At 71.8% G+C, this 113632-nt stretch carries 94 protein-coding genes, 1 tRNA gene and 2 pseudogenes (1 of these 97 cut by a window edge); 54 read left to right on the forward strand and 43 right to left on the reverse strand.

Going from position 1 to position 113632, the window contains the following annotated elements:
• Window positions 1–90: 90 nt before the first annotated feature.
• Window positions 91–1338: a nucleotide sugar dehydrogenase gene (locus tag AC3EUV_RS22490; protein WP_432142993.1), complete on the reverse strand. Its 1248-nt coding sequence runs from the start codon at window positions 1336–1338 to the stop codon at window positions 91–93.
• A gap of 217 nt (window positions 1339–1555) precedes the next feature.
• On the opposite strand from AC3EUV_RS22490, the gene AC3EUV_RS22495 reads away from it, so the two are divergent.
• Window positions 1556–3262, forward strand: coding sequence for a glycerol-3-phosphate dehydrogenase/oxidase (locus tag AC3EUV_RS22495; protein WP_435603723.1), 1707 nt, complete (start codon window positions 1556–1558; stop codon window positions 3260–3262).
• A 39-nt stretch (window positions 3263–3301) separates the two neighbouring features.
• Here AC3EUV_RS22495 and AC3EUV_RS22500 read toward each other — a convergent pair whose 3' ends face one another.
• Entirely contained in the window at window positions 3302–4468 is a 1167-nt protein-coding gene (locus AC3EUV_RS22500) for a cytochrome P450 family protein (RefSeq protein WP_435603724.1), read from the reverse strand.
• 194 nt (window positions 4469–4662) lie between these two features.
• Here AC3EUV_RS22500 and AC3EUV_RS22505 point away from each other — a divergent pair, with 194 nt between their 5' ends.
• Window positions 4663–5136: a MarR family winged helix-turn-helix transcriptional regulator gene (locus tag AC3EUV_RS22505; protein WP_432142996.1), complete on the forward strand. Its 474-nt coding sequence runs from the start codon at window positions 4663–4665 to the stop codon at window positions 5134–5136.
• Here AC3EUV_RS22505 and AC3EUV_RS22510 read toward each other — a convergent pair.
• Complete coding sequence (locus AC3EUV_RS22510; RefSeq protein ID WP_435603725.1) at window positions 5133–6380, reverse strand: serine hydrolase domain-containing protein; 1248 nt, start codon at window positions 6378–6380, stop codon at window positions 5133–5135. The two genes, AC3EUV_RS22505 and AC3EUV_RS22510, sit on opposite strands and share 4 nt — an antisense overlap.
• 189 nt (window positions 6381–6569) lie before the next feature.
• Here AC3EUV_RS22510 and AC3EUV_RS22515 point away from each other — a divergent pair, with 189 nt between their 5' ends.
• Both AC3EUV_RS22515 and AC3EUV_RS22520 read left to right on the forward strand, forming a co-directional pair.
• Window positions 6570–8702, forward strand: a complete 2133-nt coding sequence (locus AC3EUV_RS22515; protein WP_432142998.1) for a serine/threonine-protein kinase — start codon at window positions 6570–6572, stop codon at window positions 8700–8702.
• 214 nt (window positions 8703–8916) lie between these two features.
• Window positions 8917–11139 (forward strand): protein kinase, encoded by a 2223-nt coding sequence (locus AC3EUV_RS22520; protein WP_432142999.1) that lies wholly within the window; start codon window positions 8917–8919, stop codon window positions 11137–11139.
• A gap of 22 nt (window positions 11140–11161) precedes the next feature.
• On the opposite strand, the gene AC3EUV_RS22525 is transcribed toward AC3EUV_RS22520, so the two are convergent.
• Window positions 11162–12673, reverse strand: a complete 1512-nt coding sequence (locus tag AC3EUV_RS22525) for a class I adenylate-forming enzyme family protein (protein WP_435603726.1) — start codon at window positions 12671–12673, stop codon at window positions 11162–11164.
• A gap of 236 nt (window positions 12674–12909) precedes the next feature.
• Between AC3EUV_RS22525 and AC3EUV_RS22530 the strand changes: the two genes are divergently transcribed.
• From AC3EUV_RS22530 to AC3EUV_RS22540, 3 genes are all read left to right on the forward strand, one after another.
• On the forward strand, window positions 12910–14091 hold the full coding sequence (locus tag AC3EUV_RS22530) for an acyl-CoA dehydrogenase family protein (protein WP_432143001.1): 1182 nt from the start codon (window positions 12910–12912) through the stop codon (window positions 14089–14091).
• Window positions 14092–14098: 7 nt separating this feature from the next.
• Window positions 14099–15097: an acyl-CoA dehydrogenase family protein gene (locus tag AC3EUV_RS22535; protein ID WP_435603727.1), complete on the forward strand. Its 999-nt coding sequence runs from the start codon at window positions 14099–14101 to the stop codon at window positions 15095–15097.
• A gap of 473 nt (window positions 15098–15570) precedes the next feature.
• A complete protein-coding gene (locus AC3EUV_RS22540; RefSeq protein ID WP_432143003.1) occupies window positions 15571–16056 on the forward strand; it encodes an ATP-binding protein in 486 nt (161 codons plus the stop codon).
• A 337-nt stretch (window positions 16057–16393) separates the two neighbouring features.
• On the opposite strand, the gene AC3EUV_RS22545 is transcribed toward AC3EUV_RS22540, so the two are convergent.
• Complete coding sequence (locus tag AC3EUV_RS22545; RefSeq protein ID WP_435603728.1) at window positions 16394–17320, reverse strand: cyclase family protein; 927 nt, start codon at window positions 17318–17320, stop codon at window positions 16394–16396.
• Window positions 17321–17429: 109 nt separating this feature from the next.
• Here AC3EUV_RS22545 and AC3EUV_RS22550 point away from each other — a divergent pair, with 109 nt between their 5' ends.
• The 5 genes from AC3EUV_RS22550 (at window position 17430) to AC3EUV_RS22570 (ending at window position 22968) form a co-directional block, all read left to right on the forward strand.
• The gene (locus AC3EUV_RS22550) at window positions 17430–18335 is read left to right on the forward strand and encodes an SDR family oxidoreductase (RefSeq protein ID WP_432143005.1); all 906 of its coding nucleotides are present in this window, start codon (window positions 17430–17432) and stop codon (window positions 18333–18335) included.
• 216 nt (window positions 18336–18551) lie between these two features.
• Window positions 18552–19742 carry an acyl-CoA dehydrogenase family protein gene (locus AC3EUV_RS22555; protein WP_435603729.1) on the forward strand — a complete coding sequence of 397 codons (1191 nt, stop codon included), beginning with the start codon at window positions 18552–18554 and terminating at the stop codon, window positions 19740–19742.
• Window positions 19742–20812, forward strand: a complete 1071-nt coding sequence (locus tag AC3EUV_RS22560; RefSeq protein ID WP_432143007.1) for a Zn-dependent alcohol dehydrogenase — start codon at window positions 19742–19744, stop codon at window positions 20810–20812. Before AC3EUV_RS22555 ends, AC3EUV_RS22560 begins: the two co-directional genes overlap by 1 nt.
• A gap of 82 nt (window positions 20813–20894) precedes the next feature.
• Window positions 20895–22226 (forward strand): MFS transporter, encoded by a 1332-nt coding sequence (locus AC3EUV_RS22565; protein ID WP_435603730.1) that lies wholly within the window; start codon window positions 20895–20897, stop codon window positions 22224–22226.
• Between the two features lie 88 nt (window positions 22227–22314).
• On the forward strand, window positions 22315–22968 hold the full coding sequence (locus AC3EUV_RS22570; protein WP_432143009.1) for a hypothetical protein: 654 nt from the start codon (window positions 22315–22317) through the stop codon (window positions 22966–22968).
• Between the two features lie 50 nt (window positions 22969–23018).
• Here the strand turns inward: AC3EUV_RS22570 and AC3EUV_RS22575 are convergent, their stop codons facing one another.
• Window positions 23019–23654: a flavin reductase family protein gene (locus AC3EUV_RS22575; RefSeq protein WP_432143010.1), complete on the reverse strand. Its 636-nt coding sequence runs from the start codon at window positions 23652–23654 to the stop codon at window positions 23019–23021.
• Between the two features lie 195 nt (window positions 23655–23849).
• Between AC3EUV_RS22575 and AC3EUV_RS22580 the strand changes: the two genes are divergently transcribed.
• Together AC3EUV_RS22580 and AC3EUV_RS22585 are read left to right on the forward strand one after the other, a co-directional pair.
• A complete protein-coding gene (locus AC3EUV_RS22580) occupies window positions 23850–24434 on the forward strand; it encodes an RNA polymerase sigma factor (protein ID WP_432143011.1) in 585 nt (194 codons plus the stop codon).
• 8 nt (window positions 24435–24442) lie between these two features.
• Window positions 24443–25090 (forward strand): hypothetical protein, encoded by a 648-nt coding sequence (locus AC3EUV_RS22585; protein WP_432143012.1) that lies wholly within the window; start codon window positions 24443–24445, stop codon window positions 25088–25090.
• Window positions 25091–25114: 24 nt separating this feature from the next.
• Here AC3EUV_RS22585 and AC3EUV_RS22590 read toward each other — a convergent pair whose 3' ends face one another.
• Both AC3EUV_RS22590 and AC3EUV_RS22595 read right to left on the reverse strand, forming a co-directional pair.
• Window positions 25115–26017 (reverse strand): enoyl-CoA hydratase/isomerase family protein, encoded by a 903-nt coding sequence (locus tag AC3EUV_RS22590; RefSeq protein WP_435603731.1) that lies wholly within the window; start codon window positions 26015–26017, stop codon window positions 25115–25117.
• A gap of 163 nt (window positions 26018–26180) precedes the next feature.
• Window positions 26181–28436: an acetate--CoA ligase family protein gene (locus AC3EUV_RS22595; RefSeq protein ID WP_435603732.1), complete on the reverse strand. Its 2256-nt coding sequence runs from the start codon at window positions 28434–28436 to the stop codon at window positions 26181–26183.
• Between the two features lie 383 nt (window positions 28437–28819).
• Between AC3EUV_RS22595 and AC3EUV_RS22600 the strand changes: the two genes are divergently transcribed.
• Both AC3EUV_RS22600 and AC3EUV_RS22605 read left to right on the forward strand, forming a co-directional pair.
• Window positions 28820–29293, forward strand: coding sequence for a Zn-ribbon domain-containing OB-fold protein (locus AC3EUV_RS22600; protein WP_432143015.1), 474 nt, complete (start codon window positions 28820–28822; stop codon window positions 29291–29293).
• A gap of 129 nt (window positions 29294–29422) precedes the next feature.
• Complete coding sequence (locus AC3EUV_RS22605) at window positions 29423–29911, forward strand: GNAT family N-acetyltransferase (protein WP_432143016.1); 489 nt, start codon at window positions 29423–29425, stop codon at window positions 29909–29911.
• Window positions 29912–29992: 81 nt separating this feature from the next.
• Here the strand turns inward: AC3EUV_RS22605 and AC3EUV_RS22610 are convergent, their stop codons facing one another.
• Together AC3EUV_RS22610 and AC3EUV_RS22615 are read right to left on the reverse strand one after the other, a co-directional pair.
• Complete coding sequence (locus tag AC3EUV_RS22610) at window positions 29993–30727, reverse strand: pyridoxine/pyridoxamine 5'-phosphate oxidase (RefSeq protein ID WP_432143017.1); 735 nt, start codon at window positions 30725–30727, stop codon at window positions 29993–29995.
• Between the two features lies 1 nt (window position 30728).
• Window positions 30729–32126: an FAD-dependent monooxygenase gene (locus AC3EUV_RS22615; RefSeq protein ID WP_435603733.1), complete on the reverse strand. Its 1398-nt coding sequence runs from the start codon at window positions 32124–32126 to the stop codon at window positions 30729–30731.
• Between the two features lie 266 nt (window positions 32127–32392).
• Here AC3EUV_RS22615 and AC3EUV_RS22620 point away from each other — a divergent pair, with 266 nt between their 5' ends.
• A complete protein-coding gene (locus tag AC3EUV_RS22620) occupies window positions 32393–33166 on the forward strand; it encodes a VOC family protein (RefSeq protein WP_432143020.1) in 774 nt (257 codons plus the stop codon).
• Window positions 33167–33301: 135 nt separating this feature from the next.
• Here AC3EUV_RS22620 and AC3EUV_RS22625 read toward each other — a convergent pair whose 3' ends face one another.
• Window positions 33302–34486 carry a thiolase C-terminal domain-containing protein gene (locus tag AC3EUV_RS22625; RefSeq protein ID WP_435603734.1) on the reverse strand — a complete coding sequence of 395 codons (1185 nt, stop codon included), beginning with the start codon at window positions 34484–34486 and terminating at the stop codon, window positions 33302–33304.
• Window positions 34487–34880: 394 nt separating this feature from the next.
• Between AC3EUV_RS22625 and AC3EUV_RS22630 the strand changes: the two genes are divergently transcribed.
• The 4 genes from AC3EUV_RS22630 (at window position 34881) to AC3EUV_RS22645 (ending at window position 39217) form a co-directional block, all read left to right on the forward strand.
• Window positions 34881–36470 carry an IPT/TIG domain-containing protein gene (locus tag AC3EUV_RS22630; protein ID WP_435603735.1) on the forward strand — a complete coding sequence of 530 codons (1590 nt, stop codon included), beginning with the start codon at window positions 34881–34883 and terminating at the stop codon, window positions 36468–36470.
• Window positions 36471–36679: 209 nt separating this feature from the next.
• On the forward strand, window positions 36680–37183 hold the full coding sequence (locus tag AC3EUV_RS22635; protein ID WP_432143023.1) for an allene oxide cyclase barrel-like domain-containing protein: 504 nt from the start codon (window positions 36680–36682) through the stop codon (window positions 37181–37183).
• 208 nt (window positions 37184–37391) lie between these two features.
• Window positions 37392–38747 (forward strand): acyl-CoA dehydrogenase family protein, encoded by a 1356-nt coding sequence (locus AC3EUV_RS22640; protein ID WP_435603736.1) that lies wholly within the window; start codon window positions 37392–37394, stop codon window positions 38745–38747.
• A complete protein-coding gene (locus AC3EUV_RS22645; RefSeq protein WP_432143025.1) occupies window positions 38747–39217 on the forward strand; it encodes a nitroreductase family deazaflavin-dependent oxidoreductase in 471 nt (156 codons plus the stop codon). The genes AC3EUV_RS22640 and AC3EUV_RS22645 overlap by 1 nt, the downstream gene beginning before the upstream one ends.
• A gap of 213 nt (window positions 39218–39430) precedes the next feature.
• Here the strand turns inward: AC3EUV_RS22645 and AC3EUV_RS22650 are convergent, their stop codons facing one another.
• A complete protein-coding gene (locus AC3EUV_RS22650) occupies window positions 39431–40078 on the reverse strand; it encodes a TetR family transcriptional regulator (protein ID WP_042156052.1) in 648 nt (215 codons plus the stop codon).
• 907 nt (window positions 40079–40985) lie between these two features.
• On the opposite strand from AC3EUV_RS22650, the gene afsK reads away from it, so the two are divergent.
• Entirely contained in the window at window positions 40986–43628 is a 2643-nt protein-coding gene (afsK, locus tag AC3EUV_RS22655; RefSeq protein WP_435603737.1) for a protein serine/threonine kinase AfsK, read from the forward strand.
• 136 nt (window positions 43629–43764) lie between these two features.
• Here afsK and AC3EUV_RS22660 read toward each other — a convergent pair whose 3' ends face one another.
• Window positions 43765–44730: a hypothetical protein gene (locus tag AC3EUV_RS22660; protein ID WP_435603738.1), complete on the reverse strand. Its 966-nt coding sequence runs from the start codon at window positions 44728–44730 to the stop codon at window positions 43765–43767.
• 206 nt (window positions 44731–44936) lie between these two features.
• Here AC3EUV_RS22660 and AC3EUV_RS22665 point away from each other — a divergent pair, with 206 nt between their 5' ends.
• Window positions 44937–45473, forward strand: coding sequence for a hypothetical protein (locus AC3EUV_RS22665; protein ID WP_432143028.1), 537 nt, complete (start codon window positions 44937–44939; stop codon window positions 45471–45473).
• A gap of 24 nt (window positions 45474–45497) precedes the next feature.
• On the opposite strand, the gene AC3EUV_RS22670 is transcribed toward AC3EUV_RS22665, so the two are convergent.
• The 3 genes from AC3EUV_RS22670 to AC3EUV_RS22680 form a co-directional block, all read right to left on the reverse strand.
• On the reverse strand, window positions 45498–46316 hold the full coding sequence (locus tag AC3EUV_RS22670; RefSeq protein ID WP_435603739.1) for an enoyl-CoA hydratase/isomerase family protein: 819 nt from the start codon (window positions 46314–46316) through the stop codon (window positions 45498–45500).
• Window positions 46313–46795 (reverse strand): Zn-ribbon domain-containing OB-fold protein, encoded by a 483-nt coding sequence (locus AC3EUV_RS22675; RefSeq protein WP_432143030.1) that lies wholly within the window; start codon window positions 46793–46795, stop codon window positions 46313–46315. The genes AC3EUV_RS22670 and AC3EUV_RS22675 overlap by 4 nt, the downstream gene beginning before the upstream one ends.
• A gap of 132 nt (window positions 46796–46927) precedes the next feature.
• Entirely contained in the window at window positions 46928–48079 is a 1152-nt protein-coding gene (locus AC3EUV_RS22680; protein ID WP_432143031.1) for a lipid-transfer protein, read from the reverse strand.
• Window positions 48080–48184: 105 nt separating this feature from the next.
• Here AC3EUV_RS22680 and AC3EUV_RS22685 point away from each other — a divergent pair, with 105 nt between their 5' ends.
• Complete coding sequence (locus AC3EUV_RS22685) at window positions 48185–49825, forward strand: FadD3 family acyl-CoA ligase (RefSeq protein ID WP_435603740.1); 1641 nt, start codon at window positions 48185–48187, stop codon at window positions 49823–49825.
• Window positions 49826–49858: 33 nt separating this feature from the next.
• Here AC3EUV_RS22685 and AC3EUV_RS22690 read toward each other — a convergent pair whose 3' ends face one another.
• Together AC3EUV_RS22690 and AC3EUV_RS22695 are read right to left on the reverse strand one after the other, a co-directional pair.
• Entirely contained in the window at window positions 49859–50446 is a 588-nt protein-coding gene (locus tag AC3EUV_RS22690; protein WP_435603741.1) for a TIGR03086 family metal-binding protein, read from the reverse strand.
• Window positions 50447–50701: 255 nt separating this feature from the next.
• A complete protein-coding gene (locus AC3EUV_RS22695) occupies window positions 50702–51436 on the reverse strand; it encodes a dienelactone hydrolase family protein (protein ID WP_435603742.1) in 735 nt (244 codons plus the stop codon).
• 109 nt (window positions 51437–51545) lie between these two features.
• On the opposite strand from AC3EUV_RS22695, the gene AC3EUV_RS22700 reads away from it, so the two are divergent.
• A complete protein-coding gene (locus tag AC3EUV_RS22700; protein ID WP_432143035.1) occupies window positions 51546–52028 on the forward strand; it encodes a MarR family winged helix-turn-helix transcriptional regulator in 483 nt (160 codons plus the stop codon).
• Between the two features lie 72 nt (window positions 52029–52100).
• On the opposite strand, the gene AC3EUV_RS22705 is transcribed toward AC3EUV_RS22700, so the two are convergent.
• The 4 genes from AC3EUV_RS22705 to afsR form a co-directional block, all read right to left on the reverse strand.
• On the reverse strand, window positions 52101–53651 hold the full coding sequence (locus AC3EUV_RS22705; protein ID WP_435603743.1) for a class I adenylate-forming enzyme family protein: 1551 nt from the start codon (window positions 53649–53651) through the stop codon (window positions 52101–52103).
• 253 nt (window positions 53652–53904) lie between these two features.
• Entirely contained in the window at window positions 53905–54099 is a 195-nt protein-coding gene (locus tag AC3EUV_RS22710) for a hypothetical protein (protein WP_432143037.1), read from the reverse strand.
• A 245-nt stretch (window positions 54100–54344) separates the two neighbouring features.
• Window positions 54345–54650 carry a hypothetical protein gene (locus tag AC3EUV_RS22715; protein WP_432143038.1) on the reverse strand — a complete coding sequence of 102 codons (306 nt, stop codon included), beginning with the start codon at window positions 54648–54650 and terminating at the stop codon, window positions 54345–54347.
• A gap of 215 nt (window positions 54651–54865) precedes the next feature.
• Window positions 54866–57799, reverse strand: a complete 2934-nt coding sequence (gene afsR, locus AC3EUV_RS22720; RefSeq protein WP_432143039.1) for an SARP-family global regulator AfsR — start codon at window positions 57797–57799, stop codon at window positions 54866–54868.
• Between the two features lie 258 nt (window positions 57800–58057).
• On the opposite strand from afsR, the gene AC3EUV_RS22725 reads away from it, so the two are divergent.
• Window positions 58058–59287 (forward strand): amidohydrolase family protein, encoded by a 1230-nt coding sequence (locus AC3EUV_RS22725; protein WP_435603744.1) that lies wholly within the window; start codon window positions 58058–58060, stop codon window positions 59285–59287.
• Window positions 59288–59309: 22 nt separating this feature from the next.
• Here AC3EUV_RS22725 and AC3EUV_RS22730 read toward each other — a convergent pair whose 3' ends face one another.
• Entirely contained in the window at window positions 59310–62120 is a 2811-nt protein-coding gene (locus AC3EUV_RS22730) for a toll/interleukin-1 receptor domain-containing protein (protein ID WP_435603745.1), read from the reverse strand.
• A 206-nt stretch (window positions 62121–62326) separates the two neighbouring features.
• Here AC3EUV_RS22730 and AC3EUV_RS22735 point away from each other — a divergent pair, with 206 nt between their 5' ends.
• From AC3EUV_RS22735 to AC3EUV_RS22765, 7 genes and pseudogenes are all read left to right on the forward strand, one after another.
• Window positions 62327–63229, forward strand: a complete 903-nt coding sequence (locus tag AC3EUV_RS22735; RefSeq protein WP_432143042.1) for a DUF4231 domain-containing protein — start codon at window positions 62327–62329, stop codon at window positions 63227–63229.
• Window positions 63230–63387: 158 nt separating this feature from the next.
• On the forward strand, window positions 63388–64299 hold the full coding sequence (locus tag AC3EUV_RS22740; RefSeq protein WP_432143111.1) for an LLM class F420-dependent oxidoreductase: 912 nt from the start codon (window positions 63388–63390) through the stop codon (window positions 64297–64299).
• A 46-nt stretch (window positions 64300–64345) separates the two neighbouring features.
• Window positions 64346–65131 (forward strand): SDR family NAD(P)-dependent oxidoreductase, encoded by a 786-nt coding sequence (locus tag AC3EUV_RS22745; RefSeq protein ID WP_432143043.1) that lies wholly within the window; start codon window positions 64346–64348, stop codon window positions 65129–65131.
• 115 nt (window positions 65132–65246) lie between these two features.
• Window positions 65247–66371 (forward strand): LLM class flavin-dependent oxidoreductase, encoded by a 1125-nt coding sequence (locus AC3EUV_RS22750; RefSeq protein WP_432143044.1) that lies wholly within the window; start codon window positions 65247–65249, stop codon window positions 66369–66371.
• A 27-nt stretch (window positions 66372–66398) separates the two neighbouring features.
• The gene (locus AC3EUV_RS22755; RefSeq protein WP_432143045.1) at window positions 66399–68138 is read left to right on the forward strand and encodes an N-acyl-D-amino-acid deacylase family protein; all 1740 of its coding nucleotides are present in this window, start codon (window positions 66399–66401) and stop codon (window positions 68136–68138) included.
• Window positions 68139–68277: 139 nt separating this feature from the next.
• Window positions 68278–69738: an aldehyde dehydrogenase family protein gene (locus AC3EUV_RS22760; RefSeq protein ID WP_435603746.1), complete on the forward strand. Its 1461-nt coding sequence runs from the start codon at window positions 68278–68280 to the stop codon at window positions 69736–69738.
• Between the two features lie 8 nt (window positions 69739–69746).
• Window positions 69747–69980, forward strand: a pseudogene (locus AC3EUV_RS22765) (amino acid transporter); the annotation flags it as partial.
• Between the two features lie 116 nt (window positions 69981–70096).
• Here the strand turns inward: AC3EUV_RS22765 and AC3EUV_RS22770 are convergent.
• On the reverse strand, window positions 70097–71617 hold the full coding sequence (locus AC3EUV_RS22770; RefSeq protein WP_435603747.1) for a CehA/McbA family metallohydrolase: 1521 nt from the start codon (window positions 71615–71617) through the stop codon (window positions 70097–70099).
• A gap of 173 nt (window positions 71618–71790) precedes the next feature.
• On the opposite strand from AC3EUV_RS22770, the gene AC3EUV_RS22775 reads away from it, so the two are divergent.
• The 3 genes from AC3EUV_RS22775 to AC3EUV_RS22785 all read left to right on the forward strand — a co-directional run bounded on the left by AC3EUV_RS22775 (window position 71791) and on the right by AC3EUV_RS22785 (window position 76106).
• Complete coding sequence (locus AC3EUV_RS22775) at window positions 71791–72615, forward strand: TIGR03619 family F420-dependent LLM class oxidoreductase (protein WP_435603748.1); 825 nt, start codon at window positions 71791–71793, stop codon at window positions 72613–72615.
• Window positions 72616–72925: 310 nt separating this feature from the next.
• A complete protein-coding gene (locus tag AC3EUV_RS22780; protein WP_042156103.1) occupies window positions 72926–73324 on the forward strand; it encodes a VOC family protein in 399 nt (132 codons plus the stop codon).
• Between the two features lie 133 nt (window positions 73325–73457).
• Entirely contained in the window at window positions 73458–76106 is a 2649-nt protein-coding gene (locus AC3EUV_RS22785; RefSeq protein WP_435603749.1) for a bifunctional FO biosynthesis protein CofGH, read from the forward strand.
• Between the two features lie 91 nt (window positions 76107–76197).
• Here the strand turns inward: AC3EUV_RS22785 and AC3EUV_RS22790 are convergent, their stop codons facing one another.
• Window positions 76198–76461, reverse strand: coding sequence for a hypothetical protein (locus AC3EUV_RS22790; RefSeq protein WP_018092249.1), 264 nt, complete (start codon window positions 76459–76461; stop codon window positions 76198–76200).
• 418 nt (window positions 76462–76879) lie between these two features.
• A pseudogene (locus AC3EUV_RS22795) lies at window positions 76880–77005 on the reverse strand (D-2-hydroxyacid dehydrogenase family protein); the annotation flags it as partial.
• Window positions 77006–77307: 302 nt separating this feature from the next.
• Between AC3EUV_RS22795 and AC3EUV_RS22800 the strand changes: the two are divergent.
• Window positions 77308–78426, forward strand: a complete 1119-nt coding sequence (locus tag AC3EUV_RS22800; RefSeq protein WP_432143050.1) for an ADP-ribosylglycohydrolase family protein — start codon at window positions 77308–77310, stop codon at window positions 78424–78426.
• 184 nt (window positions 78427–78610) lie between these two features.
• Here AC3EUV_RS22800 and AC3EUV_RS22805 read toward each other — a convergent pair whose 3' ends face one another.
• Window positions 78611–79396, reverse strand: coding sequence for an SDR family oxidoreductase (locus AC3EUV_RS22805; RefSeq protein ID WP_432143051.1), 786 nt, complete (start codon window positions 79394–79396; stop codon window positions 78611–78613).
• A gap of 254 nt (window positions 79397–79650) precedes the next feature.
• Complete coding sequence (locus AC3EUV_RS22810) at window positions 79651–80865, reverse strand: aminotransferase-like domain-containing protein (protein WP_435603790.1); 1215 nt, start codon at window positions 80863–80865, stop codon at window positions 79651–79653.
• A 237-nt stretch (window positions 80866–81102) separates the two neighbouring features.
• Between AC3EUV_RS22810 and AC3EUV_RS22815 the strand changes: the two genes are divergently transcribed.
• The 4 genes from AC3EUV_RS22815 to AC3EUV_RS22830 all read left to right on the forward strand — a co-directional run bounded on the left by AC3EUV_RS22815 (window position 81103) and on the right by AC3EUV_RS22830 (window position 84678).
• Entirely contained in the window at window positions 81103–81474 is a 372-nt protein-coding gene (locus tag AC3EUV_RS22815) for a hypothetical protein (RefSeq protein WP_432143052.1), read from the forward strand.
• 358 nt (window positions 81475–81832) lie between these two features.
• On the forward strand, window positions 81833–83035 hold the full coding sequence (locus AC3EUV_RS22820; RefSeq protein ID WP_435603750.1) for an NB-ARC domain-containing protein: 1203 nt from the start codon (window positions 81833–81835) through the stop codon (window positions 83033–83035).
• Window positions 82953–83762: a tetratricopeptide repeat protein gene (locus AC3EUV_RS22825; protein WP_432143054.1), complete on the forward strand. Its 810-nt coding sequence runs from the start codon at window positions 82953–82955 to the stop codon at window positions 83760–83762. The genes AC3EUV_RS22820 and AC3EUV_RS22825 overlap by 83 nt, the downstream gene beginning before the upstream one ends.
• A gap of 76 nt (window positions 83763–83838) precedes the next feature.
• Window positions 83839–84678, forward strand: a complete 840-nt coding sequence (locus tag AC3EUV_RS22830; RefSeq protein WP_435603751.1) for a hypothetical protein — start codon at window positions 83839–83841, stop codon at window positions 84676–84678.
• A 123-nt stretch (window positions 84679–84801) separates the two neighbouring features.
• On the opposite strand, the gene AC3EUV_RS22835 is transcribed toward AC3EUV_RS22830, so the two are convergent.
• From AC3EUV_RS22835 to AC3EUV_RS22845, 3 genes are all read right to left on the reverse strand, one after another.
• A complete protein-coding gene (locus AC3EUV_RS22835; protein WP_432143056.1) occupies window positions 84802–85011 on the reverse strand; it encodes a DUF397 domain-containing protein in 210 nt (69 codons plus the stop codon).
• A 168-nt stretch (window positions 85012–85179) separates the two neighbouring features.
• Complete coding sequence (locus AC3EUV_RS22840; protein WP_235470094.1) at window positions 85180–86043, reverse strand: helix-turn-helix domain-containing protein; 864 nt, start codon at window positions 86041–86043, stop codon at window positions 85180–85182.
• Between the two features lie 293 nt (window positions 86044–86336).
• The gene (locus tag AC3EUV_RS22845; protein ID WP_435603752.1) at window positions 86337–87098 is read right to left on the reverse strand and encodes a GOLPH3/VPS74 family protein; all 762 of its coding nucleotides are present in this window, start codon (window positions 87096–87098) and stop codon (window positions 86337–86339) included.
• 224 nt (window positions 87099–87322) lie between these two features.
• Here AC3EUV_RS22845 and AC3EUV_RS22850 point away from each other — a divergent pair, with 224 nt between their 5' ends.
• Window positions 87323–90352, forward strand: a complete 3030-nt coding sequence (locus tag AC3EUV_RS22850; protein ID WP_435603753.1) for a D-alanyl-D-alanine carboxypeptidase — start codon at window positions 87323–87325, stop codon at window positions 90350–90352.
• Between the two features lie 207 nt (window positions 90353–90559).
• Window positions 90560–92053 carry a glycosyltransferase family 39 protein gene (locus AC3EUV_RS22855; protein WP_432143058.1) on the forward strand — a complete coding sequence of 498 codons (1494 nt, stop codon included), beginning with the start codon at window positions 90560–90562 and terminating at the stop codon, window positions 92051–92053.
• Window positions 92054–92249: 196 nt separating this feature from the next.
• Here the strand turns inward: AC3EUV_RS22855 and AC3EUV_RS22860 are convergent, their stop codons facing one another.
• A complete protein-coding gene (locus AC3EUV_RS22860; RefSeq protein ID WP_432143059.1) occupies window positions 92250–92657 on the reverse strand; it encodes an ADP-ribosylation/crystallin J1 in 408 nt (135 codons plus the stop codon).
• Between the two features lie 272 nt (window positions 92658–92929).
• Here AC3EUV_RS22860 and AC3EUV_RS22865 point away from each other — a divergent pair, with 272 nt between their 5' ends.
• The gene (locus AC3EUV_RS22865) at window positions 92930–93766 is read left to right on the forward strand and encodes an isocitrate lyase/PEP mutase family protein (RefSeq protein ID WP_432143060.1); all 837 of its coding nucleotides are present in this window, start codon (window positions 92930–92932) and stop codon (window positions 93764–93766) included.
• Window positions 93767–93873: 107 nt separating this feature from the next.
• Here AC3EUV_RS22865 and AC3EUV_RS22870 read toward each other — a convergent pair whose 3' ends face one another.
• From AC3EUV_RS22870 to AC3EUV_RS22880, 3 genes are all read right to left on the reverse strand, one after another.
• Window positions 93874–94158 (reverse strand): hypothetical protein, encoded by a 285-nt coding sequence (locus AC3EUV_RS22870; protein ID WP_432143061.1) that lies wholly within the window; start codon window positions 94156–94158, stop codon window positions 93874–93876.
• A gap of 474 nt (window positions 94159–94632) precedes the next feature.
• A complete protein-coding gene (gene recQ, locus AC3EUV_RS22875; protein WP_435603754.1) occupies window positions 94633–96669 on the reverse strand; it encodes a DNA helicase RecQ in 2037 nt (678 codons plus the stop codon).
• Between the two features lie 194 nt (window positions 96670–96863).
• The gene (locus tag AC3EUV_RS22880) at window positions 96864–97478 is read right to left on the reverse strand and encodes a hypothetical protein (RefSeq protein ID WP_435603755.1); all 615 of its coding nucleotides are present in this window, start codon (window positions 97476–97478) and stop codon (window positions 96864–96866) included.
• 465 nt (window positions 97479–97943) lie between these two features.
• Between AC3EUV_RS22880 and AC3EUV_RS22885 the strand changes: the two genes are divergently transcribed.
• From AC3EUV_RS22885 to AC3EUV_RS22895, 3 genes are all read left to right on the forward strand, one after another.
• Window positions 97944–99257: a sensor histidine kinase gene (locus AC3EUV_RS22885; protein WP_435603756.1), complete on the forward strand. Its 1314-nt coding sequence runs from the start codon at window positions 97944–97946 to the stop codon at window positions 99255–99257.
• Window positions 99254–99928, forward strand: a complete 675-nt coding sequence (locus AC3EUV_RS22890; protein ID WP_432143065.1) for a response regulator — start codon at window positions 99254–99256, stop codon at window positions 99926–99928. Before AC3EUV_RS22885 ends, AC3EUV_RS22890 begins: the two co-directional genes overlap by 4 nt.
• A gap of 121 nt (window positions 99929–100049) precedes the next feature.
• Window positions 100050–101465 (forward strand): amidase, encoded by a 1416-nt coding sequence (locus AC3EUV_RS22895; RefSeq protein WP_435603757.1) that lies wholly within the window; start codon window positions 100050–100052, stop codon window positions 101463–101465.
• A gap of 210 nt (window positions 101466–101675) precedes the next feature.
• On the opposite strand, the gene AC3EUV_RS22900 is transcribed toward AC3EUV_RS22895, so the two are convergent.
• From AC3EUV_RS22900 to AC3EUV_RS22910, 3 genes are all read right to left on the reverse strand, one after another.
• A tRNA-Arg gene (locus AC3EUV_RS22900) sits at window positions 101676–101748 on the reverse strand.
• A gap of 143 nt (window positions 101749–101891) precedes the next feature.
• Entirely contained in the window at window positions 101892–102296 is a 405-nt protein-coding gene (locus AC3EUV_RS22905) for a hypothetical protein (RefSeq protein WP_432143067.1), read from the reverse strand.
• Window positions 102293–102493: a hypothetical protein gene (locus tag AC3EUV_RS22910; RefSeq protein ID WP_423612289.1), complete on the reverse strand. Its 201-nt coding sequence runs from the start codon at window positions 102491–102493 to the stop codon at window positions 102293–102295. Before AC3EUV_RS22910 ends, AC3EUV_RS22905 begins: the two co-directional genes overlap by 4 nt.
• A gap of 67 nt (window positions 102494–102560) precedes the next feature.
• On the opposite strand from AC3EUV_RS22910, the gene AC3EUV_RS22915 reads away from it, so the two are divergent.
• Window positions 102561–103229 carry a TetR family transcriptional regulator gene (locus AC3EUV_RS22915; RefSeq protein ID WP_432143068.1) on the forward strand — a complete coding sequence of 223 codons (669 nt, stop codon included), beginning with the start codon at window positions 102561–102563 and terminating at the stop codon, window positions 103227–103229.
• Between the two features lie 22 nt (window positions 103230–103251).
• Here AC3EUV_RS22915 and AC3EUV_RS22920 read toward each other — a convergent pair whose 3' ends face one another.
• Entirely contained in the window at window positions 103252–104499 is a 1248-nt protein-coding gene (locus tag AC3EUV_RS22920; protein WP_432143069.1) for a M6 family metalloprotease domain-containing protein, read from the reverse strand.
• Between the two features lie 402 nt (window positions 104500–104901).
• Here AC3EUV_RS22920 and AC3EUV_RS22925 point away from each other — a divergent pair, with 402 nt between their 5' ends.
• A complete protein-coding gene (locus AC3EUV_RS22925) occupies window positions 104902–105564 on the forward strand; it encodes a TetR/AcrR family transcriptional regulator (RefSeq protein ID WP_432143070.1) in 663 nt (220 codons plus the stop codon).
• Between the two features lie 111 nt (window positions 105565–105675).
• The gene (locus AC3EUV_RS22930) at window positions 105676–107214 is read left to right on the forward strand and encodes an MFS transporter (RefSeq protein ID WP_435603758.1); all 1539 of its coding nucleotides are present in this window, start codon (window positions 105676–105678) and stop codon (window positions 107212–107214) included.
• A gap of 92 nt (window positions 107215–107306) precedes the next feature.
• Here AC3EUV_RS22930 and AC3EUV_RS22935 read toward each other — a convergent pair whose 3' ends face one another.
• Window positions 107307–107804 carry a MarR family winged helix-turn-helix transcriptional regulator gene (locus AC3EUV_RS22935; protein WP_387245652.1) on the reverse strand — a complete coding sequence of 166 codons (498 nt, stop codon included), beginning with the start codon at window positions 107802–107804 and terminating at the stop codon, window positions 107307–107309.
• A 295-nt stretch (window positions 107805–108099) separates the two neighbouring features.
• On the opposite strand from AC3EUV_RS22935, the gene AC3EUV_RS22940 reads away from it, so the two are divergent.
• Window positions 108100–108654 carry a pyridoxamine 5'-phosphate oxidase family protein gene (locus AC3EUV_RS22940; protein WP_435603759.1) on the forward strand — a complete coding sequence of 185 codons (555 nt, stop codon included), beginning with the start codon at window positions 108100–108102 and terminating at the stop codon, window positions 108652–108654.
• Between the two features lie 18 nt (window positions 108655–108672).
• Here AC3EUV_RS22940 and AC3EUV_RS22945 read toward each other — a convergent pair whose 3' ends face one another.
• The 3 genes from AC3EUV_RS22945 to AC3EUV_RS22955 all read right to left on the reverse strand — a co-directional run bounded on the left by AC3EUV_RS22945 (window position 108673) and on the right by AC3EUV_RS22955 (window position 110567).
• Complete coding sequence (locus tag AC3EUV_RS22945) at window positions 108673–109188, reverse strand: PPOX class F420-dependent oxidoreductase (RefSeq protein ID WP_435603760.1); 516 nt, start codon at window positions 109186–109188, stop codon at window positions 108673–108675.
• A 52-nt stretch (window positions 109189–109240) separates the two neighbouring features.
• Entirely contained in the window at window positions 109241–109807 is a 567-nt protein-coding gene (locus AC3EUV_RS22950) for a hypothetical protein (protein WP_435603761.1), read from the reverse strand.
• A gap of 139 nt (window positions 109808–109946) precedes the next feature.
• Complete coding sequence (locus AC3EUV_RS22955; RefSeq protein WP_435603762.1) at window positions 109947–110567, reverse strand: GNAT family N-acetyltransferase; 621 nt, start codon at window positions 110565–110567, stop codon at window positions 109947–109949.
• A gap of 186 nt (window positions 110568–110753) precedes the next feature.
• Between AC3EUV_RS22955 and AC3EUV_RS22960 the strand changes: the two genes are divergently transcribed.
• The 3 genes from AC3EUV_RS22960 to pfkB form a co-directional block, all read left to right on the forward strand.
• A complete protein-coding gene (locus AC3EUV_RS22960) occupies window positions 110754–111755 on the forward strand; it encodes a sigma-70 family RNA polymerase sigma factor (protein ID WP_432143076.1) in 1002 nt (333 codons plus the stop codon).
• A gap of 238 nt (window positions 111756–111993) precedes the next feature.
• Entirely contained in the window at window positions 111994–112776 is a 783-nt protein-coding gene (locus AC3EUV_RS22965; protein WP_432143113.1) for a DeoR/GlpR family DNA-binding transcription regulator, read from the forward strand.
• On the forward strand, window positions 112773–113632 hold the 5' portion of the coding sequence (gene pfkB / locus AC3EUV_RS22970; RefSeq protein ID WP_432143077.1) for a 1-phosphofructokinase. It continues 88 nt past the right edge of the window; the window shows 860 of its 948 coding nt (coding positions 1–860); it begins with the start codon at window positions 112773–112775; the stop codon falls past the right edge of the window. Before AC3EUV_RS22965 ends, pfkB begins: the two co-directional genes overlap by 4 nt.

The raw sequence follows: 113632 nt of genomic DNA on the forward strand, positions 1-113632 counted from the left end.
CCGGCACCCACCACCCACAACCGCGGCCCCCGCCCAAACACCCCCACCCCCGCCGGGAGGCGACACGGCGCCGCAGACGACAACGTGCGGCTACAAACGATGCGCGGCACCCGTCGGAGTGGCACCCCTGGTGTCCAGCAGCAGCTGCGCTTTTACGGCGAGCCCCTGGAGGTCATACGTGCGGTGGGCCTGGAGCAGGACCGTCAGATCCGCGGCGGCCGCGGCCTCGTAGAGCGAGTCGGCCCGGGGCACCGGGCGGTCCAGCACGTTCCACTGGGGGACGTACGGGTCGTGGTACGTGAGGTGCGCCCCCAGTTCCATCAGGCGGGCGGCGATCTCGCGGGACGGTGAGCCCGCCTGGTCGCCGATGTCCGGCTTGTAGGTGACGCCGAGCAGCAGGATCCGCGCGCCGCGGGCGGATTTGCCGTGCTCGTTGAGGAGGGTGGCGCAGCGCTGGATGACATAGCGCGGCATCCGGCCGTTGACCTCCTGGGCCAGTTCCACCATGCGGAGCGGGTGGCCCGGGGCACGGCCCTTGTACGCGAGGTAGTTGGGGTCGATGGGCGCGGCGTGGCCGCCCACGCCGGGGCCGGGGCGGAACGCCTGGAAGCCGAACGGTTTGGTCTCGGCGCAGCGGATGACGTCCCACAGGTCGACGCCGACCTCATGGCAGAAGACCGCCATCTCGTTCATCAGGGCGATGTTGATGTGGCGGTAGTTGGTTTCCAGGAGCTTGGCGGTCTCGGCCTCGCGGGGGCCGCGGGCGCGGACGACCTTGTCGGTGAGGCGGCCGTAGAAGGCGGCGGCCGCTTCGGTGCAGGCGGGGGTGAGGCCGCCGATGACCTTCGGGGTGTTGGCGTAGCGGTGGGTGCGGTTGCCGGGGTCGTGGCGGCCGGGGGAGCAGGCGAGGTGGAAGTCCCGTCCGGCGGTGAGGCCCGAGCCCTCCTCCAGGAGGGGGCGCAGGAATTCCTCGGTGGTGCCCGGGTAGGCGGTGGATTCGAGGATCACCGTGGTGTGCGGGCGCAGCTGTGCCGCCAACGTGCGGGCGGCGTCGGCCAGGGCGGTGAGGTCCAGGGCGCGGTCCTCGCCGAGCGGCGTGGGCGGGCAGAGGACGGCGGTGCGGACCCGGCCGAGGGCGGTGGGGTCGGTGGTGGTGCGGAAGCCGGCGGAGAGCAGCCGGCGGAGTTCGGCGGCGGACAGCGGCCCGTCGGCGCCGGAGAGTGCGGCGGTGGGCGGATCGGGGTCGTAGCCGATGGTGCCGATGCCGGCGGCGGTGGCGGCCTGGGCGAGTGGGAGGCCGAGGTGACCGAGTCCGATGACGGCGAGGTCTGCGGGCATGCTGCGGCCGTCCTTCCCGAGCGACTGCGAATGGCGTGTGGGCATGACGTGTGCGGAGGGCGCATAAATACACTAAGCGGATATTTGACCCAGAATAGGGATTGGTGGATCAAGGCGGCGGGGTGTTGCCGCCCGGAGTGAAGGGTGGATACCGGCACGCGGCGTGGACAGAATCGACGGACGGGGGGTGTGGCCCCGATCACAGCGGGAGGCAGCGGTGAAGACAGCGATACTGGGACCGGCGCAGCGGGCCGAGGCGCTCGCCCGAATGGCGGAGCGGGAGCTGGACATTCTCGTGGTCGGCGGCGGAGTCGTCGGCGCGGGGACGGCGCTGGACGCGGCGACCCGCGGTCTGTCCACCGGACTGGTCGAGGCGCGGGACTGGGCCTCGGGCACGTCCAGCCGGTCGAGCAAGCTCATCCACGGCGGTCTGCGGTATCTGGAAATGCTGGACTTCGCGCTGGTCAGAGAGGCGTTGAAGGAGCGGGGGCTGCTGCTGGAGCGGCTGGCGCCGCATCTGGTCAAGCCGGTCCCGTTTCTGTATCCCCTTCAGCACAAGGGCTGGGAGCGCTGGTACGCGGGCTCCGGTGTGGCGCTGTACGACGCGATGTCGGTCTCGTCGGGGCACGGCCGCGGACTGCCCGTGCACCGGCATCTGTCGCAGAAGCGGGCGCTGCGGGTGGCGCCCTGTCTGAAGCGGGACGCGCTGGTCGGGGCGTTGCAGTACTACGACGCACAGATGGATGACGCGCGCTATGTCGCGACGATGGTGCGCACCGCGGCCGCCTACGGGGCGCAGGTCGCCAACCGGGCGCGGGTGGTGGGCTTTCTGCGCGAGGGCGAGCGGGTGGTCGGCGTACGGGTCGAGGACGTCGAGGGGGGCGGCGACTACGAGATCCGGGCGCAGCAGATCGTCAATGCCACCGGGGTGTGGACGGATGACACCCAGGCGCTGATCGGGGAGCGCGGACAGTTCCATGTCCGGGCGTCGAAGGGGATCCACCTGGTGGTGCCCAAGGACCGGATCCACTCCACGACGGGACTGATCCTGCGGACGGAGAAGAGCGTCCTGTTCGTCATCCCCTGGGGGCGGCACTGGATCGTGGGGACGACGGACACCGGCTGGGATCTGGACAAGGCGCATCCGGCGGCCTCCAGCGCGGATATCGACTATCTGCTGGAGCATGTGAACGAGGTCCTCGCGACACCGCTGACCCGGGACGACGTGGAGGGGGTGTACGCCGGGCTGCGGCCGCTGCTGGCCGGGGAGTCGGACGCCACCAGCAAGCTGTCGCGGGAGCACACCGTCGCGCATCCGGTGCCGGGGCTGGTCGTGGTGGCGGGCGGCAAGTACACGACGTACCGGGTGATGGCGAAGGACGCGGTGGACGAGGCGGTGCACGGCCTGGACCAGCGGGTGGCGGACTGTGTGACCGAGGACGTGCCGCTGGTCGGCGCCGAGGGGTACCGGGCGCTGTGGAACGCGCGGGCCCGGATCGCGGCGCGCACCGGACTGCATGTCGCCCGTATCGAGCATCTGCTGAACCGCTACGGCTCGCTGACCGAGGAGCTGCTGGAGCTGGTGGTGGCCGATCCGGCGCTGGGCGAACCGCTGGCGCACGCGGACGACTATCTGCGGGCCGAGGCGGTCTACGCCTGCACCCACGAGGGCGCCCGCCATCTCGACGACGTACTGACCCGGCGCACCCGTATCTCCATCGAGACCTTCGACCGGGGCACCCGCAGCGCCCGCGAGGTCGCCGGGCTGATCGCGCCCGCGCTGGGCTGGGACGACGACCAGGTCGAGAAGGAGATCGCGCACTACCAGAAGCGGGTCGAGGCGGAGCGCGAATCGCAGCGGCAGCCGGACGATCTGACGGCGGATGCGGCGCGGTTGGGGGCGCCGGACATCGTGCCGCTCTAGAGGCGCGGCCGTCGCACCGCGGACCGGAGAGGGAAGCCGTCAGCCGTGCAGGGCGACGGGGAGGGCGGTCAGCCGGCTTCCCTGGAGGCCGCCGATGCCGGCCAGCCGGAGCTCGGTGAAGGGGACGGTGAGGCGCGCGTCGGGGAAGTCGGTGCGCAGCACCGAGGCCACCGCGCGCAGTTCGAGGTGGGCGAGCTGGGCGCCGACGCAGAAGTGCGGGCCGGCGCCGAAGACCAGGTCCGGCCCGGGGGAGCGGGCGGGGTCGGTGCTGATGCCCTGGATGTCGACGAGCACCGGGGCACGGGCGGGCAGCCGCATCCCGGCGAGTTCGGTCTCGGTGGTGGTGAACCGCCAGAGGGTGAACGGGGCGGGCGGGTGCTGCCGCAGGGTGTCGCGGATCAGTGCGTCGAGGTCCGCCCGGTCCGCGGGGGCCCGGTGCAGGCCGGTGGCGAGTACGCGGGCGATCAGGACGCCGAGGGCCGCGTCGGTGGTGAGCTGTCCGGCGAATATCAAGCCGAACAGGTGGTACTGGAGTTGGCTGCGGGTGGTGTGCGCGGGGACCCGGTCCCGCAGCTCCGCGGCGAGCCCCCGGCCGTCCTGGTCGAGCCCGGCCGCGGCGAGTTCGGCGAGCGCGGCGATGGCCCTGCCCTGTGCGCCGGGCTCGGTGCCGAACATCTGCCGGCAGCCCTCGGCGGCCCGGTCGACGCGGTCGAGGGGGATGCCGAGCAGGTCGAGCAGGACGGTGAGCGGATAGCGGGTGGTGAAACCGGCCATCAGGTCGGCCGTGGTGCGGCCGGCGCCGAGTGCGGTGAGCAGCCGGCGGGCGATCGTGTGGATCCGGCCGGACTGTGCGCGGATCCGCCGGGCGTTGAGGAGCGGTGCGTGCGCCCGTCGCAGGGCGGTGTGTCCGGGGCCGTCGAGGGTGGTGAGGGAGGGCTGTTCGGCGGCGGTCTGCTCCAGGCCCGCGGTGTGGCGGTCCCAGCCGGGCGGCGCGAAGGCGGGGTCCTTGGCGATCCGGGGGTGGATGAGTACCTCGCGTGCCAGGGCGTCCTCGGTCACGATCCAGGCCCGTCCCCCGGCCGGGGCGTCCACCTGCACGAGGGGGCCGGCGGCCCGCAGGGCGGCGCGGACCGGATCGGGATCGGTGAGGCGGCGGACGGTCGCGGCGAACGGGTCGATGCCGTCGAGGTGGGGGGCGTGCCGCATCAGGTCTCCATCAGGTCATGGGGGGGCAGGGGTAGGGCACTTCAGCAGGGCACAGCTCCGCCCTGAAGTGACTTACTGGTAAAGAATCTTCATGGTGAAGTAATTCCAGCAGGAAGCTAAGGTGAGCCGCGGCGGGTTGTCAACAGGTGCCGCCGCGGCGCGGTGCCGGGGCGCGGGGAAGGCGGAGGAGCCTCGTGGAGGAACCGGTGTCCGGTGGAGTCGGGGCGCAGCGGGAGCGGCTGGCGGAAGGACTCAGGACCTACGGCGCGAGCTTCACCGAGCTGGGCCGCCGCTTCGCGGCCCGGCTCGGCGTGCACTCCACCGACGCGTTCGCCCTGCTGGAGATCGCCTCGGCCGAGGAGCGCGGCGAGCCCCTCTCCCCGGCCTCGCTCGGCAGGCGTATCCCGCTGTCCTCGGGAGCCATGACCGCGCTGCTGAACCGCCTCGAAGAGGCCGGCTACGTCACCCGCACCCGCGGACACGCGGACCGGCGGATCGTCACCCTGCACAGCAGTCCCCGGGTCAGGGAGCTCGGGGACGAGTTCTTCGGCCCCGTCAACGGGCGCCAGGACGCCGTGCTGTCCCGCTACCCGGCCGAACTGCTGGAGCGGTTCGAGACCCTGCTGTCCGAGCTGAGCGCCGCCATGGAGGAAGGGCCCGGCTCCTAGGGCTGTCCGGCGCGGCCGTCGCGCCGGGCGCAGAACTCCGCCGTCAGGACCGCCGTGTCGGGGACCGCGGCGGAGTGGGTGTCGGTGTTGACGCGGTAGCTGAGGACGTGGCGGCCGTCGGCGGTGGCGGCGGTGCGGGCGTGCGAGCCGTTGATCTCGCCGTTGTGGCCCCAGACCGTGACGCCGCAGGGCAGTTCGGTCGCGTAGAGGCCGAGGCCGTAGGTGCCGCCGGTGTGCTTCTCGTCGCGTATCTGCGCCATCTGGCGGGGCGCCAGGAGCCGGCCGCCGAGGAGCGCGGAGAAGAAGCGGTTGAGGTCGCCGAGGGTCGTGACCATCTCGCCGGCCGCGCCCGCCCAGCTGGGGTCCAGCGAGGTGGCGTCCACCCGCCGGTCGCCGATGTGGGCGTACGCCCGGCCGTGCGGCCTCGGCAGCGCCGGGACGGTGCCGGGGAACGAGGTGTGGCCGAGCCCGGCGGGGACGAGGAGGCGGCGGCGGATCTCGGCGGCGTACGGGTGTCCGGTGACGGCCCGGATGACCAGGCCCAGCACGAGGTAGTTGGTGTTGGAGTAGGAGTACCGGGCGCCCGGGGCGGCCGCCGGCGGATGGCGCAGGGCGGTGCGCAGCAGCTCGGCGGGGGTGTGGCGGTCGTAGCGGTGGGCGCCGAAGCCCGTACCGAAGAGCTTTTTCGCCAGCCGGGGATCGTCGGTGTAGTTGAACAAACCGCTCGTATGGTCCAGCAGCTGGCGGATCGTCACCCGGCGGAGGTCGCTGCCGTTGCCGGGGCCGGTGACCGGCAGGCCCGGCGGGAGGTGGGCGGCGGCGCTGTCATGGAGGGTGAGCCGGTGTTCGGCGGCCAGTTGGAGGACGACCGTGGCGACCAGGGGCTTGGTGAGGCTGCCGGCCCGGAAGTGGTCCTGGGGCCGCATGGTGCGGCCATTGCGCAGATCCGCCACACCGGCCGTGGAGAAACGCGCGGCCCGGTACCCGTCGCGGGTGCTGAGGGCGGCCGCGCCCGGGATCCCGTCGCCGACCAGACGGTGCAGCGCCGGCGCCGTCCTCGCGGGCGGCCGCGCGGGCCCCAGGGCCGCGGCGGCGGGGCGGGGTTGGCCGGTGGAGGCCGTCAGGAGCAGCGTGGCCAGGACCGCCAGGGCGCCCGTACGGAGCACGGCGGGACGGTGGTCCGCCGGGGGCGACGCCGGGCGGTGGGCGCGGGCCGCGGCCGGGCGGCGCGGGCGCTTCGTCATCGGGACTCCCGTTCGTCGGGGCCATCATGACGGGTGCGGGGTGTTGTTCGGCACCCACCCGGGCCTTCCGCACGGGCGCGGATGAGGGAGAATGAAGGCTCTGCCAGGGTGGGTTGTCCGAGTTGGGCCAGTTTGGTGATCGATGGGATGTCGAAGCTGCCAACTCGGCTGGATTGCAGAGGGGATGCAGTGGGCGACGAGGTCGAGATGGACGGCAAGGGGGGCAGGCTGCTCGCCGGGCGGTACCGGCTCGCCGATGTTCTCGGCCGGGGCGGCATGGGCACGGTCTGGCGGGCACGTGACGAGGTCCTGGGCCGTACGGTCGCGGTCAAGGAACTGCGCTTCCCGGGCGGGGTCGAGGAGGACGAGAAGCGTCGTCTGATCACCCGTACGCTGCGCGAGGCCAAGGCGATCGCCCGGATCCGGAACAACGGCGCTGTGACGGTCTATGACGTGGTCGACGAGGACGACCGCCCGTGGATCGTGATGGAGCTGGTCGAGGGACGCTCGCTCGCCGAGGTCATCCGTGACGACGGCCCGCTCACCCCGCGCCGTTCCGCCGAGGTCGGCCTGGCGGTGCTCGATGTGCTGCGCGCCGCTCACGCCGCGGGCATCCTGCACCGCGATGTGAAGCCGTCCAACGTCCTGATGTCCGACGACGGCCGGGTCGTGCTCACCGACTTCGGTATCGCCCAGGTCGAGGGCGACCCCTCCGTGACCTCGACCGGGATGCTCGTCGGTGCCCCCTCCTACATCTCCCCGGAGCGCGCCCGCGGCCAGAAGCCGGGCCCGCCGGCCGACCTGTGGTCGCTGGGCGGGCTGCTGTACGCCTGTGTCGAGGGCGTGCCGCCGTACGACAAGGGCTCGGCGATCGCCACGCTGACGGCCGTGATGACCGAGCCGGTCGAGCCGCCGAAGAGCGCCGGCGGGCTGGAAGAGGTCATCTACGGCCTGCTGGTGAAGGACCCGGCGGGCCGGCTGGACGACGCCGGGGCGCGGGCACTGCTGCTGGATGTGGTGCACGCCCCCGAGGCGCGGAAGCCGGAGCCCCCGCTGGACGAGACCCGGGCGATGGTGCTGCCGACGGTGCCCAAGGAGCGGGCCACGGCGAAGTCCGAGGGTGCGCCGAAGCCGAAGCCCGCCGCGAAGTCGCGGGTGCCGCGCAAGCCGAAGCCGAAGCCGGCCGCCGCCCCGGTGGCGGAGCCGGCGGCCGGGAGCGGGACGGCGTCCGCCGGTGCCACGGCGGAGAAGAGCAAGGCCGGTGCCGCCAAGGCCGGCAGTGCCAAGGCCGCCGCGACGAGCACCCCGGAGCGCACCGAGCGCCCGCAGCAGAAGGCCGCCCCGGCCGCCGGGGAGCAGGCCGGCGCGGACCGTGCCGACTCCGGCGCGTCCCGTCCCACGCTCACCCGCCCCGGCTTCGACACCGAGGCCGCCAAGGAGCGGCTGCGCGGTGCGCTGCGGACGGTCCAGGCGGCGGCCGCCGCGGCGAGAGCCCGTGCGGACTCCAGACCCGCTGACGGGAACCGTCCGGCGACCCGCGCTTCGGTGACCGATGTTGTCCCGCGCCGCACCCTGGTCATCGTGGCCGTGGTCGTCGTCCTGGCGGTGTTGGGCACGGTCCTGGCCGTCGCGCTGAGCGGTGGCGACGCCGCGAAGAACGGCGGCAAGCCGGCCGGCAAGCGGGACGCGTCGTCGTCCGCGGCGAAGGCGAAGCCCTCCACGGAATCGGCCGGCGCGGGCGAGGACGCGGAGCAGGGCGGGCCCGCCTCGCCGGAACCGCAGCTGCCCGGCGGGGTCAGCCCGGCCGAGGACAAGGACGGCACCGGCGGCGCGGACGGCAAGGGCGGCAAGGGCGGCAAGGCGCTGCCCGAGGGCTTCGCCCGGATGTCCAACGGCAGGTTCCACTTCGGTATGGCGATGCCCAAGGGCTTCCACCAGACGGGCACCGCGGGGGCCGGCTCCGGCGTCATCTACAGCGCCTCGGGCGGCTTCCCCCGCGTCCAGGTGGACTACAACGCCGAGCCCGGCAACGACGCGGCGGCTTCCTGGCGCAGCCTGGAGCCGGCCGTGCGCGGCTCCGTCGAGGACTACCACCGCATCAGCATCAAGACGGTGAAGTGGCGGGGCTACCCGACCGTCGCCGACTGGTCCTTCACACGGCGTCAGAGCGGCCAGGAGGTGCGGGTCCTGGACCGTGGCTTCCGGGCCGACGACCAGCACGGCTACGCCATCATGATCACTTGCAAGAAGGGCACCTGGCAGGACAAGGAGTGCCAGGACGTGGTCTCGACCGCGTTCAAGACCTTCGCGATCAAGGACTGAGCGCGGGCCGGGGTGCGGGCCGGGCGATGCGGGGACAGAGCGCGCGTCGTTGCGCAGACCGGCCCGCAAGCCGCGGTTGTGGCACGTATCGTGAGACCGCGAAGACCGTACGCATCCGCAATCGGCGGGAATACGACCGGAAGTGACCGGAGGCGTCAGCGCCGAGGGCGTTCCGGCGCGACGGTAGACACAGCGCGCGCTGCGGGGAGGCGTCGTGGACGAGTACGCGGGAAGGGTGCTCGCCGAGCGTTACCGCCTGCCGTTGCGGCCCCTCGGCGATGACGACTTCACCGAGTCCCGGGCGTTCGACACGTTCAGCGGACAGGAGGTCCTGGTCCGCCAGGTGCCGCTGCCCGAGGTGGTCGACGCGGAGGTGGTGGGGGCGGAACCGGCCGGGCCCGCCGAGCGGGGGACCGGCGGCGGCCGCCACGGTCCCGCCCGGCTGACCGGCGGAGCGGGGGTGGCTGACCGCAGCCCCCGGGACCCCGCGGTACGGCGCGCGCTGGAGGCCGCCACGACCGCGGCCCAGCTCGCCGATCACCCCCGGCTGGAGCAGGTCTTCGATGTCTTCGCGCAGGACGGCAGCCTGTGGATCGTCGCCGAACTCCTGTCCGCGCGCCCGCTGTCCGCGCTGCTGGCCGAGCGGACGCTGTCCCCGCACCGCGCCGCGGAGATCGCCGCGGATCTGCTCACCGTGCTGCGGGTGCTGCACGCGGAGGGCCTGCTGCACCGCAACATCACCGCCCGTACGGTCCTGGTCTGCGACGACGGCCGGGCCATCCTGACCGGTCTGGCGGCGGGCGCGGCCCAGGAAGCGCTGTGCGGGACCGAGCCGCCCGCCGCCGGGGACCCGCCGGACGCCTCCGCGCCGGATGCCCCGGCCGCCAGGACCTCGCTGACCAGCAAGACCTCGCTGACCAAGCCGGCGCCGGACGACGACACCACCGGCCCCGCGTACGGCCGGCCCACCGCCGGGCTCGCCGCCGAACGGGCCCGGCAGGCGCGGCTGACCGTCGTCGGCCCGTTCACCGAGCGCTGGGCGCCGGAGCAGGCCGGACCGGTGCACGAGAACTGGCAGTTGGCGCCGCCGGTCGGCCCGGCCACCGATCTGTGGGCGGTCGGCGCGCTGCTCTACCGGAGCGTGCAGGGGCAGGCGCCGTTCCCCGAGGACAACGCCGTGGAGCTGGCGCAGCTGGTCTGTTCGCAGCCGCCCGCGGACGCCGAGGAGTGCGGGGCGCTGCGGCCGGTCGTCGAGTCGCTGCTGCGTCCGGACCCGGCCGACCGCCCGGATGCCGAGGAGCTGAGCGGCTGGCTGCGCTCCTTGATCCGTACGGCGCCGGAGCCGGCGGTCGGCAGCCGGCTGGTGACGATGCCGGCGGAGGGGGCCGATCCGCGGCGGCTGCCGATCGTGCGGCGCCGCGGCGAACTCGTACGGAAGGGCCGGCACAAGAAGACCCGGACGGCCCGCCGCACCCGGCCGCAGCCGGCCCCGGCCGCCGTGGGGGCCGCCGCGGCCGCACCGCCCGTTCCGCGGACGCCGGCCCCGGAGCAGCCCACCCCGCTCGTCTCCACCACCCGCCTGCCGCGCCCCCCGAAGCAGCCGAAGCCGCTCCGGCAGTCCCGGCCGGCCCGGCCCGGCAAGCCGGCCCCGCCGCCCGGCCGCAGCGGGCCCGCGGACCGGGACCCGTACGACCAGCTGATGCCGGAGGGGTCCGGCCCGGAAGCCGCACCCCGCCCGCCGCGCGGGCCGCGCCACCTCGGCCGGCTGCTGCTGACCGCGATCCTGCTGCTGCTCGTCGGCGCGGTGGTCTATGCGATGGCGTTCCTGCCGAAGTCCGGCCCGGACTCCAAGGCGGGCGAGCGCGGGGCGGACCGTACGGGCAGCTCGGGTGCGGCGCCCGCCGACCCGGCACCGTCCGGGGACCAGGAGGGCGACCGCGCCTCGGCCGGCACCGGCGCACCGCAGACCACCGCGCCCGCCGAGGTCGCCAAGGGCTTCGAGGTACGCAACGACCCGGAGGGCTTCCAGGTCGCGGTCCGCGAGGGCTGGCAGCGGCGCGGCGCCAACGACCGGGGCCAGGTGCGGTACGTCGGCGGGGACTACGAGCTGGTGGTGGTGCCCGGCCGCGACACCACGGCGCGCTTCGGCACCGACCCGATGGCATACCTCCAGAACAAGGAAGCCGAGCTGGCCCCGTACCGCTCCTCCGGATGGGCGTCGGCCTCCGGCCTCCAGCGGATCGACGTCGGGAAGACGGCGATGGCCGAGGGCACCTTCTCCTGGCGCGACGGCAGCGGGCGCGAGGTGTACGTACGGAACCTCGCGATGATCCACAAGGGCCGCTACCACCTGGTCCTGGTCATCGGCCCGGACCGTGGCCGGCACGAGATCGACCAGCTCTACACCCAGGCGACGAGCGCCTACCGGCCGGGCTGAGGCGTTCCGGGGGGCCGCGGCCTCACTCCGGCCGGCCGCCCCCGAACCGCTCCCGCAGCTCCTGTTTGAGGACCTTGCGCAGCGTGGCGCCGCGGGGCAGGGCGGGCAGCAGCTCCAGCTGTTCGGGGAGTTTGTACCGGGCCAGGCCCTGGGCCTGGAGGTGCGCCGAGACGGCGGCGAGGGTCAACTCCCCAGCGTCCGGGGGCTGTTCGATGACCGCGCAGACGCGTTCGCCGCGCTCGGGGTCCGGCAGGCCGATGACGGCGGCGTCGGCGATGTCCGGGTGACGGTAGAGGAGTTCCTCGATCTCCTGGGCGGAGATGTTCTCGCCCTTGCGGATGATGATGTCCTTGAGGCGGCCGGTGACGACGAGGTGCCCGGTCGGGGTGAGGTGGCCGAGGTCCCCGGTGCGCAGGAACCCGTCGGCGTCGAAGGGGGCGGGCTCGTCGAGGTAGCCGCGGCAGACGGCCGGGCCGCGCAAGGTGATCTCGCCGCTTCCGGGGGCGATACGGATCTCCATGCCCGGGGGCGGCCGGCCGTCGGTGTGGGCCAGGTGCGCGGGGCTGTCGTACGGGTCGCCCATGGTGACCATGGGGGCCTCCGTCAGGGCGTAGCCGTGGGTGAGTTGGCAGCCGAGTGCGGCGACGACCTCGTGGTAGAGCGCGGGGGGCTTGGGCGCGCCGCCGCCGGCCAGCAGCCGCAGCGACGGCAGCAGCCGGCGGCCGGGCGGCAGCTTGCGCGCCTCGGCGAGGAAGAGGGCGTAGAAGGCGGTGGAGCCGCCGGCCAGGGTGACGCGGTGCCGGCGGTAGGCGGCGAGCGCGCCGGGCAGCGCGAAGTGTTCCAGGAGGACGGCGGGGATGCCGTGTTCCAGCAGCATGACGGTGTAGTCGGGCCCGGCGACATGGGCGTACGGGAAGGCCATCGAGCCGATGTCCGACGGGGCCAGGCGCAGGGCCGCGCCCAGCCGGTGCCCGGCCGTGCGCAGACTGCGGTCCGTGTGCAGCACGCCCTTGGGGGCCGCGGTGCTGCCGGAGGTCCAGTAGATCCAGCGGACCGTGTCGTCGTCGGCCGGTGGCGGGGGCAGGACGGCCGGGTCGGCGTCGGGCAGGGTGTCGTACGCCTCGATGACGGTGGGCGGACGGGGCAGGCCGGCGTCCGCCGTCGCGCGGTGGTCGAAGCCGTGCCGGACACCGGGGACGGCGAAGAAGGCCGCGCCGGTGCGGCGCAGCACCTGACCGGTCTCGTGCGCGCCGTAGAGCGGCAGCAGCGGGCTCTGGACGGCGCCGATCCGGGCCAGCGCGAGGCTGAACAGCACGGTCTCGATCCGGGTCGGCAACTGCCAGACGACCCGGCTGCCGGGCCGTACGCCCTTCTCGTACAGACCGGCCGCGACCCGTTCCGCGCGCCGGTGCAGGGCGCCGAAGCTGATCCGCCGTTCCTGCCGGGCGGACCCGGCGCCCTGGATGAGGGCCGGGGCGCCGGGGCTACGGGCGGCACGCCAGGCCACCAGGTCCCAGAGGGTGGTGCCGGTCATCCGCCCTCCCGTCGCCATTCGCTGACGCTACGTCAGATCGCCTGCCGAGATTAGAGGCCGGCGTCTTGTCGGTCCAGAGGGCCGGGGCTAGCCTATTTCTGACGATGCATCAGATTCGGACGAGGGGCGGACGATGACGAATCCGGTGGAGGGCGTCGACGACGCGGCGGGCCACCCGCCGCTGTGCGGCACCGCGGTCCGCGGGCCCGGCCCGGACCTCGGCGAGTAACCGCGCCATGGACCTCAGCTGCACACCGGAGGAGGAAGACTTCCGGGCCCGGCTGCGCCGGTGGCTCGGCGAGGTGCTGCCGAAGCTGCCCGCACCGCCCGCCGCGACCGACTGGCCCGGCCGCCGGGCGTACGACACCGCCTGGCAGCGGATGCTCCACGACGCCGGATACGCGGGCCTGCACTGGCCGCGGGACGCCGGCGGGCAGGGCGCCACCCCCGCCCAGCACCTGATCTTCCTGGAGGAGACCGAGCGCGCCGGCGCTCCCTATGTCGGCGCCAACTTCGTCGGCCTGCTGCACGCCGGGCCCACCCTCGCCGCCGAGGGCACCGCCGAGCAGCGTGCCCGCTGGCTGCCGCCGATCCTGCGCGGCGAGGAGATCTGGTGCCAGGGCTTCAGCGAACCGGACGCCGGCTCCGACCTCGCCGCGCTGCGCACCCGGGCCGTCCGCGACGGGGACGACTACGTCATCACCGGCGCCAAGATCTGGACCTCGCACGCCGAGGTCGCCGACTGGTGCGAACTCCTCGTCCGCACCGACCCGGACGCGCCCCGGCACCGCGGCATCAGCTGGCTGGCGCTGCCGATGGACGCGCCGGGGGTGACCGTCCGGCCGCTGCGCACCCTCGCCGGTTCGGCGGAGTTCGCCGAGGTGTTCCTCGACGAGGTGCGGGTCCCGGCAGCCCACCGGGTCGGCGCGGAGAACGACGGCTGGCGGGTGACGATGGTGACGCTGTCCTTCGAGCGCGGCACCGCCTTCGTCGGCGAAGTGGTCGCCTGCCGCCGGGTGCTCGGCGAGCTGGCCGGGGCCGCCCGCGCCAACGGCCGCTGGGACGATCCCGTGCTGCGCCGCAGACTGGGCCGGCTGAACGCGGAGTTCACGGCGCTGTGGCGGCTGACCCAGTGGAATGTGAGCGAGGCGATGCGGGGCGCCGCGCGCGGGGGGCGGCGGGGGAGCGGCGGGGTGCCGGGCACCGGCGGCTCGGTCTTCAAGCTGCGCTATTCGCACGCCCGCCAGGAGCTGTACGACGCGGCGGCCGAGGTGCTGGGCGCCGGTGCGCTGGACGCGGACCACCCATGGGTCGCGGACCGGCTGTCGTCCCTCTCGTACACCATCGCGGCCGGTACCTCCCAGATCCAGCAGAACATCGTCGCCGAGCGCATCCTCGGCCTGCCGAAGGGGCGGTGACCGGGCGGTGGATTTCCAACTCAGCGATGAGCAGCGGGCATTGAAGGACGGCACCCGGGAGCTGCTGGCCGGGCGGTTCGGCCGGGACCGGCTGCGGGCGGCCGTCGAGGACCCCGTACCGGACCGTGCGCTGTGGTGTGAGCTGGGCGCGGCCGGGTTCTTCGCGCTGCGGTTGCCGGAGCGGGACGGCGGGGTGGGGCTGGGGCTGCCGGAGGCGGTGCTGGTCCTGGAGGAGGCCGGGCGGGCGCTGCTGCCCGGACCGCTGGTGGCGTGCCAGCTGCTGGCCGGGGTGGTGGACGGGGTCGCGGCCGGCGAGCGGATCGTCGGGCTGTGCGACGGGGCGCGGCAGCCGCTGCTGTGGGAACACCCGGCCGGCTGCGATGAGTTGATCTTGCTGGAGGGTGTCGACGGCCGGGCCGGCGGCGAGGGTGGCGGCCGGGCGGAGGGCGCACAGGGGCGCACGGGCGGTGCGTACCGGAGTGTGCCGGCCCGGGTGTCCTGCGCCCCGTTTGCTTCCGTCGATCCCCTCACTCCGCTCGCCCGCGTCCTGGACCTGCCGGGCGCCGAGCCGGTGGCCGTGGAGGTGCCCCGGCTCCGGCGCGAGGCCGCGTTGCTCACCGCGGCGCAGCAGCTCGGCAGCGCCGTCCGTACGGTCGAGATGGCGGCCGGCTACGCCCGCGAGCGCGAGCAGTTCGGCGTCCCCATCGGCTCGTTCCAGGCCGTCAAGCAGCTGTGCGCGCAGATGCTGGTACGGACGGAAATCGCCCGGAGTGCGGTCTATGCGGCGTCGGTCACGGAGAGTGCTCTCGACATCACGGGCGCCAAACTGCTCGCCGACGAGGCCGCGGTACGCAACGCCCGGGACTGTTTGCAGGTCCACGGCGGAATGGGCTTCACCTGGGAGGCCGATGTCCATCTGCACCTCAAGCGGGCCTGGTGGCATGCCGAACGCTGGGGAACGGCGGGCGAGGCCGAGGAACTGCTGGCCGCGGGCCTGATCACCTGACGGCGCGGAGGCGAAGGCCGGGACGGGGGTGCGGGGTGGCTGCCGATGTCAGACTGTGGCACTCCGTGTACGGAATGTCGGACTCACCAGGCAGAAGCGGTCACGGAGTGTCGATATCGGGTTGTGTCCTAGGCGTGACTCGTCACAGGGGGGAGTCGGCGTTCCGCTCGGGTACTCTCCGTTGGGTGCGAGTGGTTCTGTGGCGCAACGAACCCGGCGCCGTCGGCAGGGCGGCTCCGGGGTACGGACTGCGCGCCGCTCGCCTCAGGCAGGGGCCCGGTTGTCCCCCTTGTTCGACTCCCCGCAAAGTGCGTCGCACAGTATGCAGGACGCATACTCCCTTGCGCTGGAATATGCCCGAAGCGCTTGTTGGGGTGACTGAACGTCAACCATGCTGTGCTTCGCCGGGGTCACGCACCGTGACCTCGTGGAGGCGCGAGGCGATGTTTCCGCCGGTTCGGATGGTGTGAGCGGTGCAGGTGCTTCAGGTGCAATTGGACGTACGGCCTGACCCCGCGGAGGTGGGGCGGGCCCGGCGGTGGGCCCGGTCGCGGCTCGTGGGTTCCGGCATAGGGATCGATGAGCCACTCGCGGAGACCTTGATCCTGTTGATCTCCGAGCTCGTCACCAACGCCGTGGTGCACACCGGCGCGGCGGCTGAGCTGCGGATGTGTTTCTCCGGCTCGGGTGCCGTGGTGGGCACGGTCCGGGTCGAAGTGGTGGACGCCAGCGCCCGCCCGCCGCGCCAGCGGCACGCCGACGGTGACGACACCAACGGCCGCGGCCTGGAGCTGGTCGACGGTCTGGCCGACCGCTGGGGCTGGCAGCAGGAAGGCGCCGGCAAGCGGATCTGGTGCGAGGTGGACCGTGGCCGCCCGCTGCTGATGGCGGCCGGAGTCGATATCGGGACGTATGAGCCCTCTTGTGCGGTGTCACGCACCGTGACGCATCAGGCGTAATCGCGTCGATCGGCGTACAACCGGCGCTCCTCCACCAGAACCGGCATTCCGGTCGTCACGCATTTAGTCCAGACCAGGTGTTGACGTGGCGTGCCCACTTGATCACTCTTGGGTGAAGCGATGCGTCGCGAGGGGACGCCGAGGTCGTGCGGACCGGGATTTTCGGTCCGGGTCTTGGCGAGTGCGGATCGCGGCCCGGTCGGGGGCCCGGCGAGTGCCGGGGGAGGGTGGCGGTCCGCGGTGCCGTGCTCGGGGCGCGCATGAGCGCACCGCCGCCTGACCGGCCGGGCGCCGTCGAGTCGCCGGCCGGTGCGGCCGGCGACTCGGCTCGGCCGCCTCAGAGGATCGCCACGGGGGCGACCGGCGCACCGGCCCCGCCGACGAACGGTTCGGCCACCGCGGACAGGAAGAAGGCGAAGCGGCCCTCCTCCGCACAGGCCGCCGACAGCTCCTCCAGATTCCAGTTCTGGCCCTGGAGCATGCCCATCTCCACGAGATGGAGGGCGTGCACCGGCATCCACAGGTTCTCGATCTCCGGCGGGAAGATCTCGAAGGTCAGGGTGTCGTTGGCGACCGCCGCGACCCCGCGGGCGTGGAACCACTCCGGGGTGCGCAGGGACAGGCCGGGGGACGGGAAGGCGTAGCCCTGCCGGTCACCGGCGAGATAGTGCCGCAGCTGGCCGGTCCGGACGAGGACGATATCGCCGGCCCGGACCGTCGTCCCGGCCAACTCCTCGGCGGCGTCCAGATCCTCCGGAGTGACCGCGTGCCCGCCGGGCAGCCCTTCGGTGCCGTGCACCCGGGCCACGTCCAGGAGGACACCGCGGGAGGCGATCGGGGTGGCCTTCTCCAGGCCGAGGGCGGTGGCGCCGCCGTGTGCGGTGACCGAGCCGGCGGGGCGGTTGTTGTAGAGCCGTCCGGAGTGGGAGACATGGGCCAGGCCGTCCCAGTGGGTGGCGGCCTGGAGGCCCATGGTGACCGCGTCGTCGGAGGTCGCGACCGTACCGGGACCGAAGATCTCCTGGTTGATGGCGGTCATGGTGTGTAGCGGATTGACCCGGCCCGGGATCACGCCGGTCTGTACGCCGTCCTGTTGGAGAGGGAGGGCGAGCGGGATCCGGCGGCCGCTGCGGATGCTGCCGGCGGCCTCCCGGACGACCTGATGGGTGATCAGGTTGAGGGTGCCGATCTCGTCGTCCACGCCCCAACGCCCCCAGTTGTTCACGCGTTTGGCGATGTCATGGAACTCCTGGGGCAAGGGCATGGGGCCTCCTCGGGGCGGCCGGGGCCTGGTTCGGCCCGGGGTCTTGTGTTCGTACCGGGTCTGCTCAAAAATCTAACGGTCCGTCAGAAACTGCGGGAAGGGTCACGGCATGGGGAACTTCTTGGCCGGCAAAGTGATCGCCGTAACGGGGGCGGGCCGCGGCATCGGCCGGGCGGTCGCCCTGGCCTGCGCGGAACAGGGCGCGAAGGTCGTCGTCAACGACTACGGGGTCGCCATCGACGGCGGTGAACCCAGCAGCGAGATCGCCGAGTCCGTGGTGAAGGAGATCGAGGCGGCCGGCGGGATCGCGACCGCCGTCGCCGACGATGTGTCGACCATGGCCGGCGGCCAGCGGATCGTGGACACCGCGCTGGCGCAGTACGGACGGATCGACGGCGTGGTGTGTGTGGCCGGGATCCTGCGCGAGCGGATGCTCTTCAACATGACCGAGGAGGAGTGGGACCCGGTCGTCGCCACTCATCTGAAGGGGACCTTCACGGTGTTCCGGGCGGCGGCCGCGGTCATGCGCCGCCAGAAGTCCGGGACCCTGCTCGGCTTCACCAGCGGCAACCACCAGGGATCCGTGTCCCAGGCCAACTACTCCGCCGCGAAGGGCGGGATCATCTCGCTGGTGCGGAGCGCCGCGCTCGGGCTGCACAAATACGGGGTGACGGCCAACGCGGTGGCGCCCGTCGCCCGCACCCGGATGTCGGAAAAGGTGCCGATGGAGCTGACCGAGATCGGTGAGCCGGAGGATGTGGCGGCACTGGTCGTCTATCTGCTCAGCGAGCGGGCCCGGGAGGTCACCGGCCAGGTCTATACGGTCGCCGGGCCGAAGATCGCCGTGTGGGCCCAGCCGGTGGAGCTGCGCTCCGTGTATGCGGAGGGGGGCGGGTGGACGCCGGAGCGGGTGGCGGAGGTGTTGCCGGGGGCCGTGGGGGCGGATCCGATGCCGATGCTTGCGCGGGTGGCCGAGATGGCGAGTGCCTCCGCGGCGGCGAAGGCGCGGCAGTAGCGGGCCCACGTTGTCGGCTGTCCCGCCGTGGGGGCCTCGTTCTTTCGCCTGCGGCGGGCCGGGCCGCTGCGCGGGGCTTTCGGGGTGCGGTGACGGGCCTCCGGGGCCTGGTGCGTGGACTGCTTCGCTTTACGTCCACACACCAGGCCCCTCCGGCCCGTCCCCTCCCGGGGGTGGGTTGGTTTTGGTGGGTGGGGGCGGGCGTGGGAGGTCGGCGTGGACTTTGAGTTCGGGGACGAGGACGAGGCATTTCGGGCGGAGGCTCGGGAGTGGCTTTCGGGGCATCTCGTCGGTGCTTACGCCGAGTTGGCCGGTGTGGGTGGGCCCGGGAGTGAGCATCTGGGGGCCGGGGTGCGGCGGGCGTGGGAGCGGGAGTTGGGGAGTGGGGGGTGGATCGGGCTCGGGTGGGAGTGTGCGGAGGGGGCGTACGGGAACCGGGTGGGGAGTCTGACCCAGCAGGTCGTGTGGGCCGAGGAGTATGCGCGGGTCCGGGCGCCGGGGCGGGTGGGGCACATCGGGGAGAATCTGCTGGCGCCGACGCTGATCGCGGTGGGGGACGAGGCGCAGCGGCGGCGGTTTCTGCCGGCCATCGCCCGGGGGGAGGAGCTGTGGTGCCAGGGCTACAGCGAGCCGGAGGCGGGGTCGGATCTGGCGGGGCTGCGCACGGTGGCGGTCCGGGACGGCGGTGGCTATCGGGTCAGCGGGCAGAAGATCTGGACGTCGCTGGCCGGGGAGGCCGACTGGTGCTTCGTACTGGCCCGGACGGATGGGCGGGAGCGGCGGCACCGGGGGCTGTCCTTTTTGCTGGTGCCGATGGATCAGCCGGGGCGGATCGAGGTGCGGCCGATCCGGCAGATGTCGGGGACCGCGGAGTTCAACGAGGTGTTCTTCGACGGGGCGCGGGCCGCGCATGTGGTGGGCGGGGAGGGCGCGGGCTGGCGGGTGGCGATGGGGCTGCTGGCGCGGGAGCGGGGGGTGTCCACGCTCGTGCAGCAGATCGGGTTCGCCGCGGAGCTGGCCGCAGTGATCGCTGAGGCGGTGCGCTGCGGGTCGCTGCGGGATCCGGTGCTGAGTGAGCAACTCGTACGGCAGTGGGCCGAGTTGCAGGTCATGCGGTGGAACGCGCTGCGGACCCTGGGGGCCGCCGGGGACGTGGGGGCGCCGAGTGTGGCGAAGCTGCTGTGGGGTGGCTGGCATCAGCGGCTGGGGGAGCTGGCGATGCGGGTGCGGGGGGCCGCGGCGGCGCTCGGGCCCGTCGACTGGAGTGCGCGGGCGCCGTACGAACTGGACGCGCTCCAGCGGCTGTTCCTGTTCACCCGGGCCGACACCCTCTACGGCGGCTCGGACGAGATCCAGCGCAACATCATCGCCGAGCGTGTGCTCGGCCTGCCCAGACTGGAGCGGTGATGAGAGGCGTCATATTCGACGGCGAGCAGCCCCGGGTCGTGGACGATCTGGCGGTGCGGGACCCGGGGCCGGGCGAGGTGCTGGTCGGGATCCGGGCCGCGGGGCTGTGCCACAGCGATTTGTCGGTGATCGACGGGACGATTCCGTTTCCGGTGCCGGTGGTGCTGGGACATGAGGGCGCCGGGGTGGTCGAGGCGGTGGGCGCGGGGGTCGGGCATGTGGTGCCCGGCGACCATGTGGCGCTGTCGACGCTGGCCAACTGCGGGGCATGCGCGGAGTGTGACCGGGGGCGGCCGACGATGTGCCGGAAGGCGATCGGGATGCCGCAGAAGCCGTTCCGGCGGGGCGAGCGCGAGCTGTTCAGCTTCGCGTCGAACTCGGCGTTCGCGGAGCGTACGGTCGTCAAGGCGGTGCAGGCCGTCAAGATCGCCGAGGATATTCCGCTGACCTCCGCCGCGCTGATCGGGTGCGGGGTGCTGACCGGCGTCGGGGCGGTGCTCAACCGGGCGAAGGTGGACCGCGGGGACTCGGTCGTGGTGATCGGCGCCGGTGGGATCGGTCTCAATGTGCTCCAGGGGGCGCGGATCGCCGGGGCGTCGGTGATCGTGGCGGTGGACGCCAACCCGGCGAAGGAGGACGTGGCCCGGCAGTTCGGGGCGACGCACTTCATCGATGCGTCGGCGGTGGCGGACAGCGTCAAGGCGGTGAAGGAGATCCTGCCGACCGGCGCCGACCACGCCTTCGAGTGTGTGGGCAGCACCCGGCTGATCCGGCAGGCCGTCGATCTGCTGGACCGGCACGGCCAGGCGGTGCTGCTCGGGGTGCCGCCGGCCACCGCGGAGGCGTCGTTCCTGGTGTCGTCGATGTACCTGGACAAGTCGATCCTGGGCTGCCGTTACGGGTCGGCGCGGCCCCAGCGGGACATCGCGCTGTACGCCCGGCTGTACCGCGAAGGGCGGCTGCTGCTGGACGAGTTGGTGACCCGGACGTACCCGGTGGAGGACTTCGCGCGGGCGGCGGACGATGCGCATCACGGGCGGGTGGCCCGGGGGGTGCTGACCTTCGGGTAGCGCCTGGTGCTGGCCCGATCCTGAGGAACCCTGGCCTTCCGGCCACTCGTTCCGCCCGGGGGTGACGAACGAAGCTGTTCCGGTGACCCAGACACCCGAACTACCCCTGCGCGAGGTGGTCCCCGCCCCTGCCCCCGCGCCCGGCCGGCGCCGCCCGCACCGGGCCTGGTCCGTCGCCGCCGTCACCTTCCTCACCCTCATCGGCGCGGCGGGCTTCGCCTCCCTCCCCGGTCTGCTCATCGAGCCGCTGCACTCTGAGTTTCACTGGTCGCGCGGCACCATCGGCTTCGCGGTGTCGGTGAACCTCGCGCTCTACGGGCTGACGGCGCCGTTCGCCGCGGCGCTGATGGACCGGTTCGGCATCCGGCGGGTGGTGGCGCTCGCCCTGGCGGTGATCGCGACCGGCGCCGGGCTGACCATCTTCATGACCGAGAGCTGGCAACTCGTCCTGTACTGGGGCGTGCTGGTGGGTCTGGGCAGCGGCTCGATGGCGCTGGCCCTCGCGGCGACGGTCACCGGCCGCTGGTTCACCGCCCGGCGCGGGCTGGTCACCGGCATCCTCACCGCGGCCGGCGCCTCCGGGCAGCTGATCTTCCTCCCGGCCCTCTCCTGGATCATCGAGCGGTACGGCTGGCGGCCGGCCACGGTGACCGTCGCGCTGGCCGCGCTCGCCGTCGTCCCGCTGGTGTGGCTGCTGCTGCGCGACCACCCGGCGGATGTGGGCGTCGCGCCGTACGGGGCGGCAGAGTTCGTCCCCAAGCCGCCGCCGCAGCGGGGCGCGGCCCGGCGTGCCGTACGGGCACTGATCGCGGCGGCCGGTACGGGTCCGTTCTGGCTGCTGGCGGGCACCTTCGCGATCTGCGGCGCCACGACGAACGGCCTGGTCAAGACGCACTTTGTGCCCGCGGCGCACGACCATGGCATGCCGATGACGGCGGCCGCCTCGCTGCTCGCGGTGATCGGCATCTTCGATATCGCCGGAACCATCGCGTCCGGCTGGTTCACCGACCGCTTTCACACCCGCCGGCTGCTGGCCACCTACTACGGACTGCGCGGCCTGTCGCTGATGTTCCTGCCGCTGCTGCTGTCCGACACCGTCCACCCGCCAATGGTCTTCTTCATCGTCTTCTACGGTCTCGACTGGGTGGCGACCGTCCCGCCGACCCTCGCCCTGTGCCGCGAGCACTACGGGGACGACGCCGCGATCGTCTTCGGCTGGGTGCTGGCCGCCCACCAGGTGGGCGCCGCGCTGATCGCCTTCCTGGGCGGCCTGGCGCGCGACGCGTTCGGTACGTACAACCCGGTCTGGTATGCCTCGGGCGCACTGTGCGCCGTCGCGGCGCTGATGGCGCTGGTCATCCGGGAGGGACGGGCGGGTGCCGGGGGCGGGCGGGTGGTCGCGGCCCAGGGGTGATCACCAACACAGGCCGGAGAGCGCCGTGTTGGTGGGAAGCGCGCCCGCCCGGGGCATCATCCCGGTGAGAGGGGTGATGGGGATGGGGATGACGGCGGTCGGGGCCGGCAGGGCTGAGGGGGCTGGTGAGGCCGACGGGAGCGGGGCGGGCGGAGTGGTCGGTACGCACCGGCGGGCCGCTGAGCCCGAACCCGTCGGCCCGGTCTGGAGCGGCCGGACCCTGCTGGTGTCGATGGCGGCGCTGCTGGCCGAGGCCGTCATCACGACGGTCGGGCTCACCCTGTACTCCTTCATCCAGGAGGGCCCGTCCGGCAATGGGTTCATGGCGGCGTTCGTGCTGCCGTTCGCACTGGTCCTCGGCGCGCTCCCCGGCTTCGTGCTGACGGCCACCCTGGTGCTGCCCACGCTGTCGCTGGCGCGCCGGGCGGCCCGGTGGGGAGGGTGGCAGGGGCGGCCGACGTGGTGGTGGACGGTGGCCGCCGCCCCGTTCACCGCGGCCGGAGCGACCCTGGCGTACGGGACGGTGCTCGCGCTCCTCACCCGCTCGGTGGGGCCGCCGCGGGCCTACCTCGTGTGCTGGCTGGCGCTCAGCGCGGCCGCCGTTCCCGCGGCGCTGCTCGCCGCGGTCGCCGGACGGGGCGCCGGGGGCCGGCGAACCGTCCGGCTGGTGCTCGTCGTGGTGGGCACCGGCTTCCTGGCCGCGTTCGTGCTGGGCGTAGGCGTTCTCGCGACGGGCCTGTAGTCCGCGTACGAGGGGCCAGGGGGGCGGTGCTCGTCGGCGTAGCGCCGCCCTCACGGGGCGAAGTGCCCGAAGGCTCCCCGGTGGAAGAGGAGCGGGCCGTTTCCGGCGGCGGCCGGGTCGGTGCCGAGTGCTTCGACGCGGCCGACCACGATGAGGTGGTCGCCGCCGGTGTGGACGGCCTGGACCGTGCAGTCGATCCAGGCGGGGACGTCCGCCAGCCGCGGTGAACCGGTCACCGGCGCGGCCCCGTAGGGGACCCCCGCGAACTTGTCGCCGCCGCTGACCGCGAACCCGCGGCAGAGCTCGCCCTGGCCGGCGCCGAGCACATTGACGCAGAAGACCCCGGCGCGGGCGATCCGCGGCCAGGTGGTCGACGTGCGCGCCACCATGAACGTCACCAGCGGCGGGTCGAGGGAGAGCGAGGCGAAGGACTGGCAGGCGAACCCGGCCGGGCCTGGCTCCCCGGGGGCCGTGATCACCGTGACGCCGCTGGCGAAGTGCCCCAGTACGGAGCGGAATTCCGCCGGGTCAAGAGGGGCGCGCTCGTCCTCGCCCACGGCACGCAGCGCGGGCCGCGGCAGCGCGGTGGCAGGGGACGGTGCGGCCGCCGTGGTGGGCGCACCGACGGAGCGTAGGTACCGCACGACCGTGGCCGCCATTCCCGCATGTCCCATCATGTCTCCCATTGAATCTGATGGAGTGTCAGATGTGAAGGCGTGCGGAGCGGGCGCCACCCGCAGGTGTGGTTTCCCGTGCTTCCGGGATGATCCGCGGTGGATTCAGGGGAGATTGGGGGCTGGATTCCTGATTGCGTGTCGTCCGCGCGGGTAGCGTCCACTGCGGCCGCGTCCGTAGCCGAGCACGGGGGAGAGTTCCGGTACATGGCCGATGCGAGAGCGCCATCAGCTTCGTCTGCCGCGTCACCCACCTTCGACGAGGTCTTCTGCGGGCTGCTGCCCCGGCTGTACCGAAGGGCGGTGATGCTGGCCGGATCGAGACAGTCCGCGGAGGACGTGGTGCACGAGGCCTATCTCAAACTCGCGGCCCGCCCCCAGCGCTTCCTGGCCCATCCCGAGCCCTATGCCTATGCCTTCACCGCCGTCCTCAACGTCGCCCGCGACGCCTACCGCAAGGACCGGCGCCAGGTGCTGGTCGACGGCATGGAGGGCGTCGAGGAGGCCGGTGCGGGCGGCGGCGCCGGTGGCGCGTCCGGTGGGGCGCCCGGCGGCTGGGACGGCGGGGTGGAGCGGCGGCAGTCCGAGATCGAAGCGGTGCGCCTGTTGGGGAAGTTGTCGCACCGGCAGGCCGGCATCGTCATCCTCGTCGACCTCGACGGCTACACCATCGACCAGGCCGCGAAGATCATGAAGGTGCATCGGGGCACCGCCGCCCGCCATCGCGCCCGCGCGCTGGACAGGCTGCGCGCCTACCTCGTTGAATCGGAGCACGGGCAGGCCGGGAGGTGAGCGGCACGGTGGACGTGGGGCCACGGTACGACGGCGGTGCGGGCGCGGCGGGCGGTGACGGCCCGGGCCACGGCGGTGGCCGGGGCGACGGCGGCGGGGACGATGCCGAGGCGCTGCTGCGCGCCCGACTGCGGCTCGCGGACGAACAGATCGAGACACCGCCCGGCCTGTGGGACCGCATCCGGGAGCCGGGCACCGCACCGGCACCCGCCGTGGTGCCGCTGCCCGGAAGGCGGCCGCGGATGGTCGTGCTCGTCGTGGCGGCGGCGGTGGCCGCGGTGGCACTGGGGGTGTGGTGGCTGGTGCGCCCCGGGCCCGTCTCCGTACGGCCGGCGGGGCCGACCCCGACGGTGAAGATCACCGTCTACAACAGCGAACGGGCCTGCCGCACGGGCCGTTCCCTGGAGTGCGCGCTGCGGCTGGCCAAGGATCCGCGCGCCAAGTACGCCGCGCGCGGCAACTCCGCCGGCCGGGTCTGGCACGGCGATGTGCTGGCCGCGCGCTGTGTGGCGACGGACGGCCGGATGGTCCGCGACGAGGCGGGCATCACCTCCACCCGCTGGTATCTGGTGACCAGCGGGCAGGGGGTGCGGGGCTGGCTGCCGGGGGTGCGGACGCGGAACACCCGTGAGGTACCGGAGTGTTCGGAAGAGTAGGCCCCCCGTGCGGGCTGTGGGAGGTCAGCGGCCCCGGAACTCCGGGCGGCGGCGCGCCACGAAGGAGGCGACGCCCTCCTGTGCGTCCGCCGTCGTCATATTGATCTCCTGGGCGGTGGCCTCGGCGGCGAAGGCCGCGCTCCGGTCGCTGTCGAGCGAGGCGTTGACCAGCTGTTTGGTCAGGGCCAGTGCGCGGGTCGGGCCGGCCGCCAGCCGCTCGGCCCACTCCCGGGCCGTCTTCGCCAGCTCGCCGTCCGGCACGACCCGGTTGACCAGACCCAGCCGTTCCGCTTCGGCGGCCGACAGGGCGTCCCCGAAGAACATCAGCTCCTTGGCGCGCTGCGGGCCGATCAGCCGCGGCAGGAGGTAGGCGCCACCGCCGTCCGGGACCAGGCCACGGCGGACGAACACCTCGATGAACCGGGCCGATTCGGCGGCCAGCACCAGGTCGCAGGCGAGCGCGAGATGGGCGCCGAGCCCGGCCGCGGTGCCGTTGACGGCGGCGATGACCGGCTTTTCGCAGTCCAGCACCGCCGTGATGAGCCGCTGGGCGCCGCCCCGGATCATCCGGGCGACATCACCGGCGACCCGCTCGCCGGCCGGCGGCCCGCCGCGCAGATCGGCGCCGGCGCAGAAGCCCTTGCCGGTCGCGGTGAGCACGACGGCCCGGACATCGGGGTCGGCCGAGGCGTCGGCGAGCCGGCCGATGAGGCGTTCGCGCTGGTCCCAGGTGACGGCGTTCATCGCGTCGGGCCGGTTCAGGGTCAGCCACGAGACGCCGTTGTCAGTGGCGTGCAGTATCAATGAATCGGCGGCATCGGCGGCATCGGCGGCATCGGCGGCATCGGCGGTATCGACCGTATCGACGGTGTCGACGGTGTCGACGGGTTCCGCGCGGGTGGCGGGGCCGGCGGGCTCGTCGGGCACGGCGGGGGGAACGGAACCGGGGGACGGTGAGGGCGACATGGGGGAGCGGCTCCAGAGGGTGCGGTCGGGGCGGGCACGGCGGCCGGCGAGGTGGCGGCCCACGGCCTGGGCGCGGGCCTGGGCATGGGTGCGGGCGTGGGTGTGGGTGTGGGTACGGGTGTGCTCAACGGCAGACGGCGAGCGCGTCGAGGGCCACGGCGCCCTGTCCGCGCGGCAGCACCACCAGCGGATTGATGTCCAGCTCGGCGAGTTCATCACCGAGTTCCAGCGCCATCCGCTGCACTCTCAGGACGGTCTCGACCAGCGCGTCGAGGTCCGCGGGCGGCGCCCCGCGCACACCGTCCAGGAGGGCCCGGCCGCGGAGTTCGTCGAGCATCGCGCGCGCCTGGTCCTCCCCGAAGGGCGGTACGCCCACCACGACGTCCCGCAGCACCTCCACCAGCACCCCGCCGAGGCCGACGGTCACGGTCGGCCCGAAGAGGCTGTCCCGGGTGACGCCGACGACCATCTCGATGCCCCGCTCGATCATCTGGCAGACCAGCACCCCGTCCAGCGGCACGTCTTCGTAGCGCGCGATGTCGGTGAGCTCGCGATAGGCGTCCCGGACCTGGCTGGCCGAGGTCAGCTGGACCTTGACCAGGCCGAGTTCGGTCTTGTGCGCGAGCTGCGGCCCGGAAGCCTTCATGACCACGGGATAGCCGACCAGGCTCGCGGCCCGTACGGCCGCCGCCGCGCTGGTCACCAGCTGTTCCCGCGGGACCCGGATGCCGTAGGCGCGCAGCAGCTGCTTCGCCGCGTGCTCGCTGAGCTGCTGGCCCGGCCGCATCAGGGCCTGTGCCTTGCGCGCGGACGGGGACAGGACGCGCGGGGCGTCGTCGAAGGGCGAGCGGTAACCGTCGACGAAGCGGTGGTGGTCGAGGTAGGCGCGGACAGCGGTGATGCAGTTGGCGAAGGTGCGGAAGGTCGCCACCCGCGAGGAGCCGAGGAGGGTACGGCGGTAGGCGTCCTCCGTGCCGACCGGCGAGCCCCACACCACACACACCAGCTTGTCCGTCTGCTCCGCCGCGTCCACCAGATCCTGCGCGAGCTTGTCGCTCATCGGTGGGAAGGGGCCGGTGATCGGACAGATCAGTACGCCGATGGCGGGGTCGGCCAGGATCGCGTCGAGGATCTTGCGGCCGCGCCAGTCGCCGACCGGATGCCCGCCGTTGTCGACCGGATTGGCGACGTGCAGGTACTCCGGTATCCACTGGTGCAGTTCGGCCTGCTTGGCGGCGCCGAGGGTGGGCAGCCGCAGGCCGGCCGCGGTCGCCAGGTCGGAGAAGTGGGCGCCGGTGCCACCGGAGATCGAATAGACGGCGACGCCCTCGGCGGTGGGCTTCCTGGCGCGGGCCAGCAGCGCCGCGGTGTCCTGAAGCTCGTCGAGCCCGTCGACCCGGATCACCCCGAACTGCCGCATCGCGGCGTCCACGACCTCGTCCGCGCCGGTGAGCTTGCCGGTGTGCGAGGCGGCCGTGCGGGCGCCGGTCTCGGTGCGGCCGACCTTGACGGCGACGACGGGCACCTTGTTACGGGCGGCCCGGTCGGCGGCCAGCAGAAAGCTGCGGCCGTCCTTGAGCCCTTCCACATACGCCGCGATGGCCCCGACCTCGGGGCGGGTGGCGAAGTAGGAGAGGAAGTCGGCGGTCTCCAGATCGGCCTCGTTGCCGGTGGGCGCCCAGTGCGAGAGGCGGATGCCCAGCTCCTGGAGGCTGAAGACGGGACGGCCCTGGTGGCCTGACTGGGTGATCAGGGCGATGGCCGGCCCGTCCAGGTCCGTACGGAACTTCTCGAAGGCGTTGAGGTTGGTGTTCGGGCCGAGCAGCCGCAGCCCGGAGCGGGCGACGGCCTCGGCCAGCCGCTCCTGGGCGGCCGCACCCCGCTCGCCGGTCTCCGCGAACCCGGAGGCGAAGGCGACCGCGAACTTCACCTTGGCCTCGGCGAGTTGCTCGATGACCGGCAGCGGGTCGCCGACCAGGAGGACCGCGAGATCGACGGGCTCCGGCAGATCGGCGAGGGAGGCATGGCAGGGCCGCCCGAAGACCTCGGTGCGTCCCGGATTGACGGGGTGCAGCCGGGCACCGACCCGTTCCGCCCAGGCGATCAGCTGACGGGTGATGCCGGTATTGGGACGGCCCTCGGTGTCCGAGGCGCCGATCACCGCCACGGACTCGGGCCGGAAGAACCGGTCCAGGTCGGGCACGGGCGCGTGCAGCGGACGGCCGCTGACATCCCGGTCGACGGGGCAGGCGCCCTGGCCCCCGCCGTCGCGATGCGGTTCACTCATGCCGTGGACGGTGTGTGGTGGTTGCTCCCCACAGGCCACGACGCGGGCCGGCCGGGAGTGAGTGGTGAGGGTGCCGTGAGTCGATCCAAGCATCGCAGACGCCCGCTCCTGTGTGACGGCTCTCCATAACTGACGCATAGTCAGATTACTGAACTGACGCCATGTCAGCTATGGGGTTGCAGGGGAAAGCTTGTGCGGCCCTTGGTTGCCCGCTGCCCGCTGCCCACTGCCCGCCGTCCGTTGCCCGCTGCCGGTCCCGGGTGGATCGTGCGGTCCCCTTGCGCGTCCGGCTCGGCTTCGGTTGAACTGACGTACCGTCAGGGACGGGTTGTCTCGGTTGTCTCCCTGCTCGTGAGGAGCCGGCAGGCATGGTCGTTCGACGAGGTGCTGGGGGTGTTCCGGTGAGGGCCAGGGCTGGTACGGAGACGCGGAGTGCGGAGGCGCGGAGTACGGGGAGCCGGGGTGTGGCGGGTGGCGTGGCACGGAGCGCCGCGCGGTTCGATCTGCCGGAGGTGGACGACTTCACCCGGCCGTATTGGGACGCGGCGGCCGAGGGGCGGCTGCTGCTGCGCCGCTGCCGGGCCGAGGGCTGCGGTGCGGCCCACCACTACCCGCGCGAGTTCTGTCCGTACTGCTGGAGCGAGGACGTCGGCTGGGAGCCGGCCACCGGCCGCGCCACCCTCTATACCTGGTCGGTCGTGCACCGTAACGATCTCCCGCCGTTCGGCGACCGGGTCCCGTACGTCGCGGCCGTGGTCGATCTCGCCGAAGGCCCCCGGATGATGACCGAGATCACCGACTGCCCGGAGCCGGAGCTACGGATCGGGATGCCGCTGTTGGTGCACTTCCGGGGTGCGGGTGTGGGTGTGGGTGTGGGTGCGGGCGCGGACGAGGGTGGCGGCGGGGCCGAGGGCGCCGTGATCGCCGTCCCCGTCTTCCGCCCGGCGTGAATCCGCGCCCCGGGGGGCGCGGCCCCGCCCCCGGAGTCCCGGCCCCGGTCAGTGGAGCCCAACCACAGCCCCCGCCTCCCCCGGCGATTTCCGGTGGCGCCCCCGCCGGCCCCGAGGCATGCTGTGGCCGTGCTGATCCGTGAGGCGACCGCGGCCGACTGGCCCGCCATCTGGCCCTTCTTCCACGCCATCGTGGCGGCCGGGGAGACCTATACCTATCCGCAGGACATGGACGAGGCGACGGCCCGCGAGAGCTGGCTGCTGACGCCGCCCGGCCGCACGGTCGTCGCCGTCGACGACTCCGGCACGGTCCTCGGTACGGCCAAGATGAACCCCAACCACATGGGCGGCGCCTCGCACATCGCCAGCGCCAGTTTCATGGTCGACCCGCAGTACGGCGGCCGCGGAGTCGGCCGGGCCCTGGGTGAACACGTCCTGGCCTGGGCCCGCGCTGAGGGCTACCGCGCGATGCAGTTCAACGCCGTAGTGGAGACCAACACCGGCGCCGTCGCGCTCTGGAAGTCGCTGGGCTTCCAGATCATGACGACTCTCCCCGAGGGCTTCCGGCACCCCACCAAGGGCTATGTGGGGCTGCACATCATGTATCAGCAGCTGTGAGGGCCGGCGGCCGCCTCCCGCGCCGCCCGCCGCCGTGCGCGCCGCCCACCGCCGCCCGCACCGCCCGCCGCCATCCGCGCCTCACGGCCAGAGCAGCTCCTGTGCCCAACGACCGCCCTCATAGCGGTAGTTGAGCCGTACGTGCCGACGCTGCGCATCGCCCTGGAAGAACTCGACCTCCTCGGGGCGCAGCACATACAGCGTCCAGCTCGGCACCGGGGCCTCGGGCTCGCGCCGGGCGCGCTCCCACGCCGCCTCCGAGGCGCGCGCCAGCTCCTCGGCCGAGCCGAGCACCTCGCTCTGCCGGCCGACCAGGGCCGCGGCCAGCGCGCCCGTCGAGCGGTGGTGCAGATCGGCCGCGCTCTCCTCGGGACCCGCCACGGTCACCGGCCCGCTGACCCGCACCTGGCGGCCGACCGCCGGCCAGTAGAACCCGAGCGCCGCCCGGGGCCGCACGGCCAGCTCGCGGCCCTTGCGGCTGCCGCGGTGCGAGGCGAAGTGCCAGCCGCGCGCATCGGCGTCGTGCAGCATCAGGGTCCGTACGGAGGGGGTGCCGGCCGCGTCCGCCGTGGCGAGCGTCATGGTGTGCGGCTCGGGAACACCGGCCTCGGCGGCCTCCCGCAGCCACTGCCGGAACAGCGGGAGCGGCTCGGCCGGGGCCGCCGCCGGGTCGAACGTCGGCAGTGCGACATCCCAGACCCGCAGCCCGCGCAGCAGCTCGCGGAACGCCTGGGCGTCCGCGTCCTCGGCATGGTGCGCCGGGGTGCCGGCGGGGCCGTCGTCCGGTAGGTCCTGGTGCGCGGGGTGATCGTTCATGTCAGGCAGCGTACGTCGGGCTTCCGGCGGCCGGAGGGTGTCCGGGAGCGGGAGCGTGCCCGGTGGCGGGAGCGTGCCCCGCGGCCGGAGCATGCCCGGTGGCCGCGGCCGGCGCCGGATGGTCCTTGAGGGTGATCGCGTTGGCGCCCCGCTGCACGTCCTCGGCGATCTTCTTCGCGACCAGGTTCTTCCATGGCATGTACGGCAGGATCCGCAGCATCAGATGCCGGAACCGGATCTGCCGCCGGGTGTCCGCCGTCATGTCCTTCGCGAACTTCTCGGCCAACGCGTGATTGACCGCGACATAGCCGCGTAGCTCGCTCTCGTAGCGCTCGAACGCCTCCTCCGGCCCGCGGCCGGCCACCGCCAGCTCCCCCGCCAGCACATACGCGCCGACCAGCGCCATCCCCGTGCCCTGTCCCGAGGCCGGTGAGGCGCAGTGCGCGGCGTCGCCGAGCAGCACCACCCGGCCGCGCGACCAGCGGTCCATCTCGATCAGCTGGAGCCCGTCGAAGTAGAAGTCGTCCGCCGCGCGGGCCGCTTCGAGCAGCCGGGGGATCTGCGTCCAGCCTTCGGACGGGCGGACGCCGACATCCTTGAACGCGGCGTCGAGCAGCGCCAGTTGCCGGTCGGGCTGCCGGGCGTAGGCCAGCCGCGGCGAGCGGAAGGTGAGCATGCCCTTGGCGGCCGGGTCTCCGGCCGAGCTGTAGACGCAGCTCAGCCTGCCGGGTACCGCGTGGTACAACTCCTCGCGGTCCAGAGCGAGTTCGTTCGGCAGCGAGAACGCGGAGATATACGCCCCGAGGTGCCGTACGAACTGCTCCTCGGGGCCGAAGGCCAGCCGCCGGACGTTCGAGTGCACTCCGTCCGCCCCGACAACGAGGTCGAAGCGGCGGGGCGCACCGCGCTCGAAGGTGACGTCCACGCCGCCGGTGCCGTCGGAGCCGCGACCGTGGCCGTGCTCGTCCGGCCGCTCGGTGAGGGACGTGATCGAGTCGCCGAAGACGTACTCGACGTCCGCCCGGGTGCGTTCGTAGAGGATGCGCGCCAGGTCGCCCCGCATGATCTCGTCGTCCCGGCCGACCCGGGCGCCGAAGATGGCGGCGGGGAGGGTGGCGATCCGCTTGCCGTCGTCGTTCACATACGCGCCGGTCCGCATGTCCGTACTGGCGCGCTGGATGTCCGCCAGGATTCCCATCCGTTCGGCGACCTCGACCGCCGCACCGCGGATATCGACCTTGTAGCCGCCGGTCCGCAGCTCGGGGGCGCGCTCGACGACGGTCACCGCGAAGCCGTAGCGGTGCAGCCAGTGGGCGAGCGCCGGACCGGCGATGCTCGCGCCGGAAATCAGCACGGTCCGGGGGCTGGTGCGAGGGGACGGCGAAACGGTGCCGGACATGGCGGGGTTCCCTTCGGGGTCGTGGTGCTCCTGCATGCACTGCGCCACGCGGCCGCGGCGCGCTCGGTCGTGGTGCGTTCGCCGACCGGCACCCCGAACTATACGAGCGTCTTAAACGCTTGTCTATGACGCTTGTATATGAAGCTACGGCGTCTGTTCAAGGTGGGCGCGAGAGGCGTTCGGGCCTGCTTCGCGCTCTAGGACACGCTCTGTCCTAGATGCTCCCTACCGTCGGTACGGGCAATGGCACTGCGAAGGAGCAGACGTTGAGCGAGATCAGCAGCAATCAGCCGTTCGGTACGCCGACTTGGATCGATCTCGGGGTCCCCGACCTCGACCGGGCGAAGGAGTTCTATCGCGCGCTGTTCGGCTGGGAGTACGAGGAGCGGTCGGCGGCGACCGGCCCCTACACCCTGTGTCTGCTGCGCGGCCGGCGGGTGGCGGCCCTGCGGCCCGTCTCCGCCGCGGACGTCGAGGGCGAGTCCTGGTGGCTGCCGTACCTCGCCACGGACGACTGCGACGCGGCGGTCAAGCGGAGCGTCGAGTGCGGCGGGACGGTGACGGTGCCGCCCGCGGACGTGGCGGGGCTGGCCCGTACGGCCGTCGTCACGGACCCCGTTGGTGCCCGCTTCGGGCTCTGGCAGGGACGTACGCTGCCGGGCTGTGAGCTGGTCAACGAGCCCAGCGCACTGATCCGCAACGACCTCGCGGCCCCGGACCCCGAGCCCGCCCGCCGCTTCTACGCCGCCGTCTTCGGCTTCATGCTCGACGGCAACGACGATCTCCCCGACTTCGACTTCACCTTCCTGCGGCGTCCCGACGGCCATGAGATCGGCGGCGTCTTCGGCGAACCCGCGGCCCCCGCCTCCCGCTGGCAGACCGTGTTCGAGGTGGCGGACACGGACGAAGTGGCGGCCCGCGCCGTCGCCGCCGGCGGCACGGCCGGCACCCCCGAGGACGCCCCGTACGCCCGCATGGCCGCGCTCACCGACCCCTTCGGCACGGCCTTCAGCATCGGCACCCGCCCGGCCGCAGACTGAGCAACGGCCGCGCTCCGGGACCCCCTCCGGCCCCGGCCCCGGGCCCGGCCCCGACCCCGGCCCCGGGTCCGCCCGCGAGTCCCCGCCGGGGCTCCCGCCGGGCCCCGGCCTCCCGAGGCCGCTGCGAGCCCCGCCTCACCCCCGCCCCAACACCACCGTCCCCGACGAACAGAACCAGCCGCCCGTGCCGGAGGCGACCGCGAGCTGGGGCAGCCGGCCGCCGGGTTTGTGTACCTGGCGGTCCGGGCCGGCCTCGCCGCGGAGCTGGCGTACCGCCTCGACCAGCAGGAACAGCCCCCGCATCCCGGGGTGGCAGGCGGCCAGCCCGCCGCCGTCGGTGTTGACCGGCAGCTCGCCGTCCCGCAGTAGCCGTCCCTTCCCGGCGAACGCGCCACCCTCGCCCTTGGCGCAGAAGCCCAGGTCCTCCAGCGTCACCAGGGTCATATAGGTGAAGGCGTCGTAGATCTCGGCGAGGTCGATATCGGCGGGGCGGACCCCGGCGCGGTCGAAGGCCAGCCGGCCGGAGACCGCCGCGGGGGAGACGGTGAAGTCGTCCCACTCCGACATGGTGGTGTGGGACACCGCGGTGCCCGAACCGAGCACCCATACCGGGGGTTTGGCCAGGTCGGGGACGTAGTCCTCGGCGACGAGCAGGACCGCGCAGCCGCCGTCGGAGCGGATGCAGCAGTGCAGTTTGGTGAACGGGTCGGCGATCAACGGTCCGTCCAGCACGTCGTCGACGGTGATCGGGTCGCGGTACAGGGCGTCCGGATTCGTCGCCGCGTTGGCGCGTGCCTGCACCGCGACCTGGGCCAACTGCTCCAGGGTGGTGCCGTATTGGTGCATATGGCGGCGGGCGGCCATGGCGTATTTGGCGATCAGGGTGTGCCCGTAGGGGACCTCGAACTGGAGCGGGCCACGGGCGCCGAAGGACAGGTTCGCGGTGCGCCGCCCGGCCCTGATGTCGGCGCGGGCGGTGGAGCCGTAGACCAGGAGTACCGCGTTGGCATGGCCGGCGGCGATCGCGTCGGCGGCGTGCGCGGCGAGCACTTCCCAGGTGGCGCCGCCCACCGACGTCGAGTCGACCCAGGTGGGGTGCAGCCCCAGGTACTCGGCGACCTCGACGGGCGCGAGGGTGCCCAGCCCTGCCGAGGCGAAGCCGTCGATCACCGAACGGTCCAGCCCGCTGTCGGCGAGTGCCCGGCGGGCGGCCTGGGCGTGCAGGGCGTACGGGGTGGCCCGGTCCACGCGTCCGCAGTCGGACAGGGCGACTCCGGCGACGGCGACCTTGCGATTCCCGTAAGTGGTCCCTGAGGTCATGAATCTGACGGTACATCAGATCTGGCGGGGCGGGCAGGGTGCGGGATGCCGCTCCGGAGGTCCCGCCGCACCGCCGCGCCGCCGTGGCCCCGCCGCCCTCAGAGGCCGACTTAAAGCGATTATCCGAGAATCGGAGCTTTGTCGTGGCCTTCAAATGACTTCCGGGGGACGGTATTCTCACATCGCTTTGTGCATTTCACCGGCCGGTTCCCGGCCGGCTGACTGCTCGCTGTTTGCCCATGCGGCGGAGCAGACATTTCCGTGTGCGGGACGAAGAACGTTCCCGCCTGCCTAAGGGAGTGTCATGTTCGCCTTTACTCCACACATTTCGACGCCCGCACCGGCGCGAAGTCCCGGATTGCGTGCCGCATTTGTGGCGGGCGCGGTGATTCCGGTGGGTGTGCTACCCCAGGGAATTACCCTTTCGCCGGACGGTGCCCGCGCCTATGTCGCCAACCGGGGCTCGGACACGGTCAGCGTGATCGACACCGTCACCGACACCGTCACGGCCACCATTCCCACGGGGGCCGGTCCCGACTTCGTGGCCCTCAGCCCGGACGGCACTCGCGGATATGTGACCGTCGCCGACGCCGGTCTCGTCAGCGTGCTCGACACCGCCACGAACGCCCTCGTCGCGGACATCCCCGTAGGGGCGGGACCAACGATGGCGGCGGTCACCCCGGACGGCACCCGCGTCTACGTGACACAGCAGGCCGGCACCACGGTGAGCGTGATCGACACGGCCACCAACACCGTCACCGACACGGTCCCCGTCGGGGCCGGGGGGACCGGCGTAGTCATCACGCCGGACGGGACCCGTGCCTACGTGGCGTGCTTCTCGGGCAGCGTCAGAGTGATCGATACCGCCACGAACACCGTCACGACGACGATTACGGCCGGCGATGTCCCCATCCTGCTGGCGCTCACCCCCGATGGGGCCCGCGTCTATGTCACCAATGCCGGCAGCTCCACGGTGAGTGTGGTCGACACCGCCACCAACACCGTCATCGACACCATCGGGGTCAGCGCCCAGCCGCGCTTCCTGGCGGTGACCCCGGACAACGCCCATGTCCTGGTGGCGAATTCGCTCCCGGACACGGTGAGCGTGATCGACACCGCCACCCATACCGCCGTCGAGAACGTCGGGGTGGGCGCCGGCCCGTCCGGCCTCGTCATCCACCCCGACGGGACGCACGCCTACGTCGTCAACTCCGAGGCCGGCACCGTCAGCGTGCTCGCGACGACCGTGCTGCCCGACCAGGGGTCCACAGCGGGCGGTGCGACCGTGACGGTGACCGGGCACCACCTGGCCAACGCCACCGCCGTGCGCTTCGGTACCGTGCAGGCCGGCATCACCGCCAATACGGATACCTCGCTGACCGTCACCGAGCCCGCCGGATCGGGTGCCGTCCCCGTGACGGTCACCACCGCGGGCGGCACCGGCACCCTCGGCACCTTCTACTACACGCCGCTGCCCGCCCTCACCGGCATCAGCCCCGACTCGGGGCCGGTCGCCGGCAGCGACGACGAGATCACCCTCACCGGCCGCAACCTCGCCGGGGCGATCGATGTGTACTTCGGCACCAGCCGTGCCGTGATCCAGAGTGTCTCCGACACCGAGATCACCGTCCGGGCCAGCACGGCCCCGGGGCCCGGCGGCGTCCCCGTCACCGTGCGCACCGCCGGCGGCAGCGTCCAGGGCCTGACCTACACCTACGTCGGTTCCTCCACCGTCACCGACATCAGCCCCAATTCGGGGCCGACCTCGGGCGGCACCGTCGTCACGATCACCGGCACCGGCCTGTCCTACACCGAGCAGGTCACCTTCAACGGCATCCCGGCGCCCTTCGAGATCGTCTCCGACACCACCGTGTCCGCCACGTCCCCGCCCAGCGGCGCCGCCGGCACCGTCCCGGTCACGGTCACCGGCCCCGTTGACAGCCCCACCGGATCGTTCACCTACATCGGCGGTCCCGGCATCTGATCCGCCGGACGGGCCGCACGGCCCGGCCGGGCGGACCCCTACGGGCCGCGCGGCACCGGCACACCGAGTTTCCGGCCGACCGGAATCCCGGCCGACGGGCCGGGCCGGAGTCGCGGGGCCCTGCCGTCCACGCGAGCGCCGACCGGGAATGAGAGCACCTCACGGCAGCGCGTCAGAGCAATTCCCTTCCAGTCCCAGAGGAGAAAACTGTGCGTCCCTTCAAGCAGATCGTGCTGAGCGCGGCCACCGGAATGTCGGCCCTCCTTTTCTGCGCACCCGCGGCCTCCGCGGCCGGCGGCGCAGGCGCCGATTCCTTTCCCCCGCACGAGGAGACCTTTCAGCTGGTCGCCAAGCAGACCCAGGGCACGTTCGTCGATGTGGACGGATCGGGCGGGCCCAGCCAGGGCGATGAATTCGTCATCAGCGGGAACCTGTTGCGCGCCGGCATCCCGGTCGGCACCTACAGCGAGATCTGCACGCTGACCCGGACCGCTCCGGGCGATGAGTTCGACCTCCAGTGCGCGCCCGTACTCGCGCTCCCCCTGGGGCAGATCACCGCGCAGGGCCGGTTCACCGTCACCTCCGCCGGCCCCGGCGACATCGACCTCGCGATCACCGGCGGCACCGGGCGTTTCCGCACGGCCCACGGCAACATCCACGCCGTCAACGTCAGTGACACCGAGACCAACCTCACCGTTCACCTCATCCGCTGACCGGCGGCGAGCCAGGCGAGCCGGGCCACGGTGACGCGGCCCGGCTCCGCCCTGCGCCCCGGCGTCCCAGGCCCCCGGCCCCGACGACTTTGCGAACCCGGCCTAGGAAAGTGCACCCCCCGTCCCTACTATGACGGCCCGTCAGATCTGAAGCGGGGGGCCCGTCGGACCGGACGGGCGTTGTCGCACGGCCGGGAGGAGCCCGCCGATGGATGCCGCGTTCACCGAGGAGCAGCACGAAATCCGCCGTACGCTGCGCGAACTGCTGCTCAAGCGCTGCGGTCCGGACGAGGTCAAGGCGGCGGTACGCACCCCACCGGGGTACGACACCGAGCTGTGGCAGCAGCTCGCCGGCCGGCTCGGTCTGCCCGGTCTGGCGCTGCCCACGGCGTACGGAGGGGTGGGCTGCGGGCCCACCGAACTCGCCCTGGCCTGCGAGGAGACCGGCCGTGTCGTCCTTCCCGCACCGCTGATCGCGACCGCCGCGCTGGCCGCCCCGCTCCTCCTCGCGCTGGGCAGCGAGCGCCAGCGCACCGCCCTGCTCCCGGCCCTCGCCGCCGGGGAACTGACCGCGACGCTGGTCGTGCCCGGCGGACAGCTCGCCACCGCACTGGCGCTGACCGGGCCGAACGACGGCGCCTGGGCGGGTGGCGGCCGGGCCGGCGGCATCCAGGCGCGGAGAGTGCCGGAGGAGGAGGCGGCGGCCCCGTCGCGGAACGGCGGGCGGCCGGTGGGCGGCGGCTGGCGGCTGTACGGCGAGGCAAGCCAGGTGCTCAACGGGCACACCGCGGAGGTGCTCGTGGTGGCCGCGCACACCGGTGGCTTCGCGCGGAGCCGCACCCTGCTCTTTCTCGTACGGGCGGCGGACGAGGGCGGGGCCCGGCCCGGCGCGGGGTCCGGGGTGCCCGGTCTGCTGCGGACCCGGCAGACCGCCATGGACGAGACCCGGCCGCAGGCCCGCCTCGAACTGCGCGAGGTACCGGCCGAGTTGCTGGGCGAGGGGGACGGCGACGCGGCGGCGGTGGCCCAAGCGCTCGCCGCGACGGGGCCGGTGGCGGCCGCGGCACTGGCGGCCGAGGCGGTGGGCGCGGCCGATACGGCGCTGGCCCGTACCGTCGCCCACGTACAGCAGCGGGTGCAGTTCGGCCGGCCCATCGGCTCCTTCCAGGCGGTGCAGCACCGGCTCGCCGATCTGTATGTGGCGCTCCAGGCGGCCCGCTCGGCGGCGTACTACGCGGCCTGGTCGGCGGGCGGCGGACGGTCCGCGCCCGAGAGCGCCGGCGCCGCCGGGCCCGGCGTGGGGGCGCTGGCGCTCGCCCAGGCGCTGGAGGCCCTGCGGGCGGTGGCGGCCGAGGCGGTGCAGCTGCACGGCGGTATCGGCTTCACCTGGGAACACGAGGCGCAGCTGTACTTCAAGCGGGCGGCCTGCGACGAACTGCTGCTGGGGCCCGTGCACCGGCTCCGGGCGCGGGCCGCCGAGGAGGCGGGGCTGTTCCCGGACGGGGCGGGGGAGCCGGACGGGGCGCCGGCCCCGGGCCGGGCGCCGGAGGCGGTGGAGGTCTGATGCGCCCGGGTGAGCGGTTGCTCATGAAGGTCTCCGCGACCCGTGCGTTCGCCCGGACCGCGCCGTACGTCATCCCCGCGCTGGACCGCGCGATACACCGGCTGACCCGCGGAAAGGTGCTGCTCAGCGCCCGGATGCTGCCCGGAGTGGTGCTGACCGCGACCGGTGCCAGGAGCGGGCTTCCGCGGCGTACCCCGCTGGCGTGCGTACCGGAGGAAGACGGCGGCTGGCTGCTGGTCGGCAGCAATTTCGGGCGGCCGGGGCATCCGGCCTGGACCGGGAATCTGCTCAAGAATCCGGAGGCCGAGGTGAGTTGGCGGGGCCGGGACATACCGGTGCGGGCCCGGTTGCTGTCCGGTGAGGAGCGGGCGCGGGCCTGGCGGGCGGCGCTGGCGCTCTGGCCTCCGTACGCGGCGTATCAGGCGCGGGTGACGCGGGAGATCCGGCTGTTCCGGCTGGAGCGGCGCTGACCGGAGCGGGGCGCAGTGCGGCGGCCGGTGGGCCGCCCACGCGCAGCGGGCGCCGTGCCGAACCCCTAGGGGCCGCGCGGCGCCCGCTGCGTGTGGTGTACAGCTATGGCAGGACGGACACAGGACCGATGGCGAACCGTCCCGGGGGCACCGGGACTTCGAGGCGCGGCGGCTTCTCCGGCCGCTTCCCCGACTGCTATCGCGGTGGCTTCGTTATTTGGTCGGCTTCTTTCCGGTGACACCGAGGTGCACCAGCAGCGCCAGATTCGGCTTGAGCTCGGCCTGTTTGACGCCCCAGCTCTGGAAGCCCTTCTGGTGGGCGGCGACCGCCGCCAGCATGGCGACCATCGAGCCGGCGATGGCGGCCGGGCTCACGTCCTTGTCGACCTTGTTCTTGCTCTGAAGGTCCTTGATGGAGTCCGTAAGGGAGTTGGTGACGGCATTCAGGATCTTCATGCGGATCTTGTAGAAACGCTTGTCGCCTTCGGCCGCGCCCAGGTCGACGACGCGCAGAATCGCGTCGTGCTTGCGCCAGAAGGAGAGAAAGCCCTCGACCAGATCTTCCGCGGCCTGCCAGGCGGATTTGCCCACCCAGGAGCGTCCGGCGACAAGATCGGTCAGAGTGGCGCCTTCTTTGGCCATCTCCTCGGCGATTTCGAGGACGGCGCCCTCGACGTCCGGGAAGTACTGATAGAACGTTGCGGGTGAAGTCCCCGCTTTTCGGGCTACATCGATGACCTTGACGTCCCGATAGGGGGACGAACTGAGCATTTCACTGAGGCAGTCGAGAAGCTTTTGCCGCGTCGCCTGTCCGCGGCGGCCGGCAACTCTGCCGTCGACGGTTCGAACTTGTCCTGTCATGCCGTCAGCTTACCGAGGGGTGATCGGAGCGCGATTTGGCTGCCTGCAAATGGGGATGGGGGAGTTAAGGGTGCATGGCCCCGGGGAGTGCCTTGGTTACGGGCCCGGCCGCGGTCACGGCTCGTATGGCACCGCTTGGTCCGAACCAGTGAACAGTGTTATCAACAGCCTGTGGACAACTTTGGTGGATAAGCGGTCACCCTCCGTGCGGCAAGTGCATGCCGACGACCGCCGGTTGGGCCTCACGGCCTCTCTTCCGCCGGTCCGGCCGCCCCCTTCCGGCACCGCCGGATTCGATTCCCCGTTCGAATTCCTGCCGGGCGGACTACGCGAACCGGCGCTAGCTTGGACATATGGCCGCCGTGGCAGCGGGGGTTTTCTGCTGCCCGTGCAGCAATCAAGGCGCCACGCCCGGCGCGCTGGCGCCGAAATGACCTTCGAACGCGCAGAATTGGGGCCTGGGGCGGCAAGCGACGACGGGGAGGGCAGGGCCGGTGGGGGATGGGTGCGTGCGGCCGGTGGAACGGCATGGATCCGGCCGCCGCGGCCACCGGATGCGCCGAGGGGTCAACCAATTTCCTCATGTGCGCGTCAAACGGGGTGGTGAACGTCCAGAGAGTTGGCGGTGCCCCGCGCAGGGGACCCGGAACCGATCGGTAACCCTGTGGTCAATCGCCCGTCGGCGGACGTATCGGAGCACGTCAGGCGGGGTGGGGTGACATCGGGTAACGGGACCGGAGCGGGTTGGGGGAGGGATGCCGTGACACGGCGGACAGGCCCCGGGTTCGCAACCGTCGGCTCGGCCAGGAAGAATCAGCACGCGTACGGCCGTGCACGGGGCAGTGGCTCTCGGCGGCTCGTGGCTTTTGAGAGTCTCTTTTTCGCCCCACGGGGAGGTGGCAGGTAAGTGGTGGAGCAGCTGAAGCAGCTGACGCAGCACGATCCCCGGCGGATCGGCCCGTTCGAGGTGCTCGGTCGTCTCGGGGCCGGCGGCATGGGCTTGGTCTATCTCGCGCGCTCGGCGTCCGGGCGGCGCGTGGCGATCAAGACGGTGCGTACCGAGCTCGCCGAGGACCAGCTGTTCCGGGTCCGCTTCACCCGCGAGGTCGAGGCGGCCCGCGCGGTCAGCGGCTTCTACACGGCCGCGGTGGTGGACGCCGATCCGCGCGCGGCGGTGCCCTGGCTCGCGACGGCCTATGTCCCCGCGCCCTCCCTCGAGGAAATAGTCAATGAGTGCGGGCCGCTCCCGGCCCAGGCGGTGCGCTGGCTGGCGGCCGGGATCGCCGAGGCGCTTCAGTCCATCCACGGCGCGGGCCTGGTGCACCGCGACCTGAAGCCGTCGAATGTGCTGGTCGTCGAGGACGGCCCGCGGGTGATCGACTTCGGTATCGCCTCCGGGGTGTCCAACACCCGGCTGACGATGACCAATGTGGCCGTCGGCACGCCCGCCTACATGTCGCCCGAGCAGGCCCGGGATTCACGCAGTGTCACGGGCGCCAGCGATGTCTTCTCCCTCGGGTCGACGCTGGTCTTCGCCGCCACCGGGCATGCGCCGTTCCATGGCGCCAACCCCGTCGAGACCGTCTTCATGCTGCTGCGCGAGGGCCCCGACCTGGCGGGCCTGCCGGACGAACTCCGTCCGCTCATGGAGTCCTGTATGCAGATGGAGGCCGGCCAGCGGCCGTCCCCCGCCGATCTCCAGTCCCAGCTCGCGCCGCACCTCTTCGGCTCCGGCAGCGACGACAGCGGTACCGCCTCGGCCTGGCTGCCGCCCGGCGCGGTGGGCCTCATCGAGAGCCGGCGCGGCGGCCGCACCACCGTACCCGCCAACGGACAGCGGGCCGGTTCCGGCCGCGGTGCCGGCCGCCCGGCGCCCGCCGCGCCGCCGGCCCCGCCCGTGTCACCCCCGATGCCCGCCGCGCAGCCCGTCCACGCGCCGCCGCGGCCGGCGAGCGTCCCCGCCGCCGCGGAATCCGGCTGGCCCGGCCAGATCGGCGCGGGCCCCGGCGCGCACCGCGGCAGCGATCCGCGCGGTGGCCATCCGGGCCCGATGCCGCAGCCCGCGGTACTCGGCCCGGACGCCTCGACGGCCCGGGTGACCCCGGTCTCCGCGCCGCCGCCGGCCGCCCCGTCCCCCGCCGCCGCGCTGTCCTCCGCACCGCCCGCCCCGTCGGCCGCCCCCGGGGACGGCGCCGCCGGTCCCGTACAACTCGGTGGCTCGCCCGCCCCCATAGGGCCGGGGCCGCGCGCCGATGCTCCGCCGCCGCGCGCGCAGGCCGGTGCCGCGACGAACTGGGTACGGCCGCCCGGCGCCGGACCCACGACCGGGGTGCCCCCGCAGGGGCCGGCCAACGGCGGGGAGAGCCCGGCCCGCAACGAGGCCGCGCCGCCCCCGCCGCCCGAGGCGCCGCCCGAGCCGGGCCGCTGGCGCCCCTGGCGGTTCCGGATGTCGAACGATGTGTGGGGCACCCCCGCCGTCGCCGACGACCTGCTCTATGTCACCTCCTTCGAGGTGCATGCGCTCGATGTGGCCAGCGGACGCCGCAAGTTCAAGACCCGTGACGTCGCCTGGGCGATGGCCGTCGCGGAGGGCCGGATCCATGCCTCGGACGGCCCGAGCCTGTACGCGCTGGACGCCGACGACGGCACCGAGCGCTGGCGGCTGAACACCGAGGGCTGGGTCTACGCCCTCAAGGTCGACCGCGGGACCGTCGTCACCAGCACCCGAGGCGGCGGCGTCCAGGCATGGGAGGCCGCCAACGGCGAGCTGCTGTGGGAGACCGGCGGCGTCCAGACCGACTTCGAGACCGCCGAGGCCGGGCCCGTGGTGCACGAGGGCACGGTCTTCGTGTGGGCCGACGCCCGGCTCAAGGCACTGGAGGCCCGGACCGGCGCCGAGCGCTGGTCGTATCCGGTGGGCGACGCCGCGGCCTGCGGCGGGGTGCCGATGCGGCTGCTGCCGGCGTCGGACGGTGCGGTCTATGTCGTGGCCGGTACCCGGGTGCTGGCGATCGACATCGCCCGCGGCGATGTGCGCTGGCACTTCGAGGCGCCCGCGGTGTTCCTGAGCCCGCCCGCCTTCGCCCCCGGCCCGGCCGTCACCGGCGGCGGGGTCTATCTGGCGGACTACCTCGGCACGGTCTACGCGCTGGACCCGGCGGACGGCCGCGACCGCTGGCGGATCGCCACCGAGGCACGGCAGTCCACCGAACCGGTCCTGGTCGCACACGGTGCGGTCCATCTGGGCAGCGGCAAGGCGCTCTACACCCTCGACGCGGTGACCGGCACCCCGCGCTGGCGGTTCCAGGCCGGCGCGGAGGTCATCGGCGCCCCGGTCGTCGCCGAGGGCCGGGTGCACTTCGGCTCCGCCGACCACTGCCTCTACACGCTCGATGCGATGGGCGGCCAGCTGCGCTGGAAGCTGGAGACCGGCGGCGAGATCACCGGCTCGCCGGTGGCGGTCGGCGGTGTGGTGTACGCGTGCAGCAAGGACCGTTGTGTGTACGCGCTGGACGCGGCCAAGGGGACGGGGCTGGCGCGGAGGTCGTGAGGCGGGGCCGCGGGTTGGTTTCCGTAGGGGACGGACGGGCTACGCGCCGCCTCCCGTAGGGGACGGGCCGGTCACCTAGGGGGTGGCCGTCGTCCAAGGGGCGGGCCGGTCGTCGCCCCCGTATCTGCCCGTGGGCCTACTCCCGTTCCTCCGGGGGGTGTTCACGCCGTTCGGGCTGTTCGGGCGGCTCGGGTTGCTCCGCCTGGGTGGGGCGTGGTGGACGGTGTTCCCTGCCCCACTCCACCGGTGGTGTGGGCGGCTGCTGATGGCCGGGCCGGGACGGCGGGGGCGGAGGGGGCGGAGACCGCTGTGGTTGGGGCTGCTGCGGGGGCGGTTGCTGCGGCTGTTGTTGTGCTTGCGTCCACTGTTGCTGTTGCTGTTGCTGTTGCTGCGGGGGCGGTGGTGGGGGCGGGGTGACCGGCAGGGGAGTGGTGGGGGTGTCCTCTCCCTGCCCGTACGGGCCGCCTCCGGGGCCCGCCGGGGGTCCGGCGGCGGGGCCGGGGCCGGTCGGGTACGGCTCCGGATTCCACTCCTCGGCCCCCGGGCGGCCCGCGTCCCACGGTTCGGGCGTCCCCGGGGGATAGGGCGTGTACGGGTCGTAGGGTGCGCGTTCGTCGTAGCGCTCGTCGTGCGGATAGCGGCCGTAGCGGCCGTCGTCGTACGGCCGGTCGTCGTAGTCCGAGCCGTAGACCCGGCTGGGGCGGCCGCGCATGATCAGGGCGCCGAGCAGCAGCAGCGCCCCGCCGCCCAGGGCGTTGGCGACGCCCACCCCCAGGCCCCGGGCGCCGGCCGTCAGTTCGCTCGCGGCCTGGCCCTGGCGGACCATCCACAGAATCGTGAAGCCCAGCACCACCAGGCCCGCGAGGGCGACCAGTCCCCGGGAGCGCAGGGCGACACCGATCAGGGTCAGCAGGGCGGCGAACGCCATGGGGAGGAGGACGGAGCCGAAGAGCGCGGCGCTGTTGCGGGTGACCCCGTTGAAGAGGTCCTCGATCCGCACGTCGCTGCCGTGACGGCCGTCGTACCAGGGACGGAAGGGGCTCCAGACGGCGGCCGCCGCTCCGGCGAGGGCGATCAGCGACCCGAAAACGTTGCGCACCACGGGCGTCGCCTCGCTTCGGGTCGTCCGGTCATCCTCCGGGACCGACGCTACGCCTGCGCCCTGGTACTCGCGAGACAAGTACGCCCGCCCGCGTTGCCGGGGCCCGTAAGGGGTGTCACCCGCGCTTGCTAGGGTGCCGTGCACGCGTCAATTGAAGAGTGATGAGCTCAGAGTTTTCACGGGGGATGGGCAGTATGAAGCAGCGCATGCGCAGGGGCACGGGCACCTACGGGGGCGCCCGTACGGGTATCAGGGCAGCGGTCGCGGCCGGACTGGCGCTGGTGACGGTGGCCACGGTGAGCGGCTGTGCCTTCGGCCGGCCCCGGGTGAAGGTGCCGGTCTCCTTCCCGAGCCCCACCTACTCCAGCTCGTACGACGCGTCCGCGTCCTCGTCGTACGAGCCCACCTACTCGCCCTCGCCGACCCAGGAGACCTACGACCCGGACGGGCGGTCGGATGTCCGGGGCAGCGGCTGCGACTTCTCCGATTCGCTGCGCCAGTTCACCTACACGGTCTCCATCACCAACCCGTCCATGAACGACTCCTTCTCCTACGACATGGCCGTCAACTGGATGAAGGCGAAGCCGGCCGACGGCAAGGCGTACGGGCTGCACGAGCGCTCGATCACCGTCGGTCCCGGGGACACCGAGACGTACACCGCCAAGTACACCGTCAATCAGTCCTCCATCGGGCAGTTCTGGTTCACCTGCGAGATCACCCGGGCGCACAAGACCCGTATGTGACGCACCGGACCCGTAGGTGCGGGGTCACCTGACCAAGGGGGCGCCGCTCCGTCCGCCGTCCTGCCCGCCGTCCTGGTTGCCGGGCCGGCCGTCGCGCCGCTTCCGGTCGGCGAACAGTCCGGCCTGGCGGTCCGGGGGCAGATTTCCCAGCGCGATCAGCTGGGGGGCGTGCGCCAGGGCCTGCGTTCTGGCCGCCTCCTTGGCCGTCCACAGGGCGCGTACCGTGCCCTGGACCGCCCCGGTCGGCTGGGCGGCGAGCACGGCCGCGCGGCGCAGCGCCACCTCGGCCGCGGCGCCGGGTGCGGTCAGTTCGGAGACCAGACCGATCTCGTACGCCCGGGACGCGCCCAGCCGCTCCGCCGTCCCCATCAGGGCCAGCCGGGCGGCCTCCCCGTAGGGCATCCGCTGCGCCATGAAGACCGATTCGTAGGCGCTGACCATCCCGTAGGTGGTGTGCGGGTCGAAGAAGGTGGCGTTCTCGGCGGCGATGAGGAACTCGGCCTCGCCCAGGAGGTAGAACGCGCCGCCGCAGGCCATGCCCTCGACGGCGGCGATGACCGGCTTCCACAGGTCGTTGGCCTTCGGGCCGATGTGGAGCAGCGGATCGTCGACGGAGTAGGGGGAGGACGGCTGGGGGACGTCGACGGAGCGGTCGATGCCGGTGCAGAAGGCCCGGCCGCCGGCGCCGGTGAGCACGGCGGCCCGTACGGAATCGTCGAAGCGCAACTCCTGCCAGATTGCGGTGAGTTCGGCGGCCGTGGCGAGATCGATGGCGTTGTGCCGCTCGGGCCGGTCGAGGGTGATCAGCGCGACCCCGTCCGCGCGCTCCGTGCGGACCGTCATGGCCGCTCCAGGAGCCAGCGGGGTACGGTCACGCCTCCTGGCATGGTGTGGAAGACGGCCTTCACCGGGGCGCCGATACGCAGCCGGGCCGGGTCGACGGAGTTCAGCGGGGCGTCGGCGGCGGTGACGAGGTTGCCGACGAGGCGGATGCCCGGGGCCTCGGCCAGCTCCACGATGATCGCGTTGTAGCCCGGCTGTTCGGCGTACGCGGGCAGCAGCGGCGGGTGCGGCAGGACGAAGGACCAGATACGGCCGCGGCCGCTCATCCGCCGCCAGCGGGCGGCGAAGGACCGGCAGTGCGGGCAGCAGGGCCGGGGCGGGAAGCGCAGGGTGTCGCAGTCGGCGCAGGTCTGGATGCGGAGTTCGCCCCGGGCGGCGTACTCCCAGAAGGGGGCGCCGTCGTCGTCCGGGACGGGAAGCAGCCGGCCGGCGCCGCTGTCGGAGCGATTGTCAGTGGCGGGTGTCACGCTCGGTGACATGGCATCACGAACGGACTCCCGCCCGGACTCACGAACGGGCTCGGGAACGGACTCCCGCCCGGACTCACGAACGGGCTCACACCCGCTGTCCCGCACGGACTCGGGCGCGGCATCACGAGGGCTCACGGCGTATCAACTCCTCAGCAGCAGGGCCGAGGTGGGCACGCCCTCGCCCGCGGTGACCAGACAGGTGGCGGCGTCGGGGACCTGCGCGGTGCTGGTGCCGCGCAGCTGCTTGACGCCCTCGGTGATCAGATTGAAGCCGTGTACGTACGCCTCGGAGAGGCCGCCGCCGCCGGTGTTGAGCGGGAGCCGGCCGCCGGTCTCCAGCGCGCCGCCCTCGGTGAAGGCCGCGCCCTCACCGCGTCCGCAGAAGCCGTAGCCCTCCAGCGAGAGGGGGATCAGGGGGGTGAAGGCGTCATAGATCTGTGCCACGTCGACGTCCTGCGGTCCGAGGTCGGCGCCCTTCCACAGGTGCCGGGCGGCCGTCCAGGCCGGGCCGGTGAGCGGGTCGTCGGTCCAGTAGTTGACCATGCCGTGGTGCTGGGCGGGCAGGCCCTGGGCCGCGGAGTGCACGTAAACGGGCCGCTGCCGGCAGTCGCGGGCGCGCTCGGCGGAGACCACGACGCAGGCCAGCGCGCCGTCGGTCTCCAGGCAGTTGTCGAAGAGGCAGAGCGGCTCGCTGATCCAGCGGGCGGTCATATACATCTCGCGGGTCAGCGGCCGTTCGTACATCATCGCGGCCGGGTTCTGGTTGGCCCGGTTGCGGCAGGCGAGGGCGACGTTGAAGAGGTGGTCGCGGGTGGCGCCGTATTCGTGCATATAGCGGCGGGCCAGCATGCCGATCTCGTCGGCGGGGCGCAGCAGTCCGAAGGGGCGGGTCCACTGCCCCGGGGTGGGCAGCTGCACCTGGGTGTTCTTCCAGGGGCGCGGTCCCGAGCCGCGCTTACGGGACCGCCAGGCGACGCCCACGCTCGCCTGGCCGGTGGCGATGGCGGCGGCCAGATGCGCCACCGTCGCGCAGGAACCCCCGCCGCCGAAGCCGACCTTGGAGAAGTGGGTGAGGTCCCCGGCGCCGATGGCCTTGGCTATCTCGACCTCGTCGGTCTCCTCCATGGTGTACGAGGCGAAGGCGTCCACCTCCGAGGGGGCGATTCCGGCGTCGTCCAGCGCCGCGACGATCGCCCGGCAGGCCAGGGTCTTCTCGGATTCCGGGAGTTGCCGGGCGAACGGGGTCTGTCCGATACCGGCTATCGCCGTAGCGTCCTTGAGGGTCGGCCCCATCGCCACCTCCGTGGTCGGTCGCCAGTGCTGACAGCGGAGGAGGCTACCGCTAATCTGACGGTCAGTCAGCTAGTGGCGTACAGCTCTTCGGCGGGAGGCAGTGCGATGCACGACGACGTGGACGCGCGGGCGGACCTGGAGTACGGCGTCATTCCCCGTCTGGTGCGCGCGGCCGCCCGGCGGTACGGCCCCCGGGAGGCCGTGGTCGAGGGCCGCACCCGGGTCTCGTACGCCGAGTTGGGCGAGCGGGTGGAGCGGGCGGCGGCCGCCTGTATCGCCTCCGGGGTCGCGCCCGGCGACCGGGTGGCCGTATGGGCGCCCAACACCCTCGACTGGATCGTCTCCGCCCTCGGGGCCGTCACCGCCGGCGCCGTCCTCGTCCCCGTCAACACCCGCTTCAAGGGCACCGAGGCCGCCTACGTCCTGGGCCGCACCCGCGCCAAGCTGCTCTTCATCACCGGCACCTTCCTCGGCACGTCCTACCTCGCCGCACTCCGCCGCGCCGCCCGGGAAGGCACCGGCCCCGGCCCGCTGCCCGGACTGCCGCGGCTGGAGAAGGTCGTGGTGCTCTCCGACGACGCCCCCGCCGACTGCGCCACCTGGCAGGAGTTCCTCGCCGGCGGCGCCGCGGTGCCCGCGGAGACCGTCCGCCGCCGGGCCGACGCCCTGCGCTCCGACGACCCCTCGGACATCGTCTTCACCTCCGGCACCACCGGCCGTCCCAAGGGTGCCGTGATCACCCATGCCCAGACCCTGCGCGCCTACGACGTATGGAGCGAACTGGCCGGCCTCCGGGAGGGCGACCGCTACCTGATCATCAACCCGTTCTTCCACACCTTCGGCTACAAGGCCGGGATCATCGCCTGCCTGCTGCGCGGGGCGACGATGATCCCGCAGCCGGTCTTCAGCGTGGAGACCGCGCTCGCCAAGATCGCCGCCGAGCGGATCTCCGTCCTCCCCGGACCGCCCACCCTCCACCAGCAGCTCCTCGACCACCCCGACCGCGGCCGGCACGACCTCTCCGCGCTGCGCCTGGTGGTCACCGGCGCCGCCGTGGTCCCCCTGGAGCTGGTCGAGCGGCTGCGCAGCGAGCTGAAGATCTCCACCGTCCTGACCGCTTACGGCCTTTCGGAGAGCTCCGGCGTCGTCACGATGTGCCGCCGCGGCGATCCGCCCGAGGTGATCGCCGCGACCTCCGGCCGGGCCCTCCCCGGCACCGAGGTCCGGATCGTCGACGCCGCGGACCGCCCGGTGCCGCCCGGCGACCCCGGCGAGGTGCTGGTCCGCGGCTACCACGTGATGTCCGGCTACTTCGAGGACCCGGCCGGCACGGCCCGCGCGATCACCCCCGACGGCTGGCTGCGCACCGGCGACGTGGGCGTGCTCGACGCGGACGGCAACCTCCGGATCACCGACCGCATCAAGGACATGTTCATCGTCGGCGGCTTCAACGCCTATCCCGCCGAGATAGAGCAACTCCTCGGCCGCCACCCGGACATCGCCGAGGTCGCCGTCGTCGGGATACCCGATCCCCGGCTCGGCGAGGTGGGCCGGGCCTATGCGGTCCGCCGGGCCGGCTCCCTGCTCACCGCCGACGATCTGATCGCCTGGTCCCGCCGCGAGATGGCCAACTACAAGGTCCCGCGGGAGGTCACCTTCGTCGCCGCCCTCCCGCGCAACGCCAGCGGCAAGATCCTCAAGACCCGGCTGCGGGAGGGCGCCCCGGGGCCCGCGCCCGCCGGGTGACCGGGCCGCCCGCCGGCCGTCCGGGGACCCCGGCTACGACGCCGGCGGCGTCCAGTCGGGCCGGCGGCCGCTGAGCGCCACCACCTGGTCGAGCAGCGGGGCATCCGCCGCCACCGCCACCGGCGGACCGAACGGCCCGCGGTCCCCGCCCTCGGCCGAGGGCGCCAGCAGCGCATACGAGACCCCGAGGCTCGCCGCGTCGGGCGCGTAGTCCTGACCGGTGGCACGCGCCAGGTCCCAGCCGTGCAGCACCAGCTCGTTGAGCGCGACCCGCCCCGCGATGGCCGCGGGCAGGGTCACTCCCCCCGCCTGGGTCTCGCCCTCCCATGCCTCCGGGGCGTGCCAGGCCTCCGCCATCCCGCGCAGATTCCGGTCCAGCTCGGTGCGCCAGCCGGACTCCACATCGGGCACCGACGCACCAGGGGCGGTGTTCGTCATCACCCCGAGGTTCTTGCGCGCCGCCTCCCGGAAGGCCGCGGTCAGGCCGACGAGGTGCCCCAGCAGATGGCGCACCGCGTACTCCCCGCAGGGCGTGGGGGCTTCGAGCTGCTCATCGGCGGTTCGGGCTGCGAGCTGCGACACCAGCCGGGCCTGCGTCGCGAAGTCGATCGTCTCGGTCATCGTCCGGGTCCTTCCGTCCTGCCGGTGCGTGCTGGCGGGCCGCCACCGGCCCGCCCCCACGCGCTGCCACTCCCAGTGAAGACTCCACCGGCCCCCGGAACTCATCGCCACACCGCGGCCCGTCCCCGGTTGGGGGCTGTCTGGCGGAGCGGGGACGGGCCCGGCGTGGTGAGTGGGGACGGCGTCTGCACGCCCGCTGAACAGACCGGGCGCCGGACCGGCGCCGCCACCGACTACGACTTCCGGACCGGTGCCTCAGCCGTTGGCCAGCGTGCACCCGAGAAGAGGGAGCAGCCGGTCCCAGTGCAGCCGCAGTGCGGCGGGGTCGAAGGCGTCGGTGTCGGACATCGTGAAGCCGTGGACGGTGCCGGGGTAGATCTCGGACGTGTGGTCGACACCCGCGGCGTCCAGGGCCTGGTTGAGCTCGCCGAGGGCCTCGGGTGTCAGGTCGGATGCGGCGTGGCCGAGGTGGACCTGGGCGGTGATCTCGGAGAGGCTGTCCGGTCCGTCGGCGCCCACCGGGCCGTGGAACGCGGCGACGGCGGCCACCTGGCCGGGGTGGGCCGCGGCGGTGCGCATCGCCAGGAGGCCGCCGATGCAGTAGCCGGTCACCGCGACCGGGCCGGCGCTGACCTCGGGCCGGGTGGTGAGGAAGCTGAGGTAGGCGTCGGCGTCGCGCAGGGTGCGTTCGGCGGTGTGCGCCTCGATCAGGGGCATCAGCTGGGCGAAGACCGCGGGCCGGGCCTCTTCCCCGATGTACTCGGGAAGTTCGATCACCGGTGCCGGGCCGTGCCGGTAGAGGAAGTTGGGGACGAGTACGTAGTACCCGTACCCGGCCAGTTCGCGGGCCATCTCCGTCAGCACGGGCCGGATGCCGAAGCCGTCCGGGTACATCAGCACCCCTGGGTGCCGCTCGCCGTCGTCGGGGAAGGCGGCGAAGGCGTCGGCCCGGCCGTCCGGGGTGGGAATCATCAGGGTCTTGGTGGGCAAGAACTTCCTTCCTTGGCGTTCGCTCGATAAACGTTTATTACACTAACGTTTTCGGCGCGAGTGAGCGTATATCGTTAGTCGAACTAACGCAATGGATGGGGTGGCCGCCATGATCAGAGCCGAAGCCGCGGACCTGCCCGACGACGGAGCGCGCCAGACGCCCGCCAGGCTGCGCCGGCAGGCGAGCCGGCTGTTGTCGCAGCTGACCGCGCGGTCGGACCGGCTGATCAATGCGGGGCTGGCCCGCGCCGACGCCCGCAAGTGGCACTACGCCGTGCTCGCCTCGCTCCAGGAGTACGGGCCGGGCAGCCAGGCGACGCTGAGCCGGCGCACCGGCATCTACCGCAGCGACATGGTCGGCGTGCTCAACGAACTGGCCCAGCGGGACCTCGTCGAGCGGGTACCGGACCCCGACGACCGGCGCCGCAACATCATCACGATCTCCGCCCGGGGCCGCCGTCGCCTGCCCCGCCTCGACAAGGTCCTGGACGACCTCCACGACGAACTGCTCGCCCCGCTGAGCCCGGCCGAACGCGACCAGCTCGTGCACCTGCTCACCCGCCTGCTGGACCACCACACCCGGACCTCCTGACCCCGCGCAGCGGCATCCGCATCCGGGCCACGGCCCCTGGTCTGTGCACCGCTTTTCCTCCGTGCACCGCCCCTACTCCGTGTACCGCTCCCGCAGCACCGTCTTGAGCACCTTGTTCAGCGGCCCGCCGCGCGGCAGTTCGCCGACGGTCTCCAGTTGCTCCGGCAGCTTCTGTGTCATCACCCCGGCCGCCCGCAGATGCGCGGTCAGCCTGTCCAGGGTCAGCGGCGGTGCGGCCGGATCGGCGGGCGTGACCACCGCGCACACCCGCTCGCCGCGCTCCCGGTCAGGCAGCCCGATCACCGCAGCCTCCGCCACCGCGGGATGGGTGCGCACCAGCTCCTCGATCTCCTGCGCGGAGAGGTTCTCGCCCTTGCGGATGATGATGTCCTTGAGCCGCCCGGTCAGCACCAGGTGCCCGTCGGGGCGCAGATACCCCAGGTCGCCGGTGCGGAAGGAACCGTCTGCGGTGAACGCCTGCGCGGTCAGCGCCGGGTCGGTGTAGCGCCGGAACAGCATCGGGCCCGCGACCGTCACCTCGCCGCGCTCCCCGGCCCCGGCCTCGGACCCGTCCGGCCGGACGATCCGCACCCGCGCGCCCGCCACCGGCCTGCCGACCGTCCGCGCGAGCTGATCGTCGCTGTCGTACGGCGTGCCCATCGCGATCATCGGACACTCGGTCATCCCGTACCCGTGCACGATCGCGCACGCCAGCTCCCGCCCGGCCGCCGCATACAGCTCCGGGGGCATCGGCGCCCCGCCACCGGACAGCAGCCGCAGCGACGGAATCAGCCGCCCCGCATGCGGCAACTGCTGCCGGTAGCGCCGCGACTCGTCCAGGAACGCCTGGTAGAACGCGGTGCTGCCGCCCGCCATGGTGACCCCGTGCCGCCGGTAGACGGCGGCCGCGCGGCCCGGCTCGAAGGTGTCCAGGATGACCGCGGGAAATCCGCTGACCAGCATGGCGATGACATAGTCCGGACCGGCGATATGCGCGTACGGAAAGGCGATCGAGCCGATGTCGTCCGCGGACATGCCGAGCGCGGTGGCCAGCCCCACGCCACCGGCGATGAGCGACGCATCGGTGTGCTCCACCCCTTTGGGGGCGGAGGTGGTGCCGGAGGTGTAGTAGATCCAGGTGGTGGCCCCGTCCCCACCGGACGGCGCGGCGGGCAGCCCGGCCGGGTCCGCCGTCGGCAGCCCGTCCCCGACGGGGAGCACCCGCACCCCGTCCCCGGCGAGCTTCTGGACCATCGCGGTGTGATCGAACCCCCGCCACACGCCCGGTACGAGCACGAACTCCGCCGCCGACTCCGCCAGAATGAAGCCGACTTCCCGCTCCCGGTGCAGCGGAATCACGGGCGTCTGCACGGCCCCCAGCCTGGCCAGCGCCAACGACAGGAGCACCGTCCCGATCCGCGACGGCAGCTGCCACGCCACCCGCGCCCCGGCCCCGATCCCCAGCTCCCGCAACCCGGCCGCCACCCGCAGCGCCTCGTCCCGCACCCCGTCGAAGGTGACGCTCCCCCCGTCCCCGTCGAAGAACATCGGCATCCCGCACGAGAACCGCGCGCGGTAGTCGACCAGTTCCCAGAGCGTCCGTATACGGGCGGGGTCGAACATGGGGCGCCTCCTGGCTGCTGGCGGGGCAGATGAGTGCCGCGGCACTGTAGCACCGGAAGCTGACGAATCGTCAGATGCGTGTCGGGGAACAAACGCGGCGGTGCCGGGTGATCCGTCAGGCACCGGCCCATGGGGCAGAGAAAAGAGCAACGGGGCCCGAGCGTCAGCCCGGCCCCCGTTCTGTGTCACGCCTCGCATCGAGTGCCGACGGCCAGGACGCTGTGCGAAGTGCCGCGGGTGCGCCTTGCTGCGATCAGGGCATGTGGTTGTCCATCGGCGACAGCGGGGCGGGGTGGTTCAGCGCTACCGCCGCGGAGTGGTGGGCCTGGGCCGCGAGGGAGTGCGGCGGGCTCGGTATGTGGTTGTCGGCCGTGGCGGGCAGTGCGGCGACGCCCAATGCGACCAGCGCGATACCGGCGACGATAAAGGTCTTCTTTGTGCGGGTCATTCCAACTCCTCGGAGACGGGGGAAGGTTGACGTTCCCGAAACACGCTAGCGGTAATTGCGGGCAGATGTTCGATCATCATGGAAATGCGAGAAATATCGCCAGTTCTGCCGCGGAAGGCAAAAAAGCCGCAGGGACCGGTTTTCGATGGCATCCCCTCCACGCCATCGAAACCGGCCCCTGCGATCCCCCGAATACCCCCCCGTTGGTTTGACGGGCCCTCACTCGGAGTCGTAGTGAACGGGCGTCAGTCCTTCTGAGAAACGCCGTTCCCCGGAGTGGGCTGGTGATTGTCGTCCGCCAGGGGCGTGGCGATCGGCTGGTGGTTGTCCATGGGCTTGAGGATGTCCCGGTCCTCGGACTTCTTCACCTGGGTGGCGACCCCGGCCCCGCTGATGGGCTGGTGGTTGTCCATGGGCTTGAGGACATCCCGGTCCTCGGACTTCTTCTTCACCTGCGTGCTGACGCCGGCTCCGCTGATGGGCTGGTGGTTGTCCATGGGCCGGATGATGTCCCGCTCACCTGGGACAGCGGCCTTGTTGTCGGCGTTCACTTGGATCAACTCCTGTGTGGGCGCTTACTGCTTGGTCACCCGGCCGGCGACTCCCCCGTGGGTCGCCGGACGGGCGTGGCATGGCCGCTCACGATAACTCTGCGGCCTGGGCACCGAGCCGCTTGCCCCCCGAGGCGGCGGATCGATGTTGATAAGAGTGGCCCGCCGCGATGAACGATCGATAAACGTCGGAGTCCACCGCCGGGTGAACGCGCTTATGCGACCACGGTGGGCGAGAGAAGTGCCTGCACAGCGGTGCCTTCCGAGGAACCCAGGCGCTCGAATGTCGCCAGCGATTCCTGCCAGCACACCCTTGCACGGCCGGTCTGCCCGAGGGCGTGCAGGGCGCGCCCCAGGGTGGTCAGGACCGTGGCGCGCCAGGAATCGCCGCCGATGCCGCGCAGCGCGGTCAGCGCCAGTTCGGCGTGGTTGGCGGCGGTGGCGGGACGGCGGGCGGCGAGCTCGACCTCGGCGAGCCGGAAGTTGGTCATCCCTTCCCAGAAGCGCTGCCGGCTGTCCTTGAAGATGGCGAGTGCGGCCGTCAGTTGCTCGGTCGCCTCCTCCAGCCGCATCGCCTGGGTGTACGCGAGAGCGAGGGCGTACATACCGTTCGCGAGCCGGCGCTTGGCGCCCAGCCGGCGGTATATCGAAAGCCCTTCTTCCGCGAGGTCAATTGCGCTGTCCACGCGGCCGGTGTCCAGATGGACACGGGAGAGATTGCACAGGGCGCTGGCTTCGGCCTGCCGGTTGTTGTCGTCGCGGAAAGCGGACAGGGCCTGTCGCAGATAGCCCTCCGCGTCGGCATGACGGTGCTGCGCGTTGGCGATGATCCCGCGGTCATTCGGGGCGGAAGAGGAGACGTAGGCGTCCTCGGAGGCAAGTCCGAGCAGCATGGCGGACTTGGCGTTCTCATCGGCCGCGTCCAGCCGTCCCGACAGCGTACGGACATAGGTGAGCGCGAGGTGGAAACGCGCTTCCGCGTGCTGGTCCCCGGCCTCCCGGGCGGCCGTCAGGAGCGTGACGTTGGCCTGCTCGTACTGGAGCGCGTCGGCACCGGATTCGGCCAGGTCCTTGGTGAGCAGCAACAGATCGGCGGCCCGTCGCAGGGTGTCCGGGCTGCTGGACTGACGGGCACAGGCGAGCAGGCAGCCGGCCTCGTTGAACAGCCATTCCAGGGCCGCCGCCCGGTCGGCGAAGACGAGGCCGGGGTAGTTGGTGCTCTCCATGTGGTCGATCAGACGGTCACCCGGACGTTCGAGCGCGTACATCCGGGCGGCGGTCGCCAGATAGAAGTCCAGCAGCCGGGAGACCGCCATGTCCCGCTCCGACGGCGGGTGTTCATCGCGCTCGGCGCAGGCACGCGCGTAGAGCCGCACCAGGTCGTGGTAGCGGTAGCGCCCCGGTGCGGCGGACTCCAGGAGCGAGGTGTCCACGAGGGATTCGAGGAGTTCCTCGGTGTCGTCGGCGTCCATGTCGAGTACGGCGGCGGCCGCGGCCAGCGAGATGTCCGGGCCGTCCGCCAGCCCCAGCAGCCGGAAGGCACGGGCCTGCGCGGGCTCCAGCTGCTTGTAGCCCAGCTCGAAGGTGGCCTTCACGGCGAGGTCGCCGGCCCGGAGTTCGTCCAGCCGGCGGCGCTCGTCGCCCAGCTTGCTGGCCAGGATGGACACCGTCCACGTACGGCGCGCGGCCAGCCGGGAGGCGGCGATACGGATGGCCAGCGGGAGGAATCCGCAGGCCCCGACGACGGCCATGGCGGCCTGCCGCTCCGAGGTGACGCGCTCCTCGCCGACGATGCGGGTGAAGAGCGCGAGCGCTTCCTCCGGGCTCATCACGTCCAGATCGATGAGATGGGCACCAGCCAGGTCGATCATGCGGGCGCGGCTGGTGATCAGGGCGGCGCAGCCCTCGGTGCCCGGCAGCAGCGGCCGGACCTGGGAGGCGTCCCGGGCGTTGTCCAGGAGGGCCAGTACCCGGCGGCCGGCCAGGACGGAGCGGAAGAGCGCCGAGCGCTCCTCCAGGCCGTCGGGGATGGAGGCGTCGGGTGTGCCCAGGGCGCGCAGGAAGGCGCCGAGGACGGCGACCGGTTCGGAGGGGTTGTGGCCGGCGCCCTGGAGGTCGACGTAGAGCTGCCCGTCGGGGAAGTGGTCGCGGGCGGCGTGGGCCACATGGACGGCGAGGGTGGTCTTGCCGACGCCGCCGATGCCGGTCAGGGCCGAAACGGCCATCACGCTGCCCTCGGCGGTGGCGAGTTGGTCGCCGAGCTCGGTGACGAAGGCGGCGCGGCCGGTGAAGTCGGCGACCGTCGCCGGGAGTTGCTGGGGACGCACCACGGCGGGGCCGGCGGGGTCCTTGTCGAAGCTGACGGCGGGTGCGTCCAGGTCAGGGTCCGCCTGAAGAATCCGCTGCTGGAGGTCGGAGAGCGAGGCGCAGGGGTCGACCCCCAGCTCGTCCGAGAGCAGCCGGCGGGTGTCGGTGTACACCGCGAGCGCCTCGGCCTGCCGTCCACTGCGGTACAGCGCGAGCATCAGGAGTTCGCGCAGCCGCTCGCGCAGCGGGTGGGCGGCGGTGAGCGCGGTCAGCTCGGACACCGCCTCGGCATGGCAGCCGAGTTCCAGTTCGAGTTCGAAGCGGGTCTCCATCAGGGAGAGCCGCCACTCATCGAGCCGGGTGCGCTGGGTGTCGGCGTACGGGCCCGCGAGGCCGGCCAGCGGTTCGCCGTCCCACAACGCCAGTGCCGTGTCCAGGAGTTCACGGGCGCGGCCGCGGTCACCGGCCGCCCGGGCCTTCTCCGCCTCGGCGGCGTACTGCTCGGCGTGATCGTGGTCGAGGTCCAGCGGGCTGCCGTCCACCGGGCGGAGCGCATAGCCACCGGACTCGCTGACGAGGGCGTCGGCGTCGTCGCCCAGGGCTTTGCGGAGCCGGGAGGCGTAGGTGCGCAGCGCGGCGAGCGCGGCATGCGGCGGCTCGTCGCCCCAGAGGGCGTCGACGAGTTCGGGCGCAGTGGCGGTGCGCCCGCCGCGCAGCAAGAGCGCGGCGAGCAGCGCCCGCTGCTGCGGGGAGCCTGCTGCCAGCGGTGTTGCGCCGCGCCAAGCCCGTACGGGACCGAGCACGGTGAAGCGGAGCCGCTCCCGCCCCGGACCGTCGTCCATGGTGCCCCCTTGCCGTGTGTGGCATCTGTTCGCGCTGTGCGCACTGCCTCGCTGTGCGCAACGGCCAGTCTGCCTTGTCGCGGCTGCTTACGTCAGTAGGGGTCCGGACCGTCCACAAAGCATCCTCGGACGATCGGTGCCGGAGGCGGGGCGGCGCAGGGCAGGGGCGCGGAGGTGAAGCTTCCGTGCGCCCCCTGGTATTCGGTCCACCCTCCGCACTAGCTGACGCATCGTCAGATCGGCGCTACGGTATCCGCCATGGAGACCTTCCCGAAGATCATCTCGGTGGACGACCACACGGTGGAGCCCCCCAACGTCTGGCGGGACCGGCTCCCGTCGAAGTACCAGGACACCGGCCCGCGCATCGTCCGGGCGCCGGTGAAGGAAATGAGCTTCGTGGGCGGAAAATTCGCTCCAAAGATGGGTGCCATCGGTGACGACGGGCCGATAGCCGACTGGTGGGTCTATGAAGATCTGCACCGTCCGCTGACCCGCCTGGACACGGCCGTCGGCTACGCGCGCGACGACATCAAACTCGAAGGCATCACCTACGAGCAGATGCGGCCGGGCTCCTTCAGCGTGCCCGACCGATTGGCCGACATGGAGGTGAATCATGTCCAGTCGGCGCTCTGTTTCCCGACCTTCCCCCGTTTCTGCGGCCAGACGTTCACCGAGGCCAAGGACCGCGAACTGGGGCTGCTGGGGGTGCGTGCCTACAACGACTGGATGGTGGAGGAGTGGTGCGGCCCGCAGGCGCAGGGGCGGCTGATCCCGCTCGGGCTCATCCCCCTGTGGGACGCCGGGCTGGCCGCCGCGGAAGTACGGCGCAACGCCGCCCGCGGTGTCCGGGCCGTCTGCTTCAGTGAAATCCCGCCCCACCTGGGGCTGCCCAGCATTCACACCGACTACTGGGACCCGTTCCTGCGCGCCTGCGACGAGACCGGCACGGTCATCGCCATGCACATCGGCTCATCCAGCAAGATGCCCTCGACCTCCGCCGACGCACCGCCGGCCGTCGGCTCCACGATCACCTTCGCCAACTGCTGCTTCTCGATGGTCGACTGGCTGATGAGCGGAAAGTTCGAGCGCTTCCCGGACCTGAAGATCATGTACGCCGAGGGGCAGATCGGCTGGATCCCGTATGTCCTGGAGCGCGCGGATGTGGTCTGGGAGGAGAACCGCGGCTGGGGCGGCGTCGCCGACAAGGTCCGCCGCCCGCCGTCCGAACTCTTCGCCGAGCACATCTACGGCTGCTTCTTCGACGACGCCTTCGGCCTGAAGAACCTGGACGCGATCGGCGTGCGGAACGTGCTGTACGAGACGGACTACCCGCACTCGGACTCGACCTGGCCGAAGTCGCGGGAGGTCGGCGAGTCCCAGATGGGGCACCTGGCGCCGGACGCGGTGGAGCGGATCGTCCGGGGGAACGCCATCTCGCTGCTGGGGCTGACGGCGGAGGGGCTCTGGGGGCCGTCCGTCGCCTCCTGACCGGTCGCACGCCGCTCCGCTGTCAGCCACAGGTAGGCCGGGACGGCGGGGTTGTCCCCACATAGCGGCGCCATTCGGCGTCGGTCAGATTGCGGTCGGCGATCCGGCAGAGGCCCTCGATCCAGGAGGCCACCGAGAAGTCCCAGGAGAGGACCTCGCCGCCTTCGGTGGCTGTCCACAGGGTGCCTGCGCTGTCCATCACGAAGCCGGTGTGCTCTCCGATGCCGCCGAACCCGGACATCGTGCGGGGCGGGATGGGGATGTCGGGGCCGCCCAGCCGGTCCCCGGTGTCCGCGTCCCACCTGGTCAAGGCGCCGCTGTCGGCCAGGGTGAGGACCGTACGGCCGTCCGCGCTCGAGGTCACCCGGGCCCCGTTCGGTTCGTCGCTCTGCCAGCGGAACCGCTGTTCGTCCAGGTCCCAGCGGGCGAAGGTGCCTCTGCTGCCGTCGAGGAACAGTGCGTGTCCCCGGCCGGCCAGCGCGAACGCATTCACCTTCTCGCCGTCCAGGCGAACCGACTGCATTTTCCGGCCGGAGCCGACGTCGTAGAGGTCGACGGCGCCCTTGACGTTCTGCACCGCGGCCGTCCGGCCGTCGTCGCTCAATGAGGAGAGCAATCCGCGCTGGGGCTTGCCGGCACCGCGTGGTACCGCGATCCGGGTGCGCTGCGCCGACGGGTCGGCGACATGGACGGCCCCGTCGTCCGTGGTGATGACCAGGGAGCCGTCCGCGCGCGGGGCGATCACGACCGGGTGCAGGTAGTCGTCCCGCGGTCCGGAGAAGGTCACCGTGCGCCGTTTCACCAGGCGGGTGTCCTGGACCTGCCATGACTGCACCTTGCCGGGCAGGCCGGCGTACAGGGTCCGGCCGTCGGGGCTGAAGGCGAGCGCGCTGTAGAGGAGGGTGTCCCCGCCCACGAGCAGGCCGCGGTGCTTCGGGCTCCAGACGTGCAGCCTGGTTTCCTTGACGACGGGGTCGTCCTGCATGGGGTTGTCCCAGGCGACCTGGCCGTCCGGGCCGGCGGCCAGCGCCGGGCTGTGGATCATGGTCTCGTCGTCCGAGAGGGGCAGGCCATGCGCATGAGCCGTCCGGGAAGACTGCTGGAAGTTCCACAGCGCGACCGTCCGGCCGTGTGCGGAAGCGAGCCTTTCCCCCGTGTCGGAGAACCGCAGCAGTGAGGGGCGGCCGACACCGGTGAGCGTGCGGAGCCGGCCGGTCTCCCCTTTGGTCTGCGCGTCGGCCACCGTGATGCCGGACGCCGTGCCCACGGCCATCCGGCCGTGGTCGGACAGCGCCAGCGACCTGGCTTCCTCGTTGGGGAGCGCGGGGAAGTCCGGGCAGGTGTCGGCGAGGGACTCGTGGCCCTTGCGTTTCGGTAGTCCGGTGCTGATCAACTGCCCGAATTTGAGGTAGCCGAAGCAGTGGCCACCGTTCGAGACGGCCTGTACGTATTGGCCCGCGGGCAGGGTGAGCTGGTGGCTTTCCATGACCGTGCGCAGCTCGGGCAGGGTGTACAGGGCACCGCCACCGAACTCGTCGCGCACCAGAAGGTGGGAGTCGACGTTCTGGAAGACGGTCACCGGGCCGGAGTGCCCGCTGCGCTTCGCACGGACCATCTTTCCGCTCTCCTCGTACAGCGCCACCGTGCCGGCCTCGTCCACGACGGCCAGCTGTCCCGCCATGCCGAATCCCAGCGAGGAAACGCTTTTCGGCCGGGGAGCGAGCCGCCGCAGTGTCTTGCGTGTGAGGTCGTAGACCCCCACATTGCCCTTGCTGTCCCCGGCGGCCAGCCGCTTCCCGTCCTGGCTGAAGCCCACTGCCGTGATACGGCCCGGCAGCGAGGTCCGGGCGCGCAGGGCGCGGTCGTTGGCGCGCCACACCGCCACCGCACCGCCCTCGTCCCCGACGGCGACCGCCTTGTCGTCCGTGCTGAGGGCGAGCGCGCTGATGTCCTTCGCGCTCGACACCATGCTCACCAGATGAGGGCTGTCCGTGGAGAGCCGGTTCAGCGTGGCGATGGCCTCGGGCGACTCCTGCATGCGGTACGCCTCGATCGCCAGCAGCGAGGCCAGCCGCAGATTTCCGTCCTTGAGGTTCAGGGCGGTCGCGGCCAGCTGCCGGGAGGTCGCCAGCCGGGCCTGCCGCTGGGCCTCGTCCCGCTGCTGGACGGCGTTCACCCATCCCAGGCCCGCGGCAACGGCGAGAGCGGTGATGACGGCGAGCGCACCGCGCACGAGCCGCTTCGTCCTGCGCTGCCGGGTGACGTCCGCACCGATCAGATCTTCTTTGGGCCGCCCGTGCAGCGGGGCCGCCAGGTCGGCCACGCATTGCTGGAAGCGCGAGTCCCGCAGTGAGCCGGGATCCTCTTCCGACATCCAGCGCAGATCGACCCACCGCGGCTCGTCGCTGAACATCCCCGCCATGGTGCGCGGCAGGCAGGTGGTGTGCTCCCAGTCGAAGTCACCTGCCCCGTGGTCCCACGTCAGCTCGCCACCGGTGACGACGATGAGCATCCGCCGCGCCCCGAGGCCGGCGCGCCACCAGTTGATCTCCTTCTGCACCCAGTCCGAGCCGGCGGAACTCGGGCAGGCAAGCAGGATGAAGGCGCTGGAATCCGCGAGATGACGCTCGATTTCGGGCCACAGCCCCGGGTTCGCCGACAGCGAGGCATTGTCGAGGAAGATGCGCAGCGCGCGTAATTGCCGCCAGCTGCGGCGCGCGAAATTCTGGAGCCCTCGCCGAAGATGATCGGCCTTGGCGCTGTCGGCCGCATGGCTGTAGGAAAGGAAGGCGTCGTATCGGTGGGTGCGCTGCGAAACGTTCTGACCAGCCATTCCGGTTCCCCCGTCGTCAGGTCGGGCGTGGGCCGCCGCGCGTCCCCGTCGCCGCATCATCCACATCGTCGGGAAGGGTGGCAACGGCGCCTTGCCGCAGTGAAGTTGGTGTCACCACACCCGTCTCGTCCTCGTCCCGGCCCCCTTCCCTGAATGCCAGGATGACCCCGTCGATCGGCTCTACACTTCTTTCGTATTTCGGACTCATGTTGCGGGATGCGAGGGGGCGGGCTGCGGTGAGCGAGGGACAAACACTCGGCGAAGCGGATTTTCCGGCGGTGTTCCGGTCGGCGGACGCCGCTTCTCTTTCGGGGCAGCGCCGCCATATGCGGGGCACGAAATGGCGGTTGGTGCTGGCGATCCTGGCCGCCGTCTGCGCGGTGTCGAGCAAGGACGCCGCGGTGGCGGTGGTGCTCCTGGCCTTCTTGGTGACCGTCTACTTAGAGGTGTGGATGCTCGCGGAGCGGCCGGAGCGCGCCTGGTACGACGGACGTGCCCTGGCGGAGTCGGCGAAGACGCTGTCCTGGCGGTACGCGGTGGCGGGCGAGCCGTTCCCGGCCGCGCTGCCCGCGGACGCCGCGGACCGCAGGTTCCACGAGCGGCTGGAGGTCCTGCTCAGGGAGGCGCCGGTCGACAGCATCGTCCCGGTCGGCTCGATGGCCGCCACCCCGGCCATGGGCGAGTTGCGCCGCAGTTCGTTCGCGGTCCGTAAGCAGGCGTACCTCGCCGGGCGCATCGCGGACCAGCAGCAGTGGTACGGGACCAAGGCGGCCACGAACATCGCCCTGGCCCGGCGCTGGCGGATCGGCCTCATCGTGGTGGAAGGGCTGGGTGTGCTCGCCGCCGTGCTGCGCCTGATGAAGGTCATCGACTTCGATCTGCCCGGTGTGCTGGCGGCGGTGCTGGGTGCCGGGGCCGCCTGGTTCGCGGTGCGGCAGTACGAGTCGCTCGGCCGCGCCTACACCTTCGCGGCCACCGAGCTGAGCATCGTCCACCAGCGGCTGTCCGCGACCCATGAGGAGTCGGACTGGACGCAGGAGGTGGCCGACGCCGAGGAGGCCATCAGTCGCGAACACACGATGTGGCGGGCCTCCCGGGGCGCCGCGTAGCCCCTTGCGCACCGGCGCCGCCCTTGCCTGATGCCGCCCCAGGCGCCACGATGTCCCGCGCAAGCTATGTGACGGTGCGTCAGATATAGCTGGAGGGGCCGGTGGACGGCGTGCGTGATGAGGTGTGGCGGCCGGAGGGCGGGCGGCTGGTGTACGGCATGCAGTTGCCGGTGCAGTCGCAGAGCACGCTCTTCGCGGAGAGCTGGGAGGCGGCCGCGGGGCCCGCTGATCTGGTCGAGATCGCGCGGGTGGCGGACCGGTGCGGGTTCGCGTACCTCGCCTGCTGTGAGCATCTCGCGATTCCGCGGCGGCTGGCCGAGGCGATGAGCACCGTCTGGTACGACCCGGTGGCCACGCTGGCGCATCTGGCCGCCGTGACGGAGCGGGTCCGGCTGCTGAGCCATGTGGCGGTGGCCGGGCTCCGGCATCCGCTGATCACGGCCAAGCAGTACGCGACGCTGGACCGGCTCTCCGGCGGGCGGCTGATCCTCGGGGTGGGCGCCGGGCACGTGGCGGAGGAGTTCGAGGTGCTCGGGGTGGACTTCGGGCGGCGTGGGGCGGTGCTGGACGAGACCGTCGATGCCCTGAAGGTGGCGCTGGGGCCGGAAGAGTTCCCCAAGTTCGCGGGGGAGCGGTTCGCGTTCGAGGGGCTGGGGCAGGCGCCGCGGCCGGTGCAGACGCCGCGCCCGCCGATCTGGGTGGGCGGCTCCTCACCCGCCGCCGTCCGCCGGGCCGCCGAGCGCGGCGACGGCTGGCTCCCGCAAGGCGACCGGCGCGACCAGCTGCCCGGCCAGATCACCAGGCTGCGGCGGTTGCGGGAGGAGGCCGGAATCGACGAGCCGGTGGTGATCGGCACCATCGCCGAGCCGCTGTACGTCGGCGAGCCGGGGTGGGAGGTCGGCCGGCGGACGCTGTCCGGGGCGGCGGATCGGATCGCGGACTCGCTGCGGGAGTACGGCGCGATGGGTGTGCAGCAGATCCAGGTGCGGTTCCGCAGCCGGAGCCGCGGTGAACTGGCCGATCAGATGGTGGCGTTCGGGTCGGAGGTCGCGCCGCTGCTGAACGGCTGACGGCCCGGACGGGCGCAGAGCAACTCACCAGCGGAGGAGTGCGGCTATGGGCAAGCTCGACGGGCGGGTCGTCATCGTCACGGGTGCGGCGCGTGGGCAGGGGGAGCAGGAGGCGCGGCTGTTCGTCGCGGAGGGCGCGAAGGTGGTGCTCGGCGATGTGCTGGACGCGCAGGGCGAGGCGCTCGCCAAGGAGCTGGGGGAGGGGGCGGCGCGGTACGTCCCGCTGGATGTGACGCGGGAGGCGGACTGGCAGGCCGCGGCCGCCGTCGCCAAGGACACCTTCGGGAAGATCGACGGGCTGGTCAACAACGCGGGGATCCTGCGCTTCAACGAGCTGGTCTCGACGCCGCTGGACGAGTTCCAGCAGGTGGTGCAGGTCAACCAGGTCGGCTGCTTCCTGGGGATCCGTACGGTGGCGCCGGAGATCGAGGCGGCCGGCGGCGGCACCATCGTCAACACCGCGTCGTATACGGCGCTGACCGGGATGGCCTTCGTCGGCGCGTATGCCGCGACCAAGCATGCGGTGCTCGGGCTGACCCGGGTCGCCGCGGTGGAGCTGGCGGCCAGGAAGATCCGGGTGAACGCGGTGTGTCCGGGGGCGGTGGACACCCCGATGACCAACCCGGCCGCGCTCGATCCGGCCGTCGATCCGGCCGAGTCGAAGCGGGCGGTGGACGAGCTCTACCAGAAGCTGGTGCCGCTGGGGCGGATCGGGCAGCCGGAGGAGGTCGCCAAGCTGGCGCTCTTCCTGTCGTGCGAGGACTCGTCGTACATCACCGGGCAGCCGTTCGTGGTCGACGGCGGGTGGCTGGCGGGGGTCAGCGTCTTCTGACGGTGCGTCAGACCAGTGCGGTGACGGCTCTTGACGCTCTCCGGGCGCGGTGGAACAGTCGGCACATCGAATCTGACGGTACGTCAGATATAGCCATCAGGGACGGTGAACCTCCTTGGAATTCGGGCTCTTTGTACAGGGATATGTAGGCAAGCGGGCCGAGACCGACCCGCTCGCGGAGCACAAGGCGCTGATGGAGGAGACCGAGTACGTCATCCAGGCGGACAAGTCCGGCTTCAAGTACGCCTGGGCGTCCGAGCACCACTTCCTGGAGGAGTACTCGCACCTCTCCGCCAATGACGTCTTCCTCGGCTATCTGGCCCACGCGACCGAGCGGATCCATCTGGGGTCCGGGATCTTCAACCCCCTCGCCCAGGTCAACCACCCGGTGAAGGTCGCCGAGAAGGTCGCCATGCTCGACCATCTCAGCGAGGGCCGCTTCGAGTTCGGCAGCGGACGGGGCGCCGGGTCGCACGAGATCCTCGGCTTCCTCCCCGGCATCACCGACATGAACCACACCAAGGAGATCTGGGAAGAGACCATCGCCGAGTTCCCGAAGATGTGGCTCCAGGAGGAGTACCCCGGGTTCCAGGGCAAACACTGGCAGCTGCCGCCGCGCAAGATCTTCCCCAAGCCGTACGGGGCCTCGCACCCGGCGATGTGGTACGCGGCCGGCTCGCCGACCTCGTACGCCATGGCGGCCAAGAAGGGCCTGGGGGTCCTCGGCTTCAGCGTGCAGAAGGTCTCCGACATGGAGTGGGTGCTGGAGCAGTACAAGACCGCGATCCGGGACGCCGAGCCAATCGGCGACTTCGTCAACGACAACGTGATGGTGACGTCCACGGCGATCTGCGCCGAGACGCACGAGAAGGCGGTGGAGATCGCCGTCAACGGCGGGCTCAACTACCTCCAGTCGCTGGTCTTCCGCTACCACGACACCTTCCCGCGGCCCGAGGGCATCCCCGAGTGGCCCGAGCTGCTGCCCGACTACACCACCGAGATCATCGAGCTGCTGATCGCCGAGGAGCTGATGATCTGCGGCGACCCGGACGAGGTGCTCGGGCAGTGCAAGCGCTGGGAGCAGGCCGGCGCCGATCAGCTGAGCTTCGGGCTGCCGATCGGGATCTCGTACGAGGACACCATGAACACGGTCAAGCTCATCGGCGAGCACGTGATCCCGAAGATCGACACCGATCCGGTGCACCGCACGACCCGGTTCCGGCAGGCCACGGGCGGCTGAATCCGCCGAGGGGAAGGGGCGCACACCGTGCTCGACCACCTGATCAAGGGCGCGACCGTTGTGGACGGGACGGGCGCGCCCTCGTACACCGCCGATGTCGGCCTCCGCGACGGCCGGATCGCCGTCATCGGCCCGCCCGGCACCGTCACCGAGGAGGCGCGGAGCAGCGAGGACGCCACCGGGCTCGTCCTCGCCCCCGGCTTCGTCGATCCGCACACCCACTACGACGCCCAGCTCTTCTGGGACCCGTACGCGACGCCCTCGCTCAACCACGGGGTGACGACCGTGGCGGGCGGCAACTGCGGCTTCACGCTCGCCCCGCTGAACCCGGAGCGGCCCGCCGACGCCGACTACACCCGCCGGATGATGGCCAAGGTCGAGGGCATGTCCCTGGTGGCGCTCGAAGAGGGGGCGCCCTGGTCGTGGAGCTCGTTCGGCGAGTACCTCGATGCCCTGGAGGGGCGGATCGCCGTCAACGCGGGCTTCATGGTGGGGCATTGCGCACTGCGCCGCCACGTCATGGGGGAGGACGCCATCGGCGGGCAGCCGACGCCCGCGCAGCTGGAGCGGATGCTGGCGCTCTTCCACGAGGCGATGGCGGCCGGGGCGTGGGGCTTCTCCACCACCCAGTCCGCCACCCACTCCGACGGGGACGGGCAGCCGGTCGCCTCCCGGCACGCGGCGCCGGCCGAGCTGCTCGCGCTGTCGCGGGCCGTCGCCGAGCACGAGGGCACCCAGATCGAGGCGATCGTGGCCGGCTGCCTCGATCAGTTCAGCGACGCCGAGATCGCGCTGCTCGTCGAGATGAGCGCGGCCGCCGGGCGCCCGCTGAACTGGAATGTGCTGACCATCGACGCGGCCGTGCCCGAACGGGTGCCGCGACAGCTGGTCGCCAGTGAACGGGCCCGGGAGGCCGGCGGCCGGATCGTGGCCCTGACGATGCCGATCCTCACCCCCATGAACATGTCCCTGGGCACCTTCTGTGCCCTGAACCTGATCCCCGGATGGGGCGACATCCTGGGCCTGCCGGTCCCCGAACGGATCGCGAAGCTCCGCGACCCCGCGGTCCGGGACGGGATGCTGCGGCGCGCGGACAGCAAGGAGGCGGGCGTCTTCCGACGGCTCACCCACTTCGGCCGCTATGTCATCGGGGACACCTACTCCGCGGCGAACGAGGGCCTGACCGGCCGCGTCGTACGGGACATCGCGGCCGAGCGCGGCCAGGAGCCCTTCGCGTGCCTGGTGGAAATCTGCGCCAACGACCAGCTGCGGACCGTCCTGTGGCCGATGCCCACCGACAACGACCCGGACTCCTGGGCGCTGCGCGCCGAGACCTGGCAGCACGAGGACGTCATGCTCGGCGGGTCGGACGCGGGCGCGCACCTGGACCGGATGTGCGGCGCCCCGTACACCACGCGCTTCCTCGGCGACTGTCTCCGGGGCCGCAAGCTGATGGGTCTGGAACAGGCCGTGAAGATGCTCACCGACGACCCCGCCCAGCTCTTCGGGCTGCGGGAGCGGGGCCGCATCGAGGAGGGCTGGCACGCCGACCTCGTCCTCTTCGACCCGGCACGGATCGACGCGGGCAAGGCCACCCTCGTCCATGATCTGCCCGGCGACAGCCCCCGGCTGGATTCCCGGGCGATCGGCATCAACGCGGTGTGGGTCAACGGTGTCGAGACGATCCGCGAGGACGTGGTGACCGGCGCGGTCCCGGGGACGGTACTGCGGTCGGGGCGGGATACGAGGACGGTGAGCACTAAGTGAGGGGGTTGGGGTGGAGTGCGGGGTGGGGTGTGGTTGAGGTGACGGGCTTGGGGCGGGGTGCGGCTGAGGTGACGGTTGTGGGGCGGGGCAGGGGTGAGTGGTGGCTCGTGGGGCGGGAGTTGGTGGAGGTGAGCGTCAAGTGAGCTCCGCAGGGCGGCTGTTCATCGGCGGGGAGTGGGCCGAGCCGGACGACGGCCACTACGAGGTCATCGACCCGGCGACGGAGGAGGTCGTCGGGCTCGTGCCCGAGGCGAGCCGGGAGCAGGTGTACGCGGCGGCATCCGCGGCGGCCGCGGCCTTCCCCGCCTGGTCCCGTACGCCACCGCAGCGCCGCGCCGCGATCCTCGACCGGGCCGCGGAGGTGATCCAGCGCGACTTCGCGGCGCACGCCGAGGTGGCACAGGCGGAGAGCGGTGCGACGACCGGCACGGCGCGCGGTATGCAGGTCGCGGTCGGGGCGGCGCGCTTCCGGCGGTATGCGAAGGGGGCCCTGGAGCCCGTGGAGCAGGCGCTGCCGCCGCAGATCAACGAGGCCGGGCCGATGGGGAAGGCGGGCGTGCTCGGCGCCCTGGCGGTACGGCAGCCGGTCGGCGTCGTCAGCTGCATCACCTCGTACAACAACCCGTGGGCCAACCCGGCGGGCAAGATCGCCCCGGCGCTGGCGATGGGCAACACCGTCGTGGTGAAGCCCGCGCCGCAGGACCCGCTGTCGGTCTACCGGATGGCGGCGGCGCTGGCGGAGGCGGGGGTTCCGCCGGGGGTCGTGAACGTCGTCAGCGGAGCCTCCCCGGCGGTCGGCGCGGCGGCCGTGGACGCGCCGGACGTGGACATGGTGAGCTTCACCGGCTCGACGGCCGTCGGGCAGCGCATCGCCGAGGTGTGCGGCCGCGGGATGAAACGCCAGCTCATGGAGCTCGGCGGCAAGGGCGCCGCGGTGGTCTTCGACGACGCGGACCTGGACTCGGCGGTGGCCGGCATCGGCACGACGTACTCCTTCTACAGCGGGCAGATCTGTACGGCGCCGACCCGGGTGCTCGCCCAGCGAGGCGTGTACGAGGAGCTGGTGGAGCGGCTGACGCGGTACCTGAGGCGGCTGACGGTCGGTGATCCGCGCGCGCCGGGCACGGTGGTCGGTCCGGTGATCTCGGCCGCGCACCGCGACCGGATCGAGGCGTATGTGGAGCTGGGCCGGAAGGAAGGCGCCCGGGTCGTGGCGGGCGGCGAACGGCCGTCCGTACCGGAGCGCGGCTTCTACGTCGCGCCGACGCTGCTGGCCGACTGCACCCCGGACATGCGGGTCGTACGCGAGGAGATCTTCGGTCCGGTCGTCGTCCTGCTGCCCTTCGACGAGGAGGACGAGGGGATCGCCCTCGCCAACGACAGCGACTACGGGCTGATCGACTACGTGTGGTCCGGCGATATCGCCCGCGCCTTCCGGGTGGCCCGGCTGCTGCGGGCCGGCGGGGTCGGGGTGAACACGGTCGGCCGGAACATGGAGGCGCCGTTCGGCGGCTTCAAGAAGAGCGGAGTGGGGCGCGACGTGGGCTCGTACGCGCTGCACGCGTACAGCGAGCTTCAGGCGATCGTGTGGCCGGGGTGAGGGTGGGGGTCCTGGGCGGCGTCCTGCTTGTGGCCGTCTTCGGCAAGACCCTGATCGACATGTGGAACCCCGCCTACAGCTCGGGCAGTTCGGTGTTCGGCATCGGCTCGGTCTTCGTCATCGGGGTCGGTCTGCTCCTTCTCGGTGTCGGGATCATGCTGGTGATGCAACGCCGCAGCCCGGCCTTCTTCCGCGGCCAGGTGCTGACCCGGGCTACGCCTGCGTTGGTGGCGGAGGAGTAGTTGGTGGTGGAGGTGTAGGGGGAGGGGTGGAAGTGCGGTCCGGGTGCGCGTGATCGTCTGCCGGGGTGCGCGTCACCCGCTCCCGGCCCCGCCGTTCGTCGTGCGCTCGGCCGGGCTCAGCCCCAGCGGCCCAGGAAGACCGGGTTGGTCATCGCCGCCATGGGGCCCGGCAGGCCCGGTGTCGTCGCGGGGTGGCGGACTTCCGCGCGTATGTAGGCGGCGTAGTCCGGGGTGGTCCGCCAGCTGACGGTGCCCTCGCCGGAGGGCGGCAGCGTGGTGGAGTACAGCCGCCCCTGGTCGGTGACGAAGGAGACCGTGCAGCCGGGGGTGCCGGAGACCGTCAGCCGGGCGGTGACCTCCGCCGTACGGGAGACCGCCAGCCGCTCGCCGATTCCGGCGTGTTCGCCCCGCTCACCGGTGACGGAGAAGCTCAGGCCGACCTTCGACGACTCGGCGATCCAGACCCGGCCGGCCCGTATGCCGTCCTGAAGGGCCCGGCGCGAGAGATCGTCGGCGAGCACCACGGTCTGCGGCAGGCCGACGACATCGGGGTCGCGATGGGCGTCGCTGTGGCCGACGGCCGGCAGCCAGTCCGCGCGGCCCTGGACATGGGCGACCAGGGTGTTGTCCCACTCGGCGAGGGTGACCTCGTCATCGGGGGTGTACGGCCCGTTCCAGACCTCCACCGCATCGGCCTCGTTGAGCCCGAACTTCCAGTTGCAGCCGATGCAGGTGGCGTGCGGATGCGCCGGGATGACCAGGCCGCCGGCCCGCCGGATGGCGCGTGCGTACTTCCCGAAGGCGTTGTCGCGGGCCCGGTAGCGCCAGTCGATGAAGACCTCGGGGTCGGTGCCCATCGCGACCACGTGCCCATTGCGGGTGGTGACTTCCTCGCCGGTCAGGATCAGCAGGTCGTCGCCCCACAGTCCGTCCCAGGCGCGGTGCGCGGAGGTGGTGTTGTGCTCGGAGGTGTTGATGAAGTCCAGCCCGGCGGCGCGGGCCAGCGCGGCGATCTCGGAGGGGGTGCGTTTGCCGTCGGAGTGCACGGAGTGCAGATGGTTGTCGCCGCGGTACCAGGCGCGGCCCCGGCCCCGGGCGCGCTCGGGCGGATGGACGGGCGCCGGGGTGTGCCCCTGGGGGCCGTACTTCAGGGTGATCGTGACGTCGTAGGACAGGCCCTGCGGGGCGACCGTGTACGGGCCGAGGACGATATGCCAGGTGCCGGGGTTGACGCGGCCCGGGAGATAGCCGGGGGTGGCCTCGTCGGCGCGCACGAAGAACTCCGTACGCGCCCCGCCCGACCAGCCGCGGAAGCCGGCGCCGCCGAGGCCGGTGCCCCGTTCGTCGAAGATGCCGATGTCGCAGGCGTTGCCGGCCGTGCCCTCCGGGACGGTGGGTCTGTCATAGCGGTAGGCCACGGCGATTTCGCGCACCCCGCGCGGCACTTCGACCGGCAGATACACGAAGTCGGGCGCGCCCGTGGGCAGATGACCGGTGACCCGCCGGGTCTGCTCGCCCGGCCCGCCTCCGGACCTCCCGTCCGCGGGCGCCGCGTCGGCGAAGCTCACACGTCCGAGCGTAAGCGTGCCCGACGCGCCCGCAACTGCCGAGAGTTTCAGAACCTCGCGTCGTTCCATCCCCGCCCCCGCGTCACGTCGTGTCGGATGAGTACCGCGTCGCGGCCGGCTCGTCGCACCGCGTGAAAACTGTTGTACGCGGGTGCGACACCGAGGGAAAGGGCTGTGGATAACCGTCGGGCGGTGCGGCAACATGCGGTCACGCACACGCCCGACGCGGAGGTGTTCCCAGCATGCGGATCGCGACCACGATCTTCCTGACCGACGAGACGATCCGGCCGGACCGGCTGGGCCGCGAGCTGGAACAGCGCGGCTTCGCCGGCCTCTATCTCCCGGAGCACACCCATATCCCGGCCAGCCGGGACACCCCCGCCCCCATGGGCGAGCCGCTGCCCCGCGAGTACGGCCGCACCCTCGACCCGTTCATCGCGCTCGGCCAGGCCGCCGCGGTCACCGAGCGGCTCGCCCTCGGCACCGGCATCACCCTGGTCGCCCAGCACGACCCGGTCGACCTCGCCAAGCAGATCGCGACCCTCGACTTCCTCTCCGGCGGCCGCTTCACCCTGGGCATCGGCTACGGCTGGAACGTCGAAGAGGCCGCCGACCACGGGGTCGAGTGGTCCACCCGGCGGGAGCTGACCCGGGACCGGGTGGCGCTGATGCGCGCCCTGTGGGCCGCGGAACCGACCGCGTACAAGGGTGCCTTCGGGTCCGTACGGGCGTCCTTCGCGCACCCCAAGCCGGCACACGGCGCGCCGCGCATCCTCCTCGGCGGCGGGGCCGGGCCCAAGCTCTTCGGGCAGATCGCCGCGTACGCGGACGGCTGGCTGCCGATCGGAGGGCGGGGGCTGACCGAGACCCTCCCGGTACTACGGCAGGCGTGGTCGGACGCCGGGCGTACGGGTGAACCCGTGGTGGTCCCGTACGCGGTCCACCCGTCGCCCGGGAAGCTGGCGCACTACCGCGAGCTGGGACTGCACGAGGTGGTCCTGCAACTGCCGCCGGCCGGGGAGGCGGAGGTCCTGCGGACGCTCGACGACTTCGCGCAGTTCTTGTGACGTACGGCAGCGTGCCGTACCGGATGCGTGACGACGGCGGACGGGCCGCCTGAGGGCCTGGTGGAGGGCGACCGGGCCGGATACGCCCTAGGACCATCGGTGTAAGGCCCCCGCCCCCCCGGATCGGTACCGGAGGCCGATTCGCGCCCGCCCCGTCCAGTCGTAGCGTCGAAGGTGAGGACCCGTTGAACCACCCGCATGCAACGGTCCAAGGAGAACGGTCCACGGTCCCGGAAGCGCCACGGTCCGGATGATCCCGCAGATCAGGGGACCTGGCCGAGCACGGGACCAGAGAGATCAAGGAGACCCCATGCCTCGCCTCGACCACACGATCGTGCACAGCACCGACCGTTTCGCCTCCGCCCGGTTCCTGGCCGGTCTGCTCGGCGCGCCCGAGCCCAAGGCGTTCGGCCCCTTCGCCGCCCTCAAGCTGGACAACGGGGTGGCCCTCGACTACGCCGAGCATGTCGCAGGCGGCGAATTCGTCCCGACGCACTATGCGTTCCTGGTGACCGAGGAGGAGTTCGACGGGATCTTCGGCCGCATACAGGAGCGCGGGCTGTCCTACTGGGCCGACCCCATGCACACCAAGCCCCAGGAGATCAACCACCACGACGGCGGCCGCGGTGTCTACATCCTCGACCCCGACGGCCACAACATGGAGTTCTTGACCAGGACGTACTCCGACGAGCTGCTGGCGAGCATGTAAGCGTGCGGTGCGCCGCCGCCGGGAACTGCCCTCTCCCTGCCCGGACGGAACGTCCGTCCGCAGTGATCAGCGGCACATCAACGGCCCCTTCTCCGACGGCGGGGCTGTCGGCGGGCGCTCGTATGCTCGGAGGATGACTTCCAGCGCGCAGGTACCCGGCCAGGCATCCGACCAAGGGACCGACCGCGAGACGAACGCCGGGCCCGCCGCCCAGGGCCGCCCCACGGCGAACGCCATGCGCCGCGCGCTCAAGCGGGCCCGCGACGGTGTCGCGCTGGACACCGGCGAGGCCGCGGTGCTGCTTCAGGCGCGCGGCGAGGACCTCAGGGACCTGTGCGCATCGGCGGCCCGGGTGCGGGATGCCGGCCTGGAGGCCGCGGGCCGCCCGGGGGTCATCACCTACTCGCGCGGTGTCTTCATCCCCCTGACGCGCCTGTGCCGGGACAAGTGCCACTACTGCACCTTCGTCACCGTCCCCGGCAAGCTGCGCCGGGACGGCCACGGGATGTTCATGTCGCCCGACGAGGTGCTGGACATCGCCCGCCGCGGCGCCGAAATGGGCTGCAAGGAAGCCCTGTTCACCCTGGGGGACAAGCCGGAGGACCGCTGGCCCGAGGCCCGCGAGTGGCTGGAGGCGCACGGCTACGACGACACGCTCTCGTACGTCCGCGCCATGGCCATCCGCGTCCTGGAGGAGACCGGTCTGCTGCCGCACCTCAACCCCGGGGTGCTGTCCTGGACGGACTTCCAGCGGCTCAAGCCCGTCGCCCCGTCCCTGGGGATGATGCTGGAGACGACCGCCGAGCGGCTGTGGAGCGAGCCCGGTGGTCCCCACTACGGATCGCCCGACAAGGAACCGGCCGTCCGGCTGCGTGTCCTGGAGGACGCCGGCCGCTCCAACGTCCCCTTCACCACCGGGCTGCTCATCGGCATCGGCGAGACGTACGAGGAGCGCGCCGAGTCCCTGTTCGCGCTGCGCCGTATCCAGCGCGCCTACCACGGCATCCAGGAACTGATCATGCAGAACTTCCGCGCCAAGCCGGACACGGCGATGCGCGGCATGCCGGACGCCGAACTGGAGGAGCTGGCCGCGACGATCGCGGTGGCCCGGCACATCATGGGCCCCTCGACCCGTATCCAGGCACCGCCCAACCTGGTCGACGGCGAATACCAGCTGCTCATCGACGCCGGCATCGACGACTGGGGCGGCGTCTCCCCGCTGACCCGCGACCATGTGAACCCCGAGCGTCCCTGGCCGCAGATCGACGAGCTGACCGAGCGCTGTGCCGCGGCCGGCTTCGAGCTGCGGGAACGGCTCCCCATCTACCCGGAGTTCCTCCAGCGCGGTGAGCCCTGGCTCGACCCCCGTCTGCTGCCCCATGTCCGCGCCCTCGCCGACCCGGAGACGGGCCTGGCCATTGAGGACGCCCCCGTGGTGGGCCGCCCCTGGCAGGAGCCCGACGAGGGCTTCACGATGAGCTCCTCGGGCCGTACGGACCTGCACCACACCATCGACACCGAAGGCCGCACCGCCGACCGCCGCGACGACTTCGACGAGGTCTACGGCGACTGGGAGGCCCTGCGCGAGGCCGCGGCCCCCGGGATGGCGCCGGAGCGCATCGACTCCGACGTACGCCAGGCCCTGGCGCAGGCCGCCGACGACCCCACCCGGCTCACCGACGCGCAGGCCCTGGCGCTGCTGCACGCCGACGGGCCCGCCCTGGACACGCTCTGCACCATCGCCGACGAGCTGCGCCGCGACACCGTGGGCGACGACGTCACCTACATCGTCACCAGGAACATCAACTTCACCAACGTCTGCTACACCGGCTGCCGCTTCTGCGCGTTCGCCCAGCGCCGCACGGACGCCGACGCCTACACCCTCTCGCTCTCCCAGGTCGCCGACCGCGCCCAACAGGCGTGGGACGTGGGCGCGGTGGAGGTCTGCATGCAGGGCGGCATCCACCCCGACCTGCCCGGCACCGCGTACTTCGACATCGCGCGCGCCGTCAAGGAGCGCGTCCCCGGGATGCATGTGCACGCCTTCTCGCCCATGGAGGTCGTCAACGGCGCGACGCGTACCGGGCTGTCCATCCGTGAATGGCTCAGCGAGGCCAAGGCCGCCGGTCTGGACAGCATCCCCGGCACCGCCGCCGAGATCCTCGACGACGAGGTCCGCTGGATCCTCACCAAGGGCAAGCTGCCCACCGCCACCTGGGTCGAGGTCATCAAGACCGCCCATGAGCTGGGCATCCGCTCCTCCTCGACAATGATGTACGGCCATGTCGACCAGCCCCGCCACTGGCTGGGCCACCTCCGCCTGCTCGCCGAAATCCAGCAGGAGACCGGCGGCTTCACGGAGTTCGTCACCCTCCCCTTCATCCACACCAACGCCCCCGTCTACCTCGCCGGCATCGCCCGCCCCGGCCCCACCACCCGTGACAACCGCGCGGTGACGGCCATGGCCAGGGTGCTGCTGTACCCGCACATCACCAACATCCAGACCAGCTGGGTCAAGCTCGGCGCGGACGGTGCCGCCGAGATGCTGCGCTCCGGCGCCAACGACCTGGGCGGCACCCTGATGGAGGAGACCATCTCCCGGATGGCGGGTTCGAGTTACGGCTCCTACCGCTCCATCCAGGACCTCATCGCCATCGCCGACCGGGCCGGCCGCCCGGCCCGCCCCCGCACCACGACCTACGCCCCGGTCACCGAGGAACGCCAGGCCGCCGCCCTTGCCTCGGACGGCCATCTGCCGGAGCTGCTGCCGGTCGTGGAGTAGCCGGTGGGGGCCGGAATCCACGGTTATCCACAGCCCCCTTCGCGCACCACCGCCGGCGGCTAATCTGCGGGAGCAGGGCCCCAGGTGCTGCTCAGTCCCCCACTCCGCCCTCGTACTCCGCCTCGTGCTGAAGGATGCACTGCTGCCACTGCGACAGGGCCTCCTCGCGGTCCCCTCCGCTGTCCTGGGCGGCGACGATCAGTGCGTCGGCGGCCATGGCGGCGAGCCGTACGGCGATATGGCACACATCGCTCTGCGGGAGCGGCCGAAGGAGTTCCACCGCGCCGTCGCTGTCTCCGGAGAGCGCGGAGGCGACGACAGCCATGGTGGTGCGATCCCACTCGTACTCGGACATGGGGAGAGCATGCCCAACGGGCGACGCCGCCATCATCGAACGGATGCGCGCCGGGGTGGGGGACAGGAGGAGGCGGGTGGGGGCGGGAGGGGCGGGAGGGGCGGGAGGGGAAGGAGAGACGGGGGTGGCGCCGGACATCCCGTGGGACGAGGGCGAGAAGAAGGATGAGACACGGGCGAGGCGAGGACGAGAACGGGGGCGGCTGCTGCGCCCCGGACCCGATGGGGGACCGCCCTAGGGTCCGGCGGGCGACGGCATCAGCCGAGCCCCGACACCCCGGCGCGCTGACCACCTCCCCGCGACCGCGCCGCGGAGCGCGGCCCGGCCGGGACCATCGGCGCATGGGGTGGGTCCCACATCCGGATGACCGGTGCCGCCTCAGCTCGGTTGACGGATCGGGCTGCCCGCCAGGAAGTCCGCCGTGCCGGGCGGCGGCCGCCAGATCGATGGCGGCGTTGCGCATTCCAGTGGTGATCAGCAGCCGGAGGCGCGGCAGCCTGGCCAGGAGCGAGGCCGGGTACGGAGTGCGCTCACGCATCGCCATGGGGTCATGGGGCTCTCCCTGGGGGATGGGCGGTGGAGGGGCGGACGGTGGCACGATCCGCACCCCCCGACCCCGTATTCATCGGACGCTACCGACTAAAAGCCTCCTTACGAATGACTATTCGCAATACCCTCCTGGCCAAAAATTGATCATTCTCGGTCGATTACAGTGCTGCGCAAGGGGCCCCGCAAGGCCCCGTGACGTAGTGAGCTTCAGGAGGGCGCAGTGAGCGAGCGCAGCGAGCGTGCCGTTCAGGGGTGCGCGCCGCGCGCATGCGAGGCCGAGCGGAGCGAGGTTCCGGCATGAGCGCAGCGGGCGGCGGCGCCATCTGGGGGCGCGGGGAGCAGCAGGATTTCCGCAGCCGGGTACGCGGCTGTCTGCTCGGCGGCGCCATCGGTGACGCGCTCGGTGCCGGTATCGAATTCGACTCGCTCGACGCGATCCGTAAGGCGCACGGCCAAGAGGGCGTGACCGATCTGGTGCCCGCCTACGGGCGGCGCGGCGCGGTCACCGACGACACCCAGATGACGCTGTTCACCGTGGACGGCCTGATCCGGGCCCAGGTACGCCGCGACACCGGCGCCTGGCATCCGCCCACCGACGTCCACCGGGCCTATCTGCGCTGGTCCGCCACCCAGAGCGACTGGGGCCCGGACGAGCGCAGGAAGGACGACGGCTGGCTCGCCCGCGAGGAGTGGCTGTACTCCCGCCGGGCGCCGGGCCGGGCCTGTCTGAGCGGTCTCGGCGACGACGTGATGGGCACGCTCGACAGCCCCAAGAATCCGGACTCGAAGGGCTGCGGCGCGGTGATGCGCTCCGCGCCGTTCGGGCTGCTGGTCGGCTGGGAGCCGCAGCTGGTCTTCCAGCTCGCCGTCGAGTGCGCGGCGCAGACACACGGCCATCCCACCGGCTACCTGGCGGCCGGCGCGTTCGCGGTGATCAGCCATTCGCTGGCCCGTGGCGAGGACCTCGACAGCGCCGTGCAGAAGTCGCTGGCCCACCTGGCCACCCGCCCCGGCCACGAGGAGACCACCGACGCCCTCAAGCGTGCGCTCGGCGCCGTACGGCAGGGCATGCCGACGCCCGCCCGGGTCGAGTCCCTGGGCGAGGGCTGGACGGCCGAGGAGGCACTGTCGATCGGCGTGTACTGCGCACTGGTCGCCGAGGACATCCGGCACGGCCTCCTGCTGGCCGTCAACCACAGCGGGGACAGTGATTCCACCGGCGCGATCTGCGGCAATCTGCTGGGCACCCTGCACGGCGAGACGGCACTGCCGCCGGTCTGGCTGGTCGAGCTGGAGGGCCGGGACACGATCCTTCAGCTGGCCGACGACTTCTCGATGGAGATGACGCAGGGCGCCGCGCTGCACGGCCCGGCCGGCTCGTCACCGGGCTGGCTGGCCCGTTACCCGCGCGCCTGAGGGCTGTCCTGTAGGGCGGCCGCAAACACAGAGGCCCAGGGGCCGGCCGCCCCGGCGACGCGCACCTCATCGACGCTGACGCACCCGGCCCCCACCACCCGGCTCGGCCGGACCCCGAAGGAAAGATGCCTCCGCCTCACCCGGCTCGGCGGCCCCCCCCCGAACCGAAGAGGCCACCCCGCCCCTACCGCATCAATTCCCCCGCGTTGACCAGCAGCGACTGCCCCGTGATGGCGCGCGCCCGGTCGGAGGCCAGAAAGACCACGGTCTCGGCCACATCCGCGTCCGTCGCCAGCTCGGGCAGCGCCATCCGTTCGGTGAGCCGGGCCAGCACCTCGGCCTCCGGTACGCCCTCGCTCTGCGCCTGGAACCGTACGTACGCCTCCACCGGTGGACCCCACATCCAGCCCGGCTGCACGGTGTTGACCCGTATCCGGTCCGGCCCCAGCTCGCGCGCCAATGAGTACATCGCCGAGACCAGCCCGCCCTTGGACGCCGCATACGCCGCCTGCTGGACCTGTGACGGCGCGGCGACCGACGACTGGGTGCCGATCAGCACCACCGAGCCGCCGCCGCGCGCCGTGAGCGACGGCAGACAGGCCCGGGTCATCCGTAGCGTGCCGAAGAGATTGACGTCCACGACACGGTGCCAGGAGTCGAAGTCGGCATCCCGCAGGCCTCCGAACAGCGAGTCCAGGGCGGCGACATGGACCACCGCGTCGATCCCGCCGAACCGCTCCACGGCCAGCGCAGCCAGCGCCGCGCACTGCGCCTCGTCCCCGATATCGGTCACCCGCCAGGCCGTACGCGCGCCCGAAGGATCCAGCTCCCCGGCCGACTTGGCGAGATTCGCCTCCGTACGGGCCCCCAGCACCACCGAGGCGCCCTCCCGCACACAGGCCGCCGCGACCTGATGGCCGAGCCCGGCTCCTACACCCGAGATGACGACAGTCTTGTTCCGCAGCAGCATGTGTGCCTCCCGGCCGGGCCGCCCAGCTCACGTCTGATGGCCCGTCAGGCTAGGCCCAGCGCCCCGGGAAGGCCAGAGCCGTTCGCCAAGACGGAGCCACGCGGGGGCAGTCGGCCTCAGGGCGCATCGCTATCAGGGCGGCGGCGACGGGCCCGCAGGAACAGATGCCGCCCGCCCGCGCTCAGCCGTACCGCCGCGTCCCCGCGCGCTCAGCTATGCTGCGCCCCCGGCACTCAGCCCTCCCGCCACGCCCCCTACAAGGCCCCCTCCAGCGCCTTCCCCAACCGTCCGAGCCCCTCGCGGATCTCCTCCGGGGGGTGCGTCACGAATGACAGCCGCACGGCCGTGGCATCCGGCGGCCCGGCGAAGAACGGCGCGCCGGGGACGTACGCGACGTCATGCCGCACCACCTCGGGCAGCAGCGCCGTCGCGTCGTACCCCGCGGGCAGCGTCGCCCACACAAACATGCCGCCCGCCGGACGGTTCCACCGTGAGCCCTCGGGCAGCGCCGCGGCCAGCCCGTCGACCAGCGCGTTCCGCCGCTCCCGGTAGGCGTCGCGGACCCGCAGCAGATGCGCGTCCAGGTCCGCGACCGCCAAGTACCGGGCCGCCGCGGCCTGGTCGACGGTGGAGGTGTGCAGATCGGCGGCCTGCTTGGCGATGACACAGGCGCGCCGCAGCGCGGCCGGCGCGCGCAGCGAACCCAGCCGCAGACCGGGCGCCATCACCTTGGAGAACGAGCCGAGCAGCGCCGTACGGTCCTCGGCCCCGGGGAAGGTTGCGACCCACGGCACCGGCTCACCCTCGAAGCGCAGCTCGCCGTACGGGTCGTCCTCGGCGATCCACAGCCCGCGCCGGGCGGCGACCTCGGCGACCGCGGCCCGGCGCTCGGCGGACAGCGTGCGGCCGGTCGGGTTCTGGAAGGTCGGCACGACATAGAGCAGCTTGGGCCGCTCCCGCGCGGTGATCTCGTCCAGCGCGACCGGGTCCAGCCCCTCGTCGTCGGTAGGCACCGGCACCACCCGGGCACCGGCGAAGGAGAAGATCTGGAGCGCCGCGAGGTAACAGGGGTCCTCGACCAGCACTACGTCCCCCGGCTCCAGCAGGGCGGTGGCCAGCAGCGTCAGCCCCTGCTGGGAGCCGGTGGCCACCAGTAGGTCGTCGGCGTCGGTGGCCAGCCCGCGCGCGGTGATGCGCGCCGCGACGGCCGCGCGCAGCGCCGGACTGCCCTCGCTGGTGGAGTACTGAAGCGCACGCAGCGGATCCTCCGCCAGCACATACTGAAACGCGGCCGCCAGCCCCTCCGTATCGAACAGCTCGGGCGCGGGCAGCCCACCCGCGAACGAGATGACCTCCGGCCGGGCGGTGAGCGCCAGGATGTCCCGCACCGGCGAACTCCCGGTCCGCGCCGCCCGGGCGGCAAGCCCGGGCACGGGGGCAACAGCGTGGCCAACTATCGCGTCCGCCATGACGACTCCCATCGCTCGAATTCTGCGCCCAACCACCGTCAGCCACAGATGCCCGGCAGCTTAAGCGGCCGGGGGGCGGGGCGCAGGGGGGACCGGATGATGGGCTTCGACATGGGGAAGCCTCGGAATGTTGTCGTGCGGTCCGGTTACGGTGGCGGCCGGACGTGGACTATTTCAGAGGGGGCACGGGGAATGGATCCCTTGGTACTCGCTGCGGGAACTGCCTTGGTGAGCAGCATGGCCACCGATGCTTGGCAGCATGCCCGGGACTCGGCGGTGGCGCTGTGGCGTCGCGTGCATCCGGACCGGGTGCCTGCCGTCGAGGCTGAGCTCGCTGAAGTCCGAGCGGAGGTGATCGCGGCGCGGGAAGACGGCGACGTGCAGGCGGAGGGCGACCTTGCCGCCGACTGGCAGCGGCGCCTGCGCAGACTCCTTCGGGACGACCCCTCTCTGGAAAGCGAGCTGCGCCGCGTACTGGACGAAGAGTGGAATCCGCTGCTGGCTTCTGCCGAGCAGGTCCGCATCGGTCAGGTACAGATGAACGCGACGGCCTCCGGCCATGCCCGGGTCTATCAAGCGGGTGGCAACCAGACCATCCGGGAAGCCTGAGCCAGGCCCGCACAGGGGCAGTTCCTACGGCCTGAACGGGTTTTCCGTGGGGCGCGACTATCAAACGGCCGGGCCGGCAGAGGAGTTCAAGGAATGTCGGAGCACCATCCGCGGGGGAAGAATGTGGCTCCCCAAGCCGTGGCTCACGGGCAAGGAAGAGTCTTTCAGGCAGAGAGAGACCAGCACATCACCGAGCACCACCACCACTACAACGGTGACTCAACGGGGCCGAGCCCTTCTCCGCAGACGTCCGATGGCTTTGGAGCAGGACCGGACTCGATTCGGGTTCCCCTGGCTGCATCCAAGCCGGTTGTTGTACGCAACCGGGACGAGGCCAAGCGTCGGCTTCTCTCCGCCCGTGACGACCCTTGGCGGCGCGAGGGTCCATGTGCTGCACGGACTGGGCGGATGCGGCAAAACCACCCTGGCGAGATTCGTATTCGATGAGACCGTCAGCAGCGGAGCGGTTGAGGGCTTTTGGGTAGGTGCCGCCAGCCGCTTCGCACTACGCGCCGGCATGCTCTCCGTCGCCGCCGAGCGCGGTGCCACCACCGCTGAGCTGGAGGCCGTTCAACGAGGGCTCCGACCGGCCGCGGACCTGGTCTGGGGATACCTGGATCGACCGGGCACGCCGTGGATTCTGGTGCTGGACAACGCGGATGAACCCAGCTTCCTCGATGGCGGGTGGATCAGGCCCAGTCGGTACGGAACCACCCTGGTGACGTCACGACAAACTCAGTCGCCGGTTTGGGGGGACGCCGAACCCCACCACATCGGTCTCTTGCCACCGCAGGACGCCGCCCTGGTGCTGAGTGACCTGGCACCCTCCACTGGCAGTGACGAGGACGCACTGGAGCTGGCGCAAGCAGTTGGACGCCTTCCGCTGGCCCTCACGCTTGTCGGATCGCAGCTGTCCGATCAGCTGCTGGAGGCGGTGACGATGGCCGACTTCCGCCACCGGCTGTCGCATGAACCGAGTGTGCAGATCGATAATGGGAGCGTCCCGTGGGATTCCGACATGCGTCGGACGCTGGGGAGTACCTGGCAGCTCTCACTCGATGCGCTGGCGGAGCGCGGACTGCCCGATGCCGGCACGCTCATGCGTTTGTTCAGCTGCTTCGCCCCTGGCCCACTGCCCATCAGCCTCATCCGACCGGGAGAAATTGAAGCCGCCGGGCTGGATGGGCTCCAACCACCCTTGTCCAGCACGCGAGTGGCCTCATGTTTGCGCGGACTTGTCGGTCATGCCCTGGTCCTGGTCGAGGACTTCCCGGGGCAGGACGGTGAACGACCGACTCGTATCGTGCAGCTCCACGCACTGGTGCTGGACACAGTGTTCAGGGGAATGCCTGTACGGATGCGTGCACCGTTGCTGGCAGCGGCTGCCCGTCTCTTCGTCCAGGCATTCCCGGAAGAAGTTCCAACACCTGCTGGAGATCGCATGCGAAACATGATGGTTCCCCACGCTGTGCAATTACTTGAGAACGCGGAACCAGCATCAGCTCGCCGGAATACTGGTCTGGGCCGGCGATCACGACGCCGCGTTTTCCCTGCACCGTGATGTGCTGGCCCGACGAGAGCACACCTTGGGTGCCGATTCCGCGGACACGCTGACCAGCGCGCATGAACTCTTCTTCGCCATCTATCTCACCGGGGATTGGCCGGCTGCCGAGCGCACGATCCGTCGGGCCGCGGAAGGGCGCGAGCGGGTACTGAGGGCAGGACACCCGGACACGCTGCACAGCCGGGGTCTGCTGGCAGAGGTGCTGTGCCGCATGGGGGACGAGGACGAGAACGTCCGGATCTCCGAGGAGATTTGCGAGATCAGCGAACGCGTCCTCGGAGCGGAGCATCCCATCACCATCAGCAGCTCTCTCACCAGGGCCTTTGTCCTTGACGAAGTGGGCAGGGCAGCGGAGGCCGAGGCCCCGGCCCGTCGCGCGTTGGATGCCTACAGGCGGGTGCACGGCGCGCAGCACTGGCTCGCGATGGCCAGCGCCAATCGACTCGCCATGGTTCTTCGGGGCCTGGGGCAGTGGGAGGAAGCCCAGCAGCTGGCGGAGGAAGTGCTGGAGGTCCGGCGATCGGTGCTCGGCGATGAGCATCACCACACGCTGCTCATCCGTATCGAGCTTGTGCGCATCGCGCAGGTAGCCGGGCGTACAGAAGAGGCGGTCCGGCTGGGGAGGGAGACACTCGAAGCCTGCCGGCGAGTGCTCGGAGACGATCACCAGGAGACGATTGACTGCCGCGCCGCGTTGCAGACGGCGGAGGAAGCGGTGCGGTAGTCGGGACCCTAGCCAGAGACCTGACGGAGCGTCAGAATGTTGCTCCGTCAGGTAGGTCTGCTCCAGGAGTGCACCGATGAGCGAGGTCACGCAGGTTGAGACATACGGCAAGTTGGCCGGCGTGGGGCCGTACGGCGTCCGGCCGGGACATGCCCTCATCACCATGGTTGAGCCGCATATCGGCCATGAGCGCGCCTATAACAGGTGGTACGAGGATGACCACTTCATCGCTGGAGCCATGGCCATGCCGTGGATGTATGCAGGTCGGCGATGGGTGGCGACGCGGGACCTCCAGCTCCTCAGGTATCCGGAGGAGTCTGCGGTCGCCCGGCCCGTGACCAGTGGGTGTTATATCTCGACGTACTGGGTGACGGAAGGGCGCTATGCGGAGCATTTGCGGTGGAGTGTGGGAATCAATCGCAGGCTCAACGATGACGACCGGGTCTTCCGCGATCGTACCCACGTTTTTACGGCCTTCCATGAGCGCGTGGCCACGGTGTACCGAGACGGGGGTGAGGGCCCCCGTGACTTCCATGCCCTGAATTACCCCTACGAAGGTTTGGTCGTGACGGTCGTCGACGCTGCTGGTCCCGATCGGCGGTCAAAACTTCTTGAGTGGCTGTGCGCCGAGCACCTCAGGGAAAGGCTGCCGGGGTCGCCTGCGGCCATGGTTCTGGCCTTTTGCCCCCACCCGCTGCCTGAAGACCGAATGTCGTATGTGAAACAGGTGGAGGGGGTGGACAGCCGCTTGACGCTCCTGTGGTTCCTGGAGCAGGATCCGCGCCTTTGCTGGAAAGAGCACTTCACAGGGTTTGATTCGATAGTGGCGGAGCGTGATCTCGGCTCTGTCGAATTGGTCGCACCCTTTATACCCACGCTGCCTGGAACCGACCGCTATGTCGATGAGCTTCGCTGAGCGGGCTCCGCTTGCCGCTCCGCGGTCGACGTACGGACGCTGAGCAGTGGGCGGAGGTGAGCCCCCTCGGCCAGGACGGCGGACCAGTCGAGAGGGCTCGTATCGTGACGCGAGGTGGCGATGTCAGGCGCTACCAAGACGACCGCGGTCGATATCCGAAAGCAAAGCAGTCCAGGCATGCTCCGAGAACGCGAGTGCCGGACCGTGCGGCGCCTTGCTGTCGCGCACGGCAACAGCTGAGCCATCCAGGCGGGCGACCTCGACGCAATTTCCGTCCTTACCCGAGTAAGTCGACTTCCGCCACATGAGTTCTGTGCTGAGCTTCCTCGTCATGTGCACTCCCGTGCGTTCGGGTTGGCGAGAAGTGGTGACTTCTCGAAGTGCTGATGACGCTACGCTCCAACATCGCTAACAGGGGCAGTCGATCACTCGACCGGATGACATATACGGGAATACTCTTCCGTGCTGGTGTGGTGGTGGTGTATTTTCCGCCCCCACCGATCAGGCGGCGTACTCCTTGGCCACATCTGAGATGAATTTTCTCGTCTCGTCCGCATTCAGTGCTTGAGCCCGCAGGTGCTCGTACATGATCCCGTACTTGTGGACGTCTCCATGCTTCTCCAAGTAGAGGTCGCTGGTTACGCCTTCCAAATAGACGGTGGTCGAGTCAGAAGGGTCGTCGAACTCCAGGATGGAGAACGTCCCGGTCATGCCGGGGTGTGACCCCACCGAGTACGGAACCACCTGGAGGGTGACGTGCGGGAGCTGGCTCAACTCCACGAGATGCTCGAGCTGTTCACGCATCGTCTGGCGGTTCCCGACGATCCGGCGGGTGGCTGACTCGTCAATCACCGCCCAGAACCGGAGAGGTGCCTCAGGGGCGTGCAAACGCTGCTGTCGCTTGAGACGCACACCGACTCGGCTCTCGACGTCATCCGGAGTGGCTTCGGGCCACATGCCACGGATCACGGCCTCTGCGTACTCGGGTGTCTGGAGAAGGCCGGGGACCAGAAGCGACTCGTAATTCCGCACGGAGAGCGCGTCGGCTTCCAGGCCGATGTAGACGCTGTAGCTCGGCGAGAGACTCCCGAATGCATGCCACCAGCCCTGCTGGCGGGACTCCTTGGCCATTTGCATGAGGGATTCGACCATGTGCTGGTCCGCAACCTCGTACACCCCGCACAGATCCCGGACGTCGCGCTGGCTGATGCTGCGACGGCCGTTCTCGAGACGGCTGATCTTTGACTGCGAGACGAGCAGCCGGTCTGCCACCTCTTCCGCCGTCATGCCTTTGGCCTCTCGAAGCCTGCGCAGCTCCTGGCCCAATCGGCGTCGTCTGACGGTGGGGTTCACACTGGACGCCACGCTAAGTGCACCTCCAACTCCGTACTGCTGTTATTTCTGTTCAGCAGACTGCCACCAACGGTCCACGCCGCGCTGGCAAACGGCTGGACAAGGTGGCCAGGAGGGAAAATCGGCGGCCGAGTCGCTGATGTCAGAGCGAGCAGATGCGCGGGGTGGCGGGCCGGCCGTTTTGTGGAACGGTCGGTCCGCCACCCCGCGCTTGGTGCTGCGGCTCCCGTACGGAACTTTGGGGACGGGTGGTACGAGTTGCTGCGCGCTGGGTGGTGCGAGAGGTCGTACGGCGTATTACGGCGTCAGCGGGCGCCTACCCGGGCCATCCGGCCGTGGCCGTGCCGCGACTGGACCGGCGCGCCGGCCGGGTCCGCCGTGGCCCGTGCCGCCGGCTGCCGGACCGGTCCCGCGGCGGCCGCCTGCTGCCGCCGGGGCTGTGCCGCGACACCGTTCTGCACATCCATGACAGCGTGTGCGACCAGCCCGCCCATGGGGTCGTGCCGGATCAGATCCCGGAGACGGGAGCGCGATGACCGCCCTTCGTTTCCTGGATACAGATGCTTGCCGAGGCCGACCGCATGGGCCAGCGCGGCGAGCGCCGCGGTCCGCGGGTCCGGGGGTACGCCGGTGCGGATCGCGTTGTCCAGCCGGGTCCTGATTTCCCGGCTGATGGCCGTCTCCGTCGCCTGGTAGCGCGTCGTCGGCAGCACCCCGCACATCTGTCCCGCCACGGCATGCACCATGCCGCACCGTTCGAGATGCGTGAGGTAGGTCTGGCGCAGCCCGAGTCGGGGCCCGCCGATCCAGTGGACCGCGCGCACCGGACTGCCGCGTCGGCGCAGCAGTTCGAGCGCGGAGTCCAGAGTTGGATCTCCTGTCGGCCGTGCCATCACCACGGCGATACGATCCCCGTCTGGGGCTATCCGTCCTGCCAGAGCCAGCTCTACTAGCTGTGCCCCGGCCAGGCCGAGGTCGAGCGACTGCGGCTGCGCTGTGGTGCCCGTGGTCGGGTCCAAAGCGAGCAGCAGAAGCTCCTCCGGAATTGTTCTGCGGCTCCTGCCCATCCATGCCTCCCCGCGTGGATGAATGACAGGGTGACCCCTCTCACATTCATCTGTCGAGAGTGCGTGGGGGGTTCGATATGGAACCGGTAGGTATGTCGTTCTCGTCTTGCACGTCGGCGACATCTTTCTGAGGGGTGCGGCATCTACCGGTACGCGTGGCGGCGAGATGGGGCCACGTGGACACAGGACACTTGGGAACACTGGGCCAGGCAGCAGTGGGACGTATGAAGGAGACATCGGTGGCGGGCGAGTCCCCCGACAAGTCGGACAAGAAGCAGTCGTCGGGGAAGACGGCGCGGAACGCACGTGATCCGCGGCTGTCGGCCTTCCGCGGGGAGCCGGACGAATCGGCGCAGGAATCGGATGCCGGGAAGCATCCGAAGCCTGCGGACGACGGGGCGGAGGCCGCGGCGGAGGCGAAGTCCGTGACGGAGGCGGAGGCCGGGGCCGATTCGGCGCCCGAGGACGCGCCTGAGGAGCCTCAGGAGGCCGCGGAGGACGGTGCGGGCGCCGAGGGTGGCGACGACCGTCTGCGCGCCGCTGTGGCCGCCTGGGTCGCGGGCAGCGGCGATGAGGGCGGCGATGAGGCCGGCGAGGGAGCCGAGGGCGCCGAGGCGGGTGAGGGTGGCGACGGCGATGCCGGTGCTGCTGCTGCGTCGGAGTCCGAGGTGAAGGCTGAGGCCGAGGCGGAGGCCGAGTCGGCCGCTGGGTCGGGTGAGGCCGAGGCCGAGGCCGAGGGGGCCGGGGCTGGTGCCGACGCGAAGCCGGAGGCGAAGGCTGGGGCGAAGGCGGAGGAGGACGGCGCGGGCGAGGGTGCTGAGGCGGGAGCTACGGCGAAGTCGGGGTCCGGGGCGAAGGCTGACGCCGACGCCGACGCCGATTCCCGAGCTGACGCCGACGCCGACGCTGACGTCGATGCCGAGACGGACACCGGCAGCGAGACGGACGCCGATGCCGCAGCCGAAGCCGATGCCGGTCGCGATGGCTCCAAGGCCGGTGCGAAGTCGCAGGCCGAGGCGAAGTCGCAGCCCAAGGGCAAGGGTGAGCCCCAGAGCGAGGGCGGCCCTGAGGGGAAGTCCGGGGCCGAGGGCGAGCCCGAGTCCGGGAACAAGTTCGACTCCGAGGGCAAGCCCGCATCGCCGTCCAAGGCCGCCGAGGTTGTCGATCAGCCGACCGCCGTGTTCAAGACCGTCGGGCCGCAGAAGGGCAAGCCCGGTGGGGCGGCCGGTGCGGCGAGTGAGGGTAACGGGGACGGCGCGGGCGGCGAAGCGGCTGAGGCCGAGGAGTCGGCGGTCGATGAGGCGACGCGGGTCTTTGCGTTTGCGAAGTCGAAGAAGGGTGCCGAGGCGGAGGCCGTCGATCAGGCGACCACCGCGTTCAAGATCTCCCCGCCCGCCAAGGGCAGCGACGCGGCCAAGAGCAAGGCCAAGGACAAGCCCGAGAGCAAGGGCAAGGCCGACGCCAAGGCTGACGTCGAGGCCAAGAACGAGGGCAAGAACGAGGCCAAGGCGGCGAAGGTCGCCGAGCGGGACTCGGAGCGGACCAGCCAGTTCGTGGCGCTGAAGTCGGCGGACGACGGCACGGCGGGCAAGTCGCTGGGCAAGACGGCGCCGAAGACCCCCGCCCGTACGCCCGACAAGGTCGCGGACAAGCCCGGGGAGAAGGCAGCCGACAAGCCCGCGGACAAGCCCGCGGACAAGACGGCCGACAAAACGGCCGACAAGACGGCCGACAAGCCCGAGGGCAAGGTCGCGGACAAGCCCGCCGGCAAGTCCGGTGCCAAGCCGGCCGGCAAGGCCACCGGCGCGCTGCCGGCCGCCGCGCCCGCGAAGTCCGCCAAGCCGGCCGCGGCGCCCAAGCCCGCGGACCGGCCGGGCGCCATGCCGTCCGCCACCACGGGTGCCACGGCCGCCCCGTCCGAGCTGCCCGAGGCCGAGCGCACCAAGCAGCAGCCGCTGCCGCCGCTCGACCTCCTGGCGCAGCTCACCAACACCCCGCCGCCGCCCGAGACCCCGCTGCGTTCGGTCGTCCGCCGGTTCAAGATCTGGACCCCGCTGGCGGTGCTGCTGCTGATCATCTTCGTGGTCGCCCAGGCGGTGCGCCCGCTGCCCGACCCCGAGCTCGCCGTCGGTGCGTCGACCGGGTTCACCTTTGAGGGCGGCAAGCTGTCGATTCCCTGGCCCAACCAGGGCCAGGCCGCCGTCAAGGTCGTCGGCGTCGGCACCATGGGCACGTCCGGCGAGGCCAAGCCCGTACCGACCGCGAGTGTCGCCAAGGCGATGACCGCTTATGTGATCCTGCGCGACCACCCGCTCAAGAAGGGCGAGAAGGGCAAGACGATCACGATCGACCCGCAGGCCGAGGCGGACTCGAAGAAGCGGGACGAGTCGCGCGTGACGCTCAAGGCGGGGCAGACGTTCACGCAGTATCAGATGCTCCAGATGCTGATGATCCCCTCCGGCAACAACGCCGCACGGCAGCTGGCGCGTTGGGATGCCGGGTCCGAGAAGGCGTTCGCGAAGAAGATGCAGGCCGCCGCCAAGGACCTGGGGATGACCAAGACGACCTACACCGACCCCAGTGGCCTGGACGCGTCGACCAAGAGCACCGCGGTCGACCAGCTCAAGCTCGCTGAAGAGGTCATGAAGAACGACGCGTTCCGCGAGGTCGTGCGCACCGAGAACGCCCAGATCCCGGGCCTGCCGGAGCGGATCTACAACAACAACTCGCTGCTCACGACGATGGCGGGCAAGGTGGCCGGCATCAAGACGGGTTCGAGCACGCCGGCCGGCGGGACGTTCATGTGGGCCGGCTACCGCACCGTCGGCGACAAGGACCAGCTGCTGATCGGTGTGACGATGGATCAGCACGTCAGCGGCCCGGACCCGAACGGCTCCAGCTCGCTCCCGCTGGCCCTGAACAACACCTCGAAGGTGATCACGGGTGCCCGTGACGCGCTGACCTCGGCCTCCGTGGTCAAGAAGGGCCAGGTCGTCGGCTACGTGGACGACGGGCTCGGCGGTGAGACGCCGGTCGTGGCGACCAAGAACCTGTCGGCGGTCGGCTGGGCCGGCATGAAGGCCAAGTTCTCCATGAGCGACGGCGGCAAGAGCATCCCCCACACGGCGAAGGCCGGCACCGTGGTGGGCGTGCTGACGGTCGGCGACGGCGAGAGTGCGCAGAAGGTGCCGGTGGCCCTGAAGCAGGACCTCGCCGAGCCGGGCTTCGGCGCGAAGCTGATCCGCATCACCTGAGCAGCGGGGCCGGGGGTCGGGGGCGCCGGGTTGGCTGGGGGAGCGTCCCCGGCCACCGGCCGCCCTCGGCCTTTCGGCCTTTCGGCCTTCTGGTCCTCTAGTCCTCTGGTCTTCGGGACCTTCCGTTCGTCTGTCCGTCTGTCTGTCCGTCCGTTTCGTACGTGACCGGAGCCCGTCATCGACGTAGCGCAAGCGCAGAAGACGTATGTGTCCGCCGTCGCCGCCCGCGGTATCTGGGTGGCGCAGGGCGCGGTGGTGCTGATGCCCGCGGGGCTGATGCTGTTCCTGGGGGCGTGGGGGATCCGCCGGCAGGACGCCATATGGCGGGACGAGGCGGTCACCTACGACATGGCGCACCGCGGGCTGGCCGACCTGTGGCACACGCTCCAGCACGTCGACGTCGTGCACGGCCTGTACTACGCGCTGATGCACCTCTGGTTCGCCGGCTACGACGCCACCCTCCGCGGCGCTTTCGGCGATGCGGTCGGTCTGCGGCTGCCGTCCGTAGTGGCGATGACGGCCGCTGCCGCCGGGGTCGCCCTACTGGGGCAGCGCCTGGTCGGCCGACGGGCGGGGCTGCTGGCGGGCCTCACCTTCGCGCTGATCCCGGTCGTCCAGCAGTACGCGCAGGAGGGCCGCTCGTACGCGATGGTCTGCGCGCTGGTCGTCTGGGCCACGTATGTGCTGGTGCCGGCCGCGACCCGCCCGCGCAGAGGACTGTGGGCCGGCTATACGGCGCTGATGCTGGCGGCCTGTCTGCTGCACGAGTTCGCGGTGCTGGCGCTGCCCGCGCACGGCGCCGCGGTGGTCCTGGCGCGGCTGCCCCGCCGCGTACTGCGCGCCTGGCTGCTCGCCTCCGCCACCGTCCTTGCCGGTCTGGCGCCGCTCGCGGTGTTCAGCACCCGGCAGTCGGCGCAGATCAGCTGGCTCCTGTGGCCGGACCCCCTCCAGCTGCTGACGTTCGCCGTGCTCGCCGTCCTCGGCATCGCCTGCGCCCGCGTCCGGAGCCGCTCCCGCGGCCCTATCGGGCTACGGGCCCTCGGCGTCCCGCTGCTGCTTCTGCCCACCCTCCTCCTGCTGCTGCTCTCCCATGTCGAGCCGGCGTACGTGGACCGCTATGTCCTCTACTACGTCGTCGGGTTCGCGCTGCTCGCGGGTGCCGCGCTGGCGCGGCTGCTGCGGCCGGCCGGTGAGCGGGGCCAGACCCGTGGCCGGCGCCTGCGGCGGGCGACCGCGGTGGCACTGCTCCTGGCGGCGCTGCTGCCGGTCAACGTCCATCTGCGCAGCCCGGACAGCCGGGTCGACGATGTCACCGCGGTCGCGCACGCCGTACGCGCGGTGGCCGAGCCCGGCGACGGGCTGCTGTTCATGCCGTCCCGGCGGCGGATCTGGCGGGCGACCCTGCCGCACGAGTTCCGCGGGCTGCACGATCTCGCGCTGGCCAAGAGCCCCTTGGCCTCGCACACCCTCTACGGCACCGAGCGCTCCGGCGATGTGATCCGTGAACGGATGCTGGCCGCCCGCCGGATCGTCGTCGCCGGTGACCCGGACGACCAGCCGGCCGACGACAGCGACCAGGAAATCGCCAAGCGGTCCACGCTGCGCGCCGCCTTCGAAATCTGCGGCAGCAGGGAGGTACGGGGCGCCCGGATCACGGTGTATGGGCGGCCGGGGGTGTGTGGTGGGGGAGGGAGTCGGTAGGGCGGCGGGGCTGGGGGTGGGGTGGGGCGAGCTGGGCTCGGTGATGGGGAGGTGGGTCGGGGGGCCGGGTACGCACGGGGCCGGGGGCCCGGGGCAGGGCCGCTGGTCCCCGCCGCGCCCCCCTGGTGATGGTTCGTCGGCTGGTCATTCCCGCCGGCCGTTCGCCGCTCGGTCACTCCCTGCCGACCGCTCCCCGTTACTCCCCTCCCTCCGGTGACTCCTCCTGCGCCGGCCGGAAGCTGCGGACCAGCTCGATGCGCCCGACGATGTGCCGGTTGAACTCCGCCAGCTCCTCAGCGGGGACCCACAGTTCGAGGATCGTCTCGCCGCCCGCCTGCCGCACCGGATAGCGCGCGGCGAAGTCCGCCTCGATCTCGAAGCGGGTGACATGGCCGACGCCGGAGGCCGGCACATTCCAGTCGCGGGCGATCCGTATCGCGTAGTCCTCGTTGAGCACGGGATAGAAGATCGGCTGGTCGGGCAGGCGCGGCGGCCAGGCGCGCCAGCCGGACGCCTCGACCAGGGCGAGCTCCTCGGGGCCGGTGGGGCGCCAGAGGGTGAGAGTGGCGGGCGCGGTCTCGCTCCGGCGCGGCGTCTCGATCATGCTCGTACGGTACGAGGCCGGGGACGGCGGGCGCTCGGTGATTTTGGGGCGTGGGGCCGCTGGGCGGTGGTGCAGGAGCCGAGGGGTGGGCACGGGCCGGGCGGCGGTGGGGGAGACGCCGGGACGGCCCGCGCGGTGTGCCGCGGTTTCGAGGGGCGGAGGGGGCGGACAAGCGGTGGCGCACGGTGGCTGTACGCCGGAGTGGTCATGACTCCGTCGTCCGCCGCGAGTCTTCGACGCCTACCGAAGGGACTCCGGCCTACGGTGCCCGTATGAGCACCTCCCCGGAGTACGCCACCTTCCACTTCCACGCGCTGCACCACGCCGATCAGCCGCTGCTGCTCCCCAACGCCTGGGACGTCATCTCGGCCGTCGCACTCGCCGGGGCCGGATACGCGGCAGTCGGCACCACGAGCCTGGGCGTCGCCGCGGCCCACGGCTACCCGGACGGGCGCGGGCTCGCCGAGGTCCGGGACGCCACGGTCGCGCTCGTGCTGCGGCTCAATGGTCGGCTGACCTGCCCCTACACGGTCGACGTGGAGGGCGGCTTCGGCGGCGATGCAGGCCAAGTGGGGGACCTGGCGGCTGAGTTGGCGGAGGCGGGGGCGGCCGGGCTGAACCTGGAGGACGGGCTGCCCGGTGGCGAGGGGCTGAAGGATCCGGTGCAGCAGGCCGAATTGATCAGCGCGGTGAAGGAACGGGCACCGGGCCTGTACCTCAACGCCCGGGTCGACACCCACTGGCTGGCGGACAGTCCGCCGCCCCTCTCGGTCACGCTCTCGCGCGCCGAGACGTATCTGGCCGCGGGCGCGGACGGCGTCTTCGTGCCGGGCGTCGTCGCCGACGAGGAGATCTCGACCCTGGTCGCCGAGATCCCCGCCCCGCTGAACATCCTCTTCGCGCCCGGCCGGCACACCGTCAGCCGTCTGGCGGAGCTCGGCGTACGCCGCATCAGCACCGGCTCCCTGCTCTTCCGGACCGCCCTCCAGGCCACTCTCACGGCAGCGGACGCCATCCGCACGGGCCGGCAGCCAACGGAAGCGGCCGGGGCGGGCGGCGAGGTCCTGGACTACGCGGAGGTCCAGCGGCTGGTGGGGGAGGAGGAGTAGGGGCGCGAGGGCGCCGCCGCCGGGCTCGCGGTGGGGCCGGGCTCGTTGTCGGCCGGGCTCGTTCGCGGGAACCGTCGGGCCGCGTGGCCTTTTGGCCGGCGTACGGCTCAGACCTGCTGGCCGCGGCTTCCGTGCCGCCGACGGTAGACGGTGAGGGCTGTGGCGGCCACGCCCAGCGCACCGGCGCCACCGATCAGGCCCGCCTTGGGCAGCTGGCCGGCCTTCTCCGCCAGTCCGGCCAGCCCGCTGTCGGGCAGCATGATCGAGGTCCGGCTCTCCGAGGGAGCGCTGGGCTCGGCGGCGAACGCGGCGCCCGTGGGGAGCAGCAGCACGGCCAGTGCCCCGGTCGCGACGGTGGCGGTACGGATCACGGAGCGGCGCTGGGCCCGCATGGGTACTCCTCGTCGTGGGCGGCTCGGACCGCCGTAGGGATGCGATAAAGAACGCGATGAGAGTCAGCACGCTACGGAGCGTCCTTAACGGCGATCCTTCCGTTGTGTAACAGTCACCAAGAGCTCTGGGATCGGTCGTGTGAAGGAACGCCCGCACAGGCCGGGCCAAATCCACCGAATTCCCCCTCCGGTCGCACCTCATGGCCCGGGCCCATCACGGAGCTCAGCCGTCGCCGTTCATCAGCCGGCCACCTTCATCAGCTCACCGAGCGGAGCCGCCCGCCCTCACGGGCCGAGCCGAGCTGCCCGCCTTCACCGGGCCGAGCCGAGCTGCCCGCCCTGGCGGGGCCGAGCGGAGCCGCCCGCCCTCACAGGGCCGGCGCCAGCCGTCCGCCCCACCGCGCCCAGCCGGCCGGCCGGGCCCATTCGACGCACCCGCCCATCCCCCCACCGCTTCGACGCCCTCCGGCTCACTCACCAATCGATGTCATCCGGCGGCTCCGGCAGATCCTCGTCCTCGGGCTCCGGTCCGGCGTGATGCGCCTCGGCCGCCCCAGCCGCCCCAGCCGCCCCAGCCGCCCCAGCCGCCCTCGCGGCACCGGCACCGGCGCCCGCACCGGCACCGGCGCCCACCGGGGTCTCCCGCCCGGCCAGCTCATCCAGGATCTGCTGGCCGTACTTCGCGAGCTTGTTCTCGCCGACCCCGCTGACCGTGCCCAGCTCGGCCATCGTCGTCGGCCCGAGCGTGGCGATCTCCCGCAGCGTCGCATCGTGGAAGATCACATACGCGGGCACGCCCTGTTCCTTGGCCGTACGGCCCCGCCAGCCGCGCAGCGCCTCGAAGACCGGCAGCGCCGCTTCCGGCAGGTCCGCCGGCACCGCGCGCTTGCCCTTCGCCTTCGTCCTGGCCGGCCGCGCCGCCTTCTCCGGCTCCCGCCGCATCGGCACCTCGCGCCGGCCGCCCAGCACCTCGCCGCTCGCTTCCGTGAGCACCAGCGTGCCGTAATCACCCTCGACGGCGAGCAGCCCCTGCGCCAGCAACTGCCGTACGACACCCCGCCATTCGGCCTCCCGGAGGTCAGCGCCCACGCCGAAGACGCTCAGCCCGTCGTGATCGAACTGGATGACCTTGGCGGTCTTCTTCCCCATCAGAATGTCGATGATCTGTCCCGCGCCGAACTTCTGCCCGCGCTCACGCTGGAGACGTACGACCGTGGACAGCAGCTTCTGCGCGGGCACAGTGCCGTCCCAGGTCTGCGGGGGTGCCAGGCACGTATCGCAGTTGCCGCACGCGCTGCTCTCCTGCCCGAAATAGGCCAGCAGCCGCACCCGCCGGCACTGCACCGTCTCGCACAGCGCCAGCATCGCGTCGAGATGGGCCGACAGCCGCCGCCGGTGCGCCTCGTCGCCCTCCGACCCGTCGATCATCTTCCGCTGCTGCACCACATCCTGGAGCCCATACGCCAGCCAGGCCGTCGACGGCTGTCCGTCCCGCCCGGCGCGGCCCGTCTCCTGGTAGTAGCCCTCCACGGACTTCGGCAGATCCAGGTGGGCCACGAACCGGACATCCGGCTTGTCGATGCCCATCCCGAACGCGATCGTGGCGACCACGACCAGCCCGTCTTCTCGCAGAAATCGGCCCTGGTGCTCGGCACGCGTCCGCGAATCGAGCCCCGCGTGATACGGCACCGCCGCGATGCCGTTGTCCACCAGGAACTGCGCGGTCTTCTCCACCGAGGCCCGCGAGAGGCAGTAGATGATCCCGGCGTCTCCGGCGTGCTCGTTGCGCAGCAGCTCCAGCAGCTGCTTCTTCGGTTCGCTCTTCGACGCGATCCGGTACTGGATGTTCGGCCGGTCGAAGCTCGCCACGAAATGCCGGGCGTCCGCCATCCGCAGCCGTGAGGTGATCTCGGTATGCGTGGCGTCGGTCGCGGTGGCGGTCAGCGCGATCCGCGGTACCTCGGGCCACCGCTCGTGCAGCATCGACAGCGCCAGATAGTCCGGCCGGAAGTCATGGCCCCACTGGGCGACACAGTGCGCCTCGTCGATCGCGAAGAGGGAGATCTTCCCGCGGTCGAGCAGATTCAGCGTCTGCTCGACCCGCAGCCGCTCCGGCGCCAGATACAGCAGATCCAGCTCTCCGGCCAGGAACTCGGCCTCGACGAGCCGACGCTCCTCCAGATCCTGCGTCGAATTCAGGAACCCGGCCCGCACACCGAGCGCCCGCAAGGCGTCGACCTGGTCCTGCATCAACGCGATCAGCGGTGAGATCACCACCCCCACACCGCTTCTGACCAGCGAGGGAATCTGATAACAGAGCGACTTGCCGCCACCGGTCGGCATCAGGACGACCGCGTCCCCGCCCCCTATGACGTGCTCGATGATCTCCTGCTGGCTGCCGCGGAACGCGTCATAGCCGAACACCCGGCGCAGCACCTGCACCGCCTCGCTTGCGTCCGAAGCGCCTTCCACATCCATGTCCACGACCACTTCCACGTCCGCCAGAGCCATTCCGAAAGCCTACGAGCTCCGCGGGGGTCCCCGTCGACCCTGTGGATAACTCACGCCATCCGAAACCGCCGGTCCGTCCCCCGGCGCCGACGCCCGTACGCCACCGCCACCCACCCCAGAAGCGGGCCCCAGGCCATCAGCGGCAGACAGGAGACGGTCATCACCCAGGCCGCCACGCCCCACCGCGGGCGTCGTCATCGGGAGCCGGCCACGTCGGCCTGCTTCCCCCACCCCGTCGGCAGCGGCGGCAGCTCCGCATGCGTGACCTTGAAGCCGCCCTTCGTCACCGCAGCGAACGGAGCCGGTGCCATACAGGTGCCGACATGGGGAAAGACGGCCTTGCCATCGACGACGTCGACGTTCGACACCGCCCAGGAGAAGCCGAACCGCCCCCTGCTGGGCCCACCGCCCTTGACGCTGAAGCCCAGCCGCTCCCCGATCTCGTCGGGGTCCTCGGACTTGGTCACCACGGCGCTGAGCGTCGCGGTGTCGCCCCCGGTGACCAGGCAGTCCACCGCGGCCTCCGCACGTCGGCCCTGCTTCTTCCCGGGCGACCAGTGGGAGATCGTGACCGTGCCCCGTGCGTCGGTGGGCATCCCCCGAGGCAGCCCCTCGACGGGCCGGCTGAACGGGGCAGCCTTCGCATCGACGGAGAAGCGGATGTCGTCGTGCGGCGAGTAGGCGTAGAAGACGCGCGCCTGACCACTCACCCGGGCGAGCCCGCCCGGCGCCTTCGAGACGGCAGCGGCACCCGAGGGAGCGGCGGACGCGGCGGGCGTGATCCCCGTCAGCCCGAAGAGCACGGCCACGGCGGCACCGGCTCCCACTACGGCCCTACGACGCCGAGAAGCGGCGAACCCGGCACCGGCGAGGCGCGACGAACGGCCGGAAGAAGGAATGCGAACGAAAGGAGGAATGTGAACGGAGGAAGGAATGCCGGGCACGATGAACTCCCTGAATACGCAGCAGCCTTGACGGCTACCGCCCTGTCGATGACACCTCCCATCTGACGCCGGGCCGCACGCCCCCGACCATCTGCCGATCAGCGGATCCCGGGCGCCGAAGCGGCCGTCATCTCTGCCGTTCGTCAGAGGGAGCGCCCAGAACACCGCTCGTAGGATCGACGGCGCCAGGGCGATGCACGTCGTGGCGGCAGGCGGCAGGCGGCAGGCGGCAGGCGGCAGGCGGTTGGCGGTTGGCGGTCATGGCGGTCCAAGTCCGTACAGCAATATGGGGGCGACGATCCCCGCGGCAGGCGACATGGGGGTGCCTGTATGAGGCGTCACGTGGGGACGGGCACGGGCACGTGCCTAACGGGCTGCGCAGCCCTGACCGCCCTCCCCCTCGCGTACCGCACCTGGCCGGCCATCCCCTACGGAGCCGTCCCGGCCCTCGCCTCCGCCGCCCTGCTCCTCTGGGTCGCCGTCCGCTGGCCGCGCTCGCGTGACCGCCTCGCCGGCCCGCTGGCGCTCGTCGGAGGCCTCTCGCTGATCACCACAGCGGCCTCCGACCCTCCATCGGAGCCCTGGGGGCCCGTATGGCGGCTGGCCGAAATGGCGATGCTGCTGATGCTCCTTGCCGTAGTGGCGCGTTGGGCGCCGCTCCGGCAGGCGGTGATCGCGGCTGTGGTGGCAGGTGTGGCCGTCGCGACGTGGACGCTGCCCCTGATGCCGGAGCCGTCCGTATTGCCGCTGGCCGGTGCCGCTGCCTTCTGGACGCTGCCGGTGCTGGGCGCGGCCGTCGTGGGCGGCTATCCACGTCTGGTGGAAATTCGGCGGCGCCGGCTGGTGGTCGAGACGCGGCGTTCACAGCAGCTCGAACTCGCCCAAGATCTCCATGACTTCGTCGCCCACGACATCAGCGGAATCGTCGCCCAGGCACAGGCCGCCCGCTTCGTGGCCGCATCCGACCCGGGCCAGGCCCTGCCGGCGCTGGAACGCATCGAACGAGCGGGCCTGAACGCCCTGGCGTCCATGGACCGCACCGTCCGCATGCTCCACGAGGCACACGGCGACACCCTCACCCGCCGGGACACCCCCACACACGCCGCCCCACCACCCCAGCAGGCATCCACACTCCCTGCCCCGCCCCCGGTTTCCGCGCCGCCCCCCGAACCCCTACCAGGCGTCGACCAACTCCCCACCCTCATCGCACGCTTCACCGCCGCAGGAGCCACCGAGGCCCGGCTCACCATGCCGCCCGCCACCCCCGAAACCCTCTCCCGCGCAACCAGCTCCACGGCCTACCGGATGGTCGTGGAAGCCCTCACCAACGTCCGCCGCCACGCCCCTGGAGCGGCCCGCGTCGACGTAACCCTCACCCCAGCCATCGGCAACCTCATCGCCCACCCCGTAGTACCCACCCTCGAGATCGAGGTCATCAACGACGCCGGTACCGCCACCGCCACCGCCTTCTCCGCTCTCCGCCATCGACGCGGGCGCGCCGGCCACGGCGGTCGCGGCCTGACCTCCCTGCGCGCACGCGTCCAGGCGACCGGCGGCACCCTCACCTACGGCCCGCACAAAGGCGGTTGGCAGATACGGGCCGTACTCCCGCAGACCCACCCGCTCCCCCCGGAGGCGACATGAGCGGCACCCCCACCCGCATCCTCCTGGCCGACGACCAGGACGACGTCCGCAGCGGCTTCCGGCTCGTCCTCGACTCGCAGCCGGACATGACCGTCATCGGCGAGGCCGCGGACGGCGCCACCGCCCTCGAACTGGCCCGCCACCTCCGGCCGGACGTCGTCCTGGCGGACATCCGCATGCCCCGCCTCGACGGCCTGGAACTCACCCGCCTGCTCGCCGGACCCGAGTCCACCCGGCCGACCAGGGTGGTCGTCGTCACCACCTTCGACCTCGACGACTATGTCCACACCGCCCTGCACAACGGCGCCTGCGGCTTCCTGCTCAAACGCTCCGGCCCGGCCCTGCTGATCGAGGGCGTCCGCGCAGCCATGGCGGGCGACGCCCTGATCAGCCCGCAGATCACCGTACGACTCCTCCGCCGGCTCTCCCCGCCGATGCCCTCGCACCCCTACCCCGGCCCAGGCCCTGACGCCCTCACAGACCGCGAACGCGACATCGCCCGCCTGGTGGCCCGAGGCTTCACCAACCAGGAAATCGCCACCGAACTCGTCATCTCACCAGGCACCGCAAAGACCCACCTGGCCAACATCCAGGCCAAGCTGAAACTCCGCAACCGCGTCGAAATCGCCGCCTGGTCCTGGCGAACCGGCCTCACCTCACCGGCCTCTTAGCCCTCCCCCCCCGCCCCCGGCAGGCGCCTGCTCAGAGGATGCCCCAGGTAACCTGATCGTACACATGTTCGAAGCAAGGTGAGGGAGTTCCGATGCCCATGGATTCGTGTGGTGATCGCCGATGACGTCGACCGAGATCTGCTTCCTGGATGCCACCGATCTGGCCGCTCGGATCCGGACGCGGGAGCTGTCCCCGCTGGAGGTCGTCCAGGCGCACCTCGACCGGATCGAGGAGATCAACCCGAAGCTCAACGCCGTCGTGACGGTGACCGCCGAACAGGCCCTCGATGCGGCGAAGGCCGCAGAGAAGGCGGTCTTGCACGACGGGCCACTGGGACCGCTGCACGGCGTCCCGTTCACCATCAAGGACTCACTCGATTCGGCGGGCGTCCGGACCATGCGTGGCTCGCGCCTGTTTGCCGACCATGTCCCGGACCGGGACGCCACCACGGTGGCCCGCTTCCGGGCGGCCGGCGCGATCCTGATCGGGAAGACCAACCTGCCGGAGTTCTCCTACTGGACGGAGAGCGACAACCTCGTCTCCGGCCGCTCCCTCAACCCCTGGGACCCGGAGCGCACCCCCGGTGGGTCGAGCGGTGGCGAGTCTGCGGCCATCGCGGCGGGACTGTCGCCGATCGGCCTCGGCAGCGACGTCGCGATCTCGATGCGCGGACCGGCCCACTACACCGGCATCGTCGCGCTCAAAGCCACCCACGGCCGGATCCCCTTCACCGGCCACTGGCCGGACATCCTGCGCCGCTACTGGCACGTGGGCCCGATGGCTCGCAGCGTCCGGGACATCGAAGCGGCCTACGCGGTACTCGCCGGCCCCGACGGCCAGGACGGCTACGCCGTGGGCGCCCCGGCCGCCGCCGGCCCCATGGAGGCGCCGGTCTCGCGGGAGGGCCTACGGGTCGGCTGGCTCGTACGGCCCGGCTTCGGCCCGGTGGACCCCGCGGTGGCGGCGACGGTGACCGCCGCCGCGGAAGCGCTCGCTGACGCCGGCTGCAACGTGGAGGAAGCGCGCGTGCCGGCGCTGGAAGTCCACGACAGCATGCAACTGAGCGCCACTCTCTTCGTGCCGGAGATCCTGCCGTACTTCAAGGAGCACACGGCGGGCCGGGAGGACGAGCTGCACGCGGTGCTCACACACACCCTGTCGCTGCCCGACGTCCCGCTCGGCGAGTACGTGACCGCGCAACGCACCGTCGAAGAACTCAAGTCGGCGTTCTCGGCCTACTTCGCACGCTACGACGCCCTGTTGTGCCCCGTAGTGACCATGGCCGCGCCCCCACACGGCCAGGCCGAGTACGTCGTCGACGGGGTGACGGTGCCCGCCTGGAACGTCATGCGCGCCACCGTCCCGTTCAACCTGACCGGCCTGCCGGCACTCTCCGTACCCTTCGGCACAAGCCCCCACGGACTGCCGATCGGCGTCCAACTGGTGACGAAGTGGCACGCCGAGGACGCTCTGCTCCGCCTCGGCACCCTTCTGGAGTCCGCAAGCCCGGTCCGCGAACGACACCCGGCACTGTGAACGCCGCGCCGGCTGGTCAGCTGGGCAGTAGGGCAAGGGCGGTTGACGGGGCTTCAGGGGCGGTTGTCCGGCCGCCGTCTGGTCGGCAGCCCATGGACCGGCTGCTCAAGAGGCGCCCCGGTCGTGAGTGACCGCCGCCGCTGAGGCCAGATCTGGATGCCAGAAGGGCACCACCTACGAAAATCCGTAGATGGTGCCCTTCTGCGCCGGTGCCCCCGGCAGGATTCGAACCTGCGACACCCGCTTTAGGAGAGCGGTGCTCTATCCCCTGAGCTACGGAGGCATGGGTGGGACCCCATGGGACCCCTGACAGGGTAGCTGATGCGTTCGCCGGAGATTGCTTGTGTGGGGGATAGGCGTGGCCCCGGGGGTGGGGCTGTGCGAGCGGGGATGGCCGTGGTTGGGGGAGGGGCGCCGCCGTTGGGGTCAGCCGCCGATGTGCCAGCTGAGTGTGCCGTCCGTGGTGGTGAGGAGGGCGAGGATGAGGAGGTCGGTGGCGCCGAGGGTGAGGCCCAGGAGGGCGCGGCCGCGGCGGGTGGTGCCGCGGGCCAGAGCCAGGGTGCCGAGGACCAGGGCGCAGGGGCCGAGGAGGAGGTTGAGGACCAGGGTGCCGAGCAGGCCGAGGATGAAGGAGGCCACGGCCATGCCGTCCGCGTGGCGGCGGAGGCGGGAGGTGGCTGGGTCGGCGGGCTGGGCCCCATCGGCGTGCTGGGCCGACTGGGCCCCCTCGGCCCCCTCGGCGTGCTGGGTCGGCTGGACCCCCTCGCCCGGCTGGGCCGCCTCGGCGGGCTGGGCCGGAGTTGGTCGGATGGCTTCGCTGAGCGTGGTCATCGGGAGGTCACCTCGTCGTTGTGGCGGCGTTCGCGGAGGAAGAAGACGAGCAGCCAGCCGGCGATGACGGCGGCCGCGACGAGGGTGACCGGGACGGGGAGGTGTGCCGCGGTGCCCAGCAGGATCCCCATCAGGAGGAGGGCTGCGACGAGGAAGAGCATGATCTTCCTTTCCGATTCCAGAGGACAGTTGTTCACTCAGTTCCTTCAGTCTACGACCGCCGCCGGGTGGAGTAGTTCGGAGAACGGTTGTTTACTGGATGACATGAGTCACAGTCTTGGAGTCCGGCAGGCCCAGAAGCAGAAGACCCGTCAGGCGTTGCTCGACGCGGCGCTCGGGCTGCTGGAGGAGCAGAGCCTGAGCAGCCTGGGATTGCGGGAGGTCACGCGGGTGGTGGGGGTCGCCCCGACCGCGTTCTACCGGCACTTCCGGGACATGGGCGAGCTGGGTGTCGCCCTGGTCGAGGAGGCGCTGGGGAGTCTGCATGTGATGGTGCGGGCGATCCTCGCCGAGCAGGACGGGGCCGAGGAGCGGATCGACCGTACGGTCGCGGTCGTACAGCAGCATGTGCGCCACCATCCGCTGCACATCCGGTTCGTGGCGCGTGAGCGGCACGGCGGGGTGCGGGATGTGCGGCTGGCCATCGCGGGGGAGCTGGACCGGTTCGCGGAGGAGGTCGCGGCGGCGCTCAAGTCCCAGCCGGTGTCGGAGGGCTGGCGCGATGACGATGTGCGGATGCTGGCCGAGCTGTATGTGGACCGCTTGGTGACGACGGCCGCGGCGCTGCTCGATGCCGAGGCGGACGGTGCGGAGGGGGCGGCCGAGCAGGTCGTACGGGTGGCACGGCGTCAGCTGCGGCTGATCAGCGTCGGACGGCGGCACTGGCTGGCGGAGGGGAGGGGGAAGGGGGAGGGAGAGGGGACGGGGGAGTGAGGCGGGGGTTTTCGGACACGCCCTAGGCGCGTGCCGGGGTTACGCGTACGCGGTAGGTGCCGTCCGGGTTTTCCGTCAGGACCGTGATGGCTGCGCCGGTGGTGCGGTCGGTGTAGGTGTCGCCGGGGCGGAAGGTGGCGTCGGTCAGTTCCGGGTCGACGTATTTGTTGTCGCGGTAGCAGCCGCCGCTGTGCGGGGTGGCGTCCACGATGCGGAGGGGGCCGCGGCCCGAGGGCACGTGGGTGGCGACGCGGTAGATGAGAATGCCGGGGCGGCAGACCGTCGGGTCCAATAGGCCGCGGGTGCGGGCCTCGGCCACCAGGGCGGTGTGCGGGGAGGTCGGGATGACGACGATCTTTGTGCCGCCGCGGGCGGAGACCGGGGTGAGGGTGTGCTCGCCGGGTGTGCCGCGGCGGGGGACGCAGTGCACCTGACCGGCGGAGAGCCAGCCGAGTTTCCACTTGTGCCAGCCGACGAAGTCATTGCTCGGCCCCCAGTCCTCGTCCATCGGGTCCCAGTGCCCTGCCGGGGGCGGGGCGTCGCGGCCGTCCGTGAAGTAGAGGTCGGGCAGGCCGAAGCTGTGGGCGTTCTCGTGGTTGAGGACGCGGAAGGCGCTCTTCCCCGTTTGCCGGCTCCAGATGAACGACGCGTTCCGGAACGGCACCCCGTCGGCGGTCCGCAGCCCCATGTCGCCACCGCTGAAGGTCACCGAAAGGACCGTACGGGTGGCGGGCGGCCCCGCGTTGGGGGTGGCGATGATGTTGATGACGTCGTAGTCGCGGAAGTCGACGAGGGGGTCGACGGCGCGTACGACTTCCCGGGAGAGGGCGTGGTAGCCGCCGTCCGAGGCCGGGTCGAAGCCGGCGCCGCGCTGGATACCGTACGCCGCGAGCGGCCGGGACATCCGGATCCACCGGAGCAGGGGCCTGGGGCGGTACGTCAGCCTGCCGTACGAGCTGGTGCGGAAGTAGTCCGTCGCGGCCGGGAAGAACTCGGCGAAGCGGTCGCCGGGGGACATCGTGGCGTGGGCGTCCGGGAAGTCGATGAAGAGGGTGAGCGCCTCCACGGTGCCGGACGAGCGGGAGAAGCCGGCGGGGGTCTCGGCGGATTCGGCGACGTCGTCGCTGATGCCGCGCAGCGCACACGGGCCGCTCGGCGGGGCGCCGGGCGCCGAGGGTATGGCCACGGCGCTGGGCGGTGAACCCAGGGCTATCGCCGCGGCTGCGGTGGCCGCGCCTGCGGCCAGGACCGCGGAGACCTTGTGCTTCATATCGATCACCTTGGGTCGGCGGGTGATCGCTCGCGCGCGGGATTACGTCAACTGGAGTCATGGCGGGGTGGGGTGGAGTGGGGGCGAGTGAGGCGCGGCACACGGCACGCGGTCGCGGCCGGGGCGGGCGGCCGGGGCGGGGACCGGCGCGGGCCCCCGTGTGAGCGGAGCGGAGGGGGGCCGGGCGAGGGGCGGATATGCCCGCCCGCCGAGGGTGTGGTTCAGGTCACATGCGGGCACGGAAATATCCGGGGACGGTGTCCCCGTTTAACCAGGCGTCCGGGTGAAACGGGGAGTCCGTCCCCGGTTCGTACGGGTCCTCCGGGCGCCGCACCGGGACCCAGCCATCGGATGCGCCGACACAGGATCGGACGCACCGACACACGAGAGGAGTGAGCCGCCGTGAGCGCCGTCGCCGCAGGTGTGAAGTCCGGGAAGCAGGAGCAGCAGCCCCGGCTGCGGGCCGATGCGCTGCGCAACCGGGAGCGGATCATCGCGGCCGCCCGCGAGACGATGGTCGAGTTCGGGGCCGAGGTGCCGCTCGATGAGATCGCCCGGCGCGCGGGTGTCGGTAATGCGACGCTCTATCGTCACTTCGCGGATCGCCTGGAGTTGATCCACCACGTCACGCTGTCCGTCATGTCCCGTACGGCGGACCGCGCGGAGAGCGCCCTAGCCGAGGAGCCCGATGCCTTCCAGGCGCTGAGGCGCTTCGTCCACGCCGCGGTGGAGGAGCGGATCGGGGCGCTGTGCCCGCTGCTCTCCGACGGCGTCGACCGGGACCACCCCGATCTGTGCGCGGCGCGGGACCGTCTGGAGGCGGCCGTCGAGGCCGTCATGGCCGCCGCGCGCGACAGTGGTCAGCTGCGCACCGACATCGCCGTCGGTGACCTGATGGTCGCGATCACCCAGCTCACCCGCCCGCTGCCGGGCAGCCGCTGCCCGGACTTCGACCGGTTCGTGCACCGGCATCTGCAACTGTTCCTGGACGGTCTCCAGACACCCGCCCGATCCGAACTCCCCGGCGCCGCCGCCACGTTGGATGACTTGAGGCGCCGCTCGTAAACCGGCGGGCGCTGCTCCGCCGACCGTCACCCCCTCCCCGTCCGTCCTTCACTCCCCTCCCCGTCCGTCCTTCGCTCTCGTTCGCTCACGCACCAGTAGGTGGATCCCGCCATGCCTGAAACAGTCCCGTCCGTCGATCCCCGGCGCTGGAAAGCGCTGATATTCATCGCTCTCGCCCAGCTGATGGTCGTGCTCGACGCGACCATCGTGAACATCGCGCTGCCCTCCGCCCAGCAGGATCTCGGCATCAGCGACGCCAACCGGCAGTGGGTGATCACCGCCTACGCACTGGCCTTCGGCGGGCTGCTGCTCTTCGGCGGACGCGTCGCCGACCTGTGGGGACGGAAGCGGACCTTCATCGTCGGGCTGGTCGGATTCGCGGTCGCCTCCGCGCTCGGCGGGGCCGCGGGCAGCCAGGGGATGCTGCTGGGCGCGCGTGCCCTCCAGGGCGTCTTCGGTGCGCTGCTGGCGCCGGCCGCGCTGTCGCTGCTGGCGGTGACCTTCACCGAGGCCAGGGAGCGGGCCAAGGCGTTCGGCATCTTCGGTGCGATCGCCGGTGGCGGCGGCGCCGTGGGGCTGATCCTCGGCGGGGTGCTGACCGAGTACATGAACTGGCGCTGGACCTTCTTCGTCAACATCCCGTTCGCCGTGGTTGCCGCGACCGGCGCCTTCCTGGTCATCCGCGAGCCCGCGGAGGGCCGTAACCCGTCCCGGCTGGACATCCCCGGCGTCATCCTGGCCACCCTCGGCCTGGTCTCGCTGGTCTACGGGTTCACCCGCGCCGAGTCGGACGGCTGGCTGGCCGGGCCGACGCTCGGCCTGTTCGCCGCCGCGGCCGTGCTGCTGCTGGCGTTCGTGCTGGTCGAGGCCAGGGTGAAGGCCCCGCTGCTGCCGCTGCGGGTGCTCACCGACCGGAACCGCGCCGGTGTCTACGCCTCGCTGGGCCTGGCCGTGATCGGCATGTTCGGTCTCTTCCTCTTCCTGACCTACTACCTCCAGATCGTGAAGGGCTACACACCGGTCACCACCGGTCTGGCCTTCCTCCCGATGATCGTCGGCATGGTCACCGGCTCCACGCAGATCGGCGCCCGGCTGATGACCCGCGTCCGCCCGCGGCTGCTGATGGCGCCCGGCTTCACGGCCGCCGCGCTCGGCATGCTGGTGCTGACCCAGATCGATCTGGACACGTCCTACCCCGCGCTGATCCTGCCCGGCTTCCTGCTGATGGGCCTGGGCATGGGTACGGCGTTCATGCCGGCCATGTCGCTGGCCACGCACGGTGTCCAGCCGCGCGACGCCGGTGTCGCCTCCGCGATGGTCAACACCTCGCAGCAGGTGGGCGGCGCGATCGGTACGGCCCTGCTGAACACCATCGCGGCCAGCGCCACCACCGCGTACGCCACCTCGCACGCGGCCGGTGCGCGCTCGGCCGACCTGCTCAAGCTCCAGTCGATGGTGCACGGCTACAGCACCGCCATCTGGTGGGCGGTCGGCATCCTGGCCCTGGCGGGCGTGATCGCCTTCACCTTCATCAACACCGGGCGGCCGGGCGCCGGTTCGCCGGCGGCCTCCTCCGCCGACGGCGAGAACACGGTCCTGGGCTCGTCGGAGGGCGACGGTCAGGTCCAGGTGCCGGTGATGGCGCACTGAGCGGGCGGCCACGGGCCGTACGGCGTCCCGCTGGGGCGCCGTACGGCCCGTGGCTCATACGGGCGTCGGCCGCTCCCGGTTCCGCTGATCCGTCAGCGCAGCCAGGGGAGGTCGGCGCCTTTCGGTTGCAGCCCTTCGGTCATCACTTGGCAGATCTCGGCGAGTTGGCCGACCTGCTCCGGGGAGAGACGGTCGAAGATCGCGGAGCGTACGGCGGCGACATGTCCGGGGGCGGCCTTCTCCAGGACCCGCATCCCCTCGTCCGTGAGCAGGGCGTTCTGGCCCCGCTTGTCGGAAGGGCAATTCTCGCGCCGTACCCAGCCGTTCCTCTCCAGGCGCGCGACCGCATGCGAGAGCCGGGAGCGGGTGATCTTGGCGTTCTGAGCCAGCTCGGTCATCCGCATCCGGCGCCGCGGTGCCCGGGAGAGCTGGACGAGCAGGCCGTAATAGACGTGCGGCATCCCCGCGTCCCGTTGCAGCTGGCGGTCGAGGTGGTCCTCCAGGAGCGTGGTGGCGTGGAGGTAGCACTGCCAAGCGAATTGCTCCTCGTCGCTGAGCCAGCGCGGCTCGGCTGCGGGTTCGTTGCTCATACCATCCACTCTCTCACCACTCGGAGAGTTATTTAAGTTTTAACAACGTCTAATTATGCCCAAATCCTGACACTTGAAAATTCAAGTATGTCGTCCTGTTGATGCCGCGGTCATCGCTGCGGTAATCGCTGCGGTCATCCGCACCAACTACTGCCAAGTGTGACGCCGTGGAGCGGTGATGTCCGTAAAGGGCGGCCCACGATCTGTCCGGCACATGCGGTCCGTCGGTCGGCCTTCCGGTGTCCCGCGGCCATACCGGACAGGAGGTGTCGGGTATCGGCGGGAGGGTGCTGCCATGACGCGTGAGAGCAGGGGCGGGGAAGGCATCGGGAGCGGTGCGGGCGGTGTGGGCGATGCGGTCGGCTGGTCGGTGGTGGAGGCGGCGGTTCCGGAGCTCGCCCGGCGGGTGCGGGAGCGGTTCGGGGTGCACCGGCACCACGTCCTGGCGACCGTACGGAAGGACGGCGCACCGCGGCTGACCGGTCTGGAGGCGGACTTCCGCCACGGGGAACTGTGGCTGGGCATGATGACCGGCTCGCGGAAGGCGGCCGATCTGCGGCGTGATCCCCGGTTCTCGCTGCATGCCAATCCGGGGCCGGGCACCGATCTGGCGGGCGGGGATGTACGGGTGTCCGGGCGGGCCGTGGAGGTGACCGATCCTGATCAAGTCGCGCGCTATGCGGCGGCGGTGAAGCCGCCGGAGTCGTTCCATCTCTTCCGCGCGGAGCTGACGGAGGTGGTGCGGACGTCCACCGAGCCCCCGTATCTGGTGGTGGAGACCTGGGCGCCGGGCCGGGGGCCGCGCACCATCCGGCGGACCTCCAACGACCCGGCGCGGCAGGGGGATTGAGGCGGCGGGCGGCCGGGCTCAGCGGACGTCGCGAGCCCGGGAGCGGCCGTCGTCGGGTTCGAGGTGCCAGCTGATGACGCGGCGTGGATGGACGCGGATCACGTCGTTGCTGAAGAAGTCGGGGGCCATCGGCGGCGCGTCGAGGGTCAGCAGTTCGGCCCGGCCGCGGATCTCCACACCGCGGCCCCAGCCGGGCGCGACCGGGTCGTCGGCCGGTGCCATGTCGTCGATGAGCAGGGAGACTTCGGGGCGGGCCTGGGCGTTGCGGTACTTCTGGCTGCGCCGCAGTGCGGGCCCGCCGATGTCGAGGGTGTCGTCGTCGTTCAGTACGAAGCCGACCGGGCGCACCTGGGGCCCGCCGTCCGGCCCGACGGTCGCCAGACGGGCCAGCGGCTGGCCGGCGAGGTAGGCGCGCTCCGTGGGAGTGAAGACCTTCCCGGTGGTGCCGGGGGAGGACGCCGTCGCTGCGGGCGGGGCGGCGGCGTCCGGGGTGTCCGAGGTGTGCGGCGTCGTGCCGTGGGAGGGCGTGGTCATGTCGCCGACGCTAGGACCTCAAGCGCAGTTGAGGTCAAGAGGTGTGCGCCCCTCAGTGGGTGGCCACCGGCAATCGGCGGGCCCGGTCGCGCTTGTGAAGGTGGTGCTCGTGTGGCCGGTGGAGGCCGTGGGGCTCGCGGACGCGGTGGGTGCGGAAGACGTAGAGGGCGGCCACGAACATCACGGCGCCCATGGTGAGGCCGAAGGCGCACGACTTGAGGATCGCTTCGCCGCCGAGGCTGTAGACCCAGCCCATCGAGCAGCCGAAGAGCGCGCCGTAGGCGGCCGCCCGGGTCTCGGTGATCAGGGTCGACTGGAAGTGGGCCACCAACAGGCCCAGTACGCCCGAGACCACCGCCCCGGCCAGCCCGTACAGCATGGCCGGACCGCCCTTGATGCCGGCGGTGTGCGTGCGGAAGATGATGAAGCAGCCGAAGGCGAGCGCCGCGATGATCGGCAGGGTCACCGTCGGCGGGATATGCCCGGCCCGCTCCTTCATGCCGGCCATTCCCGAGGCCCGCGGCAGCGCACGGGCGTCGGTCGTCGCGCCGTGTTCGGGTTCGACGGTGCCGTGGGAGCGGGCGGCCCTCGCGCCGTGCCGCTGGGCGTGCTGGTCCATGGCGGGCTCCTCTCGGTTTCCCCCGCTGCCCCTCCTGTCCAGGCGACACCCGGGCGCCGCCCGCGGCAACCGGAACGGCGGGCGGCGAGGCCCGGGGTGGGAGCCGGTGACCGGCGGATTCAGCTCAGATCCTTCTGTCTCAGCCCAGATCCTTCTGGTACCAGGCCACGTCCCAGTAGCGGTCGAATTTGCGGCCCACCTCCGTGTACGTACCGATGTGCCGGAAGCCGAAGCGGGTGTGGAGGCGGGTGGAGGGCTCGTTCGGCTGGGTGATCCCGGCGTAGGCGCGGTGCACGTCCTCGTCGGCCAGCGCCTCGAAGAGGGCCCTGTACAGGAGCGTGCCGATGCCGCGGCCTGCGGCGTCCGGGGCGCAGTAGACGGTGACCTCGACGGACGGGGCGTAGGCGGCCTTCGGACGGAACGCGCTGCTGGTGGCGTAGCCGAGCAGTGCACCGGCCGGGTGCCCGGGCCCGGGGGCCGCCGGGCCTGCGGAGGGGCCGTGCACCGGCGCGGAGGGACCGTGCACCGGCCCGTTGTGCGGGTTTTTCATCCGTTCTGTCGCCTCTTGGGCAACCAGAAGGCGGTGCGGGCCGTCTTGGGGGTGGGAGAGCAACCACGGGCGGCGCTGGTCCGGAGTGAAGGGCTCCAGGTCGAACGTGATGGAGGTCTCACGGATGTAGTGATTGTAAAGATCGGTAAGAGCTGGAAGGTCCGCTTCGACGCCCGCTCTGACCTGCACTTCCCCGTGCTGTTGCAGCATGTGGCCTCCTGAATGGGGCCGCAGGGTACTGCATGATCAGAAAAATAGCGGGGCCTCCTGGGAATTCTGTCCGGATTCCAGCCGTTGTTTCCTTCGGACGGGCCTCGCGGCGAGCATCGGTTTTCGATGCCACCCTCCGGCCCGCCCACCGTCCCGCGACCGACTCATCGCAAAGGGAGCACACGCATGGCAACCCGTGCCGTCGCCCGCCGTCAGGAAAGCAGCAGCGGTTCTGACGGGGCCCACAGTGTTCGCGCCGTAGGCGGGGAGATCGCCGACCGCGACCTGGTCGGCATGTACCTCGACGAGATCGCGCGTACGCCACTGCTCGACGCGGCCAAGGAGGTGGAGCTGTCCCAGACCATCGAGGCGGGTGTCTACGCCCAGCAGATCCTGGACGGCGAGGTCTCCGACGGCAATGCCGCAGGCGCCGGCCGCGAGGAGCTGGCGGCGCTGGTCGAGGAGAGCGCCAAGGCCAAGGACGTCTTCATCCGTTCCAACCTCCGCCTGGTGGTGGCCGTCGCCCGCCGCTACCCGCGCGCCGGTCTTCCCCTGCTGGACCTGATCCAGGAGGGCAACGCCGGTCTGGTGCGTGCCGTGGAGAAGTTCGACTACACCAAGGGCTTCAAGTTCTCGACGTATGCGACGTGGTGGATCCGTCAGGCCATCACCCGCTCCATCGCCGACCAGTCGCGCACGATCCGGCTGCCCGTGCACCTCGTCGAGGAGCTGGGCCGAATACGCCGGGTACAGCGCGAGTTCAACCGCGAGAACGGCCGGGACCCGGAGCCGGCGGAGGTCGCCGGCGAGCTGGGCTCCACGCCCGCCCGCGTCACCGACGTACTCGACTGGGCGCGCGACCCGGTCAGCCTCAACATGTCCGTGGACGACGACGGCGACACCCAGTTCGGCGATCTGCTGGAGGACACCTCCGCGGCCTCGCCCGAGCAGTCCGTGCTCACGCTGCTGCGCAGCGAGGAGCTGGAGGACCTGATCGACCGTCTCGACCGCCGCACCGCCTCGATCATCAAGGCCCGCTACGGCATCGAGGACGGCCGCGAGCGCACGCTGACCGAGGTCGGCAAGCAGCACGGCCTGACCCGTGAGCGGATCCGCCAGATCGAGAAGCATGCGCTGCTGGAGCTGAAGCGGATGGCGCATGACACGGGATTCGACGCGGCCGCGTAGCCAGCGCGCGGGTGCGTGCGCGCACCGACAGCCGAGGTCTGGTCTGTGACGGACGAGCCCCGATGCCCTCAAGGCGTCGGGGCTCCGTTGCGTCCGGAGCCGCGGAGAGCATCGACACCTCCTCCCCGAGCAGATGTCCGTTTGAGTCCGCCTGACGCCCGGGTCTGTTTACTTCGCGAGAATCCGGGCGTAGTCTCGCGCTGGAACCACAGGCTCGGGCATGAACGGACTCACGCTGATGTACGCACCGGAGCGCCAGCAGGAGATTCTGCGGCTCGCCCGTGAGGGCGGCCGGGTCGATGTGCTCTCCCTCGCGGAGGAGTTCCAGGTCACCGCCGAGACCGTGCGGCGCGATCTGAAGGCCCTGGACCGGGCCGGCCTGGTGCGCAGGGTGCACGGCGGAGCCATCCCGGCCGGCCGGCTGGACTTCGAGCCCGACCTCGCCGAACGGGACGCCGTCGCCGCCGACGAGAAACAGCGCATCGCACGGGCCGCGCTCGCCGAGCTCCCCGGCGGCGAGGGCGGCATCGGCGGCTCCGGCAGCGTGATCCTGGACGCCGGCACCACCGCCGCCCGGCTTGCCGCCGAGATCCCGCTGGAGGCCGAGCTGACCGTCGTCACCCACGGTCTGCCGGTCGCCGCGCGGCTGGCCGACCACCCGGGGCTCACCCTCCACCTCGTGGGCGGCCGCATCCGGCGCCGTACGCGGGCCGCGGTCGACGACTGGGCGCTGCGCGCCTACCGCGAGATCAACGCCGATGTGCTGTTCCTCGCGACCAACGGCTTCTCCCCCGACGGCGGACTGACCACCCCCGACCTCGCGGAGGCCGCCGTCAAGCGGACGCTGATCACCGCCGCCCGCCGGGTGGTCCTCCTCGCCGACTCCGCCAAGTTCGGGCAGCAGCACTTCGCCCGCTTCGGCGAGCTGTCGGACGTGGACCTGCTCATCACCGACACCGGTCTGAGCCCCGACGACGCCCTCGCCATCGAGCGCGCGGGCACGGAAGTAGTACGCGCATGATCCTCACCGTCACCCCCAACCCCAGCCTGGACCGTACGTACGAGGTCCCGGCGCTGGACCGCGGGGCCGTGCTCCGGGCCACCGGCGACCGGATCGACCCCGGCGGCAAGGGTGTCAATGTCTCGCGCGCGGTCGCCGCCGCCGGGCACCGCACCCTCGCCGTACTCCCGGTCGGCGGACCCGCCGGCGCGGCGCTGGCCGGGCTGCTGAGCGCCGAGGGCATCGAGGTGGCGGGGGTGCCGGTGGCCGGCCAGACCCGCTCCAACATCTCCGTCGCCGAACCCGACGGCACCCTCACCAAGATCAACGCGACCGGCCCCGAGCTGACCGACGAGGAGTCAAAGGAGCTGCTCGCCACGGTCGGCGAGCGGTCCGTGGGCGCCGACTGGATCGCCTGCTGCGGCAGCCTCCCGCGCGGCCTGGCCCCCGAGTGGTACGCGGAACTGGTCGCCCGCACCCACCGGGTCGGCGCCCGGATCGCCCTGGACACCTCGGGCCCCTCGCTGACCGCGGCGCTGCGCGAACGCCCCGACGTCGTCAAGCCGAATGCCGAGGAGCTCGCCCAGGCCGTCGGCCGCCCGCTCACCACCCTCGGCGACGTGGTCAAGGCCGCCGAGGAACTGCGCGCCCGGGGCGCCCGCTCCGTACTGGCCTCCCTGGGAGCCGACGGCCAGCTCCTGGTCGACGACGAAGGCGCCTACTACGGCAACGCCCCGGTCGCCGCCGTCCGCAGCAACGTCGGTGCGGGCGACGCCTCCCTGGCGGGCTTCCTCACGGCGGGCGGCACGGGCCCGAGGGCGCTGGCCGTCGCCCTGGCCCACGGCGCGGCCGCCGTCCAACTCCCCGGCAGCCAGAT

Source organism: Streptomyces sp. bgisy130 (assembly GCF_057708345.1).

What these genes read in the sequence shown, in the direction of transcription:
- AC3EUV_RS22490 (WP_432142993.1), bottom strand. Translation starts at nt 1,338, where the DNA reads ATGCCCGCAGACCTCGCCGTCATCGGACTCGGTCACCTCGGCCTCCCA.
- AC3EUV_RS22500 (WP_435603724.1), bottom strand. Translation starts at nt 4,468, where the DNA reads ATGCGGCACGCCCCCCACCTCGACGGCATCGACCCGTTCGCCGCGACC.
- AC3EUV_RS22510 (WP_435603725.1), bottom strand. Translation starts at nt 6,380, where the DNA reads ATGACGAAGCGCCCGCGCCGCCCGGCCGCGGCCCGCGCCCACCGCCCG.
- AC3EUV_RS22525 (WP_435603726.1), bottom strand. Translation starts at nt 12,673, where the DNA reads ATGACCGGCACCACCCTCTGGGACCTGGTGGCCTGGCGTGCCGCCCGT.
- AC3EUV_RS22530 (WP_432143001.1), top strand. Translation starts at nt 12,910, where the DNA reads ATGGACCTCAGCTGCACACCGGAGGAGGAAGACTTCCGGGCCCGGCTG.
- AC3EUV_RS22545 (WP_435603728.1), bottom strand. Translation starts at nt 17,320, where the DNA reads ATGCCCTTGCCCCAGGAGTTCCATGACATCGCCAAACGCGTGAACAAC.
- AC3EUV_RS22550 (WP_432143005.1), top strand. Translation starts at nt 17,430, where the DNA reads ATGGGGAACTTCTTGGCCGGCAAAGTGATCGCCGTAACGGGGGCGGGC.
- AC3EUV_RS22560 (WP_432143007.1), top strand. Translation starts at nt 19,742, where the DNA reads ATGAGAGGCGTCATATTCGACGGCGAGCAGCCCCGGGTCGTGGACGAT.
- AC3EUV_RS22570 (WP_432143009.1), top strand. Translation starts at nt 22,315, where the DNA reads ATGACGGCGGTCGGGGCCGGCAGGGCTGAGGGGGCTGGTGAGGCCGAC.
- AC3EUV_RS22575 (WP_432143010.1), bottom strand. Translation starts at nt 23,654, where the DNA reads ATGGGAGACATGATGGGACATGCGGGAATGGCGGCCACGGTCGTGCGG.
- AC3EUV_RS22580 (WP_432143011.1), top strand. Translation starts at nt 23,850, where the DNA reads ATGGCCGATGCGAGAGCGCCATCAGCTTCGTCTGCCGCGTCACCCACC.
- AC3EUV_RS22595 (WP_435603732.1), bottom strand. Translation starts at nt 28,436, where the DNA reads ATGCTTGGATCGACTCACGGCACCCTCACCACTCACTCCCGGCCGGCC.
- AC3EUV_RS22610 (WP_432143017.1), bottom strand. Translation starts at nt 30,727, where the DNA reads ATGAACGATCACCCCGCGCACCAGGACCTACCGGACGACGGCCCCGCC.
- AC3EUV_RS22615 (WP_435603733.1), bottom strand. Translation starts at nt 32,126, where the DNA reads ATGTCCGGCACCGTTTCGCCGTCCCCTCGCACCAGCCCCCGGACCGTG.
- AC3EUV_RS22625 (WP_435603734.1), bottom strand. Translation starts at nt 34,486, where the DNA reads ATGACCTCAGGGACCACTTACGGGAATCGCAAGGTCGCCGTCGCCGGA.
- AC3EUV_RS22640 (WP_435603736.1), top strand. Translation starts at nt 37,392, where the DNA reads ATGGATGCCGCGTTCACCGAGGAGCAGCACGAAATCCGCCGTACGCTG.
- AC3EUV_RS22645 (WP_432143025.1), top strand. Translation starts at nt 38,747, where the DNA reads ATGCGCCCGGGTGAGCGGTTGCTCATGAAGGTCTCCGCGACCCGTGCG.
- AC3EUV_RS22650 (WP_042156052.1), bottom strand. Translation starts at nt 40,078, where the DNA reads ATGACAGGACAAGTTCGAACCGTCGACGGCAGAGTTGCCGGCCGCCGC.
- AC3EUV_RS22665 (WP_432143028.1), top strand. Translation starts at nt 44,937, where the DNA reads ATGCGCAGGGGCACGGGCACCTACGGGGGCGCCCGTACGGGTATCAGG.
- AC3EUV_RS22670 (WP_435603739.1), bottom strand. Translation starts at nt 46,316, where the DNA reads ATGACGGTCCGCACGGAGCGCGCGGACGGGGTCGCGCTGATCACCCTC.
- AC3EUV_RS22675 (WP_432143030.1), bottom strand. Translation starts at nt 46,795, where the DNA reads ATGTCACCGAGCGTGACACCCGCCACTGACAATCGCTCCGACAGCGGC.
- AC3EUV_RS22680 (WP_432143031.1), bottom strand. Translation starts at nt 48,079, where the DNA reads ATGGGGCCGACCCTCAAGGACGCTACGGCGATAGCCGGTATCGGACAG.
- AC3EUV_RS22685 (WP_435603740.1), top strand. Translation starts at nt 48,185, where the DNA reads ATGCACGACGACGTGGACGCGCGGGCGGACCTGGAGTACGGCGTCATT.
- AC3EUV_RS22690 (WP_435603741.1), bottom strand. Translation starts at nt 50,446, where the DNA reads ATGACCGAGACGATCGACTTCGCGACGCAGGCCCGGCTGGTGTCGCAG.
- AC3EUV_RS22700 (WP_432143035.1), top strand. Translation starts at nt 51,546, where the DNA reads ATGATCAGAGCCGAAGCCGCGGACCTGCCCGACGACGGAGCGCGCCAG.
- AC3EUV_RS22705 (WP_435603743.1), bottom strand. Translation starts at nt 53,651, where the DNA reads ATGTTCGACCCCGCCCGTATACGGACGCTCTGGGAACTGGTCGACTAC.
- AC3EUV_RS22710 (WP_432143037.1), bottom strand. Translation starts at nt 54,099, where the DNA reads ATGACCCGCACAAAGAAGACCTTTATCGTCGCCGGTATCGCGCTGGTC.
- afsR (WP_432143039.1), bottom strand. Translation starts at nt 57,799, where the DNA reads ATGGACGACGGTCCGGGGCGGGAGCGGCTCCGCTTCACCGTGCTCGGT.
- AC3EUV_RS22725 (WP_435603744.1), top strand. Translation starts at nt 58,058, where the DNA reads ATGGAGACCTTCCCGAAGATCATCTCGGTGGACGACCACACGGTGGAG.
- AC3EUV_RS22730 (WP_435603745.1), bottom strand. Translation starts at nt 62,120, where the DNA reads ATGGCTGGTCAGAACGTTTCGCAGCGCACCCACCGATACGACGCCTTC.
- AC3EUV_RS22735 (WP_432143042.1), top strand. Translation starts at nt 62,327, where the DNA reads ATGTTGCGGGATGCGAGGGGGCGGGCTGCGGTGAGCGAGGGACAAACA.
- AC3EUV_RS22740 (WP_432143111.1), top strand. Translation starts at nt 63,388, where the DNA reads ATGCAGTTGCCGGTGCAGTCGCAGAGCACGCTCTTCGCGGAGAGCTGG.
- AC3EUV_RS22745 (WP_432143043.1), top strand. Translation starts at nt 64,346, where the DNA reads ATGGGCAAGCTCGACGGGCGGGTCGTCATCGTCACGGGTGCGGCGCGT.
- AC3EUV_RS22770 (WP_435603747.1), bottom strand. Translation starts at nt 71,617, where the DNA reads ATGGAACGACGCGAGGTTCTGAAACTCTCGGCAGTTGCGGGCGCGTCG.
- AC3EUV_RS22775 (WP_435603748.1), top strand. Translation starts at nt 71,791, where the DNA reads ATGCGGATCGCGACCACGATCTTCCTGACCGACGAGACGATCCGGCCG.
- AC3EUV_RS22780 (WP_042156103.1), top strand. Translation starts at nt 72,926, where the DNA reads ATGCCTCGCCTCGACCACACGATCGTGCACAGCACCGACCGTTTCGCC.
- AC3EUV_RS22785 (WP_435603749.1), top strand. Translation starts at nt 73,458, where the DNA reads ATGACTTCCAGCGCGCAGGTACCCGGCCAGGCATCCGACCAAGGGACC.
- AC3EUV_RS22790 (WP_018092249.1), bottom strand. Translation starts at nt 76,461, where the DNA reads ATGTCCGAGTACGAGTGGGATCGCACCACCATGGCTGTCGTCGCCTCC.
- AC3EUV_RS22800 (WP_432143050.1), top strand. Translation starts at nt 77,308, where the DNA reads ATGAGCGCAGCGGGCGGCGGCGCCATCTGGGGGCGCGGGGAGCAGCAG.
- AC3EUV_RS22805 (WP_432143051.1), bottom strand. Translation starts at nt 79,396, where the DNA reads ATGCTGCTGCGGAACAAGACTGTCGTCATCTCGGGTGTAGGAGCCGGG.
- AC3EUV_RS22810 (WP_435603790.1), bottom strand. Translation starts at nt 80,865, where the DNA reads ATGGCGGACGCGATAGTTGGCCACGCTGTTGCCCCCGTGCCCGGGCTT.
- AC3EUV_RS22815 (WP_432143052.1), top strand. Translation starts at nt 81,103, where the DNA reads ATGGCCACCGATGCTTGGCAGCATGCCCGGGACTCGGCGGTGGCGCTG.
- AC3EUV_RS22830 (WP_435603751.1), top strand. Translation starts at nt 83,839, where the DNA reads ATGAGCGAGGTCACGCAGGTTGAGACATACGGCAAGTTGGCCGGCGTG.
- AC3EUV_RS22835 (WP_432143056.1), bottom strand. Translation starts at nt 85,011, where the DNA reads ATGACGAGGAAGCTCAGCACAGAACTCATGTGGCGGAAGTCGACTTAC.
- AC3EUV_RS22845 (WP_435603752.1), bottom strand. Translation starts at nt 87,098, where the DNA reads ATGGGCAGGAGCCGCAGAACAATTCCGGAGGAGCTTCTGCTGCTCGCT.
- AC3EUV_RS22850 (WP_435603753.1), top strand. Translation starts at nt 87,323, where the DNA reads ATGAAGGAGACATCGGTGGCGGGCGAGTCCCCCGACAAGTCGGACAAG.
- AC3EUV_RS22860 (WP_432143059.1), bottom strand. Translation starts at nt 92,657, where the DNA reads ATGATCGAGACGCCGCGCCGGAGCGAGACCGCGCCCGCCACTCTCACC.
- AC3EUV_RS22865 (WP_432143060.1), top strand. Translation starts at nt 92,930, where the DNA reads ATGAGCACCTCCCCGGAGTACGCCACCTTCCACTTCCACGCGCTGCAC.
- AC3EUV_RS22870 (WP_432143061.1), bottom strand. Translation starts at nt 94,158, where the DNA reads ATGCGGGCCCAGCGCCGCTCCGTGATCCGTACCGCCACCGTCGCGACC.
- recQ (WP_435603754.1), bottom strand. Translation starts at nt 96,669, where the DNA reads ATGGCTCTGGCGGACGTGGAAGTGGTCGTGGACATGGATGTGGAAGGC.
- AC3EUV_RS22885 (WP_435603756.1), top strand. Translation starts at nt 97,944, where the DNA reads ATGAGGCGTCACGTGGGGACGGGCACGGGCACGTGCCTAACGGGCTGC.
- AC3EUV_RS22890 (WP_432143065.1), top strand. Translation starts at nt 99,254, where the DNA reads ATGAGCGGCACCCCCACCCGCATCCTCCTGGCCGACGACCAGGACGAC.
- AC3EUV_RS22895 (WP_435603757.1), top strand. Translation starts at nt 100,050, where the DNA reads ATGACGTCGACCGAGATCTGCTTCCTGGATGCCACCGATCTGGCCGCT.
- AC3EUV_RS22905 (WP_432143067.1), bottom strand. Translation starts at nt 102,296, where the DNA reads ATGACCACGCTCAGCGAAGCCATCCGACCAACTCCGGCCCAGCCCGCC.
- AC3EUV_RS22915 (WP_432143068.1), top strand. Translation starts at nt 102,561, where the DNA reads ATGAGTCACAGTCTTGGAGTCCGGCAGGCCCAGAAGCAGAAGACCCGT.
- AC3EUV_RS22920 (WP_432143069.1), bottom strand. Translation starts at nt 104,499, where the DNA reads ATGAAGCACAAGGTCTCCGCGGTCCTGGCCGCAGGCGCGGCCACCGCA.
- AC3EUV_RS22930 (WP_435603758.1), top strand. Translation starts at nt 105,676, where the DNA reads ATGCCTGAAACAGTCCCGTCCGTCGATCCCCGGCGCTGGAAAGCGCTG.
- AC3EUV_RS22935 (WP_387245652.1), bottom strand. Translation starts at nt 107,804, where the DNA reads ATGAGCAACGAACCCGCAGCCGAGCCGCGCTGGCTCAGCGACGAGGAG.
- AC3EUV_RS22940 (WP_435603759.1), top strand. Translation starts at nt 108,100, where the DNA reads ATGACGCGTGAGAGCAGGGGCGGGGAAGGCATCGGGAGCGGTGCGGGC.
- AC3EUV_RS22945 (WP_435603760.1), bottom strand. Translation starts at nt 109,188, where the DNA reads ATGACCACGCCCTCCCACGGCACGACGCCGCACACCTCGGACACCCCG.
- AC3EUV_RS22950 (WP_435603761.1), bottom strand. Translation starts at nt 109,807, where the DNA reads ATGGACCAGCACGCCCAGCGGCACGGCGCGAGGGCCGCCCGCTCCCAC.
- AC3EUV_RS22955 (WP_435603762.1), bottom strand. Translation starts at nt 110,567, where the DNA reads ATGCTGCAACAGCACGGGGAAGTGCAGGTCAGAGCGGGCGTCGAAGCG.
- AC3EUV_RS22960 (WP_432143076.1), top strand. Translation starts at nt 110,754, where the DNA reads ATGGCAACCCGTGCCGTCGCCCGCCGTCAGGAAAGCAGCAGCGGTTCT.
- AC3EUV_RS22965 (WP_432143113.1), top strand. Translation starts at nt 111,994, where the DNA reads ATGTACGCACCGGAGCGCCAGCAGGAGATTCTGCGGCTCGCCCGTGAG.